At 70.9% G+C, this 115,343-nt stretch carries 95 protein-coding genes and 3 pseudogenes (2 of these 98 running past the window's edge); 45 read left to right on the forward strand and 53 right to left on the reverse strand.

All coding sequences use genetic code 11. The features are described from left to right. From ACZ5SK_RS32085 to ACZ5SK_RS32105, 5 genes are all read left to right on the forward strand, one after another. Positions 1-1,224 carry the end of an ATP-binding cassette domain-containing protein gene (locus tag ACZ5SK_RS32085; protein WP_361703809.1) on the forward strand. It extends 1,332 nt beyond the left edge of the window, so only the last 1,224 of its 2,556 coding nucleotides appear in the window; its start codon lies off the left edge, out of view; its stop codon occupies positions 1,222-1,224. A gap of 107 nt (positions 1,225-1,331) precedes the next feature. Then, entirely contained in the window at positions 1,332-2,540 is a 1,209-nt protein-coding gene (locus tag ACZ5SK_RS32090) for an ABC transporter substrate-binding protein (protein ID WP_361703812.1), read from the forward strand. A 240-nt stretch (positions 2,541-2,780) separates the two neighbouring features. Beyond that, positions 2,781-3,068, forward strand: a complete 288-nt coding sequence (locus tag ACZ5SK_RS32095) for a DUF2218 domain-containing protein (protein WP_334574262.1) — start codon at positions 2,781-2,783, stop codon at positions 3,066-3,068. After that, entirely contained in the window at positions 3,065-4,015 is a 951-nt protein-coding gene (locus ACZ5SK_RS32100) for an NADP-dependent oxidoreductase (RefSeq protein ID WP_334574264.1), read from the forward strand. The genes ACZ5SK_RS32095 and ACZ5SK_RS32100 overlap by 4 nt, the downstream gene beginning before the upstream one ends. A 243-nt stretch (positions 4,016-4,258) precedes the next feature. Then, positions 4,259-5,947: an alkaline phosphatase family protein gene (locus ACZ5SK_RS32105; protein WP_361703815.1), complete on the forward strand. Its 1,689-nt coding sequence runs from the start codon at positions 4,259-4,261 to the stop codon at positions 5,945-5,947. Positions 5,948-6,209: 262 nt separating this feature from the next. Here ACZ5SK_RS32105 and ACZ5SK_RS32110 read toward each other — a convergent pair. Next, positions 6,210-6,451 (reverse strand): annotated as a pseudogene (locus ACZ5SK_RS32110) (MarR family transcriptional regulator); the annotation flags it as partial. Positions 6,452-6,464: 13 nt separating this feature from the next. Between ACZ5SK_RS32110 and ACZ5SK_RS32115 the strand changes: the two are divergent. From ACZ5SK_RS32115 to ACZ5SK_RS32125, 3 genes are all read left to right on the forward strand, one after another. Next, a complete protein-coding gene (locus ACZ5SK_RS32115) occupies positions 6,465-6,992 on the forward strand; it encodes a SigE family RNA polymerase sigma factor (RefSeq protein ID WP_334574267.1) in 528 nt (175 codons plus the stop codon). 143 nt (positions 6,993-7,135) lie between these two features. After that, positions 7,136-8,338, forward strand: a complete 1,203-nt coding sequence (locus ACZ5SK_RS32120) for a hypothetical protein (RefSeq protein WP_334574268.1) — start codon at positions 7,136-7,138, stop codon at positions 8,336-8,338. A gap of 131 nt (positions 8,339-8,469) precedes the next feature. Then, positions 8,470-9,762 carry an MFS transporter gene (locus ACZ5SK_RS32125; protein WP_361703819.1) on the forward strand — a complete coding sequence of 431 codons (1,293 nt, stop codon included), beginning with the start codon at positions 8,470-8,472 and terminating at the stop codon, positions 9,760-9,762. Between the two features lie 33 nt (positions 9,763-9,795). On the opposite strand, the gene ACZ5SK_RS32130 is transcribed toward ACZ5SK_RS32125, so the two are convergent. Further along, a complete protein-coding gene (locus ACZ5SK_RS32130; RefSeq protein WP_334574272.1) occupies positions 9,796-10,260 on the reverse strand; it encodes a DUF5990 family protein in 465 nt (154 codons plus the stop codon). A 103-nt stretch (positions 10,261-10,363) separates the two neighbouring features. After that, positions 10,364-10,735 (reverse strand): hypothetical protein, encoded by a 372-nt coding sequence (locus ACZ5SK_RS32135; protein WP_334574273.1) that lies wholly within the window; start codon positions 10,733-10,735, stop codon positions 10,364-10,366. A gap of 297 nt (positions 10,736-11,032) precedes the next feature. Between ACZ5SK_RS32135 and ACZ5SK_RS32140 the strand changes: the two are divergent. Both ACZ5SK_RS32140 and ppk2 read left to right on the forward strand, forming a co-directional pair. After that, positions 11,033-11,182, forward strand: a pseudogene (locus ACZ5SK_RS32140) (dihydrofolate reductase family protein); the annotation flags it as partial. A gap of 161 nt (positions 11,183-11,343) precedes the next feature. Then, a complete protein-coding gene (gene ppk2, locus ACZ5SK_RS32145; protein ID WP_361703823.1) occupies positions 11,344-12,147 on the forward strand; it encodes a polyphosphate kinase 2 in 804 nt (267 codons plus the stop codon). A 103-nt stretch (positions 12,148-12,250) separates the two neighbouring features. Here ppk2 and ACZ5SK_RS32150 read toward each other — a convergent pair whose 3' ends face one another. The 7 genes from ACZ5SK_RS32150 to ACZ5SK_RS32180 form a co-directional block, all read right to left on the reverse strand. Then, positions 12,251-12,742 carry a flavin reductase family protein gene (locus ACZ5SK_RS32150; RefSeq protein WP_334574277.1) on the reverse strand — a complete coding sequence of 164 codons (492 nt, stop codon included), beginning with the start codon at positions 12,740-12,742 and terminating at the stop codon, positions 12,251-12,253. 117 nt (positions 12,743-12,859) lie between these two features. Next, positions 12,860-13,549 carry a hypothetical protein gene (locus tag ACZ5SK_RS32155; RefSeq protein ID WP_334574278.1) on the reverse strand — a complete coding sequence of 230 codons (690 nt, stop codon included), beginning with the start codon at positions 13,547-13,549 and terminating at the stop codon, positions 12,860-12,862. A 96-nt stretch (positions 13,550-13,645) separates the two neighbouring features. Further along, positions 13,646-14,728 (reverse strand): serine/threonine-protein kinase, encoded by a 1,083-nt coding sequence (locus tag ACZ5SK_RS32160; protein WP_334574280.1) that lies wholly within the window; start codon positions 14,726-14,728, stop codon positions 13,646-13,648. A 39-nt stretch (positions 14,729-14,767) separates the two neighbouring features. Next, on the reverse strand, positions 14,768-16,261 hold the full coding sequence (locus ACZ5SK_RS32165) for a dihydroorotase (RefSeq protein ID WP_334574282.1): 1,494 nt from the start codon (positions 16,259-16,261) through the stop codon (positions 14,768-14,770). 15 nt (positions 16,262-16,276) lie between these two features. After that, positions 16,277-17,098 (reverse strand): ABC transporter permease, encoded by an 822-nt coding sequence (locus tag ACZ5SK_RS32170; RefSeq protein WP_361703828.1) that lies wholly within the window; start codon positions 17,096-17,098, stop codon positions 16,277-16,279. Beyond that, positions 17,095-17,877 carry an ABC transporter ATP-binding protein gene (locus tag ACZ5SK_RS32175; RefSeq protein WP_457494848.1) on the reverse strand — a complete coding sequence of 261 codons (783 nt, stop codon included), beginning with the start codon at positions 17,875-17,877 and terminating at the stop codon, positions 17,095-17,097. Before ACZ5SK_RS32175 ends, ACZ5SK_RS32170 begins: the two co-directional genes overlap by 4 nt. Before the next feature lie 104 nt (positions 17,878-17,981). After that, positions 17,982-19,106, reverse strand: a complete 1,125-nt coding sequence (locus ACZ5SK_RS32180; RefSeq protein WP_361703834.1) for an ABC transporter substrate-binding protein — start codon at positions 19,104-19,106, stop codon at positions 17,982-17,984. Positions 19,107-19,462: 356 nt separating this feature from the next. Between ACZ5SK_RS32180 and ACZ5SK_RS32185 the strand changes: the two genes are divergently transcribed. Both ACZ5SK_RS32185 and ACZ5SK_RS32190 read left to right on the forward strand, forming a co-directional pair. Continuing rightward, a complete protein-coding gene (locus tag ACZ5SK_RS32185) occupies positions 19,463-19,762 on the forward strand; it encodes a helix-turn-helix domain-containing protein (RefSeq protein WP_361703836.1) in 300 nt (99 codons plus the stop codon). Between the two features lie 20 nt (positions 19,763-19,782). Continuing rightward, a complete protein-coding gene (locus ACZ5SK_RS32190) occupies positions 19,783-20,757 on the forward strand; it encodes an Lrp/AsnC family transcriptional regulator (protein ID WP_334574293.1) in 975 nt (324 codons plus the stop codon). Between the two features lie 45 nt (positions 20,758-20,802). On the opposite strand, the gene ACZ5SK_RS32195 is transcribed toward ACZ5SK_RS32190, so the two are convergent. The 4 genes from ACZ5SK_RS32195 to ACZ5SK_RS32210 all read right to left on the reverse strand — a co-directional run bounded on the left by ACZ5SK_RS32195 (position 20,803) and on the right by ACZ5SK_RS32210 (position 26,174). Continuing rightward, the gene (locus ACZ5SK_RS32195) at positions 20,803-23,223 is read right to left on the reverse strand and encodes an MFS transporter (RefSeq protein WP_468417251.1); all 2,421 of its coding nucleotides are present in this window, start codon (positions 23,221-23,223) and stop codon (positions 20,803-20,805) included. A gap of 205 nt (positions 23,224-23,428) precedes the next feature. Beyond that, on the reverse strand, positions 23,429-24,736 hold the full coding sequence (locus ACZ5SK_RS32200; RefSeq protein ID WP_468576767.1) for a glycosyltransferase: 1,308 nt from the start codon (positions 24,734-24,736) through the stop codon (positions 23,429-23,431). Next, the gene (locus tag ACZ5SK_RS32205) at positions 24,733-25,059 is read right to left on the reverse strand and encodes a hypothetical protein (RefSeq protein WP_361703845.1); all 327 of its coding nucleotides are present in this window, start codon (positions 25,057-25,059) and stop codon (positions 24,733-24,735) included. Before ACZ5SK_RS32205 ends, ACZ5SK_RS32200 begins: the two co-directional genes overlap by 4 nt. Beyond that, positions 25,059-26,174 carry a polyamine ABC transporter substrate-binding protein gene (locus ACZ5SK_RS32210; RefSeq protein WP_334574300.1) on the reverse strand — a complete coding sequence of 372 codons (1,116 nt, stop codon included), beginning with the start codon at positions 26,172-26,174 and terminating at the stop codon, positions 25,059-25,061. The genes ACZ5SK_RS32205 and ACZ5SK_RS32210 overlap by 1 nt, the downstream gene beginning before the upstream one ends. Before the next feature lie 237 nt (positions 26,175-26,411). Here ACZ5SK_RS32210 and ACZ5SK_RS32215 point away from each other — a divergent pair, with 237 nt between their 5' ends. Next, the gene (locus ACZ5SK_RS32215; RefSeq protein WP_334574301.1) at positions 26,412-26,825 is read left to right on the forward strand and encodes a BlaI/MecI/CopY family transcriptional regulator; all 414 of its coding nucleotides are present in this window, start codon (positions 26,412-26,414) and stop codon (positions 26,823-26,825) included. Then, entirely contained in the window at positions 26,822-27,799 is a 978-nt protein-coding gene (locus ACZ5SK_RS32220) for a M56 family metallopeptidase (protein WP_334574303.1), read from the forward strand. Before ACZ5SK_RS32215 ends, ACZ5SK_RS32220 begins: the two co-directional genes overlap by 4 nt. A gap of 65 nt (positions 27,800-27,864) precedes the next feature. Here ACZ5SK_RS32220 and ACZ5SK_RS32225 read toward each other — a convergent pair whose 3' ends face one another. From ACZ5SK_RS32225 to ACZ5SK_RS32235, 3 genes are all read right to left on the reverse strand, one after another. Next, positions 27,865-28,503, reverse strand: coding sequence for a ScbR family autoregulator-binding transcription factor (locus ACZ5SK_RS32225; protein ID WP_334574305.1), 639 nt, complete (start codon positions 28,501-28,503; stop codon positions 27,865-27,867). A gap of 257 nt (positions 28,504-28,760) precedes the next feature. Beyond that, on the reverse strand, positions 28,761-29,996 hold the full coding sequence (locus ACZ5SK_RS32230) for a cytochrome P450 family protein (protein ID WP_334574307.1): 1,236 nt from the start codon (positions 29,994-29,996) through the stop codon (positions 28,761-28,763). Between the two features lie 253 nt (positions 29,997-30,249). Beyond that, on the reverse strand, positions 30,250-30,933 hold the full coding sequence (locus ACZ5SK_RS32235; RefSeq protein ID WP_334574309.1) for a ScbR family autoregulator-binding transcription factor: 684 nt from the start codon (positions 30,931-30,933) through the stop codon (positions 30,250-30,252). 378 nt (positions 30,934-31,311) lie between these two features. Between ACZ5SK_RS32235 and ACZ5SK_RS32240 the strand changes: the two genes are divergently transcribed. Next, positions 31,312-33,297, forward strand: a complete 1,986-nt coding sequence (locus ACZ5SK_RS32240) for an acyl-CoA dehydrogenase family protein (protein WP_468576768.1) — start codon at positions 31,312-31,314, stop codon at positions 33,295-33,297. A gap of 219 nt (positions 33,298-33,516) precedes the next feature. Here ACZ5SK_RS32240 and ACZ5SK_RS32245 read toward each other — a convergent pair whose 3' ends face one another. The 9 genes from ACZ5SK_RS32245 to ACZ5SK_RS32285 form a co-directional block, all read right to left on the reverse strand. Further along, the gene (locus ACZ5SK_RS32245; RefSeq protein WP_468576769.1) at positions 33,517-34,341 is read right to left on the reverse strand and encodes an SAM-dependent methyltransferase; all 825 of its coding nucleotides are present in this window, start codon (positions 34,339-34,341) and stop codon (positions 33,517-33,519) included. Between the two features lie 155 nt (positions 34,342-34,496). Next, on the reverse strand, positions 34,497-35,603 hold the full coding sequence (locus ACZ5SK_RS32250; RefSeq protein WP_334574314.1) for an NAD(P)/FAD-dependent oxidoreductase: 1,107 nt from the start codon (positions 35,601-35,603) through the stop codon (positions 34,497-34,499). A 221-nt stretch (positions 35,604-35,824) separates the two neighbouring features. Continuing rightward, positions 35,825-36,298: a carboxymuconolactone decarboxylase family protein gene (locus ACZ5SK_RS32255; RefSeq protein ID WP_334574316.1), complete on the reverse strand. Its 474-nt coding sequence runs from the start codon at positions 36,296-36,298 to the stop codon at positions 35,825-35,827. 107 nt (positions 36,299-36,405) lie between these two features. After that, positions 36,406-38,568: a glycoside hydrolase family 127 protein gene (locus ACZ5SK_RS32260; RefSeq protein WP_334574317.1), complete on the reverse strand. Its 2,163-nt coding sequence runs from the start codon at positions 38,566-38,568 to the stop codon at positions 36,406-36,408. A gap of 67 nt (positions 38,569-38,635) precedes the next feature. After that, positions 38,636-42,841, reverse strand: coding sequence for an Ig-like domain-containing protein (locus ACZ5SK_RS32265; protein ID WP_334574319.1), 4,206 nt, complete (start codon positions 42,839-42,841; stop codon positions 38,636-38,638). Then, positions 42,793-44,727, reverse strand: coding sequence for a glycoside hydrolase family 127 protein (locus ACZ5SK_RS32270; protein WP_468576778.1), 1,935 nt, complete (start codon positions 44,725-44,727; stop codon positions 42,793-42,795). Before ACZ5SK_RS32270 ends, ACZ5SK_RS32265 begins: the two co-directional genes overlap by 49 nt. A gap of 52 nt (positions 44,728-44,779) precedes the next feature. Beyond that, entirely contained in the window at positions 44,780-45,601 is an 822-nt protein-coding gene (locus ACZ5SK_RS32275) for a carbohydrate ABC transporter permease (protein WP_334574321.1), read from the reverse strand. Between the two features lie 23 nt (positions 45,602-45,624). Then, positions 45,625-46,587 carry a carbohydrate ABC transporter permease gene (locus tag ACZ5SK_RS32280; protein WP_457494828.1) on the reverse strand — a complete coding sequence of 321 codons (963 nt, stop codon included), beginning with the start codon at positions 46,585-46,587 and terminating at the stop codon, positions 45,625-45,627. Positions 46,588-46,682: 95 nt separating this feature from the next. After that, complete coding sequence (locus ACZ5SK_RS32285) at positions 46,683-48,002, reverse strand: ABC transporter substrate-binding protein (protein WP_334574324.1); 1,320 nt, start codon at positions 48,000-48,002, stop codon at positions 46,683-46,685. A gap of 221 nt (positions 48,003-48,223) precedes the next feature. Here ACZ5SK_RS32285 and ACZ5SK_RS32290 point away from each other — a divergent pair, with 221 nt between their 5' ends. The 4 genes from ACZ5SK_RS32290 (at position 48,224) to ACZ5SK_RS32305 (ending at position 55,823) form a co-directional block, all read left to right on the forward strand. After that, positions 48,224-49,252, forward strand: a complete 1,029-nt coding sequence (locus ACZ5SK_RS32290; protein WP_334574326.1) for a LacI family DNA-binding transcriptional regulator — start codon at positions 48,224-48,226, stop codon at positions 49,250-49,252. A 655-nt stretch (positions 49,253-49,907) separates the two neighbouring features. Then, on the forward strand, positions 49,908-53,168 hold the full coding sequence (locus ACZ5SK_RS32295) for a discoidin domain-containing protein (RefSeq protein WP_334574328.1): 3,261 nt from the start codon (positions 49,908-49,910) through the stop codon (positions 53,166-53,168). Beyond that, the gene (locus ACZ5SK_RS32300) at positions 53,165-54,658 is read left to right on the forward strand and encodes a family 43 glycosylhydrolase (protein WP_468576770.1); all 1,494 of its coding nucleotides are present in this window, start codon (positions 53,165-53,167) and stop codon (positions 54,656-54,658) included. The genes ACZ5SK_RS32295 and ACZ5SK_RS32300 overlap by 4 nt, the downstream gene beginning before the upstream one ends. Positions 54,659-54,662: 4 nt before the next feature. Beyond that, complete coding sequence (locus ACZ5SK_RS32305; protein ID WP_361703861.1) at positions 54,663-55,823, forward strand: RICIN domain-containing protein; 1,161 nt, start codon at positions 54,663-54,665, stop codon at positions 55,821-55,823. Positions 55,824-55,904: 81 nt separating this feature from the next. Here ACZ5SK_RS32305 and ACZ5SK_RS32310 read toward each other — a convergent pair whose 3' ends face one another. From ACZ5SK_RS32310 to ACZ5SK_RS32325, 4 genes are all read right to left on the reverse strand, one after another. Continuing rightward, positions 55,905-57,278 carry an alpha/beta hydrolase gene (locus ACZ5SK_RS32310; RefSeq protein WP_361703864.1) on the reverse strand — a complete coding sequence of 458 codons (1,374 nt, stop codon included), beginning with the start codon at positions 57,276-57,278 and terminating at the stop codon, positions 55,905-55,907. Then, complete coding sequence (locus ACZ5SK_RS32315) at positions 57,275-58,081, reverse strand: hypothetical protein (protein ID WP_334574337.1); 807 nt, start codon at positions 58,079-58,081, stop codon at positions 57,275-57,277. The genes ACZ5SK_RS32310 and ACZ5SK_RS32315 overlap by 4 nt, the downstream gene beginning before the upstream one ends. Before the next feature lie 30 nt (positions 58,082-58,111). Beyond that, the gene (locus ACZ5SK_RS32320) at positions 58,112-59,260 is read right to left on the reverse strand and encodes a PP2C family protein-serine/threonine phosphatase (protein WP_334574339.1); all 1,149 of its coding nucleotides are present in this window, start codon (positions 59,258-59,260) and stop codon (positions 58,112-58,114) included. A 130-nt stretch (positions 59,261-59,390) separates the two neighbouring features. Further along, positions 59,391-60,149, reverse strand: coding sequence for an IclR family transcriptional regulator (locus ACZ5SK_RS32325; protein ID WP_457494823.1), 759 nt, complete (start codon positions 60,147-60,149; stop codon positions 59,391-59,393). Between the two features lie 430 nt (positions 60,150-60,579). Here ACZ5SK_RS32325 and ACZ5SK_RS32330 point away from each other — a divergent pair, with 430 nt between their 5' ends. The 3 genes from ACZ5SK_RS32330 to ACZ5SK_RS32340 all read left to right on the forward strand — a co-directional run bounded on the left by ACZ5SK_RS32330 (position 60,580) and on the right by ACZ5SK_RS32340 (position 65,599). After that, the gene (locus ACZ5SK_RS32330; protein ID WP_334574343.1) at positions 60,580-61,617 is read left to right on the forward strand and encodes an RNA polymerase sigma factor; all 1,038 of its coding nucleotides are present in this window, start codon (positions 60,580-60,582) and stop codon (positions 61,615-61,617) included. A 78-nt stretch (positions 61,618-61,695) separates the two neighbouring features. Further along, on the forward strand, positions 61,696-62,181 hold the full coding sequence (locus ACZ5SK_RS32335; RefSeq protein ID WP_361703868.1) for a hypothetical protein: 486 nt from the start codon (positions 61,696-61,698) through the stop codon (positions 62,179-62,181). Between the two features lie 13 nt (positions 62,182-62,194). Continuing rightward, positions 62,195-65,599, forward strand: a complete 3,405-nt coding sequence (locus tag ACZ5SK_RS32340; RefSeq protein WP_468576771.1) for a CHAT domain-containing protein — start codon at positions 62,195-62,197, stop codon at positions 65,597-65,599. 48 nt (positions 65,600-65,647) lie between these two features. On the opposite strand, the gene ACZ5SK_RS32345 is transcribed toward ACZ5SK_RS32340, so the two are convergent. The 7 genes from ACZ5SK_RS32345 to ACZ5SK_RS32375 all read right to left on the reverse strand — a co-directional run bounded on the left by ACZ5SK_RS32345 (position 65,648) and on the right by ACZ5SK_RS32375 (position 72,678). Next, complete coding sequence (locus ACZ5SK_RS32345; RefSeq protein ID WP_468417182.1) at positions 65,648-67,084, reverse strand: serine/threonine-protein kinase; 1,437 nt, start codon at positions 67,082-67,084, stop codon at positions 65,648-65,650. 169 nt (positions 67,085-67,253) lie between these two features. After that, a complete protein-coding gene (locus ACZ5SK_RS32350) occupies positions 67,254-67,847 on the reverse strand; it encodes a hypothetical protein (RefSeq protein ID WP_361703875.1) in 594 nt (197 codons plus the stop codon). A 5-nt stretch (positions 67,848-67,852) separates the two neighbouring features. Next, entirely contained in the window at positions 67,853-68,728 is an 876-nt protein-coding gene (locus tag ACZ5SK_RS32355) for a carbohydrate ABC transporter permease (protein ID WP_361703877.1), read from the reverse strand. Next, the gene (locus ACZ5SK_RS32360) at positions 68,725-69,669 is read right to left on the reverse strand and encodes a carbohydrate ABC transporter permease (RefSeq protein WP_361703879.1); all 945 of its coding nucleotides are present in this window, start codon (positions 69,667-69,669) and stop codon (positions 68,725-68,727) included. The genes ACZ5SK_RS32355 and ACZ5SK_RS32360 overlap by 4 nt, the downstream gene beginning before the upstream one ends. After that, positions 69,666-70,949 carry an ABC transporter substrate-binding protein gene (locus ACZ5SK_RS32365; protein ID WP_361703881.1) on the reverse strand — a complete coding sequence of 428 codons (1,284 nt, stop codon included), beginning with the start codon at positions 70,947-70,949 and terminating at the stop codon, positions 69,666-69,668. The genes ACZ5SK_RS32360 and ACZ5SK_RS32365 overlap by 4 nt, the downstream gene beginning before the upstream one ends. Positions 70,950-70,996: 47 nt before the next feature. Continuing rightward, positions 70,997-71,758 (reverse strand): cupin domain-containing protein, encoded by a 762-nt coding sequence (locus ACZ5SK_RS32370; protein ID WP_334574357.1) that lies wholly within the window; start codon positions 71,756-71,758, stop codon positions 70,997-70,999. Next, positions 71,752-72,678, reverse strand: coding sequence for a DUF6807 domain-containing protein (locus ACZ5SK_RS32375; protein WP_457494822.1), 927 nt, complete (start codon positions 72,676-72,678; stop codon positions 71,752-71,754). The genes ACZ5SK_RS32370 and ACZ5SK_RS32375 overlap by 7 nt, the downstream gene beginning before the upstream one ends. Before the next feature lie 592 nt (positions 72,679-73,270). Between ACZ5SK_RS32375 and ACZ5SK_RS32380 the strand changes: the two genes are divergently transcribed. Continuing rightward, positions 73,271-73,867: a hypothetical protein gene (locus tag ACZ5SK_RS32380; protein ID WP_334574360.1), complete on the forward strand. Its 597-nt coding sequence runs from the start codon at positions 73,271-73,273 to the stop codon at positions 73,865-73,867. Positions 73,868-74,335: 468 nt separating this feature from the next. Here the strand turns inward: ACZ5SK_RS32380 and ACZ5SK_RS32385 are convergent, their stop codons facing one another. From ACZ5SK_RS32385 to bla, 3 genes and pseudogenes are all read right to left on the reverse strand, one after another. Continuing rightward, on the reverse strand, positions 74,336-74,764 hold the full coding sequence (locus tag ACZ5SK_RS32385; RefSeq protein WP_361703994.1) for a hypothetical protein: 429 nt from the start codon (positions 74,762-74,764) through the stop codon (positions 74,336-74,338). Between the two features lie 17 nt (positions 74,765-74,781). Continuing rightward, positions 74,782-74,946 (reverse strand): annotated as a pseudogene (locus tag ACZ5SK_RS32390) (transposase domain-containing protein); the annotation flags it as partial. Between the two features lie 69 nt (positions 74,947-75,015). Then, positions 75,016-75,954 carry a class A beta-lactamase gene (bla, locus tag ACZ5SK_RS32395; protein ID WP_457494845.1) on the reverse strand — a complete coding sequence of 313 codons (939 nt, stop codon included), beginning with the start codon at positions 75,952-75,954 and terminating at the stop codon, positions 75,016-75,018. A gap of 407 nt (positions 75,955-76,361) precedes the next feature. On the opposite strand from bla, the gene ACZ5SK_RS32400 reads away from it, so the two are divergent. Continuing rightward, positions 76,362-77,621, forward strand: coding sequence for a PP2C family protein-serine/threonine phosphatase (locus tag ACZ5SK_RS32400; protein WP_443041308.1), 1,260 nt, complete (start codon positions 76,362-76,364; stop codon positions 77,619-77,621). A gap of 30 nt (positions 77,622-77,651) precedes the next feature. On the opposite strand, the gene ACZ5SK_RS32405 is transcribed toward ACZ5SK_RS32400, so the two are convergent. Then, a complete protein-coding gene (locus ACZ5SK_RS32405; RefSeq protein WP_334574363.1) occupies positions 77,652-78,092 on the reverse strand; it encodes an ATP-binding protein in 441 nt (146 codons plus the stop codon). A 314-nt stretch (positions 78,093-78,406) separates the two neighbouring features. On the opposite strand from ACZ5SK_RS32405, the gene ACZ5SK_RS32410 reads away from it, so the two are divergent. The 4 genes from ACZ5SK_RS32410 (at position 78,407) to ACZ5SK_RS32425 (ending at position 81,564) form a co-directional block, all read left to right on the forward strand. Further along, positions 78,407-79,282, forward strand: coding sequence for a helix-turn-helix domain-containing protein (locus tag ACZ5SK_RS32410; protein ID WP_334574365.1), 876 nt, complete (start codon positions 78,407-78,409; stop codon positions 79,280-79,282). 14 nt (positions 79,283-79,296) lie between these two features. After that, positions 79,297-79,575, forward strand: a complete 279-nt coding sequence (locus ACZ5SK_RS32415; RefSeq protein WP_334581045.1) for a DUF397 domain-containing protein — start codon at positions 79,297-79,299, stop codon at positions 79,573-79,575. Positions 79,576-79,667: 92 nt separating this feature from the next. Further along, positions 79,668-80,474 (forward strand): SAM-dependent methyltransferase, encoded by an 807-nt coding sequence (locus tag ACZ5SK_RS32420; RefSeq protein ID WP_334574367.1) that lies wholly within the window; start codon positions 79,668-79,670, stop codon positions 80,472-80,474. Between the two features lie 109 nt (positions 80,475-80,583). Then, complete coding sequence (locus ACZ5SK_RS32425; protein WP_361703892.1) at positions 80,584-81,564, forward strand: phosphotransferase enzyme family protein; 981 nt, start codon at positions 80,584-80,586, stop codon at positions 81,562-81,564. A 34-nt stretch (positions 81,565-81,598) separates the two neighbouring features. On the opposite strand, the gene ACZ5SK_RS32430 is transcribed toward ACZ5SK_RS32425, so the two are convergent. Next, positions 81,599-82,132 carry an AAA family ATPase gene (locus tag ACZ5SK_RS32430; protein ID WP_457494844.1) on the reverse strand — a complete coding sequence of 178 codons (534 nt, stop codon included), beginning with the start codon at positions 82,130-82,132 and terminating at the stop codon, positions 81,599-81,601. A 60-nt stretch (positions 82,133-82,192) separates the two neighbouring features. Next, positions 82,193-82,540, reverse strand: coding sequence for an SCO4225 family membrane protein (locus ACZ5SK_RS32435; RefSeq protein WP_457494821.1), 348 nt, complete (start codon positions 82,538-82,540; stop codon positions 82,193-82,195). Between the two features lie 209 nt (positions 82,541-82,749). Between ACZ5SK_RS32435 and ACZ5SK_RS32440 the strand changes: the two genes are divergently transcribed. Next, positions 82,750-83,322, forward strand: coding sequence for a hypothetical protein (locus ACZ5SK_RS32440; protein ID WP_457494820.1), 573 nt, complete (start codon positions 82,750-82,752; stop codon positions 83,320-83,322). Here ACZ5SK_RS32440 and ACZ5SK_RS32445 read toward each other — a convergent pair. After that, positions 83,316-83,885, reverse strand: coding sequence for a TetR/AcrR family transcriptional regulator (locus tag ACZ5SK_RS32445; protein WP_468576779.1), 570 nt, complete (start codon positions 83,883-83,885; stop codon positions 83,316-83,318). The two genes, ACZ5SK_RS32440 and ACZ5SK_RS32445, sit on opposite strands and share 7 nt — an antisense overlap. 678 nt (positions 83,886-84,563) lie before the next feature. On the opposite strand from ACZ5SK_RS32445, the gene ACZ5SK_RS32450 reads away from it, so the two are divergent. After that, complete coding sequence (locus ACZ5SK_RS32450; protein WP_334574375.1) at positions 84,564-84,689, forward strand: hypothetical protein; 126 nt, start codon at positions 84,564-84,566, stop codon at positions 84,687-84,689. 128 nt (positions 84,690-84,817) lie between these two features. Here the strand turns inward: ACZ5SK_RS32450 and ACZ5SK_RS32455 are convergent, their stop codons facing one another. From ACZ5SK_RS32455 to ACZ5SK_RS32470, 4 genes are all read right to left on the reverse strand, one after another. Beyond that, positions 84,818-85,807 (reverse strand): MASE1 domain-containing protein, encoded by a 990-nt coding sequence (locus ACZ5SK_RS32455; protein ID WP_334574377.1) that lies wholly within the window; start codon positions 85,805-85,807, stop codon positions 84,818-84,820. A 51-nt stretch (positions 85,808-85,858) separates the two neighbouring features. Further along, positions 85,859-86,707 carry a PP2C family protein-serine/threonine phosphatase gene (locus ACZ5SK_RS32460; protein WP_334574379.1) on the reverse strand — a complete coding sequence of 283 codons (849 nt, stop codon included), beginning with the start codon at positions 86,705-86,707 and terminating at the stop codon, positions 85,859-85,861. Between the two features lie 370 nt (positions 86,708-87,077). Continuing rightward, positions 87,078-88,718, reverse strand: coding sequence for a phosphoglucomutase (alpha-D-glucose-1,6-bisphosphate-dependent) (gene pgm / locus ACZ5SK_RS32465; protein ID WP_468576772.1), 1,641 nt, complete (start codon positions 88,716-88,718; stop codon positions 87,078-87,080). Positions 88,719-88,831: 113 nt separating this feature from the next. Then, a complete protein-coding gene (locus ACZ5SK_RS32470) occupies positions 88,832-89,008 on the reverse strand; it encodes a hypothetical protein (protein ID WP_099935254.1) in 177 nt (58 codons plus the stop codon). A 236-nt stretch (positions 89,009-89,244) separates the two neighbouring features. On the opposite strand from ACZ5SK_RS32470, the gene ACZ5SK_RS32475 reads away from it, so the two are divergent. Continuing rightward, positions 89,245-89,898, forward strand: coding sequence for a lysophospholipid acyltransferase family protein (locus tag ACZ5SK_RS32475; protein ID WP_334574385.1), 654 nt, complete (start codon positions 89,245-89,247; stop codon positions 89,896-89,898). Between the two features lie 131 nt (positions 89,899-90,029). Here the strand turns inward: ACZ5SK_RS32475 and ACZ5SK_RS32480 are convergent, their stop codons facing one another. Next, a complete protein-coding gene (locus tag ACZ5SK_RS32480) occupies positions 90,030-92,075 on the reverse strand; it encodes an AAA family ATPase (protein ID WP_334574387.1) in 2,046 nt (681 codons plus the stop codon). A gap of 229 nt (positions 92,076-92,304) precedes the next feature. Between ACZ5SK_RS32480 and ACZ5SK_RS32485 the strand changes: the two genes are divergently transcribed. Genes ACZ5SK_RS32485 through ACZ5SK_RS32525 form a run of 9 tightly spaced genes read left to right on the forward strand, consistent with a single transcriptional unit; the run spans position 92,305 to position 103,538 of the window. Continuing rightward, positions 92,305-94,647, forward strand: a complete 2,343-nt coding sequence (locus ACZ5SK_RS32485; protein WP_334574389.1) for a WD40 repeat domain-containing protein — start codon at positions 92,305-92,307, stop codon at positions 94,645-94,647. A 7-nt stretch (positions 94,648-94,654) separates the two neighbouring features. Next, the gene (locus ACZ5SK_RS32490) at positions 94,655-94,930 is read left to right on the forward strand and encodes an acyl carrier protein (protein ID WP_334574391.1); all 276 of its coding nucleotides are present in this window, start codon (positions 94,655-94,657) and stop codon (positions 94,928-94,930) included. Further along, a complete protein-coding gene (locus ACZ5SK_RS32495) occupies positions 94,927-95,871 on the forward strand; it encodes a hypothetical protein (RefSeq protein WP_334574393.1) in 945 nt (314 codons plus the stop codon). Before ACZ5SK_RS32490 ends, ACZ5SK_RS32495 begins: the two co-directional genes overlap by 4 nt. After that, positions 95,868-97,697: a carbamoyltransferase family protein gene (locus ACZ5SK_RS32500; RefSeq protein WP_334574395.1), complete on the forward strand. Its 1,830-nt coding sequence runs from the start codon at positions 95,868-95,870 to the stop codon at positions 97,695-97,697. The genes ACZ5SK_RS32495 and ACZ5SK_RS32500 overlap by 4 nt, the downstream gene beginning before the upstream one ends. Further along, entirely contained in the window at positions 97,694-97,969 is a 276-nt protein-coding gene (locus ACZ5SK_RS32505) for an acyl carrier protein (protein ID WP_334574397.1), read from the forward strand. Before ACZ5SK_RS32500 ends, ACZ5SK_RS32505 begins: the two co-directional genes overlap by 4 nt. A gap of 41 nt (positions 97,970-98,010) precedes the next feature. Further along, positions 98,011-99,108 carry an acyl-CoA dehydrogenase family protein gene (locus ACZ5SK_RS32510; RefSeq protein WP_361703911.1) on the forward strand — a complete coding sequence of 366 codons (1,098 nt, stop codon included), beginning with the start codon at positions 98,011-98,013 and terminating at the stop codon, positions 99,106-99,108. Then, positions 99,108-100,040 (forward strand): class-II aminoacyl-tRNA synthetase family protein, encoded by a 933-nt coding sequence (locus ACZ5SK_RS32515; RefSeq protein WP_334574400.1) that lies wholly within the window; start codon positions 99,108-99,110, stop codon positions 100,038-100,040. Before ACZ5SK_RS32510 ends, ACZ5SK_RS32515 begins: the two co-directional genes overlap by 1 nt. Beyond that, positions 100,037-101,038 (forward strand): DUF1839 family protein, encoded by a 1,002-nt coding sequence (locus ACZ5SK_RS32520; RefSeq protein ID WP_334574402.1) that lies wholly within the window; start codon positions 100,037-100,039, stop codon positions 101,036-101,038. The genes ACZ5SK_RS32515 and ACZ5SK_RS32520 overlap by 4 nt, the downstream gene beginning before the upstream one ends. Beyond that, positions 101,025-103,538, forward strand: a complete 2,514-nt coding sequence (locus ACZ5SK_RS32525; RefSeq protein WP_468576773.1) for a glycosyl hydrolase 2 galactose-binding domain-containing protein — start codon at positions 101,025-101,027, stop codon at positions 103,536-103,538. The genes ACZ5SK_RS32520 and ACZ5SK_RS32525 overlap by 14 nt, the downstream gene beginning before the upstream one ends. A gap of 11 nt (positions 103,539-103,549) precedes the next feature. On the opposite strand, the gene ACZ5SK_RS32530 is transcribed toward ACZ5SK_RS32525, so the two are convergent. Both ACZ5SK_RS32530 and ACZ5SK_RS32535 read right to left on the reverse strand, forming a co-directional pair. Then, a complete protein-coding gene (locus tag ACZ5SK_RS32530; RefSeq protein ID WP_468576774.1) occupies positions 103,550-104,368 on the reverse strand; it encodes a lipase family protein in 819 nt (272 codons plus the stop codon). Positions 104,369-105,027: 659 nt separating this feature from the next. After that, the gene (locus tag ACZ5SK_RS32535; RefSeq protein ID WP_443041310.1) at positions 105,028-106,020 is read right to left on the reverse strand and encodes a LacI family DNA-binding transcriptional regulator; all 993 of its coding nucleotides are present in this window, start codon (positions 106,018-106,020) and stop codon (positions 105,028-105,030) included. Between the two features lie 291 nt (positions 106,021-106,311). Between ACZ5SK_RS32535 and ACZ5SK_RS32540 the strand changes: the two genes are divergently transcribed. From ACZ5SK_RS32540 to ACZ5SK_RS32560, 5 genes are all read left to right on the forward strand, one after another. Further along, positions 106,312-107,238 (forward strand): carbohydrate ABC transporter permease, encoded by a 927-nt coding sequence (locus ACZ5SK_RS32540; protein ID WP_319670690.1) that lies wholly within the window; start codon positions 106,312-106,314, stop codon positions 107,236-107,238. Positions 107,239-107,242: 4 nt separating this feature from the next. Then, a complete protein-coding gene (locus ACZ5SK_RS32545; protein WP_334574413.1) occupies positions 107,243-108,166 on the forward strand; it encodes a carbohydrate ABC transporter permease in 924 nt (307 codons plus the stop codon). Positions 108,167-108,253: 87 nt separating this feature from the next. Next, positions 108,254-109,591 carry an ABC transporter substrate-binding protein gene (locus tag ACZ5SK_RS32550; RefSeq protein ID WP_334574415.1) on the forward strand — a complete coding sequence of 446 codons (1,338 nt, stop codon included), beginning with the start codon at positions 108,254-108,256 and terminating at the stop codon, positions 109,589-109,591. A gap of 118 nt (positions 109,592-109,709) precedes the next feature. Continuing rightward, a complete protein-coding gene (locus ACZ5SK_RS32555) occupies positions 109,710-111,752 on the forward strand; it encodes a beta-galactosidase (protein WP_334574417.1) in 2,043 nt (680 codons plus the stop codon). A gap of 110 nt (positions 111,753-111,862) precedes the next feature. Next, positions 111,863-113,890, forward strand: coding sequence for an RICIN domain-containing protein (locus ACZ5SK_RS32560; RefSeq protein WP_361703926.1), 2,028 nt, complete (start codon positions 111,863-111,865; stop codon positions 113,888-113,890). Positions 113,891-113,896: 6 nt separating this feature from the next. On the opposite strand, the gene ACZ5SK_RS32565 is transcribed toward ACZ5SK_RS32560, so the two are convergent. Next, a complete protein-coding gene (locus ACZ5SK_RS32565) occupies positions 113,897-114,793 on the reverse strand; it encodes an STM4011 family radical SAM protein (protein WP_334574421.1) in 897 nt (298 codons plus the stop codon). 10 nt (positions 114,794-114,803) lie between these two features. Next, positions 114,804-115,343, reverse strand: the 3' portion of a protein-coding gene (locus ACZ5SK_RS32570) for an STM4012 family radical SAM protein (protein ID WP_334574423.1). Its footprint extends 804 nt past the window's final position; the window shows 540 of its 1,344 coding nt (coding positions 805-1,344); the start codon falls outside the window, past its right edge; it ends in the stop codon at positions 114,804-114,806.

The following is a 115,343-nucleotide window of genomic DNA, read 5'->3' on the forward strand; positions in this document are numbered from 1 at the left end:
CAGCACGCGGAGGTCTTCTCCGAACTCACCGTCGCCGAGAACGTGTTGTGCACCCGTCGCCGCGTCACCGCCAAGGACCGGGCCGATGTCGCACGGCTGCTGCACTCCGTCGGTCTCGCGGACATGGCGCAGCGCCGCCCCGGGGAGCTGCCGTTCGGCCTGCAGAAGCGTCTCGACCTGGCCCGTGCGATGGCCGGGGAACCGAAACTGCTGGTCCTGGACGAGCCGTTCGGCGGCCTCGACGCGAGTGAACGCGCCCTGCTGGCACGGCACATCAGGCGACTGCACGCCGACGGCACCGCCGTGGTCGTCATCGACCACGTCCTCGACGACCTCTTCTCCGTCGCGCACCGGGTGCTCGCCTTCGACTTCGGCCGCACGATCGGCGATGGCACCCCGGACACCGTTCTGGACGACCCGAGGGTGCGGTCGTCGTATCTGGGGACGGTCGACGGCAGGACACGGCCGCCCGAGCAGGTGGGCGACCGCAGCATGATCCGCCTGCACGGCGTGGGCCATGCGTACGGCGGCGTGGTCGCGCTGCGAGACGTCGACCTCGACGTCCGCCAGGGGGCCGTGCTGGGCATCGCCGGAGCCAACGGAGCCGGAAAGAGCACGCTGGCCGGCATCCTGCACGGCTCCCTCACACCCGCCCGCGGCGACCGGGAGACGAGCGGAGTCGTCCGCACCAGTCTGGCGCCCGAAGGACGGGCGCTGTTCCAGACACTGTCCCTGCGGGAGAACCTCGAAGTCGCGGCGTACGCGGCGGGCATCACCGGTGCGCCGCTGCGCGAACGGCTGGAGGAGACCGTCCAGTGGCTGCCGCCCCGGCTGCGCGACCGGCTGTCCGCGTCCGCCGGCGGGCTGTCCGGCGGAGAGCAGCAGATGCTGGCCATCGCCCGGGCTCTGATCGTCGGGCCGGACGTCCTGATCGTCGACGAACCGGCGCTCGGGCTGGCCCCCGCCCTGGTCGACGAGGTCTACGACCGGCTGGCCAGGCTGGCCCATGACGGGCTGACCGTCGTCCTGCTCGAACAACTGCTCAGCCGGGCCATGTCGGTGTGCCACGAGGTGACCGTGCTGCACGAGGGCGTCGTCGCGGCCCACGGGCGGCCGGGCGACCCGGCGTTCGCCGCCCTGGCGGAAGCGGCCTACTTCAGCGGCGGTCTGGAAGCCGCCGCCACGACCACGGCGGCCTCCGCCCGGATCTCCCCGGTGAACTGAAATCCCGTCATGAATCCCGTTATGAAATCCCGTAGTAAGTCCCGTTGTGTGAAATCCCGTCGTTTGAAATCCCGTTGTTTGAAATCCCGTTGTGAACGAGGTGGGCCGTGTTCCGGACAATGAGAAAATTCCGCCGCGCTGCGGGAGCGACAGCCGTACTGGCCGCGCTGGCGCTGACCGCCGGCGCATGTGCCGGTGAGGACTCCGCGGCAGCCGGTGGCAGCTCTTCCGAGATCCACATCGGCGCGTGGCTCCCCCTCACCGGCGCCACCGCCACATACGGCGTAGCCGAGAAGGCGGGCGCCGACGCGTACTTCAAGATGATCAACGCCCAGGGAGGCATCAACGGGCGCAAGATCCGGTGGACCGTCAAGGACAACGCGGCCGACCCCCAGCAGACCGTGCAGATCGCACGCGAACTGGTCGGCCAGGACAAGGTCGTGGCCATCGTCAACGCGAACGGCACCGCGCAGGCGGAGGCGGCCTTCCCGTTCGTCCTCACTCAGTCCAAGGTGCCGGTCCTCAACGAGGTGGGCGGCGCCCAGTCCTGGTACAAGCCGCCGCGCCCCGGTTTGTTCGGCACCCAGACCCTCTACGAGGACCAGGCCTCGGCGATCGCCGCCTGGGCAGTGCAGGACGGCGCGAAGAAGATCCTCGTCGTGCACAGCGACCCGGCCGCGTTCGTGAACGTGGCCGAGCAGGTGGAGCCGGTCGCGAAGAAGATCGACCCGTCGGTCGAGGTGGACCGGCTGCCGGTCAAGTACCAGACCACCGACTACACCCCCGTGATCAGCAAGGTGAAGGCCGCGAAGACCCAGGCGGTGGTCCTGATCCTCACCTCCCCCGAGGCGGCCGCCTTCCTCAAGGAGGCCAAGCTCCAGGGACTCTCGCTGCCGACCTACGCCTACGCTCCCGTCGCCGCCGAGTCGACCGTCTCGCTGGCCAAGGACGCCGCCGAGGGCCTCAAGGCCGTACAGCTGGTCAAGGCGCCCTCGGACCAGGACCCCGCGGTGCAGGAGTTCCGGGCCGCGATGGCCAAGTACGAGCCCGGTCAGAGCGCCGGGTTCCTCGCCCTGTGGGGCTGGAGCAACGCGAAGGTGTTCGCCCAGATCGCGAAGACCGTCACGGGGCCCGTCACGTCCCAGTCCCTCACCGCGGCGTACCAGAAGGCGTCCGATGTGGACCCCGGGGTGTCGCCGGTGATGAGGTTCAGCGCGGGTAACCACATCGGCACGCGCAGCGTGCAGCGCGTCGTCGTGAAGAACGGCGTCTGGACGTCCGTCGGCGACTTCTACACGCCTCCGCCCCGCGACTGAGCTCGCCGTTCAACGACGTTCTCGTCGCACGAAGGCCTGACGTGCGTGTGACCCACAACACCGCCGGCATGGTGCAAATTTGAACGTGGCGAGGCTATGGTCGACACCGGAGAGCGTTTCAAGATTGAAACACTCGGTTCGCTCCTTCGTCGCAGGAGCAACCGCATCCACACCCCCGACGCCACCACGCCTCCGGTCGGCTGGTCCGGCCGTTCGCTCCCCCGCACCTGGAGTCACGCCGTGCCCACCTCCCTCGGCCGCGCCACCACCGACGCCGCTTCTCGCTACGCCAAGCAACTCGCCTCCCACTTCGGCCGGAAGATCCCGACCGAGGAGACCCCCGAAGGAGGACACCGCCTCACCTTCCAGCAGACCGACGTCCTGCTCCAACCCGCCGCGGATCACCTGCTCATCCGCGTAGTCGCCCCCGACGCCTCCGCGCTCAGCGCCATCCAGGACGTCGTGGGCAGCCACCTCGAACGCTTCGGCCGCCGCAACGAACTCACCGTCACCTGGGAGCAGCAGTGAAAGCGGTCGTGATCACCGGCTTCGGCGCCGCCCCGCAGTTGACCGAGTTGCCGATACCCGAGCCCGGCCCGGGCGAGGTACTCGTGCGGCTGCACGCGGCCGCGCTCAACCCCTTCGACTGGAAGGTCGCCGACGGTGCCCTCCAGGGCACCGTCGAGCACCTCTTCCCCCTCGTCATGGGCTCCGACGGCGCGGGCACCGTCGAACGCGTGGGCACCGGGGTGAACTTGTTCCGGCCCGGCGACACCGTCTACGGCCAGTTCATGAACCTCGCCCACGGACGTGGCTCCTACGCCGAATACGCTCTGGCCGCCGAGCACGGCAGGATCGCCCGCATGCCCGACGACCTGCCCTTCCCCATCGCCGCCGCGCTGCCCACCGCCAGCGTCGCCGCGTATCAGGCCATCGAGGCCGCTCGTCCCGACACCGGACACCTTCTCCTGATCAACGGCGCCTCCGGCGGTGTCGGGCAGTCCGCGATCCAGTTCGCCGCGAACCAGGGAGCACGGGTACTGGCCACCGCCACCCGCGACATCGCCGACCATCTGCGCGCCCTCGGAGCCGACGAGACCATCGACTTCACCGCCGCACCCACCGCCGACCAGGTCCTGGCCGCCCACCCCGACGGCATCGACGCCGTCCTCGACCTCGTCACCCATCCCGGCGAGGACGGCATCGACACCCTGGCCGCCCTGCTCAAGCCCGGCGGCCGGTACATCAGCACCAACCACGCCGCCGACGTCGACGCGCTCGCCGGCCGCGAGATCCACGCCGTCAACCTCACCGCCGCCCCCAGCCGGGCCGAACTGGAAGCCCTCGCCGACCTCACCGCCGCCGGAAAACTCCGCATCACCGTCGACGCCGAAATCCCTCTGGCCGACGCCCCCACGGCCGTGGCCCGCGCCCGCTCCGGCAACGTCCGCGGCAAGCGGGTCATCCTCCTCTGACTCGGCGGGACCCCGAGTCCCGGCCACGGCGGAGAAGCGCGATCAGGACTGTCGGACGGGCCAGCGGAGTTCAACACGCTGCCGAACCCGCCCCTCCCCCGGCTGCCTCTACGTCTTTGCGTGCGCTGATGCGTTTCTTGGGCAGGACCCGGCACGTACGTCCGCTCCCGTACACGTTCTCCCCTTCCCATGTGGTTGCACGGTTCGCCGCCGCCCCCCGCGCCGTACAACCGAGGAGCATCGTTGTTCCCACGTCCAGTCCGCCCCGTCCGCCCCGCCGGTACCGCTCGTACCGTCACCGCGGCCGCGGCCGCGCTCGCCGCCGCGGGCGCCCTCACCGCCACGGCCACCGCGCCCGCCGCGGCGCACGCCCCGGCGCAGGCGCCCGCCCGTGCCCGGCACGTCCTGCTGCTGTCCGTCGACGGCCTGCACCAGTCCGACCTGGCCTGGTACATCGACCGCAACCCGCACTCCGCGCTCGCCCGGCTCGCCGGCAGCGGTGTGGAGTACACGCACGCGACAACCACCGTCCCCTCCGACTCGTTCCCCGGCATGGTCGGCCAGCTCACCGGCGGCGACCCGGGCACCACGGGCGTCTACTACGACGACTCCTACGACACCGCGCTCCTCCCGGCCGGCACGACCGACTGCGCCGGCGCCAAGCCAGGTGCCGAGGTCGACCTCACCGAGGACCTCGACAAGAACAAGGACTCGATCGACGCGGGCCAGGGCATGTCCGGCCTGCCCGGCAGCATCCTGAAGATGACCGGCAACGCCGCGAGCCTCATCGACCCGTCGAAGCTGCCGCTCGACCCGAAGACCTGCAAGCCGGTCTACCCGCACTCGTACCTGAAGGTGAACACGGTCTTCGACGTGGCCCGCAAGGCCGGCCTGCGGACGGCGTGGTCCGACAAGCATGTCGCGTACGACATCCTGAACGGCCCGTCCGGCAACGGCATCCAGGACCTGTTCGCCCCCGAGATCAACAGCACGGCCATCGGATACCCGGCCGGCGGCGACTGGACGAAGGACAACGCGGCGACCGAACAGTACGACGGCTACAAGGTGCGGGCCGTGCTGAACGAGATCGACGGCTACGACCACAGCCGCACCCACCAGGTGGGCACCCCGGCGGTCTTCGGCATGAACTTCCAGTCGGTGTCGACCGCCCAAAAGCTGCCCTCCTCCGACGGGCTGACCGGCGGCTACCAGGCGAAGGGCGTTCCCGGCCCGCTGCTGGCCAAGAACCTCGACTTCGTCGACCAGCAGGTCGGGGCCTTCCTCGCCGAACTCCACCAGCGGCACCTGGACCGCAGCACCACGGTCATCCTGTCGGCCAAGCACGGGCAGTCGCCGACGGACCCCAAGGCGCTGACCCGCATCGACGACAGCGCCCTCCTGGACGGGCTCAACGCCGCCTGGAAGGCCGCCCATCCCGGTGCCGGCGACATGGTCGCGCACGCCGTGGACGACGATGCGATGCTCCTCTGGCTCACCGACCGCTCCCCGGCTGCCACCGCCTTCGCCAAGGCATATCTGCTCGGCCGATCCGGTACGGGCAACGGCATCGACGGCACGGCCAAGCCCTTCACGGCGAGCGGTCTCACGACCCTCTACGCCGGTGCCGAGGCCGCCCGGTACTTCCACACCCGGCCGGGCGACTCCCGCGTTCCCGACCTGTTCGGCATCGCCCGGTACGGCGTCGTCTACACCGGCGGCAAGGGCAAGATCGCCGAGCACGGGGGCGCCCACGCCGACGACCTCGACGTCCCGCTCGTCGTCTCCGGCGCCGCCACCCCGCAAGGTGTACAGGTCGGCGGCTCGGTGCGGACCACGCAGATCGCCCCGACGATCCTGCGGCTCCTGGGGCTCAACTCCCATTCCCTGGACGCCGTACGCATCGAACACACGCGGGCGCTCCCCCTGCGCTGACACGAACCCGGGAATTGTCAGCAACCGACGGTGAAACGCCGGTTGAGATGCCACCCCGTGCAGGGGGTGGCGTCGGGGCCGCCGACGGCTCGCAGCACGTCGGCGGCCTCGGCCAGGGCCGTCACCGTCTGCGGATCGTGACGTCGGAGCCGGTGCCGGCCCCTGATGGCGAGGGAGAGTCGGGCCGGCCGGCCGTGGTCCGGACTCGGCCCGGCGGCGCCGACCGAGGTGTTTCGGCGAGCTGGGCGCGGGTTGACCTGGAGGCATCGCGCCCGTGGGCCTGTTCGGGCGCCTGCGGTCCCGGGGCGCGATCCTCCAACGTCGGCGGGTACGACGTTCGGTGGCGCGGTGGGCCGGGTCGGCGCGGTAGGCGGTGGGGCCGCCGTTGCGCATCACCTCGCGTGTGACGGTCGAGGTCGGGCGGTCGCGGTCCACCCGAAAAATGACATGAAACATTTTCCCCGGCTGACCGCGTCGGAGAGATGTAGGCCGACCAGCCGGCATTCGAGGGGTGGGAATGAGAAAGTCCCGGACCAGGTCCCGGACGGATGAGTTCATGGAGTTCGCCGCCGCGCGTGCCGGACACCTGCACCGCTGCGCATCCCTGCTCACAAGCGGAGACAGCCACCTCGCCGAGGACCTGGTGCAGGAGACACTCAGCCGGATGTACACCCGCTGGGGACGGATGTCCCGCATCGACAACCCCGCGGCCTACGCCCAGACCGTTCTCGTACGCACGTTCATCACCCAGCGGCGCCGCTACTCCGCAACCGAACGCCCCCTGGCCGAACTCCCCGAGCCCCCGCCTCCGCACAGCACGGACGACCCGGCACTGCGGCTCGCGCTGTTGGCAGCCCTGCGGGAACTGCCGCCCAAGGACCGGGCGGTGGTGGTCCTGCGCTACTGGGAGGACCGCAGCGTGCAGGAGACAGCCGACGCGTTGAACGTCAGCCCCGCCGCCGTACGCACCCGCTCCACCCGGGCCCTGGCGAAACTCCGCCGGCAACTGGGCGGCAGCCTCACCGAGTTGACCACCCCCGCCTGACCGCCCCCGCCTGAACCACCCCGCTCCCATCCCCTCCTGCTCACGCCTTCCCGCGGCGAACAGCCGGGCCAAGCACGGTTCCCGTCCCGTTGCGCCGGCGCGTTTCCCCCTTCCGCACCATGAAAGGAACCGGTGCTCAGCCCATGGACTTCGAAGACGAACTCGCCAAGGCGCTCCGCCGCGCCGCGGGCGCCGTCACCACCGACCGGCGTTCCCTCGCCGAAGGCAGCCTCACACGCGGCCGTCGCAGGCTGGCCCGCCGCCGGGCCGGCGTCGTCGCCGGCAGCACGCTGGCCGTCGTCCTCGTGGCCACCGCCGGACTCCGGCTGAACGCCCCGCACAGCGGTGACGGCCCGGACCGCGGCGAGCGGGCCGCGACGCCACGGCCCGCAGGCGACTACCGTCACTTCGCCGTCACCGCGCAGGAGATGAAGAACATCCTGCACAACGGCATGAACCGGGCCGGAATCATCGTCGCCCACCCAGACCTCCAAGCAACGGGCAGCACCGACCGCGCCCGGCCCGCCACCGCCACCATCGACTTCGAGGACGGCTGGGGCACGGCGAGAGTCACCCTCTCGGTACGGCGCGTCGACCCGTCCCAACCCGCCTTGAAGAAACAGATCACCTGCCCGGCGGCCAAGGACTCCCCCTACGAGGAATGCACGCAACAGCCCGACAACCGGGCCGTGAAGGGATACACCCAAGCGGGCAAGGCAGGCGGGGTCAAGGAATGGGCGGTCACCATGCTCTCGCCCAGCGGATACCTCATCGACGTCACCACGCACAACCTGCCGGCGGCCCGGCAGACCAAGGCATCGTCCGTCAACCGCAACCCCCGTATGAACCCCGGCAAACTGCGCTACCTGGCGATGTTCGTCGACGGCTCTTTCACCGGCGACGGCGAAGCCAACCCGCTCGGAACGCTCGAGCCGGGCACCGAGGCCGAACCGGGCGACATCCTCCCCGTCCTCAAAACCCTCCTGCCCCAGCGTCTCCACATCACCTCCGAAGGCGGCACAGGGGCCGAGGGACACGTCGTCGTGATCGACCGCACCACCGGCCACAGGACATACATCCAGGCCACCCGGGTGGCCGGCGACAAGGAATTCTGGAACCGGACCCTGCCCGACGGCACCAAGGTGGGCACCAGGCAGAGCCCCGGCCAGCAGCCGGGAGTCGTCCAACTCCGAGCCGACGCACTCCGCGTGAACGGACTATGGATGTCCCTGACCGCCTACAACGCACCCACCCCCACCTCCCCGCACAGCGGCGCCACCCCGCTCATCACCACCGAAGAACTCACCACCATCGCCACCAGCCGCACCTGGCTTCTCGCCCGCTGACCCGGGCGCCGGAGGACGGTCAGTCGAGACAGAACTCGTTGCCCTCGATGTCCTGCATCGATATGCACGACTCGTTGTCGCCCATTGTGGGGCGTGATCTACTCACCGGGATCTGGACCGGGAGGGGAACTGTGTCACCAGGGGAAACGTCTGAGAATCAGGCACGGGCAGCGGAACCGGGGAGCGACCCTCCTTCTTTATGGAGCAACTCCGCCTACCGAATCTTTTTAGCCATCCAGACCCTGTCCTCGCTCGGTGACTCCTTCTCCTACGTGGCTCTGCCGCTGCTGGTGCTGCACAGCACGGGCTCGGTCCTTCAGATGGGTTTCGTCACCGGCCTCACTGGCGTCGCCTCCATCGTCGCCGGTCTGTTCGCGGGTATCGCCGCCGACCGCTTCGACCGCAGACGGCTCCTCGTGCTCACCGACGGAGCGCGCTGTCTGCTCTTCCTCGTGATCCCGCTGGCATGGATCTTCTCGACTCCGGTCTGGCTGATTTACACCGTGGTCCCCGTCGCGGGTGTCTTCTCGATGCTCTTCCAGGTCACCTACGTCACCGTGGTGCCGGCCATTGTCGACCCGGACCAGATCACCAGGGCCAACGGTCACATGTACGCGACGTATGCGATCGCGAGCGTCGCCGGCCCCGCGTTCGCGGGTTTCGTGGCTTCCTCCGCCGGACCGGCCACCGCGATCGGCATCGACGCCGCGACCTTCGCGGTCGCCGCGGTCGGCGTCCTGTTCGTCAAGTTCGACAGCAAGCCCTCCAAAGCCGCCGCCGCGGCCCAACGCGGCACCGCACGCCAGGAGTTCCTGGCCGGCGCCCGGTTCCTGTGGGAGCACCCCGTGCTGCGCCCGCTGACCGTGCTGCTGTCGCTGCTGACCTTCCTCACATACGGGCTGACGGACCTCGTCGTCTACCTGCTCAAGCACGATCTGGACCGCTCGGACACCACGGTCGGCTATGTGCTGGCCGCGGGCACCGTCGGCACGTTCATCGCCTCCTCCATGGTCGCCCGGGTCCGCAGGCGTCTCGGGTTCGGCGTGAGCTGGATCAGCGCGTTCTCACTCGCGGGGATCACCGTCGCCGGCCTGGGCCTGACCCGGACCGTGCCGGTGATCGCCGTACTGGTGACGGTCAACCTGATGTGCACGGGCATCGCCGGCATCTGCTCGATGTCGCTGCGGCAGGAGGTGACGCCCAGTCATCTGCTGGGTCGGGTCACATCCTCGTTCTGGACCATCCACTCGGCGCTGGGTCCGCTCGGCGCGGCCGCCACCACCGCGGCCGCCGCCGGTCTGGGCGTCACCTCGGTCTGTCTCGTCATCGGCGTCGCCATGCTCGCCATCACGCTGACCGGGACACTGACCGGCATCGCGCGGCAGCCCCACGCCGTCGAACGCCCGGCAGGAGAGGCCGCGTGAACTCCGGCAGCTCCTCCGCAATCGCGATGGGCGTCACATCGAGCTTGCGGTCCAGGTGATGTGCGGGGGTTCGACTCGTGCGCACAGGGGACCGCCGTGCGCGTCGGTCAGCCCGAGGCGTCCGACCAGCAGGCCGTCGCGTGCGGCGGCCGCGAGTACCTCGGCGGGCACGACGTCGAGCATGAGCTTGGCGCGGCGGAACATCGAGAAGACACCCGCCTCGTCGACCGTGCCCCAGGACAGGTAGACGAATCGGCGGCCCAGTCGGTCCTGCACGTACGGGCCCTTCACCTCGGTGCCGGACGGCGAGGGGACGGCGGTGCACTCCAGGGTCCATGTCGCGGACACGGCATCACCGGGTTGCGGCTCCAGCAGCTCGGCCGGACGGTCACGGCGTTGCACGGCGACATGGACGTTGGCGTAGGCGGGAGCGTCCCCGTCAGCGGGAGACCGGCAGACGAGTCCGGGCAGGTCGACGGCCTCGATACGGATACGCATGTCTGCCATCATCCCCGCCGGCCTCCCCGGCCGACAGCCCGCCCGACCAGACCGAACCGGCCGCGTGCCTGCCGCCACGGGACAGGCGGGACCTTCGCCCCTCTCAGGGGCAGTACTCCCAGGCCGTCCGGAGGGCGTCGCGCAGCCGCCTCAGATCGTCCGCGGGGCGGCCCAGGCCGTTCAGTCGCCGCCGGGCCTCCTGTGTACGGGCGTCGGGGTGCGTGCTGAAGGCCAGGTTCAGCGACTGGCGCAGCATCCACTGGTCGTAGGCCAGCAGCCGCCCCGCATACGCCTGTGCCGCCACCAGATCGGGTTGGGTGAGCGGCAGTGCCAGCAGCCGAGCCCGGAGACGGACGATGGCCGAGCCCGCGTGCCCGCAGTCCTGGGCGGTCCGCCCGGAGACGGGGCCGGGCTCCCCGCACGCGGCCACTGCCGCATCGGCGGGCTGCTGAGCGGCCACCGCCTCGTCCAGCACCGCGAGCAGTGCCCGCAGCTGGGCCCGGCGCGACAGCCCGCGGGAGGCGGGGCCGTGGTGCAGGCGGGCGAGGAGGCGGGCGGCACGGTCTCACAGGGCGATGCCGGCCCGTGCCACGGGCCGGGCAGGCGGGCTGCTGGATGCGGGCATGGATCCTCCTGGTCGGCGTGGCCGCACCGGCGACCCTCACCGGCGCCACCCGGTACCGGGTGCGTGCTCTTCCAGTGTGGCTTGTCGAAGACAGCGGTTCCCGATCGTGATCGTGACCGCGGATCTGGCCATCTCCCTCGACGGCTCTGGGGCGACAACCCGCCGTTCCGGACCCCGGTCTTCGTGCTCACCCACCGCCCGCGCCCGCCCCTGGTCAAGGCGGGCGGCACCACGTTCGCCTTCGTCACCGACGGCATCCACAGCGCCCTCGACCAGGCGAGGGCCGCCGCCGGGGACCCACCGCTTCGTGAAACAGCCGGCGAAGGCGACGGCCAGTAAGGGCGGCGGCAAGGATGCGCGGTGCGTCGTCGGTCAGTACGGTGGCGTCCAGGTGTTCGACCGTGGGCACGGGTGACCGCTGAGGTCATCGGCATAGGTCATCGGGCGGTGGAGGCGGCATGGCCGGCAAGAAGGCGGCAACACTGCCGCGCAAGGCGTATGAGACGGAACTGCTGCGCCTGCAGACGGAGTTGGTGAAGCTGCAGGAGTGGGTGCGGGCTGAGGGCGCTCGACTGGTGGTGATCTTCGAGGGGCGGGACGCGGCGGGCAAGGGCGGCACCATCAAGCGGGTCGCCGAGCACCTCAACCCGCGGGTGGCCAGGATCGCGGCCCTCCCGAAGCCGACCGAGCGCGAGCGCACCCAGTGGTACTTCCAGCGGTACGTGGAGCAGCTGCCGGCGGCCGGGGAGATCGTGCTGTTCGACCGGTCCTGGTACAACCGGGCCGGGGTGGAGCATGTGATGGGCTTCTGCACGAAGGAGGAGTACCAGCTCTTCCTCCGCCAGTGCCCGATCTTCGAGCGGATGCTGGTCGAGGACGGCATCCTGCTGCGCAAGTACTGGTTCTCGGTGAGCGACGTCGAGCAGCAGGAGCGGTTCCGGCGCCGCCTCGAGGATCCGCTGCGGCGCTGGAAGCTGTCCCCGATGGACCTGGAGTCGATCACCCACTGGGAGGCGTACTCCCGGGCGAAGGACGAGATGCTGGTGCACACGGACGTCAGTGAGGCGCCCTGGTACGTGGTCGAGAGCGACGACAAGCGCCGGGCCCGGCTGAACATGATCGCCCACCTTCTGGACTCCCTGCCGTACCGCGACGTGCCTCCGGCCGTCCTGAAGCTGCCGCCGCGTCCGCCCTCGACCGGATACCAGCGCCCGCCCCGTGATCTGCAGACCTACGTCCCCGATCACGCGGCGAACCTCTGAGCCTGCGCACCGGGGCGGCGCGCCGCCGCAAGGTGGTGTTCGCGTGGGAGCGACGTCGGAACGAAACTCCTCGCGAACGCCCCGTCATCCGGGTTGGGCGGGCCTACTGCACCGGATGCCCCGGTTCGATCGTGAGCGTGTCCGAGAGCCGCAGCAGCGGCTCGTCCTCGCCCTTGTCCTGCCCGCCGGACTGCACTGGGTCCAGGACGAAGCCGACATGGTCGCCCCCGTCGATCCGCTGCTCGATCCTGCCGACGAACCACGCGCACGCGTCCCGCAGGACGACGGCCCCGCCGTGCCGCTCCGTCCAGTGCGTGCGCGCGAACTTGTCCACACGGTCGCCGGTCTCGCCGCCGAACAGGGCAGCCAGCTCGTACCGGTCCGGCGTCAGCAGATGCACGGCGAGGAAACCGGCGGCGCAGGCCACCTCGTAGGTCCGGTTCGCCTTCGACAGCCACACCACGAACCGCACCGGACGCATGGAGCACTGCGAGGCGAATCCCACCAGGCAACCCGCACGGTCGCCGCCCGCTCGGGCCGTCACGACGCACATGTCGGGGTCCAGCCGGTCGGTGAACACGTTCATGTCCGACATGCTCATGTCCCTCCAGTCGTGCAGCAGCCCAGCAGCCCCTGAGTCCTGCGAGTACCACGCCCGCGCTCGTCATCCATCCTTGTCGTCCTTCACCCATCGCGCCGGGCGACGCCTCGACTAGGACCCCTGACGCGCCGCCTGTTGGAGGGCCCGTTCGAGGGCCGGACGGCCCTGGCCGAGGAGGGTCTTCTCCAGGCTGTGGTCGTCCGAGCGGCCGGTCCGCTCGCCCTGGGCGAAGGCGTCCGTGTCGATAACCCGCCCGCACCACTCCCCACGCCCGACGACCTGCTCGTCGAACGGCACCACCGCCCCTTCCCCGAGCGCGACCCACCGCTCCCCCTCCCAGCGCAGGGCGAGGACGTAGGTGTGGCCGGGTATGACGCGCGGGGCGTCGCCGGTCAGGTCCGGGACCCGGGTCGTGCCGTCGGCGCGGAGCAGCTTCCAGCCGGGGGCCACATAGTCGAGGGTGGCCCCGACGGTGGGGTGGGAGCGGGTGCGGGAGTTGAACGGCCGGTCCTGCACGGTCAGTTCAACGGTCCGCTGCAGCTGGTAGCCGTACGCTCCGGCCGCCAGTTTCTCCCGCCCGCTCTCCCTCTCCCGTACGGCCCGGCCGACGACCACGACATCGGCGTACCGAACCCAGTCCCGCGCGGTCCCGGACGGGTACCGATCGGTCGCGAGCCCGCACCCGTTCACGGTGTCGAGTGCCGGCCAACCGACGAGGATGCCCGCCGTGATGCCGACCGCGGCCAGGACGGCGAGGGCGGGGCGCCCGGCCGCTCGGGCCGGTAAAAGGTTTCTCCGCATCCGATGATCTTGGTGGTGACGCGCTCCGTGGGCCGTGACGCACGTCACTTTGCCAGTCACAGGCCTGTCACATGCATGTCACAGAGGCACGGCCGCTCAGGGCACTCCTCCCGGGGGCCTGGCCAGGGCCCGCCGGAGCTCGGCTGCGGGGAACGGAGTGCGCTTGCTCTGTGTGAGCAGGCGACGGTGGAAGTCGTCCAGGACGACCGCGTGCGAGACGTGACGATCGAGGATCGCGCCGATGTCGGACGGAACGCCGCCGGGCCGGTGACCGTCGGCCCACGCCCGCAGGAACGCACTGTGGTCGGCGCCGCCGCGCACCTCGTCCGGCACATGATGGCGCAGCAGGTGGTTCGGTGCGTAGGAGCGGTCGTACACGAGGTGGTCGGTGAGGAAGGCGTCCTCCGCCGGCGAGAGGTCGAAGCCGCGGCTCGACGCGAGCCCGAAGTCCGCGAAGTACACCTGTCGGCCGTCGGTGAGCACGTTGGCGAAGTGCGCGTCGAAGTGGACCAGTCCGCGCGCGCTCATGAAGGCAGTCCCGCGCACCAGTTCGTCCTCGGCCCATCGGCAGGGCGACTCGCCGTGCGGACCCCGCCAGGCGGTGTCACGGGCCTCGCCGAGCCAGGCGGCGAGCGTGCGGGGCACGTACTCCAGGAACAGCACCAGGCTGGCGGAGGAGGAGCCGATGGCCTCCAGCCGGCGGCGCACGGCCGGCGAGCCCTCCCAGTGCGCGACCGCCTTCTCGATGCCCCCGAGCCCGTCGACGAAGCCGGCGGGCGCGCTGTCCGGCAGCACCCGCCAGTGGTACAGCAGCGGGAAACCCGCGTACTCGTTGGTCAGCACCCAGCCGGTGGTCAGGATGTGCGCGGCCAGCTCTCGCCAGGCGCCGAACCCGGCCGAGCCCACCCCGTACTGGTAGAAGAGGGGAAGCTCGAACAGGTTGGCGGTGGACCGCAGGTGTTCCGGTCGTAGCTCGACGTCCGTCAGCGGGACCCGTTTGACGAAGACGCGTGTCCCGTCGACCTCCAGCTCCGCCGACCTGCCGCCGATACCGGAGCCGAGACTCGGCGCCGCGGCCACCGCGCCCTGGAGCCGACGGTCGCTGAGCAGGGACAGCCGGGCGCCCACGCCGGCGTATGCGCGCACCCGCGCGGCATGCCCTGACTCGGTCACATCCATCGGCGGCTCCAGCCTGACAGCGGTACGGACTGCCGTCGATCATGTCAAAGGTGCGGACACGGCTGTCGGGGTCGCCGTCGGGCGGTGCAGATAGGCGCCGACGGGCCGGCCGACGGCCTTGCCCGACCGCAGGATGTGGGCGCCTCTCAGGAAGGTGTCGGTGACCTGGGCCGTCAGCTCGAAGCCCTCGAACGGGGTGTACCCCTGCGTCGACTCCGAGTCCGCGGCGTGCACGGTCCAGGTGCGGTCGGGGTCGACCAGGGCGATGTCCGCGTCGAAGCCGGGCGCGAGGCTGCCCTTGGTGCGCAGCCCGTAGCGCCGGGCGGGGTTCCAGGAGGTCAGCGCGGCGATCCGGCCCAGGGGCAGGCCGCGCTTCGTCCCCTCGGTGATCAGGCCGGGAAGGAGGTACTCGGCCCCGCCGAACCCGGACCTGGCGAGGAAGACGTCGTCCTTGGGCTCACCGAACTTGACCTCCTCACGGCAGCAGGCATGATCGCTGACGACCCAGTCGACGGTGCCGTCGAGGACGTACTCCCAGAGGGCCTCGACGTCTTCGCGGGGCCGCAGCGGCGGGTTGACCTTGCCGCCGAGGCCGTGGGCGGTGGTGATGTCGGCGAGCAGGTGCCCGGCGGTCACCTCGCGACGGAAGTCGATGTGCGGGAACGCCCGGCTCATCCGTACGGCCGCGTCGACCGCCTTGCGGGACGACAGGTGCAGCAGGTTGATCGTGGGCAGCCCGGTCTCGTGCGCCAGGTAGGCGGCCACGGAGACCGCGAGCCCCTCGGAGTGCTGGGGCCGGGAGGCGCTGTAGGCGGCCAGGCCGGTGAGGTCGCCCGCCTCCTCGACGAGTTTGGTGTACGCGGTCATGATCTCGGCGGTCTCGCAGTGCAGGGAGAGGGAGATCTCGTCGGCGAGGCCGGGGAAGCGCTCGCGTGCGGCCTGGACTGCGCGCATGACGAACTCGAAGTGTGCGTAGTCGTAGCGCTCGTCGTCGGGGAGCATCAGGAAGGCGTTCTGGTCGGCGGACCTGCCGTGCAGGCCGTGACCGCCGTAGAACATGAAGATCTTGAACGAGGTGACGCCGAACCGCTCGATCAGGTCGGGGATCTCGTCGATGTGAGCGCGTGACAGGGGCGCGAGGTGAAAGCCGTAGTCGACGTGGGCGCGGCCGGAGGCGGCGGCCAGTACCTCGGGGAGGAAGTCGGCGTACGCGCCGCCCTTGTTGAGGTAGTAGCGCCCGGTCCGCATGTAGGTCAGGGCGCTGGTGACGCCGCCCTGCGCGCACGCGCGGCTCTCGGTGGCCGCGTCCTCGGCCAGGGGGTGGTAGATCCCCCAGTGCTGGTGGGCGTCGACGACGCCGGGGAACGCCAGTCTGCCACGGGCGTCGACGACCCGGCGGGCGCCTGCCGTGGGGAGGCCGGGGGCCACCGCCGCGATCCGCCCCGCGGTGACGGCGATGTCCGCGGGCCGGGCCTCGTCGTGGTCGTGGGTGACGACACGGGCGTTCTTCAGCACGAGGTCGTACTCGGTCACGGTGGGCTCCTTCATTCATGCCCCGATCGCTCGGCTGTCCTCGGACCAGAAGGTGACGCGCCGCTGGATGAACCGGATGACGAAGTGAGCGACGAGCCCCAGTGCGGAGAGCACCACCAGCACGGCGAACATCCCGGCGATGTCGAAGTTGTAGTTGGTCTGCAGCAGGAGGTATCCCAGGCCCTCCTTGGCCCCGATGAACTCGCCGACGACGGCCCCGAGGATCGCGAAGACGATCCCTATGTCGAGGCCGGCGAAGATGAACGGCAGCGCGCTCGGCAGCCGCACCATCCGGAACACCTGGAACGGGCCGGCCCCGAACACCTTGAGCATCTGGATCCGGTCGGCGTCGGCCGAGCGCAGCCCTTCGATCACGTTGACCAGCATCGGGAAGAAGGAGATCACCGCCGCCATGACGACCTTGCTCGTCATGCCGAAGCCGAACCACACGACGAACAGCGGCGCGAGGGCCACCTTGGGCACCGTCTGGAAGGCGACGACGTACGGCATGAAGGTGCGTTCGATCAGCCGCACCTGTGAGATCGCGGCGCCGAGGACCAGGGCCGCGGCCGCGCCGAGGAGGAAGCCGTACAGCGACTCCAGCAGCGTGACTTTCAGATGGCCCCAGAACAACGGGTCGGCGAGCTGCGTGCGCAGCGCGTCGAGGATCTGGGACGGCCGCGGCAGCAGGTAGTCGTCGACTCCGAGGGCGGGGACCGCGAACTCCCAGGCCAGCATGACGATCACGAAGACGGCCGGGACGAGGAGCAGTTCGGGGCGCTCTCTCGGATCCAGCCGGGGCCGCTTGCCGGTCCGGGGTGTCCTGCGGGGCCTCATCGGTCGATCACGCTCGTGGCGTCGAAATGCCTGCGGATCCGCTCGACGTGGATCCCGGCCCGGTCCGAGGCCATGGTGCTGATCGCGCGCGGGCGTTCCAGCCCGATGTCGACGATCTCGGCGACCCGCCCGGGGCGGGGGCTGAGGACCACGACGCGGTCGGAGAGGAAGACGGCCTCGGGGATGGAGTGGGTGACGAACACGACGCTCTGGCCGCTCTCCCGCCAGATCCGCAGCAGCTCGACGTTCAGGTACTCGCGGGTCATGGCGTCGAGCGCGCCGAAGGGTTCGTCCATCAGCAGCACGGCCGGGTCGTGCACCAGGGCACGGCAGATTCCGGCGCGCTGCTGCATTCCGCCGCTCAGCTCATGGGGGTACTTCTCCTCGAACCCGTGGAGTCCGGCCATCGCGAGCAACCGCTCGGCCCGCTCGCGGTGGACACGGGCGTCGAGCCCGCGCACCTCCACGGGGACCATCACGTTCTGCACAACGGTGCGCCACGGCAGGAGGGTGGCCACCTGGAAGACCATGCCCACCTCGGGCAGCGGACCTGTCACGTCGCGGCCCGCGACACGGACCGCGCCCCGGCTCCCGGGGACGAGCCCGGCGAGGATCTTCAGCAGCGTGGTCTTGCCGCATCCCGAGGGCCCGACGACCGAGACGAACTCGCCGCGCCGGACGGTGAAGCCGACGTCCGAGAGCGCGTGGGTCGGCTCGGACCTGCTCGGCCGGTAGGTCTTGTGCAGTCCGGTGACCTCGATCCAGCGGTCTTCGTCCACATCGGGCTGGGCCACCGCGCCACCGCCCGGCCCGCTGCGTCGGCGTCGCCCCGGAATCCTCATCGTCCTGTCGGCCCCCTTGCCTTCCCGGTGATGCGTTCCGGTCACTGCTCGGCGGCCTTCGCCTTCTCGACGACCGCCGCCGGGTCGAAGTCGTTCGCGCCCTTGAGGAGGCTGTCGTCCCACAGCTGCTGGAGTGAGACGTCCTTGGTGATCTGGCCGGACGTCCTGGTGTAGGCGACCGTCCTGCTCCACTCCGCGTCGCTGATCGCACCCCAGTCCTTGAAGCTCGCGGGCTCGCCTGAGGCCGGGACGGCGGTCTTGATCCATGCCTTAAGGGTCTTGGTGTCGTCGCCGATGCGGTCGTCGGCCTTCTTGCCGGTCAGCAGCTGCGGGAACGCCCGGTAGCCGTCGCGCATGGCGGCCTCGGGGTTGACGGCGGAGAAGAGCAGCGCCTTGTAGGAGGCGCGCAGGTAGCGGGTGAGGACGTCCTTCTTCTCCTTCAGGGTCTTCTCGGTCACCGCGAAGGTCAGGGAGCGGATGCCGTCGAAGGCAGCGGAGTTGTTCAGATAGCGGAACCGGGTGCCGGTGTTCTCGATCGTGGTGAAGGCCTGCGTGTACAGGGCGAGTACGTCGACCTTGCCGCTCTCCAGAGCGGACAGGGCCTGTGCGCCCACACCGACCGGCAGCAGATCGACGTCCTTGGCGGCGTCCAGCCCGGCGTCGGCGGCGTAGGCACGGGCGTAGATGGCCGAGCCGGAGGCGAGGCTGATGACCCCGACCTTCTTGCCCTTGAGGTCGGCCGCGGTCTTGATGTCGCTGTCCGGCTGGACCGCCATGCGCCAGGGCCAGTTCCGCACCAGGCCGCCGACGGCCTTGACCGGGACGCCCTTCTCCCGCGCGGCCAGGACGGATCCGGCGTCGGCCGGCGCGATGTCGGCGCTGCCCGAGGCGACGGCCTGGACCGCGGCGACCGAGCCGTCGGTGTTGATCACGTTGACCTTGAGCTTCTCCGCCGATAAGTAGCCCTCGGCGTCGCCCACGGCGTAGGTGGCGACTTCTTCCTTGGGGGCGATCACGGCCGAGGGGATCGCGAGGTCGAGCTGGGCGGGGCCGCCCGGGTCGCCGTCGGAGGAGGACGAGCTGTCCGTGCAGGCGGAGAGCGCCGCGAGGGCGGCGAGAGCGACGGCGCCGACGCCGCGTCGTAGGAACTGCTGCACGTGCCGCATCGCGTACCTCCGAGGCCGGGGAGCAAGGGATGTCGGTCGACGAGTTCCGCGCCGGACACGGCGGGCGCTCGTTGTTGCGCTCGGCTTGCCGTTCAGGGCTCCCTGGTCAGGAGACGTGCGGTCGGCGGCCCAACTGGGCTGCGGGACGGGCGACTTGTTCGCACTCAGGGCGGTTCCCGGCAGTGCCGGTGCCCCCACCTTGACGCTCTTCACCACCGCGACGCAAGAGGTCGCCGACATGACGAGGCCACGACAAGCAGGGAAGGGTGAGCGGATCGGTCCGGCCTGCGCCTGCCAGGTATCAGGTATCAGGTCTCAAGCAGGTTGATGCTGATCAGGTGTCGTATGGTCGGCGCGTGAAACAGGAGGACGACGGGCCGGTCGCGGCCGATGCGCTGCGCCGGGCCGAGTGGGCCGTGCAGGCCCGTAAGGAGCAGCGGCTGCGGGGGCTCGGCATCGCGGCCGGGCAGTACTCCCTGCTGATCAGCGTGCACACCGATCCCGGCCTGACCGGCGCCGAACCGGCCCGCCGTCTGAACATCACGCCACAGGCGGTGGCGTCCCAGGTGGCGCGCCTGGAGAAGCTGGGCGCCGCGAAGACCGCGCGGCTGAGGGCACTGCTCGACGAAGTGTCCGACGTGGTCACGCAGGCGTAGAACGGCCCTGAGGAGTACCGATGGAATTCCCCCCGCTCGACCCCCTCGACCTGCAACTGCTGCAGGCGCTGCAACTCGACGGGCGCGCGCCGTTCAGCCGGATCGCCGCCGTGCTCGGTGTCTCCGACCAGACCGTGGCCCGGCGCTACCGACGGCTGCACAAGACCGTCGGCGTGCGCGTACTCGGCATGACCGACGAGACCAGGCTCGGCCGGCAGAGCTGGCTCGTGCGACTGCACTGCACCCCGGACGTGGCCGAGCAACTCGCGGACGCGCTCGCCAAACGCCCCGACACCCTCTACGTCACCCTGACCTCCGGTGGCACCGAGATCGTCTGCGGTATGAGACCCCGCAGCCGCAAGGAACGGGACGAGCTGCTCTTCGGCCGGCTCCAACGCACCCGGCAGGTCGTCACGGTGTCCGCCCACTGCCTCCTGCACTCCTTCTACGGCGGTTCGCTGGGCTGGCTCAGCAAGTCCAACGCGCTCACTCCCGACCAGCAGGCGGCCCTGTGCCCGCCGTCTCCTCAGCCGTTCGAGGGCACCGTCACGCTGGACGCGGCCGACGAGGCGCTCCTCGCGGTGCTCCGCCGCGACGGCCGGGCCACCCTGACCGACCTGCAGAAGACCACCGGGCAGTCGGAGTCGGCGGTCAAGCGGCGGCTCGACTCCCTGCGCTCCGCCGGAGTGCTGTACTTCGACGTGCAGTACGACCACGAGTCCCTCGGACAGGACGTCAACGCCATGCTCTGGCTCACCGTGGCGCCCCGCGCGCTCGCCGACGTGGGGCGCACTGTCGCCGAACACCCGGAAGTGCAGTTCGCGTCCGCAGTCACCGGCCGGGCCAACATCGTCATCTCCGCCCGCTTCCGCAGCTCCGACCATCTGTATGCCTACCTGAGCGAACGGATCGGCGCCCTCGACGGCGTCCAGTCGGTCGAGACGGCCCTCGCACTGCGCCAGGTGAAGCAGCTCACCTACGAGCCGAACCGCTGAGCATGCGCCGCGGCGCCTGGGTGTGCACCGCGGCGCCTGGGTGTCTCAGCTCTCCGAGTGAGCCAGTTCCACGTCAAACTCGTGTTCAGGGCTGGTCACGGCCACCGGTACGGCAACCGACGGATAGCCGGCGGCGATCACCGAGTAGTCGCCCGCGTCCAGGTCGGCGAAGGCATAGCCGCCGTCCGGCCCGGTGATCGCCGTCCCGACCACGTTCCCTTCCTTGTCCAGGAGTGTGACCCGCGCGTCCGTCAGCGGCCGGCGGTCGGCGCCCGCCCGCACGGTGCCCCGAAGCGCCGCACCCGGCCACAACGCCACGTCCAGACGGGCGAGTCGCGGGCCGAACACGTGCACGGGGAGGGCCGCGGGCCTGAATCCGGCCGCGGTCACCACCACGGTGAGGTCTCCTTCCGGCAGCTCGCCGAACGCGAACGCACCGGACGCGTCGGTGGTCTCCGTGGCCAGCGCCCGGCCCCGCACGTCCGTCACCGCCACCGTCGCCCCCTCCACGGGCTCACCGCCGCCGGCCGTCAGCACCGTGCCGACCAGGCCGCTGTTCGTGGCCAGCAGCACGTCGTGGGACAGCGGCTCGCCCCCCACCATCACCGTGGACGCCTGCGGCTGGTGGCCCTGCGCCGCCGCGATCAGCACATACGAGCCCGCGGCCGGCGCGTCCAGTCGGTAACGGCCCTCGGTCCGCGCCACGGTCCGGCCCAGCTGCCGACCGCCCGACGAGATCAGTGTCAGCGTGGCTCCCTCGACGGCCGCCCCCGCCGCATCGCGGATCCGGCCGTGCAGCACAGGACCCGAACCACCGTCAGGGACGACGGCCTCGGCGGCGGTCGCCAGGCCGAGCGCGCCCTCCAGGTGCCGGTGCTCCTGCGACCGCCCCTGAGTGTGGGCGCCGACCAGTACCGGCTCCGGCTCCTCCTCGACGACGGTTTCGGCGTCGTCGGGCGCTGCGTGGCGCGCGCCGCCGGTGACGGTCTTCGTCGCCTGCCGCGGAGTCCGCAGCAGTACGGCGCCGACGAGTGCGGCGAGCAGGGTCAGGCTCGCGGCGACGATCAGGCAGAGGTGGAGGCCGTCGAGGAACGACTCGGACAGCGCGCCCATCGCCCGGCCGGTGTTCCCGCCGAGATCCATCCGAGCCACCGCTCCCAGACCGTCGGCGTCCGCGACGCCGGTGATCTGCTGTGCCTGCGCTCCGGTGATGCCGGCCTCGCGCAGATGGCCGGGCAGGGCGTCGACGCTCTTCGTCGTCAGCAAAGTGCCCAGGACGGCCGGGCCGAGCACGCCGCCGACCTGCCGGAAGGCGTTGTTGCCCGCCGACGCCATGCCGGCCAGGTGATGCGGCACCGCCGCGACGGCGGTGGCGGTCATCGGAGTGATCACCATGCCCAGGCCCACACCCAGCACGGCCAGCCGCCAGGCCATCCCGCCGAAGGAGGTGTCCGCATCGATCGAGGTCAGGGCGAGCAGCGCGCCCACGGCGGCCAGCAGACCGGTGGTGATCATGAGGCGGGGCGAGATCCGGTGCATCAGACGGCCTGCCGCCGCCCCCACGACCAGGGACGTGACACAGACGACCAGCAGCCGGTACCCGGCGTGCAGGGTGTCGAGCCGCTGCACCATGCCGAAGTAGAGGCTGAGGACGAAGAAGAAACCGATCAGCCCAAGGAACGTGATCATGGCGATCAGGGTGGTCGCGCTGAAGGCCGCGCTGCGGAAGAGCGACAGGTCCAGCATCGGGCTGGGGCTGCGCCGCTCGGCCAGGACGAAGGCGACGACGCCGGCCGCCGCCAGCGACAGGGCCGCGACGACCCGTCCCTCGGTGAAGGAGGAGGCGCCGCCCTCGATGACGCCGTAGACCAGCGCGCTGATGGCCACCGCCGCCGTGATCTGGCCGGGCCAGTCCAGTCGGCGGTCTCCGGGCGCGCGGGAGTCGGTCACCAGGGGAAACGCGACCGCCAGGGTGATGACGGCCACCGGTACGGTCGGCAGGAAGATCCATCGCCAGGAGGTGTGGTCGAGGATCACACCGGCGATCATCGGGCCGACGGCCAGCGCGGCCATCAGTGAAGCCGCCCAGAGCCCGACGAACGTGGCCCGCTTGCGCGGGTCGGGCACGGCATGGCTGATCAGCGCGAGCGTCGACGGCAACAGCGCGGCCGCGCCCACACCGGCGCACGCCTGCCCCACCCACAGGACCTCGACCGACTGCGCCGACAGGGCGACGGCGGCGCCCACCCCGGCCATCGCCAGGCCCGCCAGGTACACCTTCCGGCGGCCGTGTACGTCTCCGAAGACCCCTGCGGTCAGGATGAGCGCGGCCATGGGCAGTTGGAACGCCGACGACACCCAGGTCAACTGGGAGGTCGACGCGTGCAACGCGCTCTGGATGGCCGGCAGGCTCACCGACACGGTGGTCACCGGCAGATAGGCGACGAACATGCCGACACAGGCCATGACCAGCGTGGCCACCTGCCGTTCTCGCGGCGTGTTCGTGGGTGTGACGTTCACGGAACTCTCCCTCGTGGCGCGGCGATGCCGCACGCGGCTTACACGAGGAAAACCCTCGGGTAACTCCCGCTGCCCGATCCAGCCACAGCCTCCGAAACCGGGAAAACCGACACCGGGAGCGGTCCTGCGAGGGATTTCCTCCCAGGGGCTGTCACGAGAGGGTCTGCGGGTCGCGCCCAAGCTGCTCGACGAGGTCCGCGGCGGTGTGCAGCCCGTCCCGCGCCCGGATGGTCGCGGAGGTCTCCCTCAGCGTGCGCCGCAGCGGGGTGTCGCCCAGCAACTTTGCGAGGGCGTGGTGCAGTTGGGCGTCGGTGAAACGGTACGGGTCGAGCCGGACCCCGTAGCCCAGCTCGGCCACCCGCTGCGCGTTGTCGTACTGGTCCCAGAACAGGGGCAGCACGATCATGGGCTTGCCGTGGTGGAGGCACTCGGTGGTCGTGTTGTTGCCGCCGTGGGTGATGACGAGGTCGACGAGCGGGAGGATCCGGGTCTGCGGGAGGAACTCCGCGCCCCACATGCCGGGCGGGAGTTCGATCTCGTCGTGCAGCGGCCCCATGGAGACGATGCAGCGGTGCGCAGTGCGCGCCAGGGAGCCGATGATCCTGCGCATGAGGTCGACGTCGGCGGAACCGAGCGAGCCGAGGCTGAAATAGAGCAGTGCGCTGCCGTCCGTACCGGTTCGTGGGTCGGCCAGTTCGGCGGGCAGGGTGAACTCCTCGTCGGTCTCGCGGACCGAGGAGTCCAGCCGGTGCCAGGTGGGGCCGAGCGGACGGGCGTCGGTGTAGTCGGCGATCTCCGGATAGACGTACAGGTTCAGGTCGCCCTCGTGGATGAACTCCAGGTCGGGCAGCGGCCGTGCGCCCTGTTCCACCACCCAGGCGTTGAAGGCGGACCACACGCCGCGATGCGTGCGGTCGTACTCGGCACGGAACTCGGCCCAGCCGGCGCGGTCGTGGGCCGGGTATCCGGAGAACGGCGGGGGGACGAGGTCGCCCTTCGTCTCCAGCGGGTTGCAGGAGACGATCCGCACGAAGGGGACGCCGGCCGTGGTCAGCGCGGGGAAGCAGACGACGTTGTCCTCGACGATCACGTCCGGCCGGACCCGGCCGATGATCGCCTTGAGCCGAGGTTCGCAGTAGCGGGCCCCGGCGACCAGCTCCTCCCAGACCGGCCTGACCCAGGTGCCCAGCTGCTCGATCGTCGGCTTCCTGAACTCGGGGGCGGTGTCCCTGATGAAGTCCTTCCAGAACTGGCCCGCCTCCTGGGGCTTCTCGGGCGGCGGGGCCAGCTCGACCAGGTCCTCCTCGAAGCCGAGCGCGGTGAGCCTGCCCTTCCAGGACGCCTCTGCCGCGAACACCACGCGATGGCCGCGTCGGCGCAGCACGTCGCCCATGCCTACGCAGTTGTTGGTCGGTCCGTAGGCGCTCTCCGGCGCGAAGAGGATCGTCAGCGGTCTCATGGGGCCTGCCCTCCCGTTTCCGAGCTCGTGTCGTCCACCTCGTAGCCGAGGAGGAGCGCGAGCACCGTGGTGACGGCCGCGATCCGCAGCGAGTCGGTGAGGACTGCGGCGTACAGGGAGTCGGTGATCCGCGTGAAGTTCTCCCCGGTGACCCCGTCCTCGTACGCGATCCGGCCGAAGCGGCCCCGCCGGAAGAGCGTGTAGCCGATCAGCAGGCCCAGCGGCACCAGGAGCAGCACGACCAGGTACGACAAGCCCGGACCGATCAGCACGACGCGGGCGCGCAGGCGTGGTCCCCGGCCCGCCTTCAGCGTGCGGACCATCAGCCCGCGGTGACTTCCGTGACGATCCGGGTGTACGCCGTGGAGGCGTCCCCGAGGTCGACGACGGACTCGCCCCTGACGAGTTGTTCGGGCGTCATGGCGAGCGCCGGATACTTCTTCAGCAGGGCCGGGTCGATCTCGGCCATGGCGGCGTCGTTGGGGACCTTGTAGAAGATGTTCGAGGCGACCCAGGAGTGCACCTTCGCGTCGAGGACGTAGTTGATGAAGGCGTGCGCCGCCTCTTTGTTCTTGGACGACTTGAGGACGACCATCGTGTCGGTCCACAGGTCGCTGCCCTCCTTGGGTACGACGAAGCCGATCCTCTCGTCGTCGGTCGGGCACCATCCGTCCCAGGCCTCGGCCAGCGCCGTCTCCCCGGACTTGAGCCGGTCGCCGAACGTGGTGTCGTCGTAGGCGAGGAGTCCCTTCTTCGCGGTGAGCAGCAACTCCTTGACGCGGGCGAGCTGTTGCTCGTCGGTGGTGTTCACGGAGTAGCCGAGCGCCTTCTGCGCGGGGAGGAAGAGCCAGCGTTCCGTCTTCAGCATGGTGATCTTCTTCTTGACCGCGGGGCGCGGCTTCAGCAGGTCGTTCCAGCTGTCGGGGGTGTCGCCGACGAGGTCCTTGCGGTAGCAGAGCCCGGTGGTGCCCCAGGTGTACGGCACGGAGTAGACGTTGCCCTTGTCGTGGGCGAGCCGGGCGGCCGGCGGATCGAGGTTCGCGAGGTGCGGGACCAGATCGTGGTGGATCGGTTCGAGCAGGCCCTGCGCGGCGAGCGCCTGCGCGTACTGGCCGGACACGAACGCCACGTCGATGCCGCTGTCGGCGGAGGCGGTCAGCTTGGCGACGATCTCCTCGTTCGTCGTGTGCTTGGCGACGGTCACGGAGGGGCCGACGGCGGACTGGAACCGGGCGGGAAGGTCCTCGGGCAGATAGCCGTCCCAGTTCGAGACGGTGAGCCGCTGTTTGCTCAGGTCGGCCTCGCGGTCGAGGGACGCGGAGGCGGCGGGGCCGCTTCCGCCCGGCCGGTCTTCGCCGCCGCAGGCGGAGAGAACGAGGGCGAGGGCGGCCGCCGCGGCAGCCAGGGAAACGTGCCTGAACCTCGGTGCGCCTAACACGCCACTCCCCTGCTGTCTAAATCAGCCGGCTGAGCGTGGGGCTGTGCTGCGCCCGGTACGCCAAGAGGCGCGCGGGCAGGCATCGGTTCCCGGCGTTTCGCATCGCTGGCATGCACCGGGCAAGACGGCGTGTCACCTGGCGTCGAGCGGGCTACAGTCGTGGCGACCAGGACAGATCCTGCAACCGCGCAGCCGGTTCACCGCTCTGCAGACGAAAGAGAGCCGAGGAGCGTTTCCATGGCAGAGGGACACGAAGACCGGCCGGCCGGCGGACGGCCCGACCGGCGGCCCGCGGGTGAGCTGGAGGCGAGTGTCCTGGCCGCGCTCTGGGCCGCCGACGCGCCCCTCACGCCGGTCGCGGTGCAGGCGGCGCTCGGCGGGGACCTGGCCCGCACCACGGTGACGACGATCCTGACGCGCCTGCACGCCAAGGGCGCGGTCACCCGCACCCCCGCGGGCCGCGGCTACGCCTACGCCCCGGCCCAGGACCCACCCGGTCTGACGGCCCGCCGCATGCACGCCGAACTGGACAAGGACGCGAACCGCGGAACCGTCCTGGCACGCTTCGTCTCCGGCCTCGGCCCCGAGGACGAGGAGCTCCTGCGGGCCCTGCTCGACGACGGCCGGGCGGATCCCGGAGGCACTGCGTGATCTACGCCGTATGGATACCGCTGGTCGTGCCGCTGCTCGCCGTGCCCGCCGCCCGGCGGGTCGCCGAGTGTCCGTCGCCCCGCGCCGCCGCCTGGATCCTGACGGCCCTCACTCTCGCCCTCGCCCTGTCCAGCACCGCGGCCCTGGGCCTGCTCGCGCTGGCCGGCGCGCTGCGGGTGCCGTTCGTCGCAGCGCTCGGGCATCTCTCTCCACCGCTGCTGGGCCGCGGCTCGCCCACGACCGCGCCGGCCGCCGTCGTGGCGGCCGTCGCGTTGACGGCCCTGGCCGCGGCGGTGCTGCGCCGCACCCACCGTCACGTCCGTGAACTGCGCACCGCCCGAAGGCAGTTCGGCGGCGGGGCGAGCGCCGGGGACCTCTGGGTACGGCAGGACGACCGCCCCGAGGCGTACGCGCTACCGGGACGGCCGGGCCGCATCGTCGTGAGCTCCGGAATGCTGCGCTCCCTCAGCGCGCCGGAACGCGAGGTGTTGTTCGCCCATGAGCGCGCCCATCTCGCCCACGGCCACCATGTCTTCCTCGCGGCGGCCGAACTCGCCTCGGTCCTGCATCCCGCCCTGCACGGCCTGCGGACGCCGATCGGCTACGCCCTGGAGCGCTGGGCCGACGAATCGGCCGCCGAGACGACCGGCGACCGCACGCTCACGGCCCGCGCCATCGCCCGCGCGGCCCTCGCCGCCCACACCGGAAGCGCCTGCGCCCGGCCCCGGCTGTCCCTCACGGCCACCGCCGGACCGGTCCCGCGTCGTGTCTTCGCCCTGCTCGCCGCGCACCCGGCCGCGCCCGGCACCCGCCGCCCACGCCCGTGGGTCATGGCCCGCCTGCTGTCGGCCGCTGTGCTCCTGACGTGTGTGACGCTGTCGACCGCGGCCGCGGTCGAGGCGGCCACCGACCTGCACACGGGCATCGAGATCGCCCAGGGGGAAGCACACGGCCGCCCGGACGCCGTCCGCTGACCGTCACCGTCGCCCCACCGACCGGTCACCGCCCTCCGCTGACCGTCACCGCCGTCCGCGGCGTTCTACTCCCTCTGTTCGGCCACGGCCGCGCCGATGCCCGCCAGGAACGGGGCCGGGTCGGGCGAGGCCGCCAGCCGTGGCAGGACGAACGTCCACAGCTGCGTCATGCGCTCCACCGACAGCCACTCGCAGTCCGCCGCGCCCAGCACCTCCAATCCGGTCGTCGCCGCCACGATCACGGTCGCCGCGACATCGGCCGAGACGTCCTGCGCGAGCTCCCCCTCGTGCTGCGCCTGGACGATGAGGTCGTGCACCCACCCATGCCACCAGCGCAGCATCTGCGCCCCGTTCTTGCGGGAGGGATCACCGCTCAGCCGGAACGCCGCCCTGATCACGGGCTCGGTGACGACCGCCAGCAGCAGACTGCTGGTCATGTGCACGAGGGACTGCAACCGCGTGTCCGCCGCGCTGCGGCAGCGCTGCGCCAGCTGCTCCACGGCGTCCGCCGCCGCCCGCTCCACGGCCCCGGCGAGGTCGTCCTTGCTGGAGAAGTGAAAATGGAGGGCTCCGGTACTGACGCCGGCCCGTTCGCTGATGGCGGGAAGGGACGCCCGGGCGTAGCCCTCGGCGGCGAACACCTCGGCCGCCGCACGGACAAGGGACTGGCGCGTGCGCACCGCCCGTGCCTGCTTGACCATCATGCCTTCCTCCCCCACCCGGCCTGCACGGACAACGCAGGTCCGCGCCCTGCGCCCCGCCGAATCGTGGAGAGCATCCCATCACCAACACTCCGCAGTAAACCGCGCGTTCGGTATTTTTACCGTCCGTGCGTGACTGTTCGTTTTCCGTCCCCGCATTGCCGCATCCTCGCGTGGACGCCGGCAAGGGCGCTGCCGGACCGGCGGGTCCGGCAGCGTCATTCGGGCGACAACGCTCCCCGGCGAAGAGGACTCGCCGGTCAGACGTGCGCGGGAGTCAGGATCACCGGCAGCGACCGGTAACTGTTCATCAGGAAGCTGGGCAGGGGGGCGAGTTCCTCGGGTTCGCAGGCGAGTTGTATCCCGGGGAAGCGGTCGAAGAGTGCGGCGAAGGCGCTCTCCGCCTCCACACCGGCGAGCGGAGCTCCCATGCAGCGGTGCGGTCCGTGGCCGAAGCCGAGGCTGTCGCGGTCCTTGCGCAGCAGGTCGAACCGGCCGGCGTCCGGTCCGTATCGCTCGGGGTCTCGGCCGCCGGCCGCGAAGGAGACGAGGATGGCCTCGCCCTTGCGGATCAGCACTCCGTCCAGGTCGATGTCCTCGACGGCGAACCGCATCGGCGAGTACGCCCCGGGGGTGTGCACCCGCATGGTCTCGGCGGCCACGTCGCCCCAGGTCGCCCGCCCCGCCCGGACGTGCTCCAGTTGCTCGGGCCACCGCAGCAGCGCCCCGACCGCGTTGGTGATCAGGGCGGCGGTGGTGTCCTGCCCGCCGGCGATCATGAGGAAAAGGGTGCCGAGCAGCTCCTCCTCGGTGAGCCGGTCGTCCTGGTCGCGCGCCTGGATCAGCAAGGAGGTCAGATCGTCGCCGGGCTCGGCCCGTTTGGCCTTCACCAGCTCCGACAGCAGGACGAACGCCTCCAGCCGCGCCGCCTCGATCTCCTGCCCGCTGATCGTCGTGCTGAACACCGTGTGCAGCGCCGTGCACAGGGCGTCGGTGGCCTCGCCCTGCGCCACCCCGAACAACTCGCAGATCACCCGCATGGGCAGCAGTTCGGCGAACGACGACCGCAGGTCCATCGGCGTGCCCGGCTCGGTGGCCGCGAGCCCGTCGACGAGTTCGGCCGCGAGCTGTGCGACACGCGGCCGCATCGCCTCCGAGCGCCGTGCGGTGAACGCCCCCGCCACCAGCCGACGCAGCCGGGTGTGCGAGGCGCCGTAGGCGAACAGCATGTTCTCGTTCGCCACCCACGGGTACAGCGGCCACTCCTCGGTGATTCTCCCCTCGATGAACTCGGGCCAGTGCCGGCGCGCGTCCTTCGACACCCGGGAATCGGTCAGCAGCCGCTCCACGTGCTGCTGGCGCACCACCGCCCAGGCCACCACACCGCCCGGCAACTCCACCTGGACGGCCGGTCCCTTGGCCCGCAGCATGGCCGCCTCACCGGCGAGATCGCGCCCCGTCACGTCCAGGGCATAAGGGCAGGCAGTCGTATCCATCGTCGTACTCCCTGGGTTCGTCTTGCACATATCGGCATTTGCGCTTGCCCAGGAGAAAGGGGCTTCCCCCGCCCTCCCTACCGGGAACGCACGACGACGCCCCGGACGACCTTCATTCCCACCACTCCCCCAGCCGCCCCGAAACCAACCACCGCCACAGCGCACAACCACCGTCGCACGAGGACCACGCCTCGGCGAACACGCCCCGACGACCGCCGACGACGCGCGGTCGAGCCGGTGCGGCGGTCAGCGGTCAGCCGGCCGCCTGCTTGCCGCCCGTCCCCCAACTGGCCTTCACGGCCTCCTCGTAGACCCTGGCCCCCCGGTCGGCGGCCGTGTCCAGCTGCAGAAGCACCGCAGGCACCGCGATCGCCGCCATCAGATGCCGCTGCAGGTCCGCCACCCGCTCCGGCAGATCCGCGTGCCCCGTCATGATCTTGGACAGTACCTGGACGCCGGTGAACGCTCCCACGAACATCCGCGCCGCGGCGGCCACGTCGACATGCGGCAGCAGTTCGCCCTTCTCCTTCGCCCGCCCCAGCACGTCCGCGTTGTGAGCGATCCATCCGCTCATCGGCAGCCGTCGGTCCAGCTTGTCGCTGGGCATCCCCTGGTCCACCGTCAGCCGGATGCTCCCCTGCACCAGCGGGTCGCCCACCGCCAGCAGATGGGCCAGTACGAACGCCTCGTCCAGTCCCTGCTGGAGCAGCAACTCCCGTGTCGGCACGGCCGGTACCGCCTCCAGCTGGCTGGCCAGAACCGCCTGCGCGAGCTCCTCCTTGGAGGAGAAATGGAAGTACAGGGCGCCCTTGGTCACCCCGGCGCGGGCCAGGATCTCCGCGATCGTCGCGGCCTCGTACCCGACCTCCGCGAACACCGCCGCGGCCGCGACGAGGACTGCCCGCCTCGTCCGTACGGCCCGTTCCTGCAGCGCCACGCCCCCACCTCCGAGGTTGCTCCCCGTGATTCCGGCTCCGGAAAATATACCGGCAGGTCTGTCCACTGCCACCTCACGGGCACCGCGCCCGCACGCCGCCTCCCGCCCTCCTTGCGGTACCGCGACCGGCACCCACCAGCGCAACCTCCGGAAAACCGGCCGGAGTTCCTGATTCCGTCTCTCGTTCCGCCCGGCCACCGGCCGCATCAGGAGCACCGAACTCACTTCTGCGACACAGGCACCCCTCAAAACCCGCCATCGACGCCACCGCACTTTGCCGATTTCTGACTTGATAAGAAAACCGGTAGGTCCGTATCTTCTGGCTCACTGCACATCCAGACATCCAGCTTCCGGATCTGCGACAACGGGGAGAGGGTCATGGCCCTTCTGGCATTCCACAGCGGAGAGCGCCCCACCGGGCCGCACCGCGCCGACCACGTCCCGGATCAGGCCCCCACACCGGGCCCGGCCGCAGACGTCACCGCACCTGACCCGAACGGGGACGCGGCCGCCGACCCCATCCGACCCGGCGACCCGGCGCGGGCCGACGCCGCGACGGCCCGCGAGCTCACCCGGCTGCTGTTCGACCAGGACGGCGAGCAGGAACGTGTCCACGCGCCATGGCGTCGCCTCATCGCCCGGGACACCTTCCGCCATCAGCCCGGGCTCACCCCCGAACAGCGCGCCGCGCAGTCCTACGCCTGGCTGCGCCTGGTCAACGACACCCTCGACGATCCCGAGGCCCTCGCCACCGACCCTGCCCTGCTCACCGCCCTGCACGAGTGGGCGGCGATCGTCGACGGAGGGGGCGGGCTGACGACCGTCGCCAGCATCCACTACAACCTCTTCCTCGGCAGTCTCCTCGACCACGACGACAGCCCGCTGAGGGACCACGCCGAGTTCACCACGCTCCGACGCATCGGCACCTTCCTGTGCACCGAGGTCGACCACGGCAACGACGCCCCCGCCCTGGAGACCACCGCCACCCTCGATCCCGAGACCGGCGGCTTCGTCCTCCACACCCCTCACCCGGGCGCCGCCAAGTTCATGCCCAACACCAGCACGCTCGGCGGGCCCAAGTCCGCCGTCGTCGCCGCCCGTCTCCTCATCGACGGCCGTGACCAGGGCGTCTTCCTGTTCCTGACCCCCCTCACGGATCACGACGGCCCGCTGCCGCACATCACCGTCACTCCTCTCCCCCTGCGTCCGAACGCCCCCGTCGACCACTGCCTCACCTCGTTCGACCATCTCCCGCTGCCCCGCCAAGCACTGCTGCAGGGCGAGCACGGTCGCCTCAACGCCGACAACACCCTCACCAGCGCCCTCGGCAACCGCCGCAAACGCTTCCTGACCTCCATCGCACGGGTCACCGCCGGCAAACTCTGCATGAGCGCCGCGGCGATCGGCGCCTCGCGGGCCGCTCTCGCGATCGCCGTCCAGTACGGCAACCGGCGCCAGGTCAGCGGGGCGCGGCCGGGGCGGCGCATCCCCGTCAACAGCCACCGCACCCACCACAGCAGGCTCCTCCAGGCCGTGGCCACCACCTACGCCATGACCCTGCTCCACCGCTCCCTCACCACCGAGTGGAGCCGGCACACCGCCGACGACCGCGACCACGTCGAACGCCTCATCGCCCTCACCAAGGCCTGGATCACGTGGCAGGCCCGCACGATCACCCTCGAGGCCCGGGAACGTTGCGGTGCGCAGGGCCTCCTCCCCGCCAACCATCTCGCCGGGTTCCCCGAGTACGTGGAGGGGACGATCACCGCCGAGGGCGACAACCTCCTCATCACCACCAAGGCAGCCGCCGAACTCCTCCTCCACCCGCCGGCCACGCTCCTCCCCGACGCGGGCCCGCCGCACCTCACCAACCCCCGCTACCTCCGCAACCTTCTCGCCCGCACCGAGCAGGCCTTCCACGCCCAGGCCCACAGCGCGCTCCGCCACGGCCCGGCCCACGATCCCCAGGGCCGCTGGAACACGGCCTCGACGCCCGCGCTCCAGAGGGCACAGGCCCACACCACCGTGCGCGCGGCCGACGCCCTCCTGGCCACGCTGGCCCGCACCGGCCATCAGCCCACACATCAACTCCTCACCGAACTCACCACCCTCTACCTCCTCACCCATCTCACCCCCCACACCGGCACGCTCCTCGCCGACAACCACATCGCCCCCCACCACGTCCACCAACTGCCCTCCACCGTCGACGCCCTCACGCACAGCCTGCAACCCCACCTCACCACCCTCACCGAGGCGTTCGACCTACCGCCCCAGTACCTCGACGCCCTCCCCCTCATACAGAGCGGCGACTCCCAGCACAGCGACGGGGACGAGGGGGCACAGCCCCGGCCGGCCCTGGTCTGACGGAGTCCTCCTGGGTCCTCCTGGTCGACGATCCGGCGCGGCGACCTCATCCGGAAGGCGTCCAGGACGGGTTCGACCATGGCGAGGTGCGGATGGCGAGTGGCGGACGGCGCCTGCTCGCAGGTGCGGACGACCGTGGACGCTTCGTCCAGTTCCACGGTCGTCCGGTGCAGCGGTGCGGCGGTGCGGCGCTCGCTCCAGCTCGCCCGCCTTCTCCGGCTACGGCTTGCGGCCCACGCCGCAGTAGGCGTCGACGGCGGCGGCGAAGTTGGCTGAATCATCGGGGTTCGGCCGCCACTCGGGCACCTGGACGACCCCCGGCTCCACCAGTTCCAGCCCCTCGAAGAAGCCGCCGATCTCGTCGATGCTGCGCACGTAGTAGGGCACCGCGCCGCTCGCGTTGTACGCCTCCGACGCGGCGATCATGCCCTCGCTGGTGGCGGTGCTGTCGCTGATGACCAGGTAACTTCCCGAGGGCAGCCCCGCCATGAGTCGCCGCACGAGGTCGCGGGCCTGCACGTAGTCGGCGACGTGGCCCAGCGTGTTGAGGATCATCAGGGCGACCGGCTGAGAGAAGTCGAGGGTGCCCGCGGCGGCCGCCAGCACGGCTTCCGGGTCGTACAGGTCCGCGTCCAAATAGGCGGTCTTGCCCTCCCGCGTGCTCGTCAGCAGGGCGTTCGCGTGGGCGAGCACGACGGGGTCGTTGTCGACGTACACGATCCGGGCGTCCGGGGCGACGCGCTGGGCCACCTGGTGGGTGTTGTCAGCGGTGGGCAGACCGGTGCCCACGTCCAGGAACTGGCGGATGCCCTGCTCGCCCGCCAGGTGGCGCACCGCGCGCCCCAGGAAGTGCCGGCTGGTGACCGCGACGTCGACGAGGCCGGGGAAGATCTCCTTGATGTGGTCCCCGATCTCCCGGTCGACCTCGTAGTTGTCCTTTCCTCCGACGAAGTAGTTCCAGAACCGGGCCGAGTGCGGCTTGGACGTGTCGATCCGGCCGGGTGTTCCGGCGGTCTCGGTGGTCTGGGAGGTGGAGTCCGACACAGCAAAGCCTCCTGCACAGGTACGTTGGCGATCAGGGCCCCAACCTAGGCGAACTTTCTTTCGGTTCAGGCCAGTTGAAAGCGCTTGCCCGACTCCTGCGTGCCGTTTCGGCCAAAATCCGTCACAGGTGAGGCAGCGGCCCGACCGCGGCCGGTTCAGGTGGCGGTGTACCCGAGTTGGCGCCTCATGTACGGCGTCATCAAGGTCTTCGCCTTGGCCAGCACCGAGGTGCGACCGCCGAGCACCGCGCTCTCGCCGCCCGGCACGGGCAGCAGGGTCACCCCGTCGGCCGGGCCGAAGGGCACGATGAGCGGGGTGCGTTGGACCGGCCGGTAGAGGCGGGGCTCCCTGCGGTGCTTGCCGGCGTGCTGCAGGTGGACGCGGATGTTGTGGGCGGCGAGGTCGGCCTGCGCGAGGGCGGCGGGGGTGATCTTGAGTTCGGTGGCGTCGTTGACGTCGCCGACGGCGAAGACGTCCGGCCGTCCCTCGACCCTGAGCCGCCGGTCGACCTTGACGTGCCCGGCGGAGTTCAGCCAGTCGCCGTGTCCGCCCAGGCGCAGCCAGAACGTGTTGGGCGTGGTGCCCGTGGCCCAGAAGGAGAGGTCGGCGTCGATGATGTTGCCGTGGGCGTCGCGATAGGTGCCGAAGTCGTTGCCGGGGGACATGAAGGAGTCGAGGCGGACCTCCACGTCGTGGGACTCCAGCCAGGCCAGCGCCTTGCGTCCGGCCCGTTCGCTGCCGGTGGAGTGCAGCAGCGCCGCCCCCGAGTGGGCGAGGGTGACCCGGGCGTCGGGCCGGGCGAGGCGTATCTCCGCGCTGAGTTCGACGCCGGAGGGTCCGCCGCCGACGACGAGGACGTGCTCGGCGGCGGCGACCCTGCGCTGGTGACCGGCGAAGGACTTGAGCGTCTCCTCGGCGGTGGTGCCGGTGAAGCGGGCCGGTTCGGGGTAGTCGGCGCCGGTGGCGATCACCACCACGTCGTACGGGAGCCGCTCCCCCGTCGCCAGGACGACCTGTCGCTCGGCGGTGTCGATGCGGACGGCCTTGCCGACGACCACCCGGCCGTCGCGCAGCAGTCGGTCGTACGGGATGAAGGGGGTGACCGACCAGTCGGGGCGGACGCCGGCACGGAGGGAGGCGATACGGTGGAAGAAGACTTCCTTGCGGTCCACCAGCGTGACCCGCGCCGTCCCGTCCAGTCGTTTGGCCAGCCGCACGCCCGCGTAGCCGCCACCGATCACCACTACGTCGCCGTCGCGCACGCGCGTCTCCTGAGCATGGGGGGGGGAAGCGAGCGGTAGGGCGCGTGGGGGCTTCCTCGACCACTCGAATTGCCGATGAGCGTAGCGCTTGAAACCTAAAGTTCACGTGTGAATGTGTGCACGTTCCGTGAAGCCGTCCCTCCGGGCACCGTGGAACGGTGACCGGAGGGACGGCTCTTTCGCCCGTGCCCGTGCCCGTGCCTGTCGTCGTACGGCGGGCGTCAGGCGAACTGGCCCGGGCGGTAGCCGCCGGCGGGCTGCCGGACGATGACGTTCAGCCGGTTGTACGCGTTGATGATCGCGATCAGCGCCACCAGCGCGGTGAGCTGCTCTTCGTCGTAGTGCTTGGCGGCGTTCGCCCAGACGTCGTCGGGGACGCCGCCGGCCGCGTCGGCGATGCGGGTGCCCTGCTCCGTCAGCTCCAGGGCGGCCCGCTCCGCGTCGGTGAACACCGTGGCCTCGCGCCAGGCCGCGACCAGGTTGAGGCGCACCGAGGTCTCCCCGGCGTGCGCGGCGTCCTTGGAGTGCATGTCGGTGCAGAAGCCGCAGCCGTTGATCTGGCTGGCCCGCAGCAGCACCAGATCCCGGGTCGCGACCGGCAGCGACGAATCCGAGACGGCCTTGCCGGCCGCACCGAAGTGCTTGAGGAGGGTGCCCGCGAGGGGGCTGCCGAAGAGGTTGAGACGCGCTTCCATGGTGGTCTCCTTGCCGTGTCGATGCTTACACAGCACTGACGGAACTCCCCGGCGAAATGTGACAGGCGGCCGAGTTCGGCCGCCTGTGACGTGCGTCTCCCTCCAGATCAGCGCTTCAGGCGGGCGCTGCCGGCGGCCGCGACGACGCGGTCTCGTTCGGCCCGGGTGAACAGGCCGCCGGACAGCCAGGTGTCGGCGAGGGTGCGGACCGCGCCCACGAAACCGGCCGTGGTCGCGAACGGCGCCTGTCCCCAGAGGACGTCGAGGAAGGTCAGGCCGTCGGTGCGGGCGCGGTTCGGTACGCCCGAGTCGGTCGTGCCGAACACGACGGACGGTTCCGCGCGCCTGAAGTAGGCGTGGTAGCGGCTGTCGTCCGCGAGGTGGAACGGGGCCAGCGTCAGGCCGTGCGTGGTGAAGTGCAGGGGGCGGCCCTCGGGGCGGACGGCGTCGGCCAGGTCGCCCCGCAGCGTGAAGTCCTTGTAGAAGGAGAACTGCCGGAACGACGTCGCCTGGCTCCGCGCGACCAGCAGGACCGGCCCGTAGAACAGCGACTGGACGGTCGGGTCGTCCAACGCCCGTGCGATGCGCAGCCGGTAGGGGGCCGAGACGGTGACCCGGTCGCCGCGCTGCCAGCTTCTGCTCAGGGTGAGGTAGCTGCCGGGCACTGCCTGGACCTGCTGCCGGACCCCGTTGACGGTGACGGTGAACCCTGCCGTGGCCCAGGACGGCACCCGCAGCTTCAGGTCCAGGCTGCCGCCGCCCTCGCGGAACGTCAGGGTGCGCACGCCCTCGGCCGGGTAGGCGCTCGTCTGCTCGATGACGAGCCCCCGTTCCGGCCACCGCAGCGTCGAGGCGAGGTACAGGTTGACGTACAGCGCGTCGCCGCCCGCGGAGCGGAAGTAGACCGAGTCCTGGTACTTGGTGTGGTTCTCCATCCCGGTGCCGCCGCAGCAGGTGCCGATGTTGTCGTACTCGCGCACCACTCCCGGTCCCATGCCCACGAAGTAGGTGACCTCCGGGCTGTCCGTGCTGGGAGCGTCCCGGCGGGAGGCCAGGATGTGGTTGGTCAGGCCCTGCTCGTAGTAGTCCATGTAGGCGGGGACCGGCTGGTGGAAGAACAGCTGCCTGCTCAGCTTGAGCATGTTGTACGTGGCGCAGGTCTCGGCGTTGTTGTCGCCCAGGGTGGCCGCGATGGCGCCGCGGGCCCGGAACATCTCGCCCTGGCCGGTGCCGCCCAGGCTGTACGTCCGGGGGCCCACGACCATGCCCCAGAAGTTGCGGGCCGCCGCCGCGTACTCCTCGTCCCCGGTGTGGTCGAAGAGCCGTACATAGCCGGTGAACTGGGGGATGTGCTGGTTGGCGTGCCTGCCGTCCAGGATGTCCCGGCCCCCGGAACAGGCGTCCAGCAGCACGGTGTTGTCGAAGCAGCGGGCGGCGGCGAGGTGCTCCGCGCGTCCGGTGAGGGCGTACAGGTCCGCCATCACCTCGTTCATCCCGCCGTACTCGCCGGCGATGTAGATCGACCACATGCGGTCCAGCTGGGCCTTGGGCAGTCGGCCGAGCCGGCTGTGCACCCAGTCGCCCATCGCCGAGGCGATGGCGAGGGCCTGCGCGTTCCCGGCGAGGGTGTGCGCGTCCAGGAGACCGCGCATGATCTTGTGGCAGGTGTAGTACGGCGCCCAGATGGTGGGGTAGGTGGTGTAGCTCTCCAGCAGGATGAACTGGGTCTCCGGGTAGGCGGCCAGATAGCCGGGGTGGCTCGGTTTCGGCGAGCCGTGGTCGGCCAGCGCCTGCTGGCACTCGCCGAGCGCGGCCACGAGGTAGTCGAGCTTGGTCTTGAGTGCCGCCTCACGCGTGTCCGCGTACGCCTGGGAGACCAGGGTGAGGAAGTGGCCGCCGAAGTGGCCGCGCAGGTTGCCGTCGGAGGTCTCCCAGCCGCCCGGCGGCTGGGCGCCGCGGGTGTCGAGGCCGGCGTTGGCCCGGAAGACGGCCAGGATGCGGTCGGCGGGGTAGGCCCGGGCGAAGTCCAGCATCAGATCGCGCTTGCGGCGGAAGACGCCGTCGCCCAGCGTCACCTGGTCCAGCGCGAAGGGCTGGACCGCCCAGGTCGGCGGGGCCGCGGGGGCCGGGGCGGGCGCCGCGGTCGTGCCGGTCGGCGCGGCGAGGGAGTCGGTCTGGGCCGCCGCCGAGGTCGCGTGCAGGAGCGGGACGGTGGCCGCGGTCCCGGCGGCCAGCCTCAACAGGTTGCGGCGGGTGGGGGGTTGGGACATGCTCGGGCTCCGATCGTGGGGGCGTCGGTGGGCATGGGCATGCACGGTCGTCTGCGTGGCCGCGCCCTCATGAGGGGGCGGCGGTCACGGTGACGGTGGCCGTTGCGCGGTAGGTGGTGCCGGTCACGGTTCCCTTCACCTCGAAGGTCCCCGGCCGGGCGTACCGGTCCGGTTCCACCGGGTCCCAGGTCACCGGGGCCCGGCTGTCCTTGGAGCCGTCGTTGTAGGTGGCGACGACCGTGTCCGGAAGGACGGGTGGTCTGCCGGTCCGGGTGGCGATGTGCTCCTCGGCGAGGGCGGTGATCTCGACGGCGTCGGTCTGCCGCACCCACACGGTCGCGGTGACGGGCAGCGCGGTCAGGTCGGCGAGCCCGGTGACCCGGACGCTGGTGCCGCCCTGGGCCACCTGGTCCTCGGTGAGCGCGGGCCAGGCCACGTCAGAGCGCGCGGTCGAGCCGTCGGCGTAGACCAGCGTCACCTGGCCGGGGAGTCGGGGGACGGTGCCGTGGAGAGTGGGGACATGGACCTCGCGGACGGAGTCGGGCGGCTCGGCGTACACCTTCCACTCCTGTACACCGAGCGCCAGATTGGCGTGGCCGGTCAGCCGGGCCCGTACGGCGGTGGTGGTGACGGGCGCGAAGGCGGTCCTGTTGTAGCGGTCCTCGTCGGTGCCGTAGCCGCTGGGCGAGGCGACCTCGCGCCAGGTGTCGCCGTCCCGGTATTCGATGACCCAGGAGGCGGGGACTCCCACGCCGTCGTCCGCGCCCGGTTGCGCGTCGCGGAAGAAGTACATGTCGGAGCCGTTCACACGGACCGGGGCGTCCCAGGTGTACTGGACCCACTGGGTGTCCTTCTGCGGCCAGCTGCCCCAGCGCGGGGCGTCGGAGGAGGAGGCCGGTTCCCGGCCGTCGTTGATGGCGGCGACCGACTCCCAGCCAGAGGTGTAGGACGCGGTGGGCGTCGCGGACTGCGCCACGTTCACCTGCCCGCCGGCCGGTCCCGCCGCCTTGACCACGACCTGCTTCGAGGACTGCAACGCGCCGTCGGTGGCGGTGAGTTCGAGGGTGTAGGTGCCCGGCTCGGTGAAGCGGGCGACGGTCGTCGGGCGTTGCGCGTCCTCGAAGATGACGGCGCCGTCCGTGGGGCCGTCCACCGCCCGCCAGGACGCGGAGAGCTTCCTCGCCGGGAGACCGTCGTCCTCGACGACTGCGGTGAGCCGCGCCTGACCGGGGCGGCTGTAGGCGGTGTCGCGCCAGGCCTGGACGTACGGGGGCTGGTTGCGGGCGGCCGGGAGCCGGACGCCGGTGGCGAACGCCTGGATCTCCTTCAGTCCGCTGGTGTGGCCGTCGCGGTGGCGCAGCAGCACCCGCAGTCTCCCGGTCGTCACCCCTTTGAAGCGCACCTGGTTGAGGTTGGCCCTGGGGTGGGCCGGTGACTTGACCGGTCCGGTGACGTCCGTCCACTGCCCGCCGCTGTCCTGGTACTGCACGGTGTAGAGGGCGGGTTCGGCGTAGCCGCCGGGTCGTTTGTCGCTGTAGAAGTAGAGCCTCACGTCGTCGACCTTGCGCGGCCGTGCGAAGTCGATCTCGTACCAGTCCTCGGAGTTGCCCGAGCCGCGGGCGCCCCAGAACGGCTCGTTGATCGTGAAGCCGTCGACGGCGCCTGCCACTCCGTGCCCCTGCTCCTTGTGGGAGGCGCGGACGGTGGCTCCGGCGGCGAGGTTCTCCTTCGCTGCGCCCGTCAGGTCCCGGCCCGCCTTGGCGAAGACGTCCGTCACCCGGTCCTTCGGGCCGTACCGAACGTCCTGCGGTGCGGCAACGGCCGTGTGCAGACCGGTGGTTCGAACCTTGGCTCCGGCCCCTTCGGGGAAGGTGACCTTGCGGGTGACGGGGTCGTAGACGAGGTGGGTGAGGCGGTCGGCGGTGAGGGCGAGCTTCCCGTCGAGGTAGAGGGAGTAGCCCTCGGGGACCTGCTTGCCGTACGGCCGCTTCCCGTCGCCCGGCTCGTCCCACAGGACGGCGACGTCGGTGCCCCGGTAGTTGATGTCGGTGACGGCGAAGTGGTCCCAGTCGACGTCGATCGGGGCGAGCTCGACCTTGCGGTCCGTGCGCGGGCGGAAGCCCATGGCGTCCTCGATCACGGTCCAGTTGGTGGTGCCGAGGATGGTGTGGTGGATCCAGGAGCGGTAGCCGATCTTCTGCGGGTCGGCGCTGCCGTCGGCCCAGAACTCGTTCTGGTCGGGCCACCGGTTGTCGCCGTCGACGTACTGGGCCCAGGCGTTCCAGGACAGCAGTTTCTTGTACCAGGTGCTGTCGATGTACCGGTTGGGGTATGTGCGCAGCACGGAGGAGAGGAAGCGGAAGGTGACGGTGGAGTTGATGACGGAGAAGTTGTTGCTCCCGGGGTGTCCCTGCTCCGCGGCCTGCGCCTTGTCGGCCTGGTTGGCGGTGAAGAACGGGAAGACGGGGTACTGCCCGGCGTCCGCCCACAGCCGCAGGGCCTCCAGGTACTGGGGGTCCTCGTCCGCCGTGGGCATCAGGCCCACGCTGTACGGGTAGTAGTTGTTGATCTCCTTCCAGGGCACCAGGGTGTCGGTGGCCACGTGCCGGTGCTTGAGCAGCTTGTCCTTCGGATCCCACAGGTACTTCAGGACGGCGTCCTTCACCCGGCCGGCGATCCCCCGCAGCTCGTCCGCCTTCGCCCTCTCGCCGAGCAGGTCGTAGGCGTTCGCCGCGGCCGTGGCGTTGCTGTACACGTACGCCGACTCGGTGCGGTCCAGGTTGCCCGGCTTCCAGTGGAACGACACCGCGTCGGCGTCGTTGCCGGTCATGGCGCCCCAGTCGTACTCGATGAGTCCGTTGCCGTCGTGGTCGTAGCTCGCCAGCTGGCCGCGGACGTCCTGCTCCGCGTATCGCGCGAGGTTCTTCACGATGCCGTCCGGTCCGCCGTGCACCTGGTAGGAGCGCCAGGCCGCCTCGGAGATGTACTGGGTGTAGCTGTTGGACCAGTTCTCCGGGTCGCCCGGGTTGTCGGTGTACTTGCCGTTCTTCGACACTTCGCCGGCCGACACCCACGGCCCGTACCCGTAGCTCGGGTCGCGCAGGTATTTGAGGTCGTCGACGAACATGCCGACGGTCAGGGCGATGGCGTTGTTGTAGCCGAGCACGCCCTCCATGGAGGTGGGGAACTGGTAGTCGTTGCCCGGGATGTCGGCGTCCAGGTAGTTGTAACGCAGCAGCCACCAGCGGTAGTAGAGCGTCTTGTCGATGTTGTCGTCGGGCGAGTCGAGGTAGGGCAGGTTCTCGGCCCACCAGCGGTTGTACTTCTGCACATGGGCGCGGAAGGCGGCCGTGGGCACCGCCTTGCGCACCGCGTCGTAGGCCGATCGGGAGTCGGCGATCTCCTCGGTGACGAAGCCGAGTTGGACCTTGGCAGTGGCGGTGGCGGCCGCGCGGAGGCTGAGGGTGCGCGTCAGGGTCTCGCCGTCGGGAGCGGGGGCCATGCCGTCGCCGCTGAAGCGGGGGAAGACCGTGGTGAGGTTGTTCTTCGCGGGCACCGCGCCGGTGAGTTCACGGCCTTCGGCGGTCGTGGCGTACGGCGACGAGGCGCGCAGCGTGACCTCCCGGCGCGCGGAGCCGGTGTTGGTGAGCGTCAGGTTCGTCACGGCCACATCGGCGTCGGTGATGAACTTGGTCTGTGTCACCTTCAGCCCGGTGGCCTCGTGGGTGAACTCGCTGTGCCAGTAACTGGGCGTCTGGATGCGGGCGTTGACGTTCTCGTGCAGGGTTGCGGCCTTGCCGTCGACGCTCACGTCGACGGTATAGGCGGACCGGTCGTCGATGCTCTCCCAGTAGGCGACCTTGCCGCCGAACCCGAGGAGGGCGGGGTCGTGTTCCTTCATGAACACCGCCCGGCCTCGCGTGAACAGCCAGTCGCCCGACGGGTCCTCGCCCTTGCGGGCCAGCATCCGGTCCATCCAGAAGTCGGTGCCGTTCCCGGTTCTTCGGTCGGCCTCGTACTGGGCGCGCAGGGTGCCGTGGGTGGTGAAGCCGGCGGGCAGTTCCGGCACGGGATGCGCGGACCCGGAGTAGACCGGGTAGCCGATCGCCGAGTTGTCCGCCGCCACGGCGGGCGAACCGGCCGCGAGCGAGGCCAGCAGCCCAAGGGCCAGCGCCCCGGCGAGCCATCTGCGGCGGTGCCGTCCTCTTCCCGGTCCGTGCACGGCTACCTTCCGGGGGGTGCGGTCGGCGGTGGGGTCGTCGTCGGCAGCCATACGCGCATCGTCGAGGGCCCGCGGTTCGCCCAGGAGTGATAGGGCACCAGCACGATGCCGGTGGGCTCGGCGGCGGGCTCGGTTCCCTGGCCGAGCGGTTGATGCGGCTGGTACGGCTGATACGGCCAGGGGTCCTCGGGCGGTTCCCCCGGTACGGCGGCGAGTTCGCCGGGGGCCACGACGGTGCCGTCGGGCCCGTCCTGCGGCTCGGCGGACGGATCCACCCGTACGGCGTCGACCTCGTGGCCGTCCGGCAGGTCCACGGACTCGGCGCAGTACACCAGGGGGCCGCGCTGGACGGCGAGGGTGCCGCGCACGGCGTCGATGCGCGGGTCGGGCCCGATCCAGCGCGGGGCCATGGGCAGTTCGAGCCGGATCTCCTCGCCGGGCCGGAAGAGCCGCGTGACGGCGGCCGTGCCCGGGGTGACGGCACGCCGTACGCCGTCGGGGTCGACCAGCCGGGCGGGGGCGCCCTCGGTCCACGCGGGGACGCGCAGGGACAGGGTCCACGGGCGGTCCGGGGACCGGTCGACGCGGACGGTCACGCTGCCGCCCGACGGATAGTCGGTGCGCACGCTCAGCGCGACGCCGTGGCCGCCCGCGAGGGCGGTGGTGATCTCCGCGTCGGCGTACTGGTGGAGTTGGATGCCGTGGTCGTCCGCGGTCGCCAGATAGGCGGGGAGCAGGGCCAGCGTTCGTGCCACGTTGGTGGGGCAGCAGGACACCGCGAACCAGGGGGCGCGCAGGCTCGACTCGGCGCGCGGGCTGTCGGCGTCCGCGGACGGCACGGTGCCGCGGCGGCGCCGGTGCAGGGTGTTGGCGTAGAAGAAGGCCCGGCCGTCCTCGGCCGGCGAGGTCGCGACGACGTTGAACAGGGTCCGCTCGGCCAGGTCGGCGAAGCGTGGCTCGCCGGTGGCCAGGAGCAGCCGCCAGCTGAGCATTACGGAGGCGACGCCGGCGCAGGTCTCGGAGTAGGCGCGGTCCGGCGGGAGCACGAAGTCGTCGCCGAAGGACTCGTCCCGGTGGTGCGAGCCCATGCCGCCGGTCAGATAGGTGCGCCGGGCGACGGCGGCCTCCCACTGCCCTACGACGGCCGCGAGCAGGTCCTCGTCGCCGGTCTCCACGGCCACGTCGACGGCGCCGGCCGCGAGGTAGAGGGCGCGCACGGCGTGGCCGCGCAGCACCGTGGCCTGCCGGACGGGCTGGTCGTCCTGGTAGTAGGCGCGGCCGAACTCGGGGTCGGCGAGGGTGCCGTGGCCGCGGCGCTCTATGAACAGCGCGGCCTGGTCGAGGTAGCGTTCCTCTCCCGTCGCCCGGGCCAGTTCGACCAGGGCCGTCTCGATCTCCGGGTGCCCGCAGACCCGTTCGATGCCGCCCCGGCCGAAGGCGGTGCAGACATGGTCGGCGGCGCGCCGGGCGATCTTCGCCAGTTCGCCTTCGCCTTCGGTACGGATCTGGGCCACGCCCGCCTGGATCAGGTGGCCGTAACAGTACAGCTCGTGGCCCCATTCGAGGTCGCTGTAACGGGGCTGCTGGCCGGGGCGGCCGAAGGCGGTGTTCAGGTAGCCGTCCGGTTCCTGGGCGGCGGCGATGGACTGCGTGAGCATGGGGTCGAGGTCGTATCCGGGCTCCCAGACCATGGCTTCGAGGAGCTTGTAGACGTCGGAGTCGGCGAACTCGCGGCCCCGCCGGTCCCGTTGGATCCTGCCCTCGACGGCGGCCCGGAAGTTGCCGATCCAGCCGACGCGTTCCATCCATTCGCGGCAGTGGTCGAGTGTGGCGGTGGCGTTGGTCTCCCGGCGTCGGGCCCAGAAGCCTCCGGTGATCCTGACCTCGTCCAGGCCCAGCGGGCGCAATCGCCCCCCGGTCGGTGCCACGGGCAGCATCGTCGACAACTCTCTGTTCTCACTCACCCATTGATGCCTTTCATCCGGTTGGTCAGCCCTTGAGCGCGCCCGACATGAAGCCCCGCACGTAGTGCCGTTGCAGCAGCAGGAAGAGCAGGAGACAGGGCACGGCGAGGACCACCACGCCGGCCTCGGTGGCGCCGTAGTCGACGGCGCCCATGCTCTGCTGCCGCAGGTTGGCGACGGCCAGCGGCAGGGGCGCCTTCTCGCTGTCCGAGATGAGGATCAGCGGCGCGATGAAGTCGTTCCAGGCGGCGAGGAAGGCGAAGAGGCCCACGGTGATCAGCCCCGGCCGCACCGCGGGAAGGAGCACCCGGCGCAGCGCGCCGGCCGTGCCGCATCCGTCGACGAGCGCCGACTCCTCCAGTTCACGCGGGACCGCCTCGAAGGCGATCCGCATCATGAAGGTGGCGAACGGCAGTTGGAACATGGCCAGCACCAGGCTCAGCCCGAGCAGCGAGTTCTGCAGATGGAGCCTGCCGAGCAGCACGTAGAGCGGGATGAGGAGGGTGGCGTACGGGACCATGAGGATGGCCAGGGTCAGCAGGAACAGCAGGTTCTTGCCGGGGAAGTCGAAGCGGGCGAAGGCGTAGCCGCCGAGCAGGGAGACCCCGAGGGTCAGGGCGACGGTGAGGGCGGCGACGACGGTGCTGTTGCCGAGGTAGCGCCACAGGCCGGCGTCGTAGTCGAGCAGGGTGCGGTAGTTGCCCAGACCGTAGCCGGACTCCTGGGCCGTGCCGGGCTGGGCGCTGACCGAGGCCCAGGCGTTCCACAGCAGCGGGAAGAGGAAGATGACGGCCAGTCCGCCGGCGACGACGTAGTGGGGCGTCCGGCCGAGGGCTCGGGTGAGCACCGGTGTCTCCTTTCGCGAGCGGGTCATGACTCGTCGGCGCGGCGCAGCCCACGGAACTGCAGGACGTTCAGCAGGAGCAGCGCGGCCAGCACGACGATCGACAGGGCCGCGGCGGTGCCGAGGTTCAGCCGCTGGAACGCCTCGCGGTAGATCAACTGCACGACGGTGACGGTGCTGTTGTCCGGTCCGCCCTTGGTGAGGACGAAGAACTGGTCGAAGGCGAGCAGTGATCCGGTCACGCACAGGAGCAGGGACAGGGCGAGGGACGGGCGCAGCAGCGGGAGGGTGATGGAGCGGAAGATCTGGCCGCGGCTCGCGCCGTCCATCCGGGCCGCCTCGTACACCTCGTGCGGGATCCGCTGGAGTCCGACGAGCAGGATCAGCATGTAGAAACCGGCGAACTTCCATACGACGAGGAACACCGTCGACAGCAGCGCGGAGGTCGGCGTGCCGAGGAAGGACACCGGGTCGTCGACGAGGCCGAGTTTCTCCAGAGTGCGGCTGAGCGGGCCGGTGGTGGGGCTGTACAGGCCCCAGAAGAGCAGGGACGCGGAGGCGAGTCCGAGGGCGCCGGGCAGGAAGTAGACCGTGCGGAAGAAGCCCGCGCCGGGTCGGGACTCCTGCACGAGCAGGGCGAGGAGGAGGGCCAGGCCCAGCAGAATGACCGTGACGATCACGGTGTAGAGGAGCGTGAAGCGGACGGCGGGCCAGAACAGGGGGCTGTCGCCGATGTCGGTGTAGTTCTCGGGGGCGTTGGCGCCCTGGTCGCCGGCGAGCAGCGGCCAGTCGCTGAGCGACATCTGCCCCACGAGGAGGAGGGGCAGCAGGAAGAAGACGGCGACGAACACGGCGGTCGGGGCTGCGTACCCGAGGCCCTGGACCTTGCGGGAGCGCCACAGGGGGGCGGCTCTTCGGGGTCGGCGGGCCGGGCGTGCCGTCGGCGCCCGGCGCTCGACGGCCGCCCGGTCGGGCGCCTTGACCTGCATGGCTCTCCTCTGCCGGGTGACGTGGGAGGGGTCGTGCCGGGGTCCGGGACATCCGGTGCGTCCGGTGCGTCCGGTGCGTCCGGTGCCGTGCCGTTTCAGTCGGCGAGGGAGGCGGTGACGGCCTTGTTGTCCTTCTCGACGGACGTGCCGTCGCCGAAGACGGCGTCGCGCATCAGGGTCAGCCAGGGCCCGTTGGGGTCGTTGAAGGTCTGGCCGAACTTCAACGCGTACGGGGTGCGGCCGTCCGCCACGAGCTGGTTGATCGCGACCAGGCGGGGGTCCGCGGCGGAGTACTTGTTGGACGCGAGGTCGGTGCGCGCCACGACGTCCTTGTGCGCGGCGACCACGTTCACCTGCGCGTCGTCGCCCAGGGACCAGGCGAGGAAGTTCCAGGCCTGATCGGCTTTCTTACTGGTGGCGGAGATGCCGATGGCGTCGCCGCCGACGAAGGTGGACTTGCCGCCGTCGGGGCCGGGGATGGGCGCGACGCCGAGGTCCAGGTTCTTGGGCATCAGGCCCAGGGTGGTCGACGGCATGGGCATCACGCCGACCTTCCCCTTCGGGAAGACGCCGGTCCAGGTGGTGCCGGTCTCGTCCTTCGCGCCGGGCGCCACGATGTCGTCCTTCACCCATCCCCGGTAGGTGTCGTAGACCTTCTTGGCGGTGGCGGAGTCGAGTTCCGCCTCGGTGCCCTTGTCGTTCAGCACCTCCGCTCCCCCGGCCCAGATCGACGGCCACCAGGTGAAGACACCGCAGCCACCGCAGTTGCCGCCGAAGAAGGTACCGTCCACGCCGCCGCCCAGCGCGTCCACGGCCCGCGCCTGCCGGTCCCACTCGGCGAGAGTGGTGGGCGGCTTCGCGGGGTCGAGTTTCGCCCGCCGGTAGAGGTCCTTGTTGTAGAAGAGCACCGACAGATCGAGGGTGTGCGGGACGACGTACTTCTTGCCCTCGTAGGTGCCGGCCTTGATGTGCGACTGGGCCAGCTTGTCGGCGAACGGCAGCGCGTCGATGCGCGCGGTGAGGTCGGCGAAGAGCCTGCTGGTGGTGTAGTTCGGCACGAACACCACGTCGGAGGCGAAGAGGTCGGGGAGGTCGTGGGAGCCGGCCGCGGCGCCGACCTTGGCCTGGTAGTCGTCGGTCGGGATGACGGTCAGTTCGATCTTGTTCTTGTGGTGTGCGTTGTAGGCCTTCACCAGTGCTTCGCTCTGCGGGCGGGTCGCGGCGCGGGTCCACATCGTCAGGGTGGCGCCGTCGTCGACGCCCGTGGCGTCCGCCGCCTTGCCCCCTCCCCCGCTGTCCGAGCCGCCGTCGTCCCCCGACCCGCAGGCCGTGACCAGGCTCGCTGCGGCGAGGAGCGCGACGACGCCGGTGGCGAGTCGGCGGATGGGTCTACGTGGTCCGGTCGTGCTCCTCATGGCGATCCCCCTGAGTGTGGGTTCTGCGACGAAAAGGAACCGAAAAGGCTTTCTGAAAGCTAGAACCCGACTCACGGCCCGTCAATCCCCTTGCACGGAACGGCTGCAGGAGTCGCGCCCCGGGGCTCAACCGAAACCAGTGAAAACTCCCTGGACGCACCCGGGCCGAAACTTCTCGCGTACGGTTTACGACGCACGCGACGCGAGACAGGAGAACATCCATGACACCGGCCGTCGGCCCCTCTCGTTCGCATCCCGCCACACTCAGCGACGTCGCCCGGCTCGCCGGCGTGTCGATCGCCACCGCCTCCAAGGCCCTCAACGGCCGCAGCCAGGTGCGTGCCGAGACCCGGCAGCGGGTGATCGAGGCCGCCGAGCGGCTGGCCTTCCGGCCGAACCAGCTGGCCCGCGGGCTGCTCGTCGGACGGTCGGGCACCGTCGGTCTGCTCACCAGCGACCTGGAGGGCCGGTTCAGCATCCCCATCCTGATGGGCGCCGAGGACGCTTTCGGGGCCGGTGAGGTCGCGGTCTTCCTGTGCGACGCGCGCGGCGACGCGATCCGGGAGCAGCACCATGTGCGTGCGCTGCTCGGGCGCCGGGTGGACGGGCTCATCGTGGTCGGCAGCCGGACCGACCCGCGCCCGTCCCTGGGCCGTGAGCTGCCCGTCCCCGTGGTCTACGCGTACGCGCCGTCGGAGGATCCGGCGGATCTGTCCATCGTCCCCGACAGCGTCGACGCCGGCCGGATCGCGGTGGAGCACCTGCTGACCTGCGGCCGGACCCGGATCGCGCACGTCACCGGCGACCCGGGGTACCTCGCGGCGCAGGAGCGGGCCGAGGGCGCCCGGGCGGCGCTCGCCGACGCCGGTCTGGCGCTGGTCGGCGAACCGCGGTTCGGGGCCTGGTCGGAGGGCTGGGGACGGGCGGCGACCGCGCTGCTGCTCGACCGGCATCCCGACGTCGACGCCGTGCTGTGCGGCAGCGACCAGATCGCCCGGGGCGTCATGGACGTCCTGCGCGAGCGCGGACACCGGGTGCCGGAGGACGTGGCCGTGATGGGCTTCGACAACTGGCAGGTTCTGACCTCATCCTCGCGCCCGCCGCTGACCAGCGTCGACATGAACCTGGAGCAGGTCGGCCGGGCGGCGGCCCACGCGTTGTTCACCGCGATCGGCGGGGGTCGGCGCTCAGGAGTGGAGACCGTGCGCTGTCGCGTGATCATCCGAGGATCGACGGCGCCGCTGTCCTGAACCGCGTCGTCCAACGCCGCGTCGTTCCGGGCCGTGAAGTCCTGAACGCCGCTTGTCCCGGGCAGCGTTGTCCGGGGCTGGTGTCCCGGCCACGGTGTCCCGGGCCGGTGTCCCAGCCGCGGTGTCACGGGCCGGTGTCACGGGCCGTTTCATCCCGATTCGCTTAGCCCCGGACCGTGTCGTCTCCGAGCCGCGCCGCCCCGGGCCACGTCGCCCCGAGCCGCGTCGTCCCGAGCCGCGTCGTCCCGAGCCGCGTCGCCCCGAGCCGCGTCGCCCCGAGCCGCGTCGCTCCCGAGCCATGCCGTCCCCGGGCCGCGTCGCCCCCGATCCGCGCCGCCCCGAGCCACGCCGCCCCGGGTCGCGTCACCCCCGAGCCACGCCGTCCCCGGGCCGCGTCACCCCCGAGCCGCGCCGTCCCGGGCCGCGTCGCCCCCGCTCTACGCCGTCCCGAGCCGCTCCGCCCCGAGTCGCGTCGCGCCATACGGTGCCCTCGGCGAAGGCGGGCCTTGACGCCATCTCTTGACACCTCATCAGCTCGCTCCTACGTTGCGAAAACCTTTTAGGTGAGTTTCCTTGCGCGCCTGTCAGGCACATGACACGGCTCGCTGCCCACCCACCCGCCGCCCACTGCCCTCAACCGGAGAGGGAGCACCTCATGAAGCGCCTGCTCGTCGCCCTCGTGCTCATCCTCTGTTCCATCTGTTCCGTGAACCCGGCCGCCGCCGCGCAGACCATCGGGTTCCCCACGTTCAACGGTCCCGCCATCCCGGCCCCGCCCGTCGCCTACACCCCCGGCGACATGATGCGGAGCATCTACGATGCGGAGAGTTCGGGAACCGATTTCTGGATGGACCGTCTGCTGGCCCGCTCCGGCGACGACCCCGCCGGGCCCTGGCTGATGAGCCGTGGTCGCGCGCTGTTCATGAAGACCCACGACCCCTCGGTCCTCGGCTTCGGGGGGCATGTCGCGTACTGGGAGAGCATCAACGACAACAACGCCTACACCATCGCGATCAGCCCGGGCACGTTCACCGAACAGGTCTCCCAGCGCTGGCAAGCGCCCAGTTACTGGAAGAGCGTGCACACGGCCGGCTCGGTGGCGGTCACGCAGACCAAGTTCATCACCGACAACAACGTGGCCGTGACCAACCTGTCGATCAAGAACAACGGCAGCGCCTCCACCACCCTGCAACTGCGGGCGACCTCGCCGTACGCCACCTCGGGTTCCGGCAGTGAGCTGACCGGCCAGGTCAACGCCTACAACAACCTCACGACCATCCGCCCCCGGCTCACCGGCGACGGCTTCAGCGCCACCAACGGCGGGCTCAACCGCTCGGTGACGATCGCGGCCGGCGCCACGGTCACCGCCAAGGTGGTGATGGGCTTCGTCACCGACGAGATCCCCGAGTCGCTCACCGAGTACAACGCCTACGCGGGCTACTCCAACGCCACCGCCTTCGCCACGCACGTCAGGGCGTACAACCTGTGGTGGGCGCAGAACGTGCCGTACATCGACGTCCCCGAAGGCGCGATCAAGAAGAACATCTACTACCGCTGGTGGCTGATGCGCTTCAACAACCTCGACGCCGACATCCCCGGCCAGACCTTCCAGTTCCCGACGTCGACCGAGGGCGTCCTCGGCTACAACAACGCGATCGCGCTCACCCAGCCGATGCACATCGACGATCTCAAGTACCTGCGCAACCCGGCCTACGCCTACGGCGACTGGCTGAGCGTCGGGCAGGTCTCCAAGGGCGGCCGGTTCCTCGACAACCCCGGCGACCCGGAGAACTGGTCCAACAGCTACACCCAGTACATCGCCGAGGCCGCCTGGCGCAGCTACCAGATCCACGGCGGGCAGCCCGCCATCGCCGGCAACCTCGCGCACTACGCGGAGGGTGACGTCAAGGGCCAGCTCGCCTACTACGACCACGACAACAACAAGCTCATCGAGTACGACTGGGGCGCTCTGACGGGCAACGACGCCGACGCGGTGTCCTTCCACTGGAAGCCCGGCAACATGGACCGCGCCGAGTCCGCCTACCAGTACAGCGGCGCGCTCGCCGCGGCGCAGGCCTACGAGGCGACCGGCAACACGGCCAAGGCGACCGAGATGCGCACGCTCGCGACGCAGATCAAGGACGCCATCGTCAATGTGCTGTGGAACCCCAACCGGCAGCTGTTCGAGCACCGGTTGAAGTCGACCAACGAGTGGGTGCCCTGGAAGGAGATCAACAACTACTACCCGTTCTCGGTCGGGGCCGTCCCCAACACCGCGACGTACAAGCAGGCACTGCGGCTGTTCGACGACCCGGCGCAGTACCCCGTCTTCCCCTTCTACACGGCCAACCAGGCCGACAAGAAGGCGGCGGCCGACGCCGGGAACCCGGGCTCGAACAACTTCTCCACCATCAACTCCACCGTGCAGTTCCGGCTGTACTCGTCGGTGTTGCGCAACTACCCCAACTCCTGGATGAACGCGACCGACTACAAGAAGCTGCTCTACTGGAACACCTGGGCGCAGTACATCGGCGGCAACACCCAGTGGCCGGACGCCAACGAGTTCTGGGCCGACTGGAACGGCAGCAACATCGACTACCGGTCCTGGATCCACCACAACATCCTGGGCAGCAGCAACTGGACGGTGGTCGAGGACGTCGCCGGGCTGCGGCCGCGCAACGACGCGAAGGTCGAGCTCTCCCCGATCGACATCGGCTGGGACCACTTCACCGTCAACAACCTGCGCTACCGCAACGCGGACCTGAGCATCGTCTGGGACGACCCGTCCGACGGGGTGGTGCGCTACCCGGGTGTCCCGGAGGGCTACTCGATCTACGTCAACGGCAACCGGGCCGCGACCGTCAGCTCGCTGGTGCCGTTCACCTGGGACCCGGCGACCGGGGAGGTGACCACGAGCGGCACGGTCACCTACCACACGGCCGTCCCCGGTCTGCAGGCCCCCAACCAGGTCGTGCAGAACAGCCCGCGGATGGTCGACATGCTCGCCAAGGCCGGCGTCGACCTGACCGGCACCCCCACCAACCTGGCCACCGGGGCGACGGCCTCGGCGTCGTACACCGGTTCCGGCAGCAGCACCGCCGGCGCCGTCGACGGGTATCCCACCAACGAGCCGTTCTGGGGTGCGGGCGGATCCTCCAACAGCCAGGACTGGTACGAGCTGAACTTCGGCGCCGCCCGCACGCTGAACGAGGTGCGCCTGTACTTCAAGGACAGCCGTCCGGCGAGTACGACCTACCGGGCGCCCTCCGCGTACACCATCCAGTACTACGACGGCAGTTCCTGGGTGAACGTCCCCGGCCAGACGAAGAGCCCCGCCGTTCCGCGCGCCAACTACAACCTGGTGCAGTTCCCCGCGATCAGCGCCCAGCGGGTACGGGTCCTGGCCACCAACGCCTCCGGCGCGAAGACGGGCCTCACCGAGGTCAAGGTCTTCAACCGGGGCGGGGTCCAGCCACCCCAGCCACCGGCCAACCTGGCGACCTCGGCGACGGCCTCCGCGTCGTACACCTCCTCCTGGGAGAGCGTCGCCGCGGTGAACGACGGGATCGACCCGTCGTCGTCCAACGACACGGTGAACCCGCGCTGGGGGACCTGGCCGGAGACCGGACAGCAGTGGGCCGAGCTGACCTGGCCCGCCGCACAGACCCTGAACAAGGCCGAGGTGTACTTCTTCGACGACGACCAGGGCATCGACATGCCGGCCTCCTGGAAGCTGCAGTACTGGAACGGCAGCGCCTACGTCGACGTGCCCGGCGCGAGCGGCTATCCGCTGGTGAAGAACCAGTACAACACCGTCACCTTCACCGCCACGAGCACCACCCGGCTGCGGGTGCTGCTCACCGGCAACGGCACCAACTCCGTCGGCCTCCTCGAAGCAAAGGTGTACGGACCGTGACCCGTTCCAGATGCCTGTCGGCACTCATCGCCCTGCTCACCGTGGCGGTCGCCTTCCTCGTCGCGCCGCCCGCGTCCGCCGCCGTCGCGTTCACCTCGGCCGGCGTGAACCAGAACGGCGGCAACTGCCTGGACCTGCCGGGCAGTTCGACCGCCAACGGCACCCAGTTGCGGGCGTTCGGCTGCAGTTCCGGCGCGAACCAGAGCTTCGGCTACACGCTGGTCTCCGGCACGAGCGACACGTACACGATCACCACGCAGTCCGGTCAGTGCGTCGATGTCTACGGCGCCTCGACGGCCGACGACGCGGCGATCATCCAGTGGCCCTGCCACGGCGAGGCGAACCAGCAGTGGCGGCTCGTTCCCGTGACCGTCTCCGGCACCGACAAGACCTTCAACCTGGTCTCGGTCGGCTCGGGCAAGTGCGTCGCGCCGAGCGGCGGGTCCTCGGCGGCCAACACCAACCTGGTGCAGCTGCCGTGTGCCGCCGCGAACGGCAGGGTGTGGCGGCTGCCCGCGTTCAGCGGCGGCGGCACCAGCCCGCACACGTTCACCAACCCGCTCTCCCAGCACGGCCCGGACCCGTGGCTGACGTACTACAACGGGTACTACTACCTGGCCACGACCACCTGGAACTCGACGGTCACCATGCGCAAGGCGAGTACCCTCGCCGGGCTCGCCACGGCCGCCGACCAGGTGATCTTCAACCTCAGTCGGCCCAACGGCGCCGGCACGATGTGGGCGCCGGAGTTCCATCTGCTCGACGGACCCAACGGGAAGCGGTGGTACTTCTACTACACCGCCGGGCGGGAGCCGTACGACCTGAGCACCCAGCGGATCCACGTGCTGGAGAGCGCCGGACTCGACCCGATGGGCCCCTACAGCTTCAAGGCCGACCTGCTCGACCCGACGCAGGACAACACCTGGGAGCTGGACCCGAGCATCCTGCAGCTCAACGGCCAGTTGTATCTGCTCGGCACCTTCTACAACGGCTCGCAGCCGATGTTCATCCGTCCGCTGTCCAACCCCTGGACCGCGAGCGGCACCCGCCGGGTGCTGTCGACGCCGACGTACAGCTGGGAGACGGTGGGCGGCGCGGTCAACGAGGGCGGAGAGGTGCTCCAGCGGAACGGCAAGACGTTCATCGTCTACTCCGCCAGTCACTGCTCCACGCCCGACTACAAGCTCGGCATGCTCACCTACAACGGCGGTGACCCGCTCAACTCCTCGTCGTGGGTGAAGTCGCCGAACCCGGTCTTCCAGCGCTCCAACGCCAACGGCGTTTACGGCCCTGGTCACAACGGGTTCTTCAAGTCGCCCGACGGAACGGAGGACTGGATGGTTTACCACGCCAACAACTCGACAGGCGGTGGCTGCGACATGAACCGTACGACCAGGGCGCAGAAGTTCACCTGGAACGCCGACGGCACGCCGAACTTCGGCACGCCGGTGGCTCTCGGCGTGCCGCTGACCGCACCGTCAGGGGAGTAGGCCGATGAGACGATCCCGGTTCCTGTCCCTCTGGCCGGCTGTGCTGGCCGTGCTGATCGGTTCGGTCATGGGCACCGTCGCGAGCGCGCCGCCCGTCCACGCCGCGACGGCGTTCACCTCCACCGCGGTCAACCAGAACGGCGGCAACTGCCTGGATGTGCCGGGCAGTTCCACCGCCGACGGCATCCAGCTCATCCAATGGGCCTGCCACGGCGAGGCCAACCAGACCTTCACCTTCACCCCGGTCGGCGGGACCACCGACCAGTACGGCATCGGCACGTCGGCCGGCGGAAAGTGCGTGGACGTCAACGGAGCGTCCGGCGCCGACAACGCCACGATCGTGCAGCGGCCGTGCGGCACCGGAGCCAGTCAGAAGTTCCGGCTCGTTCCCGTGACGGTCAGCGGGACGAACAACGTGTTCAGCGTGCAGGCGGTGCACTCCGGCAAGTGCGTCGCCCCGTCGGGCGACTCCTCGGCCGGCAACACCGGCCTCGTCCAGTTGCCCTGCACCAACGCGGCGTCGCGGACGTGGCGGCTGCCCAACTTCGCCGGCGGCGGGGGCACCCCCACCACGCCCCCGACCAAGACCGTCCGGGTGTACTGGCTGAAGCCCTCCGACGTTCCGTTCGACCAGCGCTACCCCGACGGCATCGCCGCCGTGATGCGGGAGGCACAGCGCTACTACCAGCAGGAACTCGGCAAGACCTTCAAGCTCAACAACCCCGTGGTCGAGGTGGTCAACGGTGACCAGCCGCGGAGCTGGTACGAGAACACGCCCAACGGCGGCGACCGTTACTGGTGGGCCGTCACGAACATGCAGAACGAACTCGCCCGGAAGTTCAGCCTGAACAACCCCGACAGCCGTTGGCTCAACGTGGGCGAGATCAGCGCCGAGGGCGAGGGCGCGGGCGGGGGCGCCAGCCCCGGCTGGGTCGTCCTGAGCGGACACGACGCCGACGGCGCCGCCGGCACCAGCGGACAGTCGATGAACCGCTGGTACGGCGGAATGGTGCACGAACTCGGCCACGCCTTCGGCCTGCCGGACTCGTCCTCGACCGACGGCACCCCGATGTCCGCGTCCTTCTACGACTACCCCAACACCCACTTCAACCAGAGCCAGAAGAACCAGATTCTCAACGGCCCCTACGGGAGCTTCCTGTTCTGACGGCGACCGCCCCCACGGGCGAACAGCCGGGACCGGTCATCGGCGGGGCATCGATGCGATGCCCCGCCGATGCGCGGTGTCCTACCTCAGTGCGGCGAGGAACGGCGCCAGGGTGTGGGTGAGGGTGTTGTGCGCGGTGTCCGCGAACAGCGGATCGAGGTGGTTCATCCCGTCGTCCGTGGCGTACGTGCCGTAGGGGATACGGGAGTCGGCGACGACTTCGCGGGCGGCGGAGACGATGGTCCCCTGGGCGTAGCTCGTCTGGAAGGCGTACAGCGGGGTGTCGAGGGACTCGGTGTGCCGGAGCCGCAGACCGAGGGAGCGGGCCAGGTCGGTGTCCGCGTAGGGGTCGGCGACGTCGAGGTCCACGGACAGCCGGGCGGGCCAGTACCACTCCCACACGGCCGGTTGCGGGCCCCCCGCGTACGCCGTAGCGACCCGGCTGATCGGTGTGATGCCGGTGTCGATCCACCCGCGTACGTCACCGCTGTCGGCGAGGCGCCCCGAGTGCACGCTGATGGAGTTGGGCCAGCCGAAGCCCGCGTCCACCAGGATGCCCAGCAGAGCGGCGTTGGTCACCGGGTACGGCGGCCGCAGGGCGTCGGGCAGCCGCGGTTGCAGTACCGAGCGGCCGGCCGGGTCGAGTCGCGCGTACCAGCCGGCGAGCTGGTACCAGATCTGGGTGCTCTCGGCCCGGGAGCCCACTCCGACGCCGCTCAGGGTCAGGTCGAAGACGGCTCCGCCGTCGATGGCCGCCAGCCGCTGCCGTACCTCGTCGGGGGTGTTGTGGACGGGCTCCCCCGTCCCGTCGAACGCCCCGCGCACCCCTCCGTCGACCAGGACGAGGGCCGAGAGGCCCCGGTGTCCGGGGCGGCCGTCGAAGTCCCAGGCCGCGTAGGTCATCGCGGTGGTGGCGCCCCAGGAGTGGCCGCCGAGCACGACCCGGCGGCCGCCGCGGGCGGCGGCGCATACGACGGTGTCCAGGTCCGCCAGGGTGCGGGCCAGGCCCCAGCCCGCCACATAGCCGCAGGCGGCGGGGTCCTGCGAGCGGTAGCGGCCGTCCAGGTAGTAGCCGACGGGGTCCGCGGTGGTGAAGCCGGAACGGTCGGCGAGGTTCTCCTCGCGCCGGTCGAAGGCCCACACCTGTACCCCGGGCACGGCGGCGACGAGGTCCCGGGCCACCAGCCGGAAGTCGCCCGCGGCCCCGAACTGGCCCGGAACCATCACCAGCACCGTGTGCGCCGTGTCGGGACCGATCTTGAGCACATGGACCCGGTCCGTACCGGCCGGCCCTCCGCCCGCGCCCACGGCCAGGGGGACGTACGGCTCCGGGCCTGCGGTCCCCCGCCGTCCGGCCTGGGGAGCCGCCGCGGCCGGGACGGTCAGGGCAGAGGCCAGGGCGAGGCCGCCGACCGTCCCGCCGAGCAGAGCCCGGCGCGACAGACCCCGGGTCATGAGGCGCACCCGCCCACGCGCCGGGTGCTCAGCGCCACGTCGTCCATGCGGACGTCGTAGGCGGAGGGGCTGGGGTTGGCCTGGTACAGCTGCCAGCCCAGCTTGAGCTTGTCGAAGGTCGGGAAGACGAAGTCGTCCGCCGTGCCGCCGTGGTGCTTCGTGGAGACCGTCAGGTCGGACTGCTCGACGCCGTCCTGGTAGACGGTGACGCGGTTGTCGGTCGCGTCGAGGTGGAACTCGACGCAGCTCCAGACGCCGGCGGCAGCGGGGGCGGAGGTCTTCCAGTCGGTCCAGTCACCGGTGGGGCCGAGGTCGGAGCCGACGCCCCAGAAGTTGCCCCGGTCGGTGGGAGCGTACTGGCCGCCCAACGGGCGTACCAGCGTGGGGGCGTCGGAGCCGGAGGCCTCGGCGACGGTCCAGTGCGCCCAGTCGGGGGCCGTGGGGAACCGGTCCACGCGCAGCCGCAGCCGGGCCCAGAAGCTGTTGCCGGCGGGCGCGAGGTCGGAAAGGACGAGGAAGGCGCGGCCGTTGCCTTCGGTGTGGAGCCGCAGTTCGCGACCGTGGCCGGTGGAGCTGGGTTCGATGCTCAGCGAACCGTTGGAGGTGTCGGTGGTCCAGCCGCGGCCTGCGGTGACCGGGCCGAGCGGGAGGCGGTCGAAGCTCTCCCTGACGAGGGTGCCGTGTGTTCCGTACGTGTGCTCCGGTCCCTGTGGGACGGAGGCGGCCGAGGCGGTGGGGGGTATCGCGAGCAGCGCGGCCGAGGTGGCCAACAGCGCGGCGGCGATCTTCCGCATGCGTGTCATGGGCCCAGTCTGCAACATCCGCCACAGGGGTCACACCGCCCGGTCCCCCAACATGCGTCCCCCGACGGCCTGTTGGGGCAGCGCGGGGTCGGGGACGGCCGGCTTGCGGATCAGGAGCAGCGCCGCGTCGTCGTGCAGTCGGCCGCCGACGTGCGCCAGCAGTTCGTCGTGGATCGCATCGAGGGTGCGCGCGGGTTCGTCCGAAAGGTGCCGGGCCAGGCCCTCGACGAGCGGGTAGAACTCCCGGTCGCGGTCTCGGGCCTCGATGACCCCGTCGGTGTACAGCAGCAGTTGGTCTCCGTCGGCGAAGGGCAGCACTTGCAGGCTCGGGGTCTGGTCGGTCAGGGCCCGCAGGCCGAGGGGCGGCGCCGGGTGCGTGGCCTCCACCGCCGTGACGCCGCCCGACGCGTCGATGAGCAGCGGGGGCGCGTGTCCGCAGTTCACCACTTCCAGCTGCCCGGGCCGCGGGTGTCCGGCGACCACGGCGGTGACGAAGTCGTCGGCGCCGAGGTTGCGCGCAAGGCTGCGCTCGATGCGGTCGACGACGGCGAGAAGATCGGGTTCGTCGTAGGCGGCCTCGCGGAAGACGCCGAGCACGAGCGCTGCGGTCCCCACCGCCGGCAGCCCCTTTCCGCGCACGTCGCCGACGATCAGCCGTACGCCGTACGGGGTGGGCACCAGCGCGTAGAGGTCCCCGCCGATCCGGGCCTCCGCGGCGGCGGCGCTGTAGCGGACGGCCACCTCGAACGGGCCGACGGTGGCCGGGACCGGCTTGAGCAGCGCGTGCTGGGCGGCCTCGGCGACGGACCGGACGGCCGCGAGGACCCGCTCCCGGCGGGTGCGCAGCGCGCCGGCCAGGGCGCTCGCCAGGGTGACGGCCACCAGGGCGGCCAGGACGGCCCCGACCTCATGACAGGGAGCGCCGTCCCGGGCGCCGAGCGTCGCGCCGAGGGCCGCGGCGAGGAAGCCGACGCAGAGGACTCCGCGCGGCCCGTTGGTGGTGGCGGCCAGCGCGGGCCCGGCCGCCAGCAGGGGCAGCCAGATCATCCCCACCCCGCCGACGAGGTCGGCGAGCACGATGCCGAGCACGGTCAGGACGGGCAGGAGGGGGCCTGCCACTCGGCTTCTGAGCAGCCGCGTCGGGAGGTGGTCGCCGCCGTGGTTCCGGGCCTGACTCATGCTTCGTCCGCAGTCCTCACCTGTGCGCGGGGCCGGTCCGTACGCCGGCCACTTCCTAAATGTCCGTTTCCTCTAGGAAACGGGGTGGGCCCAGGTGTTCACAAGGAGCAGGTTTTCAGATAGTGAACGATCAGCCGGTGAGGGAAAGTCCCCTGGTCACGCGGCCGGCGGCCGGGATCAGCCGGGCCCGGATCTCCTCGATGCGGGACAGCCGGTCGGCCGGCAGGGACACACCGAGCGAGCCGAGGGTGTCGCCGCTGTAGACGGGTACGGCGACACAGACCGTGCCGAGGGCGTACTCCTCCAGGTCCGTGACGGCCGGAGCCACGGGCGAGGCGTCCAGGTGCCGCAGCAGTTCGGCGGCCCCGGTGATGGTCCTCGGCGTGAGGTCGGCGAGGTGGTGCCGGGAGAGGTAGTCCTTGCGGGCGTCGTCGTCCAGTTCCCGCAGCACCGACTTGCCGAGGGCGGTGGCGTGGCCCGCGTCCTCGAACCCGACCCACAGGTCGACGCGGGGCGTCCGGGGGCCGTCGACGATCTCGGCGACCCTGATCTCGCCCTCCTCGTAGAAGGTGAGGTAGGCGGCGGTCGTGAGCTCGTCACGGAGCGCGGCGAGGGTGGGGCGGACCCGGCTGAGCAGCGCCTGCCCCCGGCCCGTGGTGTGCAGGTTCTGCAGCCGGTCCCCCAGGATGAACCCGCCGTCGGGCAGTTTCCGCAGGTAGCCGTCGTGGACCAGGGTCCGCAGCAGATGGTAGGAGGTGGCCAGGGGCAGCCCGGTCTCGCGTGCCAGCTGTTTCGCCGGCGCGCCGTTCTCGTGCGCGCTCGCCGCCTCCAGCAGGCGGAAGGCCCGCTGCACGGAGGTGATGAGCGTGGGGCCGTCCCGCGCACTCATACGACCAGCGTGCGCCAGGCGCACGGCGCAGGCAAGGCGCGCGGTGCCGGGCGCATCTCGCGGCGGCAGCACCCTGCCGGGCCGGCCCTGTCGCCGAAGAGGCCCGGGCCACGGGCGGCACACCCAAAGGGGGGCGACTTGTGGACACAGGGCCGATGGCAAGTCAAGGGCACCGCATCATTATTTACGACGCCTTTCCGGCCGGTCCGGATTTCTTGTGTTCACACCGCCGACTTTTCTGTCAAGGGCGATATTCCCCACATCCTCACGGCGTCGAACAGCGTCCGTGTCCTGTGATGTTGCGGTGTTACGGTGGGTCCGTCCGGCTCTCGACACCCGAGGTTCAAGAAATGTATTCACGGAAGTAGCCGGATCCGGAAAGTCAATTCTGTCATTCGACTCGATATTCACCGAGGGACGACGGCATTAGATGAAATCCCTGCGGGAAACCGACGACGTCCGCGAGGCGGAGGACGCCGAGGAGCTCCTGCCCGCGCAGGACGACGAGACCGACGAGACCGACGCGCCCGCTCCCCGGCTCTCCTCCGGAGGCGGCACGGTCGACCAGGTCAAGGACTACCTGCGGCTCATCGCCAAGGTCCGGCTGCTGACGGCGGAGCAGGAGGTGGAGCTGGGCAAGCGCATCGAGGCCGGCCTGTACGCCGATCATCTGCTCGCCGAACCCTCGGGCCTGGACCCGCACCATCGCCGGGAACTGACCCTCCTCGTCGAGGACGGCCACCGTGCGAAGAACCACCTCACCGAGGCGAACCTCCGTCTGGTGGTCTCCCTCGCCAAGCGCTACACCGGGCGCGGACTGCAGTTCCTGGACCTCATCCAGGAGGGGAACACCGGGCTGATGCGAGCCGTGGAGAAGTTCGACTACGCCAAGGGCTTCAAGTTCTCCACGTACGCGACCTGGTGGATCAAACAGGCGATCACCCGGGCCCTGGCCGACCAGAGCCGCACCATCCGCATACCGGTCCACACGGTGGAGCTCATCAACCGGGTGGCACGCATCCGCCGCGAGCTGATCCTCGACACCGGGGACGAGCCGAGTCCGCAGGAAGTGGCCGAGAAGGCGGAGATCTCGGTGGAGCGGCTGGCCGAGCTCGGCGCCTACACCAAGGAACCCGTCTCCCTCGACATCAGCCTCTCCGAGGACGGCGACACCGAGTTCGGCGACCTCATCATGGACAGCGACTCGCCGTCCCCCTGGGAGACGGTCACCTTCGGCCTCCTGCAGCACACCCTCCGGAGCATCCTGGCCGAGCTGACCCCGCGCGAGGCGGGCATCATCTCCCTGCGGTACGGCCTCTTCGGCGGTCGGCCGCGGACGCTGGAGGAGATCGGCCAGATCTACGGCGTGACCCGTGAACGCATACGCCAGATCGAGGGCAAGACGATGAGCAAGCTGCGCCACCCCTCACGCTCGCACGTGCTGCGGGACTACCTCGGGGACGAGTGACGGCCGAACAACCGGCTTCCGCAATGTCATGTGTCCGACAAGACCCTCTACCGCCTCTCGAAGAGCAACAATCGGACCATGTCACAACGAGATGATCTGATGAAGACGATCGACACGCTCTCCGACGCCGAGGCCGTCCGGGCACTGACGGCGTTCCTTGAGGACCGCGGGCTTCTTTCCACGGCCGAGGACATGCCCATGACCGACGAGGAGTTAAGGGGCGCCGTGGACGCGCAGGAGGCGGCGGAGTACCTGCCTCCCGGGCAATCCCCGGTCTCCGAGGGCGGCTTGGCGCGCGTGGCGCTGGAGTACGCGGCGGCGCAGGAGCAGTGGAGAGGGGTGGTCGGTGAGGCCGTCGAGTACGCGTCGTCGTCGATCGACCGCTTCGACCCCGTTCTCGTCCCGGTCGGGGTCCTCGTCGTCACGCTCCTGCAGACGGAGGTCGTCGTCAAGCGGGATCCGCGCGGCAGATGGAGCCTGACCGTGCACAAGCGTGCCCTGCGGGACGCGGCCATGGGTCGCCTGCTGACGGCACTGCTCTCCCACTTCACCAGCGGCAAGTAGCGCGGGGCCGGCCGTGACGGTTTCGGTGAGGGAGTCCTACGCCTGGCGCTGCGAGGAGTGCGACCGGCCTCGCCGGGCTCCGGTCTGGCGCATCGTCGACGCCCGTGAGCGCGCCGACGTCCTTCAGAGCCCCGGCGATCCCGAGGGCTTCGGTCCCGGCCTGACCTGGGTGGACTGCCCGGACTGCGGCGCCCGGACGCACATCGAGGCGCCGGTGCTGGTTCTGCGCCCCGGGACGACCGCGCCGGCGCTGTACGCGACCTCCGTCACGGAGCTCCAGGGGGATGTGACGACGTCCGCCCTGCCCCTGCTGGAGCAGGCCGCGAGCGCCGGGGCCTTCCGCGGCGACCCCGTCGCCGGACAGGTGATCCCGCTGCCCCGCAGACTGCTGCCGTTCGTGCTGGCCCGCGACCTCGACCGGGACCTCGCCGACCCCGAGCGGGCCGCCCGCGAACTGGAGTCGTACGGGACGCCGACGGTCGCCAATCACCGGGCCTTCCTCCAGTACCTGGCCGAGGAGTCGGGCGAGGCACGGGTCGGCGAGCTGCTGCGCGCGGTCACGGGCAGCCTGCCGGACCAGCTCGCCGAGCTGGTCCGCACCCACCCGGAGCTCACCGCCGGCACCCGGGTCCGCGACGCCGGCCGCAAGGAGCTGAACGCCGCCGTCGGCACCCCGCTGGAGCCGACGCTGCGCCTGCGCCAACGACTCCTGGACGACCTGTGCGACAGCGAGTTGCCCCCGGGGGCCGTACTGGAGCGCTACTTCGCGTCCCTGGGCGACTTCGCCGGCGATCTGCGGGCCCGGCTGTACGCGATGTACGACGCGGTGCGCGCCTCCGACGGTCTGGAGGCGATCCCGCTCAACCGTGAGGCGCTGGCGCTCGCCGGGCAGCTCGGCGAGGAGCCGGTGGAGACGGAGCTCGCCGCCCGGCTCGGCGAACGCCTCGTACGCGCCGTACAGGCCGGGCTCGACGTCGAACCGTCCGAGGCGCTGAGCGTGTTGGAGCAGGCGTTGCGGCGGCTGCCCGAGGGCAGTCTGCAGTGGGTCGAGGTGGCGAACAACCTCGCCGCCGCCCACCATCTGCGTGAGGACGGCGACCGTGCGCAGTGCTGGGAGGCCGCCTGCGATCTGCTGGGCCGCGCCAGCGCGCTGGACCGCCGCGCGCATCCTGAATTCTGGGCGCGGATCCAGACCAACTACGGGCTGCTGCTCGCCGAACGACCGGGCGGCGGCTCCGCCGACCTCACCCTGGGCATCGACCACATCAGGGCCGGGCTGCAGGAACGCTCCCCCGAGCGCGGTCGGGTGGACTGGTCGTTCTCCCTGTTCAACCTGGGGCTGCTGCTGCACCGGCGCGCCGAGTCGGACGACGTCCGGGAGGCGGAGCGCTGCTACCGGGAGGCCCTGCGTGTCCTGCGCCCGGCGGAGGCCCCCGTGCTGTGGTGCCGACTTCAGTGCAATCTGGCCGACGTGCTGCTGTCCGGCGACTCTCCGGACCCGCGGGGCGCCCGGGAAGCGGCCGGCGCCGTGCTCGCCCTGGAGGCCTCGCACCCGGGTCTCGTCGACACCGGTCGCGTCACCTGGCTGCTGGCCCGGGTCGCCGACCTCCTCGACGGACCGGGCGGCGCCGAGAGCCTGCGGCTGCGCCGTGCGGCTCTGGCGGCCACGCCGCCGCTCGCCGCCCCGTCCCTGCACCTCTCCCTCGCCCGGGAGGTCGTCGACGCGCTGGCCGCGGCGCAGGACTGGACCGGCGCGGCCGACGTCGCGGCGGACATGCTGACCGCCGTCCACGCGCTCTACGACGCCCAGGTCACCGCCTCCGGCCGGCGAAGCGTGCTCTCCCAGGCGAAGCGCGTCGCCCGCTGGGCCGCGTACCTGCTGGCCCGCGCGGGGCGCCCGGAGCGCGCGGTCGAAGCGATCGAACGGGGACTGGCCTGCGAGCTGTCGGTGGTGGCCGGGCGCGGCGCGGTGGATCTGGCGGCGTTGGAGCAGCTGGACCCCGCCCTGGTCCACCGCTACCGGCAGGCACGCGAGCGCTACCGGTCTCTGGTCGCGGAGCCGCCCGCGAGCCCGTCCGGCGGTCCGTCCGGCGGTCCGTCCTCGGAGTTCGCGCCCGTGTCGGACGTGCAGGCCGCGGCGGAACGGGCCGTGCGCACGGTGATCGAGGAGATCCGCGCGATCCCCGGCTTCGAGGCGTTCCTGCGCACCACCGAACTGGCGGACATCGCGCGGGCCGCCGACGGCACACCGCTCGCCTACCTGGTGAACGCGCCCTGGGGCAGCTACGTCCTCGTCGTCCGCGGCGCACCCGACGAGCCGGACGAGCGGGGCGCCGAGGACGACACGCCGGTCGTACGCGCCGTCCCCGTACCCGAGGTCAGCAGCACCTCGATCGTCCACCTCCTCACCCTGGCTCCGGACGACGCCGGCGTGGGGCTGCTGCTGATCCAGCAGTTCGGCGTGCTCAAACGCCGCCGTATGCTCCCGGCGGCCTTGGACCGGCTGCGGGGTCTGGCCCCGCTTCTGCGGCCCGTCGCCCGGCTCCTGGCGGAGGATCCACGACACGAGGCCGTCGTCGTGCCGACCGGGCTGCTGGGGCAGGCACCGCTGAACGCCGTGCCGCTCGGCCCGGAGACGGACGAGGTGCTCGACGACGTCGGGACGCTGCTGCTCGCCCCCTCGGCCGCCGTGTACGCCGCCTCCCGCGCCGCAGCGGTGCGCCCGGCGGCTCCGGCGCCACGTCTGGTCGCCGTCACCGACCCCGACGGCTCGCTCCCGGGCGCCCGCAGCGAACTCGCCGAGATCCGGACCCAGTTCGAACCGCGGGGCGAGACGGTCGCCGCGCTGGGGTCCGACGCCACCGTGGACTGGCTGCTCGACCATCTCGCCGAGGCGACGCACCTCCACCTGGGCTGCCACGGCAGCGCGGACATCGGCAGCCGGGGCGGCACGCTGACACTCGCCGACGGCACCTTGGACATGGACACGCTGGTGCGGCGCCGGCTCCCGCACTGCCGGCTCGCGGTGGCCGGCGCCTGCCAGTCGGGCCACTACGAACTCGTCGAGACCCCCGACGAGTTCGTCGGGCTCCCGGCCGGCTTCCTCCACGCGGGAGCCGCCTGCGTGGTGACCAGTCTGTGGCAGGTGAACGACGTGGCGACCGCCCTGCTGATGACCCGCCTCTACGAGCTGCTCGCCCCCACCGGTGCCGCGCCGGGCGAACTCCCCGCACCGGCGCTGCGCCACACCCGGACCTGGCTGCGCCGTCTCACCTGGGACGACCTCGCCCGGTACACCGCCGCCCACCCCCATCTCGCGGACCTGACCCGGCGGTTGACACCGCCCGCAACAGGCCGGGACACGTGCCCCTTCGCCTCCCCCGTCCACTGGGCCGCCTTCACGGCGTGGGGGGTCTGAGCACACTGCGGGACGGCGCCGACGACGGGAACCGGGCCCCTCGGCCCCTCAGCTTCTCAAGGTCGGTCCGAACTCGTCGAGCGTGTAACGAGAGGAGGGGCTGACCGGCGATTGCGGTGTGCTGACCTGCATGAACGTGTAACGCCCTCCGGTCAGCCCGAAGACGGTCACCGTGGCCGGGGAGCGCGCTTCGGTGCCGTTGGCGCAGCTGGGTTGGCACACCTTCTCCGACTCCCACCCGGTGGCGGTCGCCGTCTCCTCTCCCCAGTTCGTCCAGGTCAGATCGTGGAGGCCGGCTCCGGCGTCACCGCAGGCGAGCAACAGCTCGGCGGGCTCGACGAGGGGCTTTCCCGCGCAGTCGGCGATGGCGCCCGGCTGCCTGGTCTGCTGCGTCTCGACGGGCGTCGGCGGCTCCTCGCTGGGCGCCGTCAGATCCGTGACTTCCTCCTGCGGCGGGGCCGAGGGCGACTGCTCCGGCGTTTCGCTCTCCACGCTCCGGGTCGGTTCCGGCGGTTCCTGGACGGACGGCAGGTTCGGCGTCGGAGTGACGATGGTGAGGGGGCCGCTGTCCCGGTCCGGCGTCAGGACGACGAGGGCCACGGCGATCACGGTGGCGAGGACGACGACCACGAGGGCGGCGAGCCGAAGGCGCGGCGCCGCGGGCGAAGGCGTCGGCGTGGGCGGCACTTCGACGGGCGCCGGCGGGACGAGGTCGGTCCGTTCCGGCGGGACGAGGTCCGTCCGTTCCGGCGCGAGGTCGGTCGGCTCCGGCGGACGGGCGGCCGAGCTCACACCGGGCTGCGGTGCGTCCGTCAACTCGTTGGGAGCGAACCGGAGTTCAGTAGCGGCGCTGTGCCGACGGGTGATCAGCTCGTGCACCGCGGACGGCCAGGGGCGCGGTGTGGAGGTGAGGGGCCCGATGGTTTCCAGCAGTTGGGCGGGGGTCGGCCGAGCACCCGGCTTCTCGGTGAGGCAACGGGCGACGACCTGACGCAGCCTCACCGGGAGCACGTCGCCGTCGGGACCGGAATCTGCGGACGGGCCGGTGTCCCCACGTCTGCCGGTGTACGCCGTGACGAGCAGCGTCCCCAGGGCGACCATGTCGCCGGACGGCTCGTGCGGCCCGACAGCCTTCCCCGGCGGCAGGGCCGGTACGCCCCCGGCGACCGCCCGGTGGCCGCCGAAGCCGGTCAGCCGGATCCCGTCCCTGGTGAGCAGCACGTTGGAGGGCTGAAGGTCGCCGTGCCCGCGACCGGTCTCGTGCACCCCGGCCAGCGCGCCGGCGACTCCCGCGGCGATCCTCAGCACCGACTCCTCGGGCAGACCGCCCACGACGTCGACGGCCTCCGCCAGCGAGGGCCCGGCATCGAGCACCGACAGGTACGTGCCGGCGTCCTTGCGCGGCGGTTCACCGTTGCGCTGGAACCACGTCCGTAACCGGGGCCTCCCGGCCCCCGCCGTGTCGGTCATCACTGTTCGCTTCATCCTGTCCCCCGAAGCAGACGAGCCAGAGAAACCTTCCTCCGACGAGTCTGGCCACGACCGCGCCCCTACGACAAGAAGGCGGTGCGCGGGGCGCCGATCGCCTGCGCGATGACGGCTTCGGCGGCTTCGGCGGCTTCGGCGGCGTGGAGCTGTCTGGTCACGGCGAACGTCACCGGCGAGCGAGGCGCCGTACGTCGACCGCGGTCAGCGCGAGCGCCAGGGGCCCCGGGGTCAGGAACGCGAGCGGTACCAGCATCCAGGCGCACAGCGCCGCCGTCGCCACGGCGAGCAGCACCAGAGCACTGCCGCCCGGGTCCCCTACGGCGTCACGGGCGGCCTGGCGCAGGGCGGCCGGCCAGTCGGTGAGCGACGCGGGGCGGGCGCAGGCCCGCAGGGCCGCGATCCCGGCCACCGCCCCGATCGCGGCGGCCAGTGCGGCGAAGAGCGGCGCGCCCGGCAGACCCGCCCCGGCCAGCGCCAGGTCGGCGGCGAACAACAGCGCGCCCGCCAGGGCGGCCGCCCCCGCCGTCAGGTCGCCGATGCGCATCCGCCGCCGCAGCGCGGAGAAGTAGCGCCCTGCCGTGGCGGGCCGGTCTTCCCCCGCGCCCCGCAGCACGGCGCACGCCGTCGACAGCGCGGCCGGTGCGGTCAGCAGCGGCAGACAGGCCACCGCGGTGGCGAGTCCGACGCTCAGCATGTCGGCGAACAGGGTCATCCGCGGGCCGAACACCTCGCCCGCCTCGCGCTGCCGGCTCCCGGTCATGGCGCTCATCCCTTCAGTCCGGAACTGGCCATGCCCTCCACCAGGAACCGCTGGAAGGCGAGGAAGAACAGCACGATCGGCAGCAGCGCGATCACCGACATCGCGAACATCGGTCCGAAGGCCGACTGGCTGGAGGCGTCCACGAAGGAGCGCAGGGCGAGGGTGAGGGTGAACTTGTCCGGGTCGAAGAGGTAGATGAGCTGGGTGAAGAAGTCGTTCCAGGTCCAGATGAAGGTGAAGATGGCCGTGGTGATCAGCGCGGGGCGGGTGAGCGGCAGGATGACCTGGAAGAAGCTGCGGAAGGGGCCGCAGCCGTCGATGCGGGCCGCCTCCTCCAGTTCGCGGGGCAGTCCGCGCATGAACTGCACGATGAGGAAGACGAAGAACGCCTCCGTGGCGAGGAACTTGGGCAGGATCAGCGGCCAGTAGGTGTTCACCAGACCGAGCTTGTTGAAGATGATGTACTGCGGGATCAGCACCGCGTGGTGCGGCAGCATGATCGTCGCGATCATGAAGGCGAACAGCGGTCCGCGCAGGCGGAAGCGCAGCCGCGCGAAGGCGTAGGCGGCGAGCGAGCAGCTGATGACGTTGCCGAGGACGGCGCCGCCCGCGATCAGCAGGGAGTTGCCGAGCAGCCGCCAGACGGAGACGTCGTTGACGCCCTCGAAGGCGGTCTTGTAGTTGGACCACTGAAGGTGGCTGGGCAGCAGGTTCAGGCTCGCGATGACCTCGTCGGCGGGCTTGAGCGAGGTGGCGAGCAGCCAGGCCAGCGGGTACAGCATGACGAGCAGCGCGGCCAGGCAGCCGAGGTGCACGGCGATCCGGCCCCAGCGAACCGGCTTGCGAGGAGCGGCAGTTGAGGCCGCGGAGGTGGTGGTCATCGGTCCCCCTCGGAGGCGTAGAAGACCCAGGAGCGGGAGGTGCGGAACAGCACCGCGGTGACGGCGCCGATCACCAGCAGCAGCACCCAGGCCATGGCGGAGGCGTAGCCCATGTGGGAGGCGACGAAGCCGCGGTCGTAGAGGTAGAGGGTGTAGACGAGGGTGGAGTCGGCGGGGCCGCCCTTGCCCGCGCTCACCGCGAAGGCGGGGGTGAACACCTGGAAGGCCTGGATGGTCTGCAGGACCAGGTTGAAGAAGAGCACCGGGGACAGCATGGGCACGGTGACGGACACGAACTGCCGCCATTTTCCGGCGCCGTCCACCGCGGCGGCCTCGTAGAGCTCGGCGGGGATCTGTTGCAGCCCGGCGAGGAAGATGACCATCGGCGCGCCGAACTGCCAGACCGTCAGCAGGGCCACGGCGAGCAGGGCCCAGCCGGGTTTGTTGATCCAGCCGCCGGTGCCGAGGACGTTGTCCACGGTGCCGCCGTCGTTGAAGAGGGCCCGCCAGACGAGAGCGATGGACATCGACGCGCCGAGCAGCGAGGGAGCGTAGAACGCGGACCGGTAGAAGCCCTTGCCGCGTTTCATGCTCTTCAGGGCGAGCGCGACGACGAGTGCGAGCACGAGTTGCAGGGGCACGGCGACGACGACGTACGTCAGGGTCGTCAGGACCGACCGCCAGTAGCGGGGGTCCTCGGTGAACATCTGGGTGTAGTTGCGCAGGCCCACCCAGCGCGGCGCGTTGAACAGGTCGTAGTCCGTGAACGACAGGTACAGCGACACGGCCATCGGCAGCAGCGTGAGGACGCTCGCGCCGAGGACCCAGGGGGACAGGAACACCCAGGCGGCGCCCTCGCGTTCACGCTTGGGGCGTCGTTTCGCCGCGGGCGCGGAGCGGGGCGGGCGTGCGGTGGGCGCGGGGACGTCGGTGGTGGTCATGACCTCAGCTCCGCCTTCGCCTCGGTGACGTAGTTCTCGGCCGCCTCGCGGGGCGACATGCGCGCGTAGGAGACCTGGTCGTAGTCGCGCTGGAAGGTGGTCTGCAGGGCGTTGTCGCCCGCGGGCGGGGCCTGCGGCGGGTCCTTCAGGGTGCCTTCGAGGGACGCCTGGTAGTCGGCGACCGTCCTGTCGAAGTCCTTGAGCCGGTCCGCGGTCTCCTTGCGGATCGTCTCGTTGACGGGGATGCCCCGGGTCGCGCCGAGGATCTTCGCGGCCTGTTCGTCGTTCAGGAGGAAGTCGATGAGCGCGGCGGCCTCTTCGGGGTGGCCGGTGTGGGCGCCGACGCCGAGGAACATCGACGGCTTGAAGTACTGGCCGGGCGTGCCGTCCTCGCCGGACGGCATCGGCGCGAGTGTGACCCCGGTGGGCACGAGGGCCTGGTAACCGCTGGACGGGGCGTCCCAGTTGAAGTCGGCGGTGGCCTTGCCGCGGCCGAGCGGGGTGTTCTCGACGGAGCCGTCGAGCTGGGTGGTCTGCTCGGCCGGGGAGACGGCGCCCTCGCGGCGGAGCCGGTCGGTGAAGGTCCACCAGCGGGTGAGGTCGTCGGCGGTGAAGCCGAGGCCGCCGGCCTTGGTGTAGAGGGCCTTGTCCTGGCCGCGCAGCCACACCTCGAAGGCGTCCTCGCTCTGGCCCGGGTCGGTGGCGCCGGGCCTGCCGGTCCGCTTCGCCAGGGCGCGCACGGCGTCCGCCCAGTCGTCCCAGGTCCAGCCCTTCCTCGGGAGCGGCACCCCGGACGCCTTCCAGGCCTTGACGTCGTAGACGACCGTCTCGGTGCCGCGGCCCTGCGGGATCGCGTACTGGGTGCCGTCCACGCGTCCCGTCGCGAGCAGGCCGGGGTCGATCTCGCCGGTGCGCAGCACGTCCTTGACCTTGCCGAGGTCGAACAGGACGTGTCCGGAGGCGTACTGGTCGATCTGGCGGTAGTCGAGCTGCATCACGTCGGGGGCGTCGCCTCCCGTGGCCTGGATGGCCAGCTTCTGCTTGTAGGCGTCGTAGCCCGAGAACGACGTCTGCACCCGCACGTTCGGATGCTGTTTCTCGAACAGGGCGACGGCCTGCTCGGTGCGGGCCGCGCGGTCGGGGTTGCCCCACCACGTGTAGCGCAGCACGACCTTCCCGCCGCCGACCGACTCCCCGGATCCCCCGCAGCCGGCCAGCACCGCGCACAGCACGAGTGCGGCGGCCGACGCGCAGAACCCCTTCGTCCTGTGTCCGGGCATGCCGAGGTCACCTCTTCCCTTCCTCGGATCCGCTGTCGACTGCCTCGCTACTCGGGCTTGTGGGGGAGCGTGGTCCCCGGCAGCGCGTACTCGTCGCGGCGTCCGCACATGCCGTAGCCGCCGACCCGGGTGGGCGCCGTCTCGTACGCGGTCGCCTCGGCCAGGTAGGCCGGGTCTCCGCTGTGGAGGGCGTCGAGTTGGGCGCCCGTGCGTTCGGCGGCGGCGAGGGCGCCGCCCCGCCACAGCTCCCGCCAGGCGGGGACCTTGTCGCGCACCAGCCGGGCCGCGGCCCGCTGGAACTCCAGGTACGGGCCGCCGTCCCCGGCGGCCAGTGCCTCGCGCAGGACGAGGTAGCCCTCGACGGCGAGGTCCCTGCGACGCCGTGCGGCCGTCGCGGTCTCCGGTCCGGCGCCGGGTGGCAGGGTCGCCGCGGCCGCGTACCGTTCGGAGTCGGCGAGGACCTCGGGCGGGAAGGTGAAGACGGCGTCGCCGGCCTCGGGCAGGCCGCTGTTCTGCATCAGCACGGTGATGCGCAGATCGCCGCCCTGCACCATGCGGTGCACCGTGCCCGGCGTGAACCAGGCGACGGAGCCGGGTTGCAGGGGGATGTCCCGGTAGCCGTCGGGGCTGAGCGTCTGCACCGCGCCCCGGCCGCCGGTGACGACGTAGGCCTCCGTGCACACCAGGTGCAGGTGCGGGCTGCCGCCGCACACGCCGTCGGCGGCCTCCCAGTCGTAGGCGGTGAGGTGTGACAGGCCCACGGCGCCGGGCAGCGGGTGCCGGAGGGCGGGCCCCGGTCCGCTCACCACGGCAGGCCCTCCAGATAGGTGCCGACGCGGCCCTGGTCCCAGGCGCCGTCTGCGACGACGACCCGGTAGCGGTAGGCGAAGGACTCGCCGGGAGGCAGCTCGAACTCCTCGAAGAACGCCCAGGAGAACGCGACCGTCGGGATCGGTTCGGCGCGCACGAACCAGTGCGAGGCGTGGATCGCCCGCTCCTCGTCGAGGTTCTCGGGCGCATGGGCGAAGACGAGGGTGGAGTGCCCGTCGACGTCGTCGTGCTCGGCGGTGAAGGCGAGCCAGGGCCCCTGTGTGCCCATCAGCTTCCCGGCGTCGACGGCGGAGTCCGGTGCGAAGGCGGTGCCGCCCGTGAAGTCGCGGGGGCCGCGCCACTGCAGGCCGGTGTATCCGGCCAGCTCGCGGCCCGCGGTGGTCGGGGAGCCGAAGACGAGCGGCACGGCACGGATGTTGGTGAGGTGGATCGACCAGTCCAGCACCCAGGCCCCGGCCTCCTCGTCGACGGAGTGGACGGCGAGGCCGCGCCGTTCGCGCGCCCACTCCTCCCCGCCGTACGCGACCCAGGTGAGTTCCTCGGTGACGGCGAGCCGGTCGTCGTCGACCGTGAACTCGGGGAAGCCGTCGTGCCGCATCGACCCGACGCGCTCGGGCAGGGCGAGATAGCCCTGCCCGTGGACGTAGGAGTTGCCGCCCCAGAAGTTCTGGCCGCTGAGATGGCTCGCCGTCATCTGCAGGCCCTTGTGCCAGCGGTGGTCGCTGGGCCGGTAGCCCGTCACGGTGCGTCCGCCGAGGGTGCGCACCGGGTGGGCGTAGGGTTTGCGCGCCTCGAACGCCTCGGGATCGGGACGGTAGACGTACCGGAGGATCTCCGTCCCGTCCGCCGCCGCGACCGCGATGTGCTCGCCGTACGCGTGACTGACTCGGATGCCCATGCGCGCTCCTCGGGGGCCAGTGGGGTGGTCGCCGTGCAGGGTCATGAAGCGGTGAAAGCGCTTGCTCCGGTGAGTGACCCTAGGTGCGCAGTGAATGTCAGGACAACCCCTGTGCGGGGAGAAGAGGGCGTGTCGCGTGCTGGGTCGTGTCCGCCCGTAGCGCCGTCTGCCCGGAGGCGGGGCTCGCGGCGTTCCGGTGCGTGCGATCACGAGCCGAGGCGGACGGTCGCCCTCGTACCGGGTGTACGTGGGCGACCCGACAACGCGGCTGGGGTCCCCCTATGGGGATGGGGTGCCCCCTCCTGGGGTGGGGGTCCCCCCTCCGGGGGAGCGTGCCGGGCGTCGCGAGCCAGGCGGGACTTTGCGGACACGACCTAGGGGCAATACCGGTGACTTTGGGGTCGGTGGGTCGTAGCGGCGTGTGCCGCGTGTGGGTCAGACGAAATTGTCGGGTGGGCAGTTGAGCGGCTCACGCGGGAAGCCCGTGCGCTGCCTCGCCGAGGAACCCAGACGGGCTCCGCAGCGTCTCCCTGGAGGAGACGGGACCCCACAGCGGGGCCGTGGGTGCGGGCACCGGTGCGGGGAGGGCTGCGTGAGCGAACGCGAGGCGGCGCTGGCGATGGGGGCGGCCGACGGGCTGGGCGGGTACCGGAGACTCGCGGTCCCGGGATCCGCGGTCGGCGACGGGTTCTTCATGATGCTGGGCGTGCTCTTCGTAGGGGCGGCGGGCTACGAGCTGGTCCGCGGTGTTCCCCGCTGGCCCGACGGTCTGATCACGGCCCTGGGGCTGGTCATGGGCCTGGGCCTGGCCGGCCTCACCTGCTGGCCCCGGTTCGAGCGACGCGAGGGCGGCCCGATGACGCACCTCTACTGCTTCGAGGACGGCTTCGTGATCGCCGGCCGCGACTCGATGCGCGCGGTCCGCTGGTCGCACATCACCGCCACCGCCGAGAGGTGGGAGTCGGGAACGGGCGACAACCGCGAGTCGGGCACTCGCCGCACCCTACGAGCACCCGACGGCACCGTGCTCGCCCACTTCACCGGTCGGGAGCCCGAACAGATCGGCGGCTACGGCGTGCTGCGCCTCCACCAGGCGGCCGTCGAGCGCGAAGACGCCCGCCCGCTGCCCGATCTACCAGTTAACGACCGGATCGAGCAGTCGGACCGGCGCGGAGCGGAGGAACGGTGACGCGCGCGCCGTCGGTCATCGCCACCAGCAGGTAAGGCCGGTTGGACTCCGGAACCGGCTGCCGCGCCACCTGTCACGCACCGCGCTCACCGGACTGGTCCGCGGCACCGCCACCGCCATCGGAACCGTCCTCGCCGGCCGGCTCACCACCTGGGCCCGCGAACACCTATGACCGCGAGGCCCAGACCGGCCTCTAGGCTGATGAAACGCCCGCATCGCCCTGCGGCGCGCAGCGCGCGGGCACCTGACGCCTTCGGCAGCCGGCACGGTGAACGCGACCGCGTCGCTGTGGGGTCCGCTCCCGGGTCCCTCGGACACCCGTTTGCGTCGTTGGGCTCGCAAGGTTCTGTCACGACTGCTGGCATGCGTACATGGCTCTCAGGACTGTGTGCGCATCGCTCTTCGCCCTTGCTACCTCGGCTTGTCTTCCAAGCCGGCGCCGGCGGCCGGATCGTCCTCGTCCGCAGGTCATGCGTAGGCGAGCAGGCGCGCGTCATGCCGTGCGCGGGCGGCGGCCAACTGTGCGGCGATGTCCGGGTGGGCGTGAGAGGGATGCTCAGGGTGCCCCCGGTAGGTGTCGTAACCGGGGATGTCGGAGTCCGGCTCCAGATCCCGCAGCATGAGCAGCCTGCGCACCTCCTCCAGCTCCGGCCCGTCCTGGCACGCCCAGACCGCGTCCTCCAGCAGCAGTCGGTCGAGCTCGGCCATCCGACGGCAGTCCCGGCAGGCGGACGCGGGCTGCTCCCGCGCGCGCAACAGCTCGGCCAGCGCCTGCCGTAGCGGCTCGGGGGCGCGGCCAGGCTGTGTCCACGTGCCGTGGAGGACGGCGTCCGCGTCGGACCAGGAGATGAGGATCTGCGGCCCACCTCCTCGTAGCCCTGACCGAAGAACAGCCACATCGCCGGCACGAAGTACACCACCAGCCTGGCCGGCAGCAGCCGGTGCCGCTGCTCGCGGCGCCCACACTCTGCGACGACCCCGGCCACCAGCTCCGGCGGCACCACCCGCGTCAGCACCCCCAACGCGATCCGGTCCGTCAACTGCCCACCCGACAACTTCGTCTGACCCACACGCGGCACACACCGCTAACGACCCACCGACCCCAAGTCACCGGTGTTGGACCTAGGGGCGAGCGGGCCGGCTGCTCGTCAGGTCAGCTCGTCCGCCACCAGGGCCGCGGCCCTGGACACCAGCGGGTTGTCCGTGGGCCCTTCAGGAGCGTGTTTCGTCGACAGGACGGCCAGCACCAGGGGCGGACGTCCCGGAGGCCAGACGACGCCCACGTCGTTGGCGACCCCGTAGGCCGAACCGCCGCCGGTCTTGTCGGCGAGTACCCAGTCGTCGGGCAGTCCGGCGCGGAAGCGCTCGATGTTGGTGGTGTTGGCGATCAGCCAGCCGGTCAGCCGTGTGCGGTCCTGCGTCGGCAGAGCCCGGCCGAGCACGAGTCGCGCGTACGTGCGCCCGATCTCCCGCGGGCTGGTGATGTCGGTCGTCCGCCAGGGTTCCGCCGTGTTCAGCTCGGGCTCCCAGCGGTCGAGGCGGGTCGTGGCGTCCCCGACCGAGCGGGCGAACCGGGTGATCGCGGTCGGTCCGCCCAGCTCCCGCATCAGGAGGTTCGCCGCGCCGTTGTCGCTCTGGGAGACGGCGGCTGCGCACAGCTCCTCGACGGTCATACCGGCCGCGACGTTCTCCTCCGTGCCCGTGACCGGCGCGTACCCCGAGTCCGTCACGTACTTCTCGGTGTAGTGGATGCGGCGGGCGAGATACTCACCGTCCCTGTCGAGGTCCCGTAAGACCGCCGCGACGGCGAGCGTCTTGAAGACGGAGCAGATGGGGAAATGCTCGTCGGCGCGGTAGGCCACGGTCCGCCCGGTGCCGGTGTCATGGGCGAAGATCCCCAGCCGCGCGGAGTACTCCTGCTCCAGGTCGCTCAACCGCCCCGGGATGCCTGCGTCGCGGCCGGTCGAGGCATGTGCGGCGCCCGGCAGGGCGGCCGCCAGTGCCGCTCCGGCGCCGATGCCCAGTACCGCGCGGCGTCCCGGGTGGGACCCCGTGCCTGCCCGGCCGGCGCTGTCCCTCCCCTGCATGCGGTCCATCCAGTTCATGCGATCCATCCGGTTCATGCGATCCATCCGATCCGTCCCCTTCAGTCCTGCGGTCGTGATCTTTGCTTCACCTACCCAGGACGCCGCGACAGGAGGACCGGTTTCACCGCGATGTCACTCCGACCACATCCGCATCAGGAGTTATCGGTCGATCGGCGCGCGCAACTTACCTCACCGAACGGTGACTTGACGCGCCATCATATAGTTGCCGTCGGCGCGCGGTGATCCGTTGTCCCCCGCCGCGCGGCCGGATCCCCCTCTGGAAAGGCACGACCCTGCGGAACGAACCGCACAGCCGCACCGACGACGCGTCCGCCGCCCTGTCCTCGCCCCGTCGGTCGGCGTTCTCCCCCGCGGCCGATGTGATCGGCTCGGAACTCGATCTGGGTATGACCGGCAGCCATGTCGTGCACGCGCTCACCCCCGGGTTCTGCGAAGCGGCCTCCGTGTACCTGCTGGAACGTTGGCGCGTCGAGGAGAACGCGCATGTCGGCGCGGACGCGCCGTGGATCGAGGCGCGCCGGACGGCGCTGCGGGTCGCGCCGGGCGCGCTCGAGGACTGGGAGGGTGTGCTGCCGGTCGGCGAGGTGATCGCCTTCCCCCGGGAGACGCCGCACGCCCGTGCGCTCTCCGCCGGGCGGGCGCAGGTGCTCGACGCGGTGGACCCGCACACCTCGGAGCGGCTCACGGCCTCCGGAGACGGCGACGCGCGCCTCGACGACCTCCTGAGCGTGGCGTCGTTCCTCATCGTCCCGCTGCGGCTGCGGGACGTGGCCATCGGCTTCCTCGTCTGCACGCGAGGGGCGGGCCGGGCGCCGTTCACACCCGGGGACATCGCGGCCGTGGAGGCGCTGGCCGCGCGGGCCTCCGTGGCCCTGGACAACGCCCGCCGTTACGAGCGTGAGCGGCGCACCGCGCTGGCCATCCGCAACAGTCTGCCGCCCGGCACGGCCCAGGAGTTCGGGGGGTGCCGCACCGCACACGGCTGGCTGCCCGCCGGGCAGGGCAACCTCGTCGGCGGCGACTGGTTCGACGTGCTGAAACGGCCGGGCGACCGGGTCTGTCTGATCGTCGGGGACGCGATGGGGCACGGTCCGGAGTCCGCCGTCGCGATGATCCAACTGCGCACCGCGGTCCGTACGCTGGCGGGGCTCGACATCTCCGCGGCCGACCTCATAGGCCGGCTCGACACGCTCGCCGGGGACTCCCCCGGTGTCTCCTTCGCGACCTGCATCTACGCCGAGTGGGACGCCCGGCGGCGCACCTGCACCCTGGTGGGCGCGGGCCACCCGCCCCCGCTGCTGCGCGGCCCGGACGGCCCGACGGCGCCGGTCGCGCTGGCCGGGGCGGGTCTGCCCCTCGGGCTGGGCACGGGCAGCTACCAGGAGACCGTGCTGTCCGTGCCGGACCCGGTGCTGCTCGTGCTCTACAGCGACGGTCTGGTGGAGTCCCGCGACGCCGACATCGACCAGGAGATCACCCGCCTCGCGCGCACGGTGGACGCGGCCGCCGCCGTCGAACCCGTGCACGGCGACGCGGACGACGCGCTGCCGTCCCTGTGCCGTCGGCTGCTGCACGCCCCTTCCGGCACGGCCGGCTCCGACGACCGCACCCTGCTGCTGGCCGAACTGACGCCTCTCGGCACCTGAGTTCGGCCGCCGCACCAACGGTGAGGCCGCTCAGCCCGTCAAGGTCGCCCACACCGCGTTGCCGCCGGTGAGTCTGGACCGGTCGACTCCCCAGGCCTCGGCGAGCTGCTCCACGAGGAGCAGTCCGCGGCCGCCCTCGTCGTCCGGTCCGGGCTCGCAGCGGGGCAGGCCGCGGCCCGTACGGTCCTGATCGTGCACCTCCAGGCGCAGGCACCCGGCCGTGACGAGCCCGACGCCGCACAGGAACCGGTTGCCGAGCGTGTGCCGTACGGCGTTGGTGGCCAGCTCGGACACGAGCAGGACGGTGTCCGCGCACAGCTCGCCCGGCAGCCGCCAGGCGGCCAGCCGTTCGTTCATGGAACGGCGGGCCAGCGACACGCTGGAGCGGTGGGCCGGGAGTTCGAGCCAATGCGTCCGGTCGGGGCTCCAGGTGTCCAAGGGCTGGGGGGAGGAAGTCGTGTGGGGGGACACGGCGATCGCCTTCCGTGGGGGGCGGGAGCAGCCAGAGGCCGGGGAAGGTGAGTAAGGGGCCCACGAGGAGAGGGTGTTCCGTACGGGCCACACGGCACCGTGAACGTCCGGGCGGACCAACTCCGGTGAGGGTGCTGGAGCTTGACGGGGGGAACGCTCGTGTTCGGCGGCGCGGTTCACACAAGTAACTATGCTCGCACCCAAGTTCAAGCTGCAACCGACTGCCTGATAATTTCAACAAGCCGGTATCCGTCTGGTCGCGTCATCGAGCCGCTGTCAGACTCATGGCGGTGACAATCCCTCAGGAGGTGGGCGTGAGCGAAGGCCGTTCGGGCACGGGCAGCACCAGCGCGCCCACTGTGCTGCGCATGATCCTCGGCCGGCGGCTGCAGGAGCGGCGGCAGAACGCGGGGGTGTCGCTGGAGGAATCGGCGCATGCCCTGCGGGTGAAGCCCCTGACCATCCGCCGTCTGGAGAAGGCGGAGGTCGGCCTCAAGCCGCTCTACGTGGAGATCCTGCTGGCGCTCTACGGGGCCGGCCGGCAGGAGATCGAGGAGTTCGTCGCCCTCGCCGAGCGGGCCAACGAGCCCGGCTGGTGGCACCCGTACCGCGATGTGCTGCCCAACTGGTTCAGCGCCTACGTCAGCCTGGAGACCGCTGCCAGGACGCTGCGCGCCTACGAACCCCACTACGTCACGGGGCTGCTGCAGACGCCCCGGTATGCGCGCGCAGTCCTCGGCGGGGGCTTCCCGAACGACCGCGACGAGGACCTGCGCCGGCGCGTGGACCTGCGGCTGCGCCGCCAGAGCCTGCTGGACAGAGCCGGCGCCCCCACGCTGTGGGTGGTGATGGAGGAGGCCGTGCTGCACCGGGTGGTGGGCGGTCCCGAGGTGATGCGGGAGCAGATCGACCGGCTGCTGGAGGTCTCGGAACTCCAGCACGTGAGCGTCGACGTCGTGCCGTTCACCGCCGGCGCCCACGTGGGCGCGTGCGCGCCGTTCACGTACTTCCGGTTCGGGGAACCGGAACTGCCCGACATCGTCTACACCGAGATCCTCTCCGGCGCCGTGTACCTGGACCAGCGCTCCGACGTCGCGGCGCATCTGGAGGCCCACAACCGCATGTCCCTGCTGACCTCGGACACGGACAGCAGGTCACTCCTGAACCGGATGCGCAAGGAGTACTCATGACCGGCACCGGCGGCATGGACGGCCGCGTCCACCGCGTTCCGCACGCTCACCACGCTCACCACGTCTACAACGGGATGCCCGCCGCCGACCTGGGCGAGCAGGGCTGGGAGTCCCCGTGGAGCGGCCCCAACGGGGGCCAGTGCGTGCAGACGAAGCAGCTCGCCGACGGCCGCGTGGCGATGCGGCAGTCGACCGATCCCGCCGGTCCGGCGCTGATCTACACCCCCGAGGAGATCGCCGCGTTCGTCGCGGGCGTCAAACGGGGCCTCGCCGACCACCTCGCCGCCGGCTGACACCGGGCGCGCCCCAGCACGGACGGGCGGGAACCGGCCACCTGTGGCCCGGACCGCCCGACACCCCCCACGGACCCACCGAAAGGCACAGGATGAGCACCTCGAACGCCGCGCGGGACATCGACACCAGCAGGCCGCACTCCGCGCGGATGTACGACTACTACCTCGGCGGCAAGGACCACTTCGAGGTCGACGAGCAGGCGGCCGAGACCGTCGCGGCGGCCTACCCGGGCATCTTCACATGCGCCCGCGAGAACCGCGCCTTCATGCACCGGGCCACCCGGGTCCTCGCCCGGGAGCACGGCATACGCCAGTGGCTGGACATCGGCACCGGCATTCCCACCGAGCCGAACCTGCACCAGGTCGCCCAGTCGGTCGTCCCCGAGGCGCGGGTGGTCTACGCCGACAACGACCCGCTCGTCCTGAAGTACGCGGAACGCCTGATGCGCAGCACGGCCGAGGGCCGCACGACCTATCTGGAGGCGGACGTCAACGACCCCGACGCGCTGCTGAACGCGCCCGCGCTCGCCGAGGTGCTGGACCTGGACCGGCCGGTGGCCCTGTCGCTGAACGCCCTCATGCACTTCGTCACCGACGCCCAGGACCCGTACGGGCTCGTCGGCAGGCTGCTGGCCGCGCTCCCCTCGGGCAGCGCGCTGGCCCTGAGCCACTGCACGCCCGACTTCGACCCGGGCACCTGGCAGAAGGTCACCGACATCTACACGGGCGCCGGCACTCCGGTGCAGTTCCGCTCGCAGAGCGACGTCGCCCGTTTCTTCGACGGCCTGGAGCTCCTCGACCCCGGCGTCACGGTCGGCCACCGCTGGCGCCCGGACGGCCCTGTCGAGGCCACGGACGCCGAGGTCAGCCTCTGGACGGCGGTCGGCATCAAGCCTTGACCTGCTCCTCGGGCTGAATCCCGAGGATTCCGGCCTTCCCTGACTGGGCGCTGTGCCGCTACGCGGCACGGTGTCCGGTCGGGAATCCGTGGCTTCGAAAGGCACCTGCATGCAGGACATGGCCGACATCATCGCGGACACCTATGCGCTCGGCGCGGGGCCGTGGACCGTCGAACCGGTCACCCGTGGCGCGCTGGGGCAGATCTGGAAGCTGTCCGGGAACGGCTCGTCCTGGGCGGTGAAGGAGCTTCTCTTCGGCTGTGACGAAGGGCAGGTGCTCCGGGAGGCCGCGCTGCGCGACGCCTCGGAGCAGCGGGGAATCGCCTCGCCACGGCTGCTGCCGAACCGCGACGGCGCCTACGTCTCACGGCTCGACCCCTCACCCGAGGGGTCCGCCGTGAAGCTGTACGAGTGGGTCGACGGGAGTCGGGCGGACGCGTCCGATCCGGAGATCCTGAACTGGTGCGGCCGCACCCTGGCCCTGCTGCACACGGCCGGGGCGGGCCCGCACGACGCGCCCGATTCCTGGTACGAGCAGTGTCCCGGGGAGGCCGACTGGGCGAGACTCCACGAGGAGGTCCGGCGGGCCGGCATGCCGTGGGCTGACTCGCTGGGCCGGTTCATCGCCACGTCGGCCGTGGAACTCGCGCCCCATGTCACTCCGTCCGGCAGCGCCGACCTGGTGACGTCGCATCTCGATGTGCAGCCCCAGAACGTGCTGGTCGGCCGGTCCGGACCGGTTCTCCTCGACTGGGACAACGCCGGGGCGACCTCGGCGGGGCGAGAGCTCGCGCAGGCCGTGTACGTGTGGTCGGGCCAGAACCGGTTCGACGCCGATTGCGCCCGGCGACTGATGCGGGCGTACCGGGATGCCGGAGGGGGTCCGGTCGTCAAAGGGCTGGACTCGTTCTCGATGCTCTTCGCGACGTCCCTGAACTACGTCCGCGTCCAGGCCGAGCAGGCCGTCGATCCGGCCGTGACGGCGGCACAGCGCGCGTTCGCGAGCGACCAGGTTGTCGCTTCGCTCGACGCCCTGCCGGACCTGAGGGCCGTCTCGCGGTTGGCGGAGGTGCTCGAGGCCGAGGAGTGACGACGACCGCCGGCCGTCCTCCCGGCGGCGGACGTCAGTGCTCCCGGGCGGGAAGGCGGTCCAGGCCCGTGTCGCGCATGATGCGGTCGACGGTCTGCGTGAGGGTGCTGTCGGCGCCGATGACGGTCTCGACGGCGCCCGGCAGCAGGTCGAGGCGCCGATACCAGGCGCGCAGGTCCGCCTCGCCGACCTCGTGGGCGATCGGCTTGCCGGCGTGACGCAGCAGGGTCTCGGCGAACGGCACGTCGAGGTAGTAGCCGCGGGTCGGGCCACGGTGGTCCTCACGCAGCCGCGCGAGCATGTCGCCGTAACGGTCGGCGTACAGGAGGCCTTCGAGGACGACGTGGTACCCGGCGTTCAGCGCGTAGCGGGCGACGGCGTCGATCAGGCCGATGTTCGCCCCGCCGGGGCGGTCGCGCTCGCGCAGCACGACCCGGCGGAGGTTGTCCTGCTCGACCAGGGCCAGACCGCGACCGAATCTGTCGCGCAGACCGGCCGCCACCGACGACTTGCCCGAGGCGCTGTTGCCGCGCAGTACGACGAGCCGGGTTTCTTCGGCGCCCACCATCACGGCGGTCACATTACCGGCACCGCCGACAGCACCGAGGGGCGTCCGCCGTGGCCGGTCTCAGGCGTGGTGCGCGGAGCGCGGCGGCGTAGGGCGGAGCCGGTGCAGGCAGGCGCCGAGGAAGGCGGCGTTGACGAAGGCGGACACCGCGATCCCGACGACGTAGAGGACCAGGAACGAGCCGGCGCCGTCGAGGACGGTGTCGGGCAGGAGGGTGAGCAGCAGGCTCAGCGGGGCGGTCAGCAGCCAGGGGACCACGCCGGCCATGGAGGCGTCGGGGTGCGAGACGAACACGGTGTCGAACACCACGAACGCGACGGCCGCGCCGACGAGGGCCAGGTAGGCGCGGGAGAGCCAGTTGTCCGTGGCCGGGGCGTAGAGCGGGCGGAAGCGTCGAGCGATGTTCACGGTGTCCTCCGTCGGTCGGGGCGGGTGGCGTCCCTCCCCGTCGTCGAACGGTGGGGAGGCGACTGCTCCACGTTCTCCCGGGGTCCGGCGGCCGGCATGAGTGCCGCTACTCATCCGGGTCTGAGCCGTGCGCCGGGTGCACCTGGCCGTTCGTCCCCATGAGTAGGGGTACTCATGCCGTCCACCGCGACGGGCGCGAGGATCAGTGCATGACGAAGAGCAGACGGACCCAAGTCCGGCTCGGTATGCCACTGTTGGCGGTACTGGCGCTGGTCGCCGCGGGGTGCGGAACCGATCGGGCCGGGGACGACGCCGGCGCCGACGCGTCCGCGCGGGCCACGGCCCGGACGCCGAGCGCGCCGGTGGACTTCCCGTGTCCCGGCGAGAGCCCCAGCCCGACGCCGTCGGCGGAGCCCTCCGCCCCGGCCGCGGAACCCGGCGACCACTACGCCGAGAACCATGGCTTCATGGTCCCCATCCCCCTGCACGGCCAGCTGCGCTGCGACGGGCTCGCGGCGGCCCGGCGGATCGAGGCCGCCCTCGAACCGCTGCGGGAGCGCGGCGACTTCGCCCCGGACAGCACCCGCGGCGCGCTGACCGGCCTCGGCTACTCCGCCGGGAGCGTGCAGGCGTACCAGAACGGCCCCACCGGGGTGAGCTTCCTCGTCGACGGCCAACCGATGTGCCTGGAAGGCACCATGAACCGCGCGGCCACCGAGGCGGACGCCTTCGGCGGCTACCCCGACCACACCGGCTGCGACCGCCCCTCGGGCGGTCACTGACCGGTCGGGCGGTTGCTCCCGTGGCCGATCAGCGGGAGGAACAACCGGTCCACGATCTCTTCCAGTTCGTCGTCCGCGGGCGTGCGGCGGGCCATGAAGAGATCGTGGACGACCAGCACCACCGGCAAGGTGACCAGCCGGTCGGGCAGGGACTCGACGGGGTCGATCTCGCCGCGCCGGGCCGCCCGTTCCAGCACCGTCCGCATCCAGTCGTGGCCCGGCCCCTGGTTGCGTGACGCCACATAGGCGGACAGCTCCGTCGTCCGCCCCTCCTCCGCGGCGAGCACCTCGCGCACAGGGGCGAGTTCCCGCGTGCGTGCGACGACGAGACGCAGCAGGGCCAGGACGTCGCCGCGCAGGTCGCCGGTGTCGGGTGGCCCGTCGGGCAGGGGCGGCGCCTGATGGGCCAGCGCGGCCAGGACCAGCTCCCGCTTCGACGGCCAGCGGCGGTAGAGCACCGGACGACTCGTGCCGGCCCGGTCGGCCACCGCCTCGTACGTCAGCTTCTCGTAGCCCACCGCGACCAGTTCGCGCCAGACCGCCTCCAGAAGTGCGGTCTCCAGTTCGGCGCCTCTACGACGGTGCCTGGATCCGGCAGCGCCATCCGCACGGCGGTCATCCCGATCGGATACGAGAGCCCGTTCCGGCTCTCGGCGGACCTGGTGCCGCGGGGGCCGAGGCGGACCCGCCCGCCCACTCCTCGGCGGCGGCGAACTGGTCGACTGCCCGCCATCACGTCGAGCCGGCCTGAGGAACCGGCCCGACGGTCGTGCTGCTCGCTGCGCAGGGCGGGTAGAAGGCATCCAGGCCGGGCTGGGTGACGAAGCCCCCTGGGTGGTAGCCCGTGGCGGGGGCGTCGACGGTGTGCTTCCTCCCGGTGTCGCCACAAGCGCGGCGGCCCGGTCGCCGAGGCGGGCCCGGAGCTCGTAGACGCCGTCGCCGCTGTGGGTGTGCGCCGCCGGTTCCGGGTAGCGGTCGTGGTTGTGGTCGGCGACGGCGATGTCCTTCGCGGCCCCCATGGCGAGATGCCGGGCCTGCCGGCCTCGCCCGGTGTCGGGGAGGGGCCCCGCCGGAGCTCGGAGACCTTCGACGGGGTCGGGGCGTCGCCCGCCTGTCGTTTCCCGGCGGCGACGACGAGGGCGTCCGTCCGTCGCCGTCGGAGTCCGCGACGGCAGCGCGCACGTGTACGTCCGGTGCTCGGCCGCCCGGTCGGCCGGCGCGCGTACGCCGAGGGTCTCTTCGTGCGCGGAACCGACGCCGACGGTGATGGTCGGCCCGGCGTGACACAGGCGGTGCTGGCGGACGGCCCGCTCGCCAGGCAGGGGCGGCCTGCCTCGCGAGTCCTCGCGGCCGGCGAAGAGCTGTAGGCCGGCCGCGACCCGGGCGCCCTGTCCCAGTCGCCTTCCCTGTGCCTCCACCACCGAGGTCATGGCGGCCAACTGTCGCGGACCCGGGGGCGGTCGACGGGTTTCGAGAGGGTGCCGGGCGCCGCCGTTCAGTCCTCGGCGTCCTTAGCGGGCCGGCCGGGCGGGGCGTCTTCTGCGGTGAGGTGTTCCAGGACCTCGACCAGTTCCTGGCAGGCGCGCTCCACGGAGCGTCTGGTGTTGTGCTGCTCGGTGATCACCGCGGAGAGCAGGAGGGCGGTGAGGGCCATCGTCCCGTTGAAGGCCTGGAGCTTGATCATCACTTCGACGCGGGTCAGGCGTTCGAAGGGGCCGCCCGCGTCCGTCGCGGCGATCGTGGCCATGACCGAGGTGAAGAGGGCGCACAGCATGCTGCCGGCGAGCTGGAAGCGCAGGGCCGCCCAGATCAGCAGCGGGTAGACGAGGAACAGCAGGCTGACGGGGCTCTGCGTGGCCAGCGGGACGAGGACGCAGGCGATCAGGGCCATGCCCGAGGCTTCTTTCCAACGCGACAGTCGCAGGGGCCTGCGCACCCGGTGCAGCACGAGCAGGACCGGAGTGACGATCAGTACGCCCATCGCGTCACCGACCCACCAGGCCGACCAGACGGGCCAGAAGCTGTGCGCGTCGAGCCGGTCGGTGAGCACCAGCAGACCGACGCCGACGGTCGAGCTGAGCAGCATCGCGATGAGGGCGCCCAGGAACACCAGGGCGAGGCCGTCGCGTAACCGGGCGAGGTCGTTGCGGAAGCCCACCTTGCGGAGCATGAGGTACGCGCAGACGGGGGCGGCGGTGTTGCCCACCAGGTTGCCGATCACCGCGAAGTGCAGCGAGGTCAGGGACAAGATGACGAGCAGGGCGCCGAAGGCGATGCCGGCCCAGGAGCGGAGCCCGAAGATCAGCAGACAGGCCACGGCCACGCCCGTGGGCGGCCAGATGGGGGTGAAGACGGCGCCCTCGACGACGAGCTCCCGCATGAGCCCCAGCCGCCCCGCCGCGTAGTAGCTGAGGGCGACGGCCAGCGTCTCGATGGCGAAGACGGCTGATCGGCGCAGATCCGGGGTACCCACCACAGCAGCCATCAGACACCGGTGCGGCGCTGTCGGCGAGGCGAGCGGGGCGGGGTTCCGGCCCTATGGCTGAACCCGGGGGACCTGCGGACCCACCAGCCCGTCGTGTCCGACGACCAGCACGGCGGCGTCGTCCTCGTGCCCCACGCGCTCGGCGCCCTTGATCACCGCGGCGGCGAGCGAGCCCGCCGACATGCCCGCGACGGCTGCCACGCCCGCGAGCCGTACGACGTGGTCCAGGCCCTCCTCGACGCTCAGCGTCGGCCCCTCCACCACACCGTCCGTGAGCAGGACGAACACCCCACCCTTGGTGAGCCGGTACCGGGTGACGGGATAGTCCATGCCTTCCTGGACCCCGAGGGGCGGTCCGCCCTCGTCCTCGGCGACGCCGGACTTGCCGTCCGCCGTGGCCCACACGCACGGGATGTGCCCCGCCCTGGCGCTCTCCAGGACCCCGGTGGCGGGGTCGAGCCGCATGAAGGTGCAGGTGGCGAAGAGCTCGCTGCCCAGGGAGAGGAGCAGGTCGTTGGTCCGGGCGAGGAGCTCGCCGGGTTCGCCGGTGACGGAGGCGAGGGCGCGCAGGCCGACGCGGACCTGCCCCATGAACGCGGTCGCTTCTATGTTGTGGCCCTGGACGTCGCCGATGGACAGGCCGATGCGTCCGTCCGGCATCGTGAAGGCGTCGTACCAGTCGCCGCCCACGTTGAGGCCGTAGCAGGCGGGCGCGTACTTCACGGCCAGGCGGTAGCCGGGGGCCACGGGCAGGTCCCTGGGCAGCATGCCGCGCTGGAGGGCGAGGGCCAGCTCGACGCGGGAGCGTTGCAGCTCCGCGCGCTCGCGCGCCTGGGCGGTCAGCGAACCGAGTCTGGCCAGCAGCTCGTCGCCGTCGTCCGTGGGGCGCTTGCGGGACATGGATCACTCCGGCAGGACGGCAGCTCGTCGGGCGGGCAGCCCAAACGGACAAACCTCTTATTTTACCTTTACAGGATGATAGTGGCCCGAAAGCGCGAGGGCGGTCACCCAGTGACTGCTGCGCGCGGGCGAGGACGCGTTCGGGGCGCCCTGTCTCCAGGTCCACCGGGCCGACCTGCTCCACGCCCTGGCCGCCGCGCTCCCGGCCGAGCCCGGAGCGCTGCGCATGGACACCGTGGTCGTGGGCCCCGCGGAGGCCGCCGTCCGGGCACGGCACCGCGCCTGTCGGGGGGCGCGGTACGCCGCCTCCGGGCACGCACCGCGCCGCCCGCCTCCTGAGCCGCCGCGTAGCGACCCGGTCGCCCCCGCCTCAGCCGGCGAGGGCCGCGTCGACCACGTCCTTGGCCTCGTCCTGGACCCGGCGGAGGTGGTCCGGGCCGAGGAAGGACTCGGCGTAGATCTTGTAGACGTCCTCGGTGCCCGACGGGCGGGCCGCGAACCAGGCGTTGGCGGTGGTCACCTTGATGCCGCCGACGGCCGCGCCGTTGCCCGGGGCCTCGGTGAGCACGCCCGTGACCGCCTCCCCGGCCAGGGTGTCGGCGGTGACCTGCGCGGGCGAGAGCTTGGCGAGCAGCGCCTTCTCCTCCCGCGTGGCCGGCGCGTCGATGCGGGCGTAGGCGGGCGCGCCGAAACGGTCCGTCAGCCCGGCGTAGTGCTCGGAGGGCGTCTTCCCGGTGACGGCCGTGATCTCGGAGGCGAGCAGCGCCAGAATGACGCCGTCCTTGTCGGTGGTCCAGACGGAGCCGTCGCGGCGCAGGAAGGACGCGCCGGCCGACTCCTCGCCGCCGAAGCCGAGCGATCCGTCGACCAGACCGTCCACGAACCACTTGAATCCGACGGGCACCTCGACCAGCCGGCGCCCGAGGTCGGCGGCGACCCGGTCGATCATCGACGACGACACCAGCGTCTTGCCGATGCCCACGTCGGCCGGCCACTGCTCGCGGTGCGCGTAGAGGTAGGCGATGGCGGCGGCCAGGTAGTGGTTGGGGTTCATCAGGCCCGCGTCCGGGGTGACGATGCCGTGCCGGTCGGCGTCGGCGTCGTTGCCGGTCGCGATGTCGAATTGGTCGCGCCGCTCGATGAGCGAGGCCATCGCGTACGGCGACGAGCAGTCCATGCGGATCTTGCCGTCCCAGTCGAGCGTCATAAAACGCCAGGTGGGGTCGGTGAGCGGGTTGACCACCGTGAGGTCGAGGCGGTGCTGTTCGGCGATCCGGCCCCAGTAGGCGACCGACGCCCCGCCCAGCGGGTCGGCGCCGATCCGGACGCCGGCGGCGCGGATCGCGTCCAGGTCGAGGACGTTCGGCAGGTCGGCGACATACGTGCCGAGGAAGTCGTAGCGGTGGGTCGTGGGCGCGGCGAGGGCCTGGGTGTAGGGGACGCGCCGGACGTCCTTCAGACCGGCCGCGATGATCTCGTTGGCCCGGTCCTGGATCCAGGACGTGGCCTCCGACCCCGCCGGTCCCCCGCTCGGCGGGTTGTACTTGAAGCCGCCGTCGGCGGGCGGATTGTGCGACGGGGTGACGACCACGCCGTCGGCGAGGGCGGCGGTGCGGCCCCGGTTGTGGGTGAGGATCGCGTGGGAGACGGCGGGCGTGGGCGTGTAGCCGTCGGCGCTGTCGACGAGCACCGTCACTCCGTTGGCGGCGAACACCTCCAGGGCGGTGACCCTGGCGGGCTCGGACAGGGCGTGGCTGTCGGCGCCGAGGAAGAGGGGGCCGTCGGTGCCCTGGGCGGCGCGGTACTCGCAGATGGCCTGGCTGGTCGCGGCGATGTGGTCCTCGTTGAACGCCGTGTTCAGCGACGATCCCCGGTGTCCCGAGGTGCCGAACGCCACCCGCTGTTGCGGGTCGGCCGGGTCGGGGTGCAGCGCGTAGTACGCGGTGACCAGCCGGGCGACGTCGACGAGATCCTCGGGGCCGGCCGTTCGGCCCGCTCGCTCGTGCTGCATGTGCCCGCTCCTCCACATCGGTTGACCATTGGCCTGCGGTCCCATCTTCCCTTGTGGGAGCGACTGTCCGCGAGTACGGGACGACAGTACGGGGCGGTTTTCCGCAGGTGCGCTCAGCGTCGGCGACCGCGCACCGACCAGCCGCTGCCGACTCCCGCGAGGTGGAGGGCGAGCGCCGTCAGGCCGAGGAGCATGACATTGGTGGAGGTGAAGGTGTCGTTGGTCGAGATCTCCGCCGCGTTGATCAGGAAGGCGAAGAAGAACAGCACCGCCGAGATGATGGCGAGCATGGGTCCGTCCCTTCGGGTGTCGGTTCGTTCGGTGTCGGTTCGGTGTCAGCCGTTCGGTATCGGTTCGTGCTCGGTATCGGTTCGTGCGGTGTCTCTTGTTCTGCGGATGCCCCCGACCAGGCGCCGAACACCGCGGAACCGGCGCGCGCCGGCCGGGATCTGAGTAGCCGTACTCAGGCGTGGGCCGTCCCCGTCGCACGACACTGGGGCCCCGACCGCCCACACCGGAGGCTCCCGTGTTCAGCCGTGCCGTCATCGCCCTGACGCCGTTCTTCGGGCGGCTCACCGTCACCAGCGAGATCAAGCTGCGGTTGCCCGCGGGGACCATCTTCGTGGCCAACCACGACTCCGTGGCCGACCCGGCCGTCGTCATGACCGCTCTGCGGCGGTACGAGCTGGAGCCGGTGGTGATGGCGACTGCGGGCCTGTGGCGCATCCCGTTGCTCGGCAGGGCGCTGTCCCGCGAAGGGCACATACCGGTCCGCCGCCGGACGGCGCACGCGGCGCTGGCCCTCGACGCCGCCGCCGAGGCCCTGGCCGGCGGCCGGCACGTGCTCCTCTACGGCGAGGGCGGGCTGCCGCGCCGCAGGGACGCGGCCGCCACCGCGCCCGAGCCGTTCCGCACCGGCCTCGCCCGCCTGGCGCAGGCGACCGGCGCGCTGGTCGTGCCGGTGGGTCACGCGGGCGCCCGGCGGATCGCGTCGGGCTCGGCGGCCAAGCAGCTGGCGGGCACGCTGACGGCCCCCGTCCGGCGCCCGCACTGCCACGTCCACCTCGGCGCCCCGATGCGTCTGCCCGCGGAGACGGAGAGCGGGACGACGGCCGCCCGGCTCGCGGTCACGACGGCCTGGCGAACGGCGGCCCGCGCCGTGGGCGAACATCCGAAGTAGCCGGACTCGGTCGACGCCGGGTGATGACCGGGCCGGTCACGGCCGGGCAGGCGTGGGCGCGACAGCACGGGACCGCGACGGCGGGCACGTGCCGTTCCGGAGCGAGTGATCCAGCGACGCGCGGGCCCGCGCTACCCGTCGACGGCCTTGCCGGCGGGGAGACGGTCGGTGAGGAGATCCTGCCAGCGGTGCTTGAGCGTGGTGCGCAGGAGGTCGTGGAAGAGCCGGTACACCGTCGTGCCGTCACTGCGGTCGGTGACCAGGTAGGCGCTCAGGCGGGTGCCCAGCAGCCAGGCGATGTCGCTGTCACCGTAGTGGTCGCCGTCGTCGTCCACCGCGTGCGCCATCAAGGGCCAGATCCCCCGCCAGGGAATGCCTGATCCCAGGGCGAAGGCGACCGCGCGCATCAGGACGAGGGCGCGGCGGCGCTCGGCCGGATTTCCCAGACTGTCGCGCAGGTCGTTCCGGAAGACTCCGACCAGCCCGTCGTTGAGTGCCCTGAGCCAGGTCTCGTCGTCAGCGAGAACGACTTTGCCGCGGTCGGCCAATGACTTGGCGGTGATCCGCGCCACAAGAAACGATCGTCCGGCCCGTTCGCCCACCGCACGAGCCACGGAGGACGCGATCTCCGCCTCCGCCTCGGCGTAGGGGGAACCGGGGGTTCGCAGAAGGATCTCGTGTACGTAGGAGACCACGTCACGCTGATCCCACCAGGGCTCTTCGTCCACGGAGACGCGTTTCGCGGCCAGCAGCTTCTCGGTGAGATCCGCCAGCACCTGCGCCTCGGGCTGCACCGTGCCGGCAGTCCGCGTGCCGTCCGTGGCGGCCAACGAGCGGACGCCCACCAACAGCCGCAGCTGCGGCGCGGCCGGATCGGGCTCGAGGTAGGCAAGGACCTCCCGGACCAGGGTTTCCGGATCCGCTGCCTCGTCGAGCGCGTCGATGACGATGGTCACGGGCCTGCCGTGGGTCTTGAGCCAACCGTGCCAGGCGGTGAGGAGCTCGTCGACCGTGGGCTCGGTCGCGCTGTCGACAGGCACCTGGAGCGCCTTGCAGATCTGTGAGAGAACTCGACTGTGCAGCTTTCCGGTGGCCAGGACGGCAACGTCCACGGCGTCCACCTGCGGCCGCAGAGGCGCCGGGATCAGCTCGACCTCTTGGGCGTAGCGGTCCAGGAAGTGCCTGTCGCTCAATGTGACAAGCCGGGACAGTGCGGCGGACTTGCCGCTGCCCGCGCCGCCGGTCACGATCATCGCGCCGGGCTCGCCGGATGCCGCCGCTATGAGCTTGCGCATCAGCGCACGGCGCCCGGTGAACAGCCATCCCGGCTCCTCCGCGGTGGCCACTCCCCGCGAGCGGGGCGACCAGTGGGCTTCCAAATCCTCCCGGGGCAGAGCCAGTTCCTGGTGGTGGGCGTCCAGTTCGAAAACGAATTCGCGTGTGTGGTGAGGGTTGGGCAGACACACGTGCGGCCCGGCAAGGCGGCTGCCGTACAGGGGATGGAGTGACTGCTCGTCACCCAGCAACTTCTGCACGTCCTGGAGGAAGTCGGCCACGTCGATGTAGGGGCCCTCGCCGTAGCGCCGGCCCTCCGGTTCGCGCAGCTCTTTCAGGAACCGGGCGATGGCGGTGGTCAGGGCCCCTTCCACGGCCCGCTGTTCGCGTGTGGCACTGGGAAGTACCAGCCACTGCCGACCCAACCCATTGCTCAGTCTGAGTGCGTCACCCGCGACGTCGCCCGCGAAGCACGCGTCGAGTATGAGGAGCAGGTGCTGGACGGGAGTGTCGGCGAGCCATGCGATCAGATCGGAGGTACGCAGCGCCGTCGACGACACCATGTCGCTGTCGCTGTCGCTGAAGACCAGATAGTGCGTGCCGTTGGCCTGGACGCCGTGGCCGGAGACGAAGACGACGGCGGCATCGGCGTCGGTCCACGCCCGTTCGCGGACAAGTGACGTCAACCGGCCGCGCACCTCGGCCTCGGGCGGATCGCCTGCCAACTCGGGCCAGCGCTCTTCGAATCGACGTTCAGCCAGGGCGCCCGAACACAGCCACTTCTTCAGGGTGGCGACTTCGTCCCGCACACCGGGCAGCGCGGGCCACACCGGATCCCCGTAGGTGGCGGTGGTGATCGCGATAAAGTGCCGCCGCAGGACCTCGTGATCAATATCCGTCATGAGCGGGCGCCATACCTCCAGTCAACGAGAGGGTCCATACGACGCCCCCTCCATATTCGATCAACCGTGCCTCGAACATCCGGCATCAGCCACTCGGAAGCCTGGGTGGCACCACGTCTTGATGGGCAACGCCGGGGAATCGTACGATGCTCTCTCGGGCGGAGCAACAGTCGCTGCTGCGTAGCTGCCGATTCATTCGACGGGTGCGCCTACGGTGGAGAGGCGGCGGATGGTGGACTCCGAGCGGGATGTTCAGCGCCGCATCGCGGAGTTACTCGCCGTCTATGTAAGACAGGGAAGTCTCGGCTGGCTCACCGTCAACAGTTACATCCGTCAGCACTTGCCGACGCACGCGTCGTTCGGTGAGCTTCTCGGTGATTTGATGCGGGACATAGGTTTTCTCGGCGCCGCCGAGCCGGAGCGCCTCATTCCGCAATTGTTTCCCATTGCCGCACACGGTGACGCCGTCAGTGCCGGGATCGCCAGATCGTACATGCGGCTCGGTGTGTCCCGCGTCGGCGGCACCTTCGCCCAGCGGATCGCGAACCTGGCCCTCGAGTGCGCCTGTGAAGAGCCGACGGTGCAGTGGCACGCCGACGTCCTGAGCCAGACCCTTCAGCCATGGCAACTGCAGTTCGCCCAGGGCCGTCCAGCCGCGCATCCCGCCCGGCCGCGCATCGGCTCACAGGACCTGTCCGCGCTGGCCGTCGCACCGGTCGGGGGCCGCCCGCTGATCGCGACTGCCACCCTCGACCATCACATTCAGGTCTGGGACGGCACGACCGGTGGGGTCTCCCTCGCGTTCAAGGCCCACCACGGTGCCATCCGAGGCCTTCGGATCGGCCGCTTCGCGGGGATCCACCACATCGTGTCCTGTGGCGCGGACGCCACGATCCGCCTCTGGGACATGACGTCGGGCAACCTGGTCCGGCGCATCGCCGCGCCTTCCGCACCCACCTGTCTGACGTTCGACACGGACGGGGACAGTCCCCTCGTGACCTGCGGCAGCGAGGACGGATTCCTGCGGACGTGGGACGTCACGACGGGCTCCCTGGTCAGGGAGCTACGGGCCCACCGTGACGCGGTCGCGAGTATCACGGCGGCGGACATCGGCGATGTCCCGACGCTGATCTCCGGTGGCATGGACCGCACGGTGTGCGTGTGGCATCGCGTCAGCCAGGAGAACCTGCTCAGTCTCACCGGCCCGACGGGCAGCATCCTCGGTGTGGCCGTCGGCACCGTCGACGACAGGTCGATCCTCGCCACGGCGAACTCCGACGAATCCGTCTGGGTGTGGGACGCGGTGAGCGGAGCGAAGCTCCACCGCTTCACCGAACACCAGGCCGTCGCCACGTGCGTGGCGTTCGGCAGGGTCGACGGGGAACCCGTCATCGCCTCGGGCAGTGCCGACATGACGATTCGGCTGTGGAGCTGCCGCACCGGCGAGCGTCTGGCCGTCCTCGCCGGGCACCTCGGCGGAATCCGTGCCCTCACCTTCGCCGATCTCAACGACCGCAGTGTCCTGGTGTCCGCGAGCGCGGACCGCTCCATCCGGGTCTGGGACCCTGCGACCCGGGAGAGCCTGGCGCCCGAGTCCCCCACGGACGACGCGGTCAGCAGCGTCTGGCTGTGGGGAAACAGCGAGTCGACCGTCCTGGCGAAGGACACCCACGCCGGGCCGGTACGTGGTGTCGCCTTCGCCGACGTGGACGGACGCCGCACGCTGATCTCCGGGTCACTCGACGGTTCCATCCATGTGCGGGACGCCGGCACGGGAGAGCTGCTCATGCGGTGGCACGGGCACGAAGGGGGCGTACTGTCCCTGGCCGCCCTCCCGTTCGGCGACCGTCTGCTCGTGGCGTCCGGAGGCCACGACGGTCTCGTCCGGCTGTGGGACGCGCGCGACGGAACGCCATTCCGGGCGCTGCACGGGCATACGCGAAGCGTCTGGGGCGTGGCCGCAGGAGTCGTCGACGGCCGGCTCGTCGCGGTCTCCGGCAGCCGTGACCGAACCGTCCGGGTCCACGACGTGGCAACCGGCGAGACGCTGCTGGTGCTGGAGGGGTCCAAGGAGCGGATCTGGGGGGTCGCCTGCGACACCCGCGGAGACCGGACCGTCATCGCCGCCGCGAGCACCGACCGAAGCGTCTGGATCTGGGACGCACACACCGGCCAGCATCTGCGTCGCCTCTACGGCCACGCGCGCGGCGTGCGTTACGTGGCGTTCGGAGAGCTGCGCGGACAGCCTGTCCTGGCTGCCTCGAGCGCCAGCGGCGAGGTCCGGGTGTGGAACTACACCACGGGCAGCCAGCTGGCGACGCTGAGCCGACACAGCGACGGGGTCTGGGGCATTACGGCGGACACCTTCCAGGACCGTCTGATCATCGCGTCGGCCAGTGACGATCTCTCAGTGCGGTTGTGGGATGTCGCCACCCAGCGGTCACTTGCGATTCCCCAAACCTCTCCGGGCTATTCCGTGGACTTGAAGGAGGGACAGATGGCCATCGGTACCGGTCGCCATGTGCTGGCCGTGAGCCTGCAGGACCAATTGTTCGACGAGATGACCCATTGAGCCGCAGATGAGAAATGGCGGATCACTCTCCCGGGCGCAGTTCGAACGCGTTTTCCATCGTCTGCTGACGGCCGCATTGGCCGCACAGGATGTTCCCGAGGACGGAACGACCCTCGCCGACGCAGGCCTGGACTCATTTCGGACACTGGCACTGATGATGGATATGGAGGAGGAATTCAACTTTCTGTGGCCGGCCAAGACAATGGCGAATGCCACCCGTTCCTTGTCCGTCACACGACTGCGGGAAGAGGTCTGGGATCTCCTGGAGCGTGGTGAGTCGTGAGCGGTCGTCACGAACACCGGCTCGGCGCAACGATTGAGGCCGAGGGCGCGCTCGACCTGGCGTACACCGACACCACTCCGATCGCCACCTGCCACTGGCAGTTGATCGCCAACGTGCTCGCCCTGCGGGGACACCCGGGGTACTGGGAGAGACTCGGTCTCGCCTGGGGAGTGCGGTGGCGTGGAGGGGCGGTGCTCTTCGGCTCCATGACGTGGAACGACGTCCTGGCCGAGGCGACCGGCATCGTCGTGTCCATCCAGACGTTCGCCACCGCTGAGGCCGCCAGGGCGAGAGAGCTCGACCTGTCGGCAAGGGGCGTGCCGTTCCTCACGGAGGTCGACGCGTTTCACCTGCCTGCGCCTGCGTCCGGTGGCGAGAGCGGCTCCAGGCATGTCGTCCACGCCGTTGTGGTGGTCGAGCGGGGGCCCGAGTGGGTCCGCATCGTCGACGTGAACCTGGGCAGGCACGTGATGGCCCTCCCCGCGCCGAGCTACGAACGGATGCGGTCCGCCCCCTGTGAGGGGCGGGCCGAACCGTACAAGCTCTACGCCCTCCTGCGCGACCCCGATCGAAGCGACTCGCCCGCCCACTTGCTGACCCTGGTCCGCGCCCATCTGCGGAGCACCCACGAACGTTCGCAACAGGCACTGCGGGCGTACACAGCGTGGGCGCGGGAGAGCGACGCACGCATCGATGTGTGCCGGGTGGCCGGGGAGCGTTACCAGGCAAGTCGATTCTTCGAGTACCTGCACGCTCACGGCGTCCGTGCGGCCGGCTCGATGGCCGGGTGCTTCACGGACCTGACCGACGCCTGGTACATGCTGCACATGCTCGCCGAGCACGAAGGGGCGGCGCGGTCCAGCCATCGCGGGAGGCTGATCCGGATGCTGCAGCATCTCGCCGAGAAGGAGTCGTCCGCCGCGGAGACGGTCCTCGGATGAGCACGGACCGCCCTGAGACGGAGACCGCGACGGCCGGCCTCGCGGGCGTCACACGGCGCCCCGTCCATGTCCTCGGTGTGAACACCGGGCCCCACGACGGGTCGGCGGCACTGCTGCGGGACGGGGTTCTCGTCGCGATGGTCGAACAGGAGAGGCTGAGCCGGAACCGCTATGCGCCGGGTGAGTCCCCCGGCGAGGCCGTGCACTCCTGTCTGGCGGCCGCGGGCCTTGGGCCGGACTCGCTCGACGTGATCGCCGTGGGCTGGGACCTGCCCAGGCTCTCCGCGACAGAGGGAGCGGACTTCGACGAAGATCGCTTCAGATCCTGGCTGTTGGGTCCGGCAAACGCCGACCGCTCCCGGTCCGTGCCCATCCGCTGCTACGACCACCATCTCGCCCACGCGGCCAGCGCCTTCTACACCAGTGGGGTGCCGTCGGCCGCCGTCATCGTGGCGGACGGCCGCGGGGAGTCGGCCGCGACGACGCTGGCGGTGGGTACCCCCGACGGCATCGACGTGGTCAAGTCCTGGGGTACGCGGGACTCACTCGGCCATTTCTACGGCTGGGCGGCGGAGTGGGCCGGTCTCACGGTCTGGGGGGCCGGCAAACTGATGGGACTGGCTGCCTACGGCCGCCCCCGGCAGTCCGTACCCCTGGTCGTCGAGGCCGACGACTACGCCATCAGCGCCGCACCGCCCGCCGAAGCACCGGTGCGGATGCACTACGCGCTGAGCAGGAGCCGCCTGCGGGCGCATTTCCGGACGGCCAACTTCCCCTTCCGTGAAGCCCAGGTCGCCGACGTCATGGCGTACTCCGACTTCGCGGCATCCGTCCAGGACGGACTGGAGGAGGCCCTCCTCGCCCTGGCTCGCGCCGCACGACGCATCACCGGGGCCGACACGCTGGCGCTGGCCGGTGGAGTCGCGTTGAACTGCGCCGCCAACGGCCGGCTGAGCAGGTCCGGGCTGTTCGGGGACCTGTGGATACCCCCGGTGCCCCACGACGCCGGCGTCAGCCTGGGCGCCGCCCTCCTCGCGGACCGGGACCTGCGGGGCCCCCGGTGGCGGCCGCCCGAAAGGATGCCCCACGCCTTCTGGGCGCCGCGGTCCGCCGCCCTCCGCCACGAGGAGCGGACCGGACTGTCGAAGTGGAACGTGGAGCAGTGCACGCAGGAACTCCTGGCGCAGAAGACGGCGCAGCACCTCGCCGACGGGCTGGTGGTCGCCATGTGGCAGGGCCGTGCGGAAATCGGACAACGGGCCCTGGGCGCACGCAGCATCCTGTGCGATCCGCGTCGCAGAGAAGCCCTCACCCGGGTGAACGAACTCAAGGGGCGTGAGGGCTGGCGCCCGTTGGCGCTCGCGGTCCCCGCGGAGCACTGGGGTCAGTACTTCGAGGGAGAGGCTCCCGCGCCCTCCGCCTACATGCTGGTCGCTGTGCCGGTGCGCGAATCCATGCGGGCCGGTGTGCCGGCCGGTGTTCACGTCGACGGAACGACGCGGCCACAGGCGGTCCATGCCCGGCACACGCTGTTCCACGCGATCCTGAGGGCCTTCCATGACCTGACCGGGGTTCCCTGCCTGGTGAACACCTCCTTCAATCTCGCGGGCCGCCCCATGGTCCTGTCTCGCGGCGAGGCCCTCGAGACGTTCGCCCGCAGCGCACTGGACGTCCTCGTCATGGACGACCTGGTGATCCGAAAGCCCGACAGAGCGGTACCGGACCGAACCCGGGAGCGGCGGCCACGCGCGCTCTCCTTCACCCCGTGGAACGACGTTCCACGGCCGCGGACGCACCTCGGCGCAAGAGGGGAGAGCACGTCGTGACGCAGACCGCAGCCGCGCCGGACGACGACGCGGTCATCCGTCATGTACTCCAGGAACACGCGCGTCTCGGAGTGCCGGTGGCCGAACTCGCCGACTCCGACGACCTGTACGAGCGGGGGATGACGTCGCTTGCCAGCGTCACCGTGATGCTGGCGCTGGAGAACGCCTGCGACATCGAGTTCGCCGACCATCTGCTGCGCAAGAGTACGTTCGCGAGCATCCGAGCCATGCGTGCCGCTGTGAACGAGATGCGCTCGGCAGGCGTGCTGTGACGGCGCCGTGCCGATCCGACGTGGTCGACCGGGCGGCGTTCGTGGCTCGGACGTGGGCGGGACCGGCCGCCGCCGACGTCGACCGTCACGCGCGTCTTCCCTCCGAGGCCCTGGCAGGTCTGCGCGAGGCGCGTCTGCTGTCCGCCATGGTGCCTTCCGACCTGGGCGGTGACGGCGCCTCAGTGGCGCAGATCGGAGGAGCTGTCGAGGCGCTGGCTCAACAGTGCGCCTCCACCGCGCTGATCTACGCCATGCATCAGATCCAGGTCGCGTGCCTGCTTCGGCACGCGCGCAGCGCCGCCCTGCGTCTCTTCCTCCAGGAGACGGCCGAGCGGCAACTCCTGATCGCGTCCGCGACGTCGGAGACGGGAACGGCCAAAGACGCCTCCTCCAGCAGATGTGTGCTGGAACGCCGGGCCGGGGGATTCCGGTTGGACAAGAACGTGCCGGTGATCTCCTACGGCGCCCACGCCGACGCCGTCCTCGTCACCGCGGCCCGATCGTCGAACGCGCCCACGGACCAGGTCCTCGTTCTGTGCCGACGGCCCGAACTGCAACAAACCGGCGTGTGGGACACGCTCGGCTTCCGAGGTACGTGCGGACCGCCGTACAGGTTGCGCGGTCAGGGTCCCTTCGACCACGTCCTGGAGGACAGGTTCGGGGACATCCTGGCGCGGACCATGTTGCCGATCTCCCATGTGCTGTGGGCCTGCGTATGGTTGGGCCTCGCGACACAGGCCCTCGGCAAGGCCAGACGTTTCGTCCGGGAGAGCGCGCGACGCGCGTCCGGCGCCCTTCCGCCGGGTGGGTACCGACTGGTCGAAGTGGCGCGACAACACCAGCGCCTGGCTGTTCTGGTCCGTTCCGAGGCACGCCGTATCGACGAGACGCCGGCGGAGGAACTGGCAGAACCTCGGTCCGCCGCAGCCTCGAACAATGTGAAGGTTTCGGCATCCGAGCTGGCGGTGGACGTCGTCCATGGCGCGCTGGTCGTCACCGGCATGGCCGGCTACGCGAACGACGGGCCCTACTCGATGGGACGCCTGTTGCGTGATGCGTACGGCGGTCTGGTGATGGTGAACAACGACCGGATAGCCGCCAACACCGCCCTGCTCCTGCTGGCCGCCGGGGAGGCGTGATGGCGGATGACATGCCGTCCTCGGCCTTTCTCACGGCCCTGGTCAAGAGCGGGCACCTGCTGCCGTTGGGCGCCGACGGTGTGTACGGCCACGGCTCCGCCTTCGAGGCGATCGTGGAAGGCGTCCAGCACGCCATCACCGAGCGGGGAGCCGATCAGCGGGCGACCAGCATGCGCCTGCCACCCGTCTACCCGGCCGCGAACTTCGCGAGAACGGGATATCCCGTCTCCTTTCCCCACCTCGGCGGCGCGGTGTTCACGTTCCGCGACGCCGAGCGACGGCGCCGCTCGGCGTCGGCCGACGTCGGGGACGAGGCTGCGCAGGACGAGTGGACGGCGTCCCTGGTCCCCTCCGGCCTGGTGCTCGTACCCGCCGCCTGCCAGCCGGTGTACGCCCTGCAGCGGGGCGACCTGCCCGAGAGGGGACGAGTCCTCGACGTGCTCGCCCAGTGTTTCCGGCGGGAACCGTCCCGCGATCCCTTCCGCATGCAGACATTCCGCCAGCGCGAGTATGTGTATCTGGGTGATGCCGCGGGCGCCCGCACCCATCTCGACACATGGCGGGCGCGCGGTGTGGACCTGCTGCGGGAGCTGGGTCTGGCGGCCTCGCCGCTGGCTGCCAGCGACCCGTTTTTCGGACGCGCGGGACGACTGCTCGCGGCCAACCAACTGGACGCGGGCGCCAAAACAGAGTTGACCGTCCCGCTCCACGACACCGGAACCGATGGACAGCGGACCTCGTGGGCGGTGGCCTCCTGCAACTACCACGGCGACCACTTCGGGCTCTCGTTCGGAATCAGCAGCGGCGGCGCCCCCGCCCACACCGCGTGCGTGGGCTTCGGGCTGGAGCGGCTGACACTGGCCCTGTTGGGCACGCACGGCATGGATCCCGTGCGGTGGCCCGTATCCGTGCGGAAGGCGCTGCTCCTGTGAAACCGGTGATCTCCCTGCGCCCTGAGACCTACACCCGGCATTCCCTGCACAGTCCCGACCGTGTGTGGACGGAGACCAACTGCAGTCTCGACGTCTGGATCGAGGTCATCCACTCCCTGGGGCTGGACCCGACTCCGGCGGCGGTCTGCGCCCTGTCGGCGGACTTCATCGGCGATCAATGGCGTTTTCTGAAATTCCCGGTCGAGGACCTCAGGCGGCTCTACGGCCTCAACGTGGAGGAGATCAACGTCTGGCGCCCGCTGGGGCAGCACATCGAGGAGCATCTCGCCGCGGGCCGGCTCGTCACCGTGGAGGCCGACGCGTTCTTCCTCCCCGACACCGCGGGCACCGCCTATCGACGCACGCACACGAAGTCCACGATCGTCGCCAACGCCGTGGACATCGCGGGACGGCGGCTGGCGTACTTTCACGGAACGGGCTATTGGGAGCTGTCCGGTGCCGACTGCGACGCCGTTCTGCAGAGCGGAGTCGCCGACTCCCGATGGATGCTGCCGCCCTACGCCGAGGTCGTGACGTTGGATCGTCTGGTGCGCCGTGACGCCGACCTGACCACGTGCGCCAAGCAGCTCGCCCGGGAGCACATCGGCCGGCGGCCCCCCGACAACCCGGTGGTCCGGCTCGCTCGGCGCGTCGAGGCCGACGCCCAGTGGCTTGCCCGGCAGGGAATCGCCGCCTTCCACCAGTACGCGTTCGGCAGCCTTCGGCAGTGCGGCGCCAATGCGGAACTGGCCGCCTCGGCTCTCACCTGGCTGGCCGACCGTGGGGCCGGTCGGCTGTCCCCCGCGGCAGCGGCGTTCGCCTCGGCGGCCGCCGCGGCCAAGAGCGCGCAGTTCAAGCTGGCGCGCGCAGGGCGACGTGGCACCCGCGACGTGCACGGTGTGCTGGACGCGGTGGCCGAAGCATGGGGGCAAGGCACCGCGCACCTGGCTGTGTGGTCCCGGCATCCGGCCGACGAGCGCGCCGATGTCACCGGCTGAGCCGTCGGGCCCGTTCGGCGCGGCCCCGGACCTCCTCGCCACCGCTCGATGGACTCTGCTCGGCACCGCACCGGGCGTGGTCGAGGGCCCGGACTCGCTGCCCCGAAAGGGCGCGTGGATCCCTGCCCGGGTTCCGGGCACCGCGGCGGACGCCGTCCGTCGCGCCTACGGCGAACGGAAAGCCAGAGCGGAGGACTACGACGGCCAGGACTGGTGGTGGCGGTGCGTCGTCGATCTCGACTCGCGGCCGGCCGGCTGGTGGCTCGCCCTTCACGGCCTGGCGACCATCGCCGACGTGTGGGTCGCGGGACAGCATGTCGTACACAGCCGGAACATGTTCCGGTCCGTGGGCGTGCCGCTCGAAGGCCTGGCCGGGCCCACCGAGGTCGTCGTCCGATGCGCCGCCACCACGCCTGTGGTGGCGGGCCGCCGCCGTCCGCGACCGCGGTGGAAGTCCCCGCTCGTCGCCCACCAGGGATGGCGGCACCTGCGCACCTCGTTGCTCGGCCGCGCTCCTGGATGGCCGGGTGGGGTCGCGGTGGTGGGGCCCTGGCGTCCGCTGACTCTGGCTCCCCTGGACCGGCCTGTCGTGGTGAGACGAAGACTGAGGACTCGTTTGGAGGGGAGCACCGGAATCCTGGATGCGGACATCTGGTTCGCCGTCCCCCCGGCCTCCTCCGGCAGCCGTGTGCACGTGAAGGACGTCGTGGTGGACTGCGAAGCGGCCTCGCCCACGCACCACACGGTGAGCGTGAGCCTGCCAGGAGTGCGGCGGTGGTGGCCGCATTCGCACGGTGACCAGCCCCTCTATCCGGTGGAGGTCGAGGCCGACGGTGTGCGCGTCCTCCTGGGCAGGGTCGGCTTCCGTACCGTCGAGGCGACGGACGGCGACGGCGCGTTCGGGCTGCGGGTGAACGGCGTGCCGGTCTTCGTCGCGGGTACGTGCTGGATGCCTCCGGATCCCTTCTCGGTGCAGACCGCACCTGAGGCGGCCGCGGAGTGCGTCCAGCAGGCCCGGGAAGCGGGATTCAATCTGATCCGGCTGGTGGGCGGCACACTCTACGAGGAGGCCGCCTTCCACGACGCCTGCGACGAGCTCGGCATGCTGGTCTGGCAGGACTGCATGCTGGCCACCCTGGACCCCCCGGACGACGACGACTTCGCGGAAGAACTCGCGGCCGAGGTGTCGGAACTCGCGGACAGACTGGGCGGCAGGCCCAGCACCGCGGTCGTCAGCGGGGGGAACGAAACCGAGCAGCAGCCCGTCCTCCTGGGGCTTTCGCCCAGCAGCTGGGAGGTGCGGGCCGTCACCGAGATCATTCCGAAGGTGCTGCGCTCCAGCGTGTTGGACGTTCCGTACGTCACCTCGACCCCCATGGGCGGGGCATTCCCCCCACACCCCGGGGAGGGCATCGCCCACTACTTCGGCGTCGGCGCCTATCTGCGTCCGCTGTCCGACATCCGTGTCGCGGGTGTCCGCTTCGCCGCCGAGTGCCTCGCGTTCAGCATCCCGCCCGAGGAGCAGAGCGTACTGCGTGCTTTCGGCGGGGCGTACGTAGCCGGCCATCACCCCGAGTGGAAGGCCGCCGTTCCCCGGGACCGGACGGCTTCCTGGGACTTCGAAGACGTCCGGGACCACTACGTCAGCACGTTGCTGGGCGTCGACCCCGCCCAGGTACGCCGCACGGATCCCGAGCGCTATCTCGATCTGGGGCGGGCCGCTGTGTGCGCCGCCATGACCGAGGTCCTCAGCCGGTGGCGGCGCCCCTGCGACCCCTGTTCCGGTGCCATCGTGCTGGCACTGCGCGATCTGCTCCCGGGTGCCGGCTGGGGGCTGGTCGACGCATACGGCCGCCCCAAAGCCCCGTGGTACGCCGTGCGCCGTGTGCTGGCGCCCACCGCGATCCTTGTGCACGACGAGGGCCTGAACGGAACGACCGTGACGGTGGTGAACGATGCTGCCACCCCGTTGGCCGGCAACCTCACGGTCAGGAGTTGGACCGCTCAGGGAATGCTGCTGGACGACCGGCAGGCCGCACTGACCGTGGCCGCACGCGGCGCGACGGAGATCGACCTCGACCGGTTTCTGGGCGTCTTCACCGATGTCAACCACGTCTACCGGTTCGGACCCCGGACCCGCGACGTGCTGCACCTGGCTTTCACCGCCGCTGCCGACGACAGCTTGCTGGCGGAACAAGTGGTCCTGCTGGACGGACGAGCGCTGCCTGCCCGCAGAGGCGGACTGCGCGGCACGCTGCGGTACGTGCGCGGCAGCTGGCAGATCGCTGTCACAGCCGACGAACTGGCCCAGTGGGTCGTGGTGTCCGCGCCCGGTTACCGTGCCGAGGACTCATGGTTCCATATGGCCCCGGGAACAACGCGATCGCTGCGTCTCACCCCCGAGGAACCGAACAGCGCGGTTCCTCCCGCCGCTGTTGTGCGCGCACTCAACGTGCAGCCCACGTCCGCCGCGTCGGCGGACGCGTACCGCGATGCCTGACCCGGTGCAGGTCAGCCGTCCACGAGACCCGGCAGTCCGCGCAGCACGAGGCCGCCCGTCGCCCGACGGCTGAGGTACCGCTCCGCCGCGTGCGCATCACCGCCGTTGTTCACCTCCGGCTCGTCGTCGCCTCGGATCTGGGGCCACCACGCCCGCAACGGTCCGGCGCAGGCCACCGGATCGCGCAGGTCGCGCACTGCCGCCCACACAGGCACGTCGAGAGCGTGTACGGCGATGCGGTCACGCACCATGCGCAGGCCGAGCGGCGATCCCACGGTCACCAAGGTCGATATTCCGTGCCCGGGATTCTGCCGGAGGTACTCGTAGGCGACGACCGAGCCGAGTGAGTGTCCGACCAGTACCCGGCAGTCGTCGGCCACCGCCTCACGCACGCGAGCGTCGACGGCCGCTTTCAGCTCAGTGTCGGTGAGGTACCGGCGTACCTGCCGTAGAACCCCGATGTACAGCACGGCCGCCGCCGCCCCGAAGCGCCGGTCGAAGGCCCTGAGCAGCTGTTGCAGCGGGCGGGGAACGCGCGTGCACCCCTTGTCCCCGCCGGCGCTCTCGGCCGGGCCCTCCTGCGGATCCATCGCCTCGGACAACCAGGCGCTCACTTCGTCGAGCTCTCCCTCGGCCAGGTCCGCGAGGTCCGGCTGAAGAGACCCGCGCCCGGACTTGAGACGGTCGCCGCCATCGGGCAGGTAGAGGTCGCCGTAGAAAGCGAGATCCAGTTCCGGGCGTTCCACGCGCTGCCCGACGGCGCGCTCCAAACCGTCGGCCAGTGCGGGCTCCCAGGTGCTCAGGAGCTGATGTCGACCACGATGGTGCATACCGATGCCGTGTACACCTGTCAAAGCCGCCATGTCGGCCCTCTCTGCCGCAGAGTCTCCTCAGTGTGGCCGATCGCAGCCGCCCGGGGACCTGATTCCGCACGCAAGCCACCGCCCTGCTCACACGCGCTCCGCGTGATCCTGACCCGCACGGCAGTGACCGGGCGCACTCCGAAGACGCCGCGGGGTGGGGAACGGCGACGGACCCCTTCCGGGGCACCGCCGGGCGGCACATGCGTCACGGTTCCCCGACGCCGTCGCCGAGACGCCGGACGGCACGTACCTCTGCGACGAGGGCAGGCCACGGTGCCGCAGGCACCAGGCCGCCATACCGCCCGAGCCGCTCTCCCCCGGGCTCGCCCGTCCGGCGCGGCAGGTCGGCGCGGTGGGAGCGCGGGGGCCCCGGCGCATCGCCGTACGGCGACCGCGAAGGGCCTGGCGGGCACGTGGACGAGGTCGGTCCGGCGGCCGGGGCGGCACGTCCGGCACGGCGGGCCGGGTCACCGCGGCCACGCCAGGACGGAGCGCGGGCCGGCGACGTCGGGCTCGGCGTCCGGCTGGTCGTCCGGCTCGGTGTGCGCGGCCCGGCGGGGAGGCGACCCGCGCCATGGACGAACGCCCGACGTGTCAGCGGCGACCGCACTCCACCGGAGCGGCCGCTACCGCGCCCCGGACGGTGGTGCCGTGCTGTCCCGCAGTACCAGGCGCGTCGGCACGAGCGTCGTCCCGTGTTCCGAGCCGTCGGGGCGCATCTTGCGCAGTACGGCCTGGACGCAGAGACGGCCCACTTCGGCGAAGTCCTGGTGCAGGGTGGTGAGCGGGGGAAGGAAGGAGCTCGCCTCGGGGATGTCGTCGAAGCCGATGACGCTGACGTCCTCCGGCACCCGGCGGCCGCGTTCGTGCAGGGCGCGCAGCAGGCCCAGGGCCATCTGGTCGTTGGCCGCGAAGACGGCCGTGCACTCCTCGCGGGCGGCGAGGTCGAGGCCGGCCCGGTAGCCGGACTCCGCCGACCAGTCGCCCCTGACGAGGGGCGGTGCGGTGCGGCCTGCCTCGGTGAGGGCGGCCCGCCAGGCGTCCGCGCGGCGCTGCGCGGCGAACGAGCCCTCGGGGCCGCCCAGGTGCCAGACGGTCCGGTGCCCGAGGTCGAGGAGGTGCTGGACGGCGGTGCGGGTGCCGCCGGCCTGGTCGGTGTCGACGACGGTGTAGTGGTCGCCCGCGTCGGAGTCCACGACCACGACCTGGACGTGCGGCGGCAGTTTGACGGTCGCCGCGTCCAGCAGGTGCACCTCCATGATGACGATCACCGCGTCGACGGCCAGTTCCTCCAGCCGGGAGAACGCGCCGCGCACCTCGTCGGTGGTGGGCACGGCCACCGGCAGCAGCGTCACCGCATACCCTTCGGCGGCCGCCGAGGTGGCGATCGCCTCCAGGGTGCGCACGTTGCCGGTGGTGGACAGCGTGAACGTGATGACGCCGATGGTGCGGAACTCACCGCGTTTGAGGGCGCGCGCGGCACTGTTGGGCCGGTAGCCGAGTTCCTGCATGGCCGCGAGCACCTGCTGCCGGGTCTCCTCGTTCACGCCCGCGTAACCGTTGGAGACCCGCGAGACGGTCTGCGAGGACACCCCGGCGAGCCGTGCGACGTCCGCCATGGAGGCCGTGGCCCGGGGGCGTCTCGGCACCTTGGCCGGTGTTCTTTCAGCCATGTCCACTCGGTGTGCCCACCTCTCTGTCGACTCAGGTGTCACGGTCTCCACAGAGGACCCTTGACCATCGTTATCGGGGCAGTGTAGACATGCCGCCATCAGATGTTTACGTAAACATAACAGCTTGCCCAGCCTCTTGCGTGGCCGATGTTTACGCAAACATCATGGTGGCGGTGGGGTGCTCGGAAATCTCCGCGCAACACCGCCGGTTCCAGGACTGGACGAGCGAGGAACGACATGACGACGCTGCAACCGCCGGTGGCCGCCGAGCCGCGGCCGGCACCTCCTCCGGCGAAACGGGACCGCCGCTCCTGGACGGGGTGGGGCTTCATAGGCCCCTTCGTGGCGGTGTTCGCGCTGGTCTTCCTGGCGCCGATCGGATACTCGATCTACCTGAGCCTGTTCCGGGACAAGCTGATCGGCGGCAACCAGTTCGTCGGCCTGGACAACTACACGCAGGCCCTGCAGGACGGCCAGTTCTGGTCGGCCGTCGGCCGGGTGGCGCTCTTCCTGGCGGTCCAGGTGCCGATCATGCTCGGCATCGCCCTGCTGGTGGCGCTGGCGCTGGACAGCGGCCGGCTCTACGGCAAGAGCTTCTTCCGCATCACGATCTTCCTGCCGTACGCCGTGCCCGCCGTGGTCGCCACCCTGATGTGGGGCTTCATGTACGGCACGAAGTACGGCCTGGTGGGCGACATCAACTCCGCGTTCGGCACCACACTGCCCAACCTGCTCTCCCCCGACTGGGTGCTGGCCTCCATCGGCAACATCGTGACCTGGGAGTTCGTCGGGTACAACATGCTGATCTTCTACTCGGCGCTGCGGGTCATCCCGACCTCGCTGTACGAGGCGGCGGAGATCGACGGCGCCGGTCAGTGGCGGATCATCAGCTCGATCAAGCTGCCCGCGATCCGGGGCGCGATCGTCATCGCGACGATCTTCTCGATCATCGGCAGCTTCCAGCTCTTCAACGAGCCGAGCATCCTGCGTCCGCTGGCGTTGAACGCCATCACCACGGACTACACGCCGAACTTCTACACGTACTCGCTGTCCTTCAACGGCCAGCAGCACAACTACTCCGCGACGGTCGCCATCATCATGGGCGTCATCACGATGATCGTCGCCTACGCCGTCCAGCTGCGCGGCATGCGCAAGGGAGCGTGACCCGATGAGCACCTCTGTCACCGCCTCCCCCGCGAAGAGCACCGCGCCCAAGCTGCGGACCCCCCGTAAGAAGCACACCCCGAGCAAGCCGAAGCGCAGTCGGCTGCTGACGGCGCTGATGGCCCTGATGGTCCTCTACACCGTGGTGCCGCTGATCTGGCTGGTCATCAACTCCACGAAGACCCAGGCGGGCCTGGGCGACTCCAACGGCCTGTGGTTCGCCCACGACTTCGCCCTGTGGGACAACATCCGGGACACCTTCACCTACCACGACGGCATCTTCGGCCGCTGGCTGCTGAACACCCTGCTGTACGTGGTGCTCGGTGCGGGCGGCGCGACGCTGCTGGCGGTGCTGGGCGGATACGCGCTGGCGAAGTTCCAGTTCCCCGGCAAGCGTGCGATCTTCGCCGTGGTGATCGGCGCGGTGGCCGTGCCGGGTACGGCGCTGGCGGTGCCGACCTTCCTGATGTTCAGCAAGATGGGGCTCACCGACACCCCGTGGGCGGTGATCATCCCGTCGCTGGTGTCGCCGTTCGGCCTCTACCTGATGTGGGTGTTCGCCGCCGAGGCGATCCCGACCGAGCTGCTGGAGGCGGCCCGGATGGACGGGGCGAGCGAGGTGCGGACCTTCTTCCAGGTCGCGTTGCCGCTGCTGGCCCCGGGGATCGTGACCGTGCTGCTGTTCACCACGGTCGCCACCTGGAACAACTACTTCCTCCCGTTGATCATGCTGAAGGACCCGGACTGGTACCCGCTGACGCTGGGTCTGAGCGCCTGGAGCTCCCAGGCACAGACCATCGGCGGTGACGTGATCTTCAACCTGGTGATCACGGGCTCCCTGCTCACGATTCTTCCGCTGATCGCCGCCTTCCTGTTCCTCCAGAAGTACTGGCAGTCCGGCCTCGCCGCCGGAAGTGTCAAGGAGTGACCCACGGCGGCCCCGAGCCCCACATGTGAGTAACACCGGCATCACCCCCACCCTCACCTGTCCCACCCACGAAGAAGTGGAAGCCCCATGCGCAGAACAACGAGCCGCATCCTGCGCGGCATCGCCCTCGTCTCCACCCTCGCCCTGGGCGTCACCGCCTGCGGCAGCTCGGACGACGACTCCGACACCAAGGCCGTCTCGGCCGGCGACATCCAGTCGGCCCTGGACAAGGGCGGCAGCATCACGGTCTGGGCCTGGGAGCCCACCCTGAAGACCGTCGCCGCCGACTTCCAGAAGAAGTACCCGAAGGTCAAGGTCAACCTGGTCAGCGAGCGGTCCGGCGACAAGCACTACACGGCGCTGTCCAACGCGATATCCGCCGGCAAGGGCGTGCCCGACGTCGCGCAGGTCGAGTACTTCGCCCTGGGCCAGTACGCCCTCACCAAGGGCCTCGCGGACCTGGCCCCGTACGGCGCGGACAAGCTCGCGTCCAAGTACACCGCGGGTCCGTGGAACGCCGTGAGCGACGGCGACAAGGTCTACGGCCTGCCGATGGACTCCGGCCCGATGGCGATGTTCTACAACAAGACGGTCTTCGACAAGTACAAGATCGCCGTCCCGACCACCTGGGACGAGTACGTCGACGCGGCCAGCAAGCTGCACAAGGCCGACCCGAAGGCCTACATCGCCAACGACGCCGGCGACGCGGGCTTCACCACCAGCATGCTGTGGCAGGCCGGTTCCCGTCCGTACAAGGTCGACGGCACCAAGGTGAAGATCGACTTCACGGACGCGGGCGCCAAGAAGTACACCGACACCTGGCAGAAGCTCATCGACCAGAAGCTGCTCGCGCCCATCAACGGCTGGACCGACGACTGGTACAAGGGCCTCGGCGACGGCACCATCGCCACCCTCACCACCGGCGCCTGGATGCCCGCCAACTTCGTGACCGGCGTGGCGGACGCGAAGGGTGACTGGCGCGCGGCCCCCATGCCGGCCTGGACCAAGGGCGACAAGGCGAGCGCTGAGAACGGCGGCAGCTCGCTGACGGTCCCGGCGCTGAGCAAGAACAAGGAACTCGCCTACGCCTTCACCGAGTACGCGAACTCCGGCGCCGGTGTCGCCACCCGGGTCAGCGAGGGCGCCTTCCCCGCCACCAAGGCGGAGCTGCAGTCGCCGTCGTTCCAGAACAAGAAGTTCGACTACTTCGGCGGCCAGGAAGCCAACAAGATCTTCGCCGAGTCCGCCGCGAACGTGGCGAGCGACTGGTCCTACCTCCCGTTCCAGCCGTACGCCAACTCGATCTTCAACGACACGGTCGGCAAGGCCTACGTCTCCGGCACCAAGCTGGCGGACGGTCTGAAGGCCTGGCAGGACGCCTCGATCAAGTACGGCGAGGAGCAGGGCTTCACGATCGAGAAGTAGTCGGGAAGCAGTCGACACGCAGTACGTCGATACGCAGTAAGTCGGTACGCAGTAAAACGCCGGGCGGCGCGGCACCCGGGCCGCGCCGCCCCCGTGCACCACCTTCGGAAGGACCGCCATGATCTCCACCCTCCAGTCCCGCATGCTGCGCGGGTCGGACGGTGACCCCGCTCCGCGTCTGGCCTACGGCGCCGACTACAACCCCGAGCAGTGGCCCCGGGACGTGTGGGACGAGGACATCCGGCTGATGCGGGAGGCCGGCGTCAACGTCGTCTCCGTGGGGATCTTCTCCTGGGCCCGCATCCAGCCGGGCCCGGACACCTGGGACTTCGGCTGGCTCGACGAGGTCATGGACCTGCTGCACGCGGGCGGCATCGGCGTGGACCTGGCCACCGCCACCGCCTCCCCGCCGCCATGGCTCACCACCGCCCACCCGGAGATCCTGCCGGTCACCGCGAACGGCGAGACGCTCTGGCCGGGCGCCCGCCAGCACTGGCGGCCCACGTCTCCGGTCTTCCGCGAGCACGCCCTGCGTCTGGTGCGGAAGATCGCCGACCGGTACAAGGACCATCCGGCCCTGGTCGCCTGGCATGTCTCCAACGAGCTGGGCTGCCACAACATCTACGACTACTCGGACGACGCGGCCCGCGCCTTCCGCGTCTGGCTGCGCGCCCGCTACGGCGCGCTCGACGCCCTCAACCACGCCTGGGGCACGGCGTTCTGGTCGCAGCGCTACAGCGACTGGGAGCAGATCCTGCCGCCGCGGCAGGCCGCCGCGCACCCGAACCCCACCCAGCAGCTGGACTTCAAGCGGTTCTCCTCGGACGTGCTGAAGGACCACCTGGTCGCCGAGCGCGAGATCCTGCGGGAGATCACCCCCCAGATCCCGGTCACCACCAACTTCATGGTGATGGGCGGCACCAAGGGCATGAACTACCCGGACTGGGCGGGCGAGATCGACTTCGTCTCCAACGACCACTACGTCCACCCCGGCCCGCAGGACCGCGACGAGCTGTCCTTCTCCGCGAACCTGGTCAGCGGCATCGCGAGCGGCCGGCCGTGGTTCCTGATGGAGCACTCCACGAGCGCCGTCAACTGGCAGCCCGTCAACGTGGCGAAGCGGCCGGGCGACCTGGCCCGTGACTCGCTGCTGCACGTGGCGCACGGCGCGGACGCGGTGTGCTTCTTCCAGTGGCGGCAGTCGGCGGCCGGCGCCGAGAAGTACCACTCGGCGATGGTCCCGCACGCCGGCGAGGACAGCGACCTGTTCCGCGCCGTGGCCGACCTGGGCGCCCAGCTCAAGGCCCTTGCCCCGGTGGCGGGTTCGGAGCGCGAGGCGGCGGCCGTCGGCATCCTCTACGACTGGGAGTCGTGGTGGGCGAGCGAGCAGGACTCGCACCCCACCGCCCTGCTGGACTACCGGCAGGAGGCGCTCGACTGGTACTCGGCGCTGCTCGCCCTGGGCGTGCGCGCCGACCTCGTCACCACCCGCTCCGAGCTCTCCCGTCACCAGGTGCTCATCGCGCCGGTCCTGCACGTCGTCCCCGCCGAGCTCGCCAAGGAGCTGACGCGCTACGCCGAGCAGGGCGGCCACCTCGTCACCACGTACTTCTCCGGGGTCGTCGACGAGAACGACCACATCTGGCTCGGCGGCTACCCGGGCGCGCTGCGCGACCTGCTCGGCATCCGCATCGAGGAGTTCGCTCCGCTGCTCGCCGGGGAGAGCGTGGAGTTGGACGACGCCACCTCGGGCAGCCTGTGGACCGACCGGATCACGGTCGCCGACCCGGACACCGCCGTGCTGGCCCGTTACGCCTCCGGGGTGCACACCGGCCGCCCGGCGATCACCCGCCGCACGACGGGCGCCGGTTCCGCGTCGTACGTCTCCACCCGCCTCGGCGTCGACGGGCTGCGCTCGCTGCTGCCCAGGCTGCTGGAGCCGGCCGGGGTGAGCAGCGAACTCCCCGCCGGCCTCCGGGGGCAGGTCGAGCTGACCGTGCGCCGGGGCGCCGCGGAACGGTTCCTGTTCCTGGTCAACCGGACCGACGAGACGGTCCCGGTGACCGGCGTCGAGGGCGAGGTCCTCGTCGGCGAGCACACGGACGGCGCGCTGGTCCTCGGTCCCCGCGCGGTCGCCGTACTGCGCCAGGCCGCCCTGTAGAGAACCCACGACTCCCCGGCACGACCTGACCCGTGCCGGGGGCCATCCCCTCCTGCCCGCGCGGGCAGGAGGGGCCCACCACAGCGACCGCACCGCAGTTGGGAGCACAGATGGCACGCCGTACCCGCAGCAGACGGTCCCTCGGGGCCGCCGCACTCACCGCGCTGGCCACCGGGGCCGCGCTTCTCAGCGTCCCCGTACAGGCGCACGCCGAGGCCGCCGTCACCGTGACGCCGGACCCGTCGTACCACCAGCAGAAGTTCGAGGGCTGGGGCACCAGTCTGGTCTGGTTCGCCAACGCCACCGGCGACTACCCGCCGGCGATCCGCGAGAAGCTCGCGAAGCTGCTCTTCGGCGACGACGGCCTGGCGCTGAACATCGCCCGCTACAACATCGGCGGCGGCAACGCGCCGGACGTGAAGGACTACCTGCGGCCCGGCGGCGCGGTCGAGGGCTGGTGGAAGGCGCCCGCGGGCACCACCCGTGAGGACACCGACTGGTGGAGCGCGGACGACCCGGCCGACTGGAACAACAACGCCGACGCCACCCAGCGCTGGTGGGTGGATCGCATCAAGAACGACATCGACCACTGGGAGACGTTCAGCAACTCCCCGCCGTGGTTCATGACCAACAGCGGCTATGTCTCCGGCGGGTTCAACGCCAACACCGACCAGTTGAAGACCGACTCGGTCGACGACTTCGCCGCCTATCTGGCGGGTGCGACGAAGCGGCTGGAGAAGGCCGAGGGCATCAAGGTCGACACGATCGAGCCGTTCAACGAGCCCAACACCGGCTACTGGGGCACCCGGCTCGACGCGAACGGCCAGCCTGTCGGCGGCCGTCAGGAGGGCGCGCACATCGGCCCCGAGCTCCAGCAGAAGGTGCTTGCCGCGCTGCCGCCCGCGCTGAAGAAGGCCAAGGTCAAGGCCGAGATCGCGGCGATGGACGAGACCAACCCGTCCATCTTCGCGACGAACTGGAACTCCTACTCGCAAGCCTCCAAGGACGTCGTCGGCCAGATGAACGTCCACACCTACGGCACCGGGCAGCGCACCACCGTGCGCGACCTCGCCAAGGCCGCCGACAAGCCGCTGTGGATGAGCGAGGTCGAGGGCGACTGGGGTGACGGGCAGAGCTTCACGGACATGCGGCCGGGCCTCGGGCTCGCCCAGCAGATGGTGAACGACCTGCGCGAACTGGAGCCCACCGCCTGGGTGTTCTGGCAGCCGGTCGAGGACTACGACAACATGAAGCCGGGCGGCGAGTCCGCCAAGGGCGGCAACTGGGGCGAGGTCCAGCTGCCGTTCAGCTGCACCAAGACGGACACCCTGCAGTCGTGCCCGATCTACACCAACACCAAGTTCGACACGGCCCGTAACTTCACGCACTTCATCAAGCCCGGCGACAAGCTGATCAAGGTGGACGACACGTCCAGCGCCGCCGCCGTGACCAAGGACGGCAAGGGCGCCTCGCTCGTCCACGTCAACTCCACCACCGCGGCCCGCACGGTCACCATCGACCTGTCCAAGTTCCGCACGATCAAGGGCAACGCGACCGTGACACCGACCGTGACCAGCGCCGACGGCAAGCTCAAGCAGCAGGCTCCGGTCAAGGTCGTCGACGGCAAGGCCACGTACACCGTCCCCGCCCAGTCCGTGACCTCCTTCGCCATCAAGGGCGTCTCGGGCGTCGCGAAGAACGCGGGCCTGTTCAGCAAGGGCCACTCCTACACGCTGACCGGCGTGCAGAGCGGCAAGGCGGTGACCGTCGCCGCCAACGGAACGAACCTGGTCATCGGCTCGGCGAACGGCACCACCGCGCAGCAGTGGCAGCTGGACGCCCGCTACGGCAGGACCGGCGCCCGCCAGCACTACGTCTTCGCGAACCCGGCCGAGGGCAAGCGCCTCGCCGTCCGCGACAACGTGCCGGTGGTGGAGCCCGACACCGGCGAGCGGGACCCTGCCACCGAGTGGATCATGTCGACCACCGGTGACAGCACATGGACCCTGGTCAACGTGGCCACCGGGCGACTCCTCGAAGTCGGCGGTCAGGCGACCAACGAGGGTGCCGCCGTCACCACATGGCAGGCGAACTCCGGTTCCAACCAGCGCTGGAGGGTCACTGACGTGACGCCGTAGCGCCCGCTAGTCCGCTGTCTCCGCCCGCATCGCGATCGTCGTGATGCGGGCGGAGTGCTGTGGTGCCGCCGGGACGCGCTCCAGGACTCCGCCCGCGAAGACGTCGTACAGCGGGAGCGTCTCCAGATGCACATAGCCGATGTGGCAGTCGCAGACGGCGAGCGGGCAGGGGCGCGGGCGCAGGGCGGCCCGGTACGAGCCGTCGTAGAGGTTGCCGAGTTCGGCGCGGACGAAGTGACAGCGGCGGACGGTGCCGTCGCCGTCGACCGAGATCACGGACTCGCCGGTGCGGCAGGGCAGTCCGGCGCTGCGGTGCGGGTGACGGCTGTACGGGAAGAGCGGGTCGAGCACGGTCCAGTCGTCGGCTTCGGCGTCCCCGTAGGAGTGGCCCTCGGCGGCGTTGATCCACAGGTAGACGTGCTCGGGCAGATCCGCGCGCAGACGGCGGGCCGCTTCGAGGTGCTCGGGCAGGCCGACGACGCCGACGCTGAAGCGGATGCCCCGGTCCGTCAGATCACGGCACTTGGCGAGGAAGCGGCCGTAGGGGGTCTGCCCCGGGTGGTAGGTGCACCACAGGGCCAGGGTGTCGGGGTCGGCCTCGGCGAGCCAGTCGGTGCGGCAGCTGAGGTTGGTCTGGACGGCGACCCGGCGGATGTGCGGGAGGTGGGAGAGCTCGGCGAGGGTGCGCCGGTACCAGGAGCGGACCAGGGCCTCGCCCCACGGGGTGAACAGGAGCGACAGCCGGTCGTCGGTCCGGGCGGCCGCCCATGCGGCGAACCGGTCCAGGGCCGCGCGGTCGGCACGCAGTTGGGCGGTGCTGTCGCGTCGCTTGGCGAACGGGCAGTAGGGGCAGTCGTAGTCGCAGGAGGAGAGCGGGCCGCGGTAGAGGAGGGTCAGGTCCATGGCGGCCGCCTCACTTCCGCTCGTAGGCGGCCATGGCGGCGCGGACGGCCGGGGAGAACAGTTCGGGGCCGATGGCGTCGGAGTGGGCGAGGCCCTCCGGGGTGAGCCGCAGGGTGCCCGGGTCGCTGTCGGTCAGCCAGCCTCGGTCGGCGAAGCGGGCGAGTTCGGTGCCGAAGTCGTCGGCGGGGGCGCTGCCGAAGCGGCCGCGGTAGTCGTCGACGGTGAGGCCGTCGGCCTGTAGGAGCGACTGAAGGAAGTGGCGGCGGCGCGCCTCGTGGCGGTTCATGGGGTGGCCGGCCTCGGCGCGGGTGAAGTCGGCCGTGGCCACGTAGTCGTCGATGATGCCCCGGATCCGGTGCATGCCGACGGCGTAGTCGAAGGAGTAGTGCAGTGCGGCCGTGTAGGAGCGGGCGCCGCAGCCGAGGCCGATCATGCCGTCGGTCTGGCAGGCGTAGTCGTCGGCGCCCTGGGGCGGGGCGTCGGTGCGGCGGAACATGCGCATGGAGTGCTGGGTGTAGCCGTGCGCGAGGAGGTGGTCGCGGCCTGCGCG

This window comes from Streptomyces sp. NPDC031474 (assembly GCF_055581185.1).

Bases quoted from the DNA above. Each gene is read 5' to 3' on its own strand.
- ACZ5SK_RS32115 (WP_334574267.1), top strand. From the start codon at position 6,465: ATGAGAAAGTCCCGGACCAGGTCCCGGACGGATGAGTTCATGGAGTTC.
- ACZ5SK_RS32120 (WP_334574268.1), top strand. From the start codon at position 7,136: ATGGACTTCGAAGACGAACTCGCCAAGGCGCTCCGCCGCGCCGCGGGC.
- ACZ5SK_RS32130 (WP_334574272.1), bottom strand. From the start codon at position 10,260: ATGCGTATCCGTATCGAGGCCGTCGACCTGCCCGGACTCGTCTGCCGG.
- ppk2 (WP_361703823.1), top strand. From the start codon at position 11,344: ATGGCCGGCAAGAAGGCGGCAACACTGCCGCGCAAGGCGTATGAGACG.
- ACZ5SK_RS32150 (WP_334574277.1), bottom strand. From the start codon at position 12,742: ATGTCGGACATGAACGTGTTCACCGACCGGCTGGACCCCGACATGTGC.
- ACZ5SK_RS32155 (WP_334574278.1), bottom strand. From the start codon at position 13,549: ATGCGGAGAAACCTTTTACCGGCCCGAGCGGCCGGGCGCCCCGCCCTC.
- ACZ5SK_RS32160 (WP_334574280.1), bottom strand. From the start codon at position 14,728: ATGGATGTGACCGAGTCAGGGCATGCCGCGCGGGTGCGCGCATACGCC.
- ACZ5SK_RS32170 (WP_361703828.1), bottom strand. From the start codon at position 17,098: ATGAGGCCCCGCAGGACACCCCGGACCGGCAAGCGGCCCCGGCTGGAT.
- ACZ5SK_RS32180 (WP_361703834.1), bottom strand. From the start codon at position 19,106: ATGCGGCACGTGCAGCAGTTCCTACGACGCGGCGTCGGCGCCGTCGCT.
- ACZ5SK_RS32190 (WP_334574293.1), top strand. From the start codon at position 19,783: ATGGAATTCCCCCCGCTCGACCCCCTCGACCTGCAACTGCTGCAGGCG.
- ACZ5SK_RS32195 (WP_468417251.1), bottom strand. From the start codon at position 23,223: ATGGCCTGTGTCGGCATGTTCGTCGCCTATCTGCCGGTGACCACCGTG.
- ACZ5SK_RS32200 (WP_468576767.1), bottom strand. From the start codon at position 24,736: ATGAGACCGCTGACGATCCTCTTCGCGCCGGAGAGCGCCTACGGACCG.
- ACZ5SK_RS32205 (WP_361703845.1), bottom strand. From the start codon at position 25,059: ATGGTCCGCACGCTGAAGGCGGGCCGGGGACCACGCCTGCGCGCCCGC.
- ACZ5SK_RS32215 (WP_334574301.1), top strand. From the start codon at position 26,412: ATGGCAGAGGGACACGAAGACCGGCCGGCCGGCGGACGGCCCGACCGG.
- ACZ5SK_RS32225 (WP_334574305.1), bottom strand. From the start codon at position 28,503: ATGATGGTCAAGCAGGCACGGGCGGTGCGCACGCGCCAGTCCCTTGTC.
- ACZ5SK_RS32230 (WP_334574307.1), bottom strand. From the start codon at position 29,996: ATGGATACGACTGCCTGCCCTTATGCCCTGGACGTGACGGGGCGCGAT.
- ACZ5SK_RS32240 (WP_468576768.1), top strand. From the start codon at position 31,312: ATGGCCCTTCTGGCATTCCACAGCGGAGAGCGCCCCACCGGGCCGCAC.
- ACZ5SK_RS32255 (WP_334574316.1), bottom strand. From the start codon at position 36,298: ATGGAAGCGCGTCTCAACCTCTTCGGCAGCCCCCTCGCGGGCACCCTC.
- ACZ5SK_RS32260 (WP_334574317.1), bottom strand. From the start codon at position 38,568: ATGTCCCAACCCCCCACCCGCCGCAACCTGTTGAGGCTGGCCGCCGGG.
- ACZ5SK_RS32265 (WP_334574319.1), bottom strand. From the start codon at position 42,841: ATGGCTGCCGACGACGACCCCACCGCCGACCGCACCCCCCGGAAGGTA.
- ACZ5SK_RS32270 (WP_468576778.1), bottom strand. From the start codon at position 44,727: ATGCTGCCCGTGGCACCGACCGGGGGGCGATTGCGCCCGCTGGGCCTG.
- ACZ5SK_RS32280 (WP_457494828.1), bottom strand. From the start codon at position 46,587: ATGCAGGTCAAGGCGCCCGACCGGGCGGCCGTCGAGCGCCGGGCGCCG.
- ACZ5SK_RS32285 (WP_334574324.1), bottom strand. From the start codon at position 48,002: ATGAGGAGCACGACCGGACCACGTAGACCCATCCGCCGACTCGCCACC.
- ACZ5SK_RS32290 (WP_334574326.1), top strand. From the start codon at position 48,224: ATGACACCGGCCGTCGGCCCCTCTCGTTCGCATCCCGCCACACTCAGC.
- ACZ5SK_RS32295 (WP_334574328.1), top strand. From the start codon at position 49,908: ATGAAGCGCCTGCTCGTCGCCCTCGTGCTCATCCTCTGTTCCATCTGT.
- ACZ5SK_RS32305 (WP_361703861.1), top strand. From the start codon at position 54,663: ATGAGACGATCCCGGTTCCTGTCCCTCTGGCCGGCTGTGCTGGCCGTG.
- ACZ5SK_RS32310 (WP_361703864.1), bottom strand. From the start codon at position 57,278: ATGACCCGGGGTCTGTCGCGCCGGGCTCTGCTCGGCGGGACGGTCGGC.
- ACZ5SK_RS32315 (WP_334574337.1), bottom strand. From the start codon at position 58,081: ATGACACGCATGCGGAAGATCGCCGCCGCGCTGTTGGCCACCTCGGCC.
- ACZ5SK_RS32320 (WP_334574339.1), bottom strand. From the start codon at position 59,260: ATGAGTCAGGCCCGGAACCACGGCGGCGACCACCTCCCGACGCGGCTG.
- ACZ5SK_RS32325 (WP_457494823.1), bottom strand. From the start codon at position 60,149: ATGAGTGCGCGGGACGGCCCCACGCTCATCACCTCCGTGCAGCGGGCC.
- ACZ5SK_RS32330 (WP_334574343.1), top strand. From the start codon at position 60,580: ATGAAATCCCTGCGGGAAACCGACGACGTCCGCGAGGCGGAGGACGCC.
- ACZ5SK_RS32335 (WP_361703868.1), top strand. From the start codon at position 61,696: ATGTCACAACGAGATGATCTGATGAAGACGATCGACACGCTCTCCGAC.
- ACZ5SK_RS32345 (WP_468417182.1), bottom strand. From the start codon at position 67,084: ATGAAGCGAACAGTGATGACCGACACGGCGGGGGCCGGGAGGCCCCGG.
- ACZ5SK_RS32350 (WP_361703875.1), bottom strand. From the start codon at position 67,847: ATGACCGGGAGCCGGCAGCGCGAGGCGGGCGAGGTGTTCGGCCCGCGG.
- ACZ5SK_RS32355 (WP_361703877.1), bottom strand. From the start codon at position 68,728: ATGACCACCACCTCCGCGGCCTCAACTGCCGCTCCTCGCAAGCCGGTT.
- ACZ5SK_RS32360 (WP_361703879.1), bottom strand. From the start codon at position 69,669: ATGACCACCACCGACGTCCCCGCGCCCACCGCACGCCCGCCCCGCTCC.
- ACZ5SK_RS32365 (WP_361703881.1), bottom strand. From the start codon at position 70,949: ATGCCCGGACACAGGACGAAGGGGTTCTGCGCGTCGGCCGCCGCACTC.
- ACZ5SK_RS32375 (WP_457494822.1), bottom strand. From the start codon at position 72,678: ATGGGCATCCGAGTCAGTCACGCGTACGGCGAGCACATCGCGGTCGCG.
- bla (WP_457494845.1), bottom strand. From the start codon at position 75,954: ATGCAGGGGAGGGACAGCGCCGGCCGGGCAGGCACGGGGTCCCACCCG.
- ACZ5SK_RS32400 (WP_443041308.1), top strand. From the start codon at position 76,362: ATGACCGGCAGCCATGTCGTGCACGCGCTCACCCCCGGGTTCTGCGAA.
- ACZ5SK_RS32415 (WP_334581045.1), top strand. From the start codon at position 79,297: ATGGACGGCCGCGTCCACCGCGTTCCGCACGCTCACCACGCTCACCAC.
- ACZ5SK_RS32420 (WP_334574367.1), top strand. From the start codon at position 79,668: ATGAGCACCTCGAACGCCGCGCGGGACATCGACACCAGCAGGCCGCAC.
- ACZ5SK_RS32425 (WP_361703892.1), top strand. From the start codon at position 80,584: ATGCAGGACATGGCCGACATCATCGCGGACACCTATGCGCTCGGCGCG.
- ACZ5SK_RS32430 (WP_457494844.1), bottom strand. From the start codon at position 82,132: ATGGTGGGCGCCGAAGAAACCCGGCTCGTCGTACTGCGCGGCAACAGC.
- ACZ5SK_RS32440 (WP_457494820.1), top strand. From the start codon at position 82,750: ATGACGAAGAGCAGACGGACCCAAGTCCGGCTCGGTATGCCACTGTTG.
- ACZ5SK_RS32455 (WP_334574377.1), bottom strand. From the start codon at position 85,807: ATGGCTGCTGTGGTGGGTACCCCGGATCTGCGCCGATCAGCCGTCTTC.
- ACZ5SK_RS32460 (WP_334574379.1), bottom strand. From the start codon at position 86,707: ATGTCCCGCAAGCGCCCCACGGACGACGGCGACGAGCTGCTGGCCAGA.
- pgm (WP_468576772.1), bottom strand. From the start codon at position 88,718: ATGCAGCACGAGCGAGCGGGCCGAACGGCCGGCCCCGAGGATCTCGTC.
- ACZ5SK_RS32470 (WP_099935254.1), bottom strand. From the start codon at position 89,008: ATGCTCGCCATCATCTCGGCGGTGCTGTTCTTCTTCGCCTTCCTGATC.
- ACZ5SK_RS32480 (WP_334574387.1), bottom strand. From the start codon at position 92,075: ATGACGGATATTGATCACGAGGTCCTGCGGCGGCACTTTATCGCGATC.
- ACZ5SK_RS32485 (WP_334574389.1), top strand. From the start codon at position 92,305: ATGGTGGACTCCGAGCGGGATGTTCAGCGCCGCATCGCGGAGTTACTC.
- ACZ5SK_RS32490 (WP_334574391.1), top strand. From the start codon at position 94,655: ATGAGAAATGGCGGATCACTCTCCCGGGCGCAGTTCGAACGCGTTTTC.
- ACZ5SK_RS32500 (WP_334574395.1), top strand. From the start codon at position 95,868: ATGAGCACGGACCGCCCTGAGACGGAGACCGCGACGGCCGGCCTCGCG.
- ACZ5SK_RS32515 (WP_334574400.1), top strand. From the start codon at position 99,108: ATGGCGGATGACATGCCGTCCTCGGCCTTTCTCACGGCCCTGGTCAAG.
- ACZ5SK_RS32525 (WP_468576773.1), top strand. From the start codon at position 101,025: ATGTCACCGGCTGAGCCGTCGGGCCCGTTCGGCGCGGCCCCGGACCTC.
- ACZ5SK_RS32530 (WP_468576774.1), bottom strand. From the start codon at position 104,368: ATGCACCATCGTGGTCGACATCAGCTCCTGAGCACCTGGGAGCCCGCA.
- ACZ5SK_RS32535 (WP_443041310.1), bottom strand. From the start codon at position 106,020: ATGGCGGACGTCGCACGGCTCGCCGGGGTGTCCTCGCAGACCGTCTCG.
- ACZ5SK_RS32540 (WP_319670690.1), top strand. From the start codon at position 106,312: ATGACGACGCTGCAACCGCCGGTGGCCGCCGAGCCGCGGCCGGCACCT.
- ACZ5SK_RS32545 (WP_334574413.1), top strand. From the start codon at position 107,243: ATGAGCACCTCTGTCACCGCCTCCCCCGCGAAGAGCACCGCGCCCAAG.
- ACZ5SK_RS32550 (WP_334574415.1), top strand. From the start codon at position 108,254: ATGCGCAGAACAACGAGCCGCATCCTGCGCGGCATCGCCCTCGTCTCC.
- ACZ5SK_RS32555 (WP_334574417.1), top strand. From the start codon at position 109,710: ATGATCTCCACCCTCCAGTCCCGCATGCTGCGCGGGTCGGACGGTGAC.
- ACZ5SK_RS32560 (WP_361703926.1), top strand. From the start codon at position 111,863: ATGGCACGCCGTACCCGCAGCAGACGGTCCCTCGGGGCCGCCGCACTC.
- ACZ5SK_RS32565 (WP_334574421.1), bottom strand. From the start codon at position 114,793: ATGGACCTGACCCTCCTCTACCGCGGCCCGCTCTCCTCCTGCGACTAC.